At 69.9% G+C, this 115343-nt stretch carries 93 protein-coding genes and 2 pseudogenes (2 of these 95 only partly in view); 56 read left to right on the plus strand and 39 right to left on the minus strand.

Features of this window, described 5'->3' with window-relative positions:
* Positions 1-952 carry the 3' portion of a hypothetical protein gene (locus HS104_35475; protein MBE7485256.1) on the plus strand. It extends 875 nt beyond the left edge of the window, so only the last 952 of its 1827 coding nucleotides appear in the window; its start codon lies off the left edge, out of view; the stop codon is at positions 950-952.
* Between the two features lie 151 nt (positions 953-1103).
* Positions 1104-2132 carry a hypothetical protein gene (locus HS104_35480; GenBank protein MBE7485257.1) on the plus strand — a complete coding sequence of 343 codons (1029 nt, stop codon included), beginning with the start codon at positions 1104-1106 and terminating at the stop codon, positions 2130-2132.
* A gap of 1206 nt (positions 2133-3338) precedes the next feature.
* Here HS104_35480 and HS104_35485 read toward each other — a convergent pair.
* The 3 genes from HS104_35485 to HS104_35495 form a co-directional block, all read right to left on the minus strand.
* Positions 3339-3530, minus strand: coding sequence for a L,D-transpeptidase (locus tag HS104_35485; GenBank protein ID MBE7485258.1), 192 nt, complete (start codon positions 3528-3530; stop codon positions 3339-3341).
* 195 nt (positions 3531-3725) lie between these two features.
* Complete coding sequence (locus HS104_35490; GenBank protein ID MBE7485259.1) at positions 3726-4925, minus strand: hypothetical protein; 1200 nt, start codon at positions 4923-4925, stop codon at positions 3726-3728.
* 851 nt (positions 4926-5776) lie between these two features.
* Complete coding sequence (locus tag HS104_35495; protein ID MBE7485260.1) at positions 5777-7441, minus strand: L,D-transpeptidase family protein; 1665 nt, start codon at positions 7439-7441, stop codon at positions 5777-5779.
* Positions 7442-7569: 128 nt separating this feature from the next.
* On the opposite strand from HS104_35495, the pseudogene HS104_35500 reads away from it, so the two are divergent.
* The 3 genes and pseudogenes from HS104_35500 (at position 7570) to HS104_35510 (ending at position 12954) form a co-directional block, all read left to right on the plus strand.
* Positions 7570-9853 (plus strand): annotated as a pseudogene (locus HS104_35500) (DUF3160 domain-containing protein).
* A gap of 75 nt (positions 9854-9928) precedes the next feature.
* Complete coding sequence (locus tag HS104_35505; GenBank protein ID MBE7485261.1) at positions 9929-11419, plus strand: hypothetical protein; 1491 nt, start codon at positions 9929-9931, stop codon at positions 11417-11419.
* Positions 11416-12954, plus strand: coding sequence for a hypothetical protein (locus HS104_35510; protein MBE7485262.1), 1539 nt, complete (start codon positions 11416-11418; stop codon positions 12952-12954). Before HS104_35505 ends, HS104_35510 begins: the two co-directional genes overlap by 4 nt.
* A 16-nt stretch (positions 12955-12970) precedes the next feature.
* Here the strand turns inward: HS104_35510 and HS104_35515 are convergent, their stop codons facing one another.
* Together HS104_35515 and HS104_35520 are read right to left on the minus strand one after the other, a co-directional pair.
* The gene (locus tag HS104_35515) at positions 12971-13576 is read right to left on the minus strand and encodes a hypothetical protein (protein MBE7485263.1); all 606 of its coding nucleotides are present in this window, start codon (positions 13574-13576) and stop codon (positions 12971-12973) included.
* A 288-nt stretch (positions 13577-13864) separates the two neighbouring features.
* A pseudogene (locus HS104_35520) lies at positions 13865-13939 on the minus strand (50S ribosomal protein L19).
* Between the two features lie 383 nt (positions 13940-14322).
* On the opposite strand from HS104_35520, the gene HS104_35525 reads away from it, so the two are divergent.
* The gene (locus tag HS104_35525; protein ID MBE7485264.1) at positions 14323-14700 is read left to right on the plus strand and encodes a hypothetical protein; all 378 of its coding nucleotides are present in this window, start codon (positions 14323-14325) and stop codon (positions 14698-14700) included.
* 126 nt (positions 14701-14826) lie between these two features.
* On the opposite strand, the gene HS104_35530 is transcribed toward HS104_35525, so the two are convergent.
* On the minus strand, positions 14827-16347 hold the full coding sequence (locus tag HS104_35530) for a DUF4114 domain-containing protein (GenBank protein ID MBE7485265.1): 1521 nt from the start codon (positions 16345-16347) through the stop codon (positions 14827-14829).
* Positions 16348-16729: 382 nt separating this feature from the next.
* Between HS104_35530 and HS104_35535 the strand changes: the two genes are divergently transcribed.
* From HS104_35535 to HS104_35545, 3 genes are all read left to right on the plus strand, one after another.
* Positions 16730-18772 carry a serine/threonine protein kinase gene (locus tag HS104_35535; protein ID MBE7485266.1) on the plus strand — a complete coding sequence of 681 codons (2043 nt, stop codon included), beginning with the start codon at positions 16730-16732 and terminating at the stop codon, positions 18770-18772.
* 302 nt (positions 18773-19074) lie between these two features.
* On the plus strand, positions 19075-19551 hold the full coding sequence (locus HS104_35540) for a hypothetical protein (protein MBE7485267.1): 477 nt from the start codon (positions 19075-19077) through the stop codon (positions 19549-19551).
* Between the two features lie 353 nt (positions 19552-19904).
* A complete protein-coding gene (locus HS104_35545; protein ID MBE7485268.1) occupies positions 19905-21167 on the plus strand; it encodes a hypothetical protein in 1263 nt (420 codons plus the stop codon).
* Positions 21168-21243: 76 nt separating this feature from the next.
* On the opposite strand, the gene HS104_35550 is transcribed toward HS104_35545, so the two are convergent.
* The 4 genes from HS104_35550 to HS104_35565 form a co-directional block, all read right to left on the minus strand.
* The gene (locus tag HS104_35550; GenBank protein ID MBE7485269.1) at positions 21244-21564 is read right to left on the minus strand and encodes a helix-turn-helix domain-containing protein; all 321 of its coding nucleotides are present in this window, start codon (positions 21562-21564) and stop codon (positions 21244-21246) included.
* Positions 21565-21731: 167 nt separating this feature from the next.
* Complete coding sequence (locus HS104_35555) at positions 21732-22235, minus strand: hypothetical protein (protein ID MBE7485270.1); 504 nt, start codon at positions 22233-22235, stop codon at positions 21732-21734.
* Positions 22236-22495: 260 nt separating this feature from the next.
* On the minus strand, positions 22496-23092 hold the full coding sequence (locus HS104_35560; GenBank protein ID MBE7485271.1) for a hypothetical protein: 597 nt from the start codon (positions 23090-23092) through the stop codon (positions 22496-22498).
* Positions 23093-23139: 47 nt separating this feature from the next.
* Positions 23140-24441: an adenylate/guanylate cyclase domain-containing protein gene (locus HS104_35565; GenBank protein ID MBE7485272.1), complete on the minus strand. Its 1302-nt coding sequence runs from the start codon at positions 24439-24441 to the stop codon at positions 23140-23142.
* A 93-nt stretch (positions 24442-24534) separates the two neighbouring features.
* Here HS104_35565 and HS104_35570 point away from each other — a divergent pair, with 93 nt between their 5' ends.
* Both HS104_35570 and yjjJ read left to right on the plus strand, forming a co-directional pair.
* Positions 24535-26991, plus strand: a complete 2457-nt coding sequence (locus tag HS104_35570; protein MBE7485273.1) for an ATP-dependent Clp protease ATP-binding subunit — start codon at positions 24535-24537, stop codon at positions 26989-26991.
* A 274-nt stretch (positions 26992-27265) separates the two neighbouring features.
* Positions 27266-28627, plus strand: a complete 1362-nt coding sequence (yjjJ, locus tag HS104_35575) for a type II toxin-antitoxin system HipA family toxin YjjJ (protein MBE7485274.1) — start codon at positions 27266-27268, stop codon at positions 28625-28627.
* 1001 nt (positions 28628-29628) lie between these two features.
* Here yjjJ and HS104_35580 read toward each other — a convergent pair.
* Complete coding sequence (locus tag HS104_35580; protein MBE7485275.1) at positions 29629-30054, minus strand: TPM domain-containing protein; 426 nt, start codon at positions 30052-30054, stop codon at positions 29629-29631.
* Between the two features lie 288 nt (positions 30055-30342).
* On the opposite strand from HS104_35580, the gene HS104_35585 reads away from it, so the two are divergent.
* The 8 genes from HS104_35585 to HS104_35620 all read left to right on the plus strand — a co-directional run bounded on the left by HS104_35585 (position 30343) and on the right by HS104_35620 (position 46545).
* The gene (locus HS104_35585) at positions 30343-30561 is read left to right on the plus strand and encodes a zinc-dependent peptidase (protein ID MBE7485276.1); all 219 of its coding nucleotides are present in this window, start codon (positions 30343-30345) and stop codon (positions 30559-30561) included.
* Between the two features lie 93 nt (positions 30562-30654).
* A complete protein-coding gene (locus HS104_35590) occupies positions 30655-33108 on the plus strand; it encodes a VWA domain-containing protein (protein ID MBE7485277.1) in 2454 nt (817 codons plus the stop codon).
* Positions 33109-33179: 71 nt separating this feature from the next.
* Complete coding sequence (locus HS104_35595) at positions 33180-36476, plus strand: hypothetical protein (protein ID MBE7485278.1); 3297 nt, start codon at positions 33180-33182, stop codon at positions 36474-36476.
* An 8-nt stretch (positions 36477-36484) separates the two neighbouring features.
* Positions 36485-38812, plus strand: a complete 2328-nt coding sequence (locus tag HS104_35600; GenBank protein MBE7485279.1) for a hypothetical protein — start codon at positions 36485-36487, stop codon at positions 38810-38812.
* On the plus strand, positions 38809-41964 hold the full coding sequence (locus HS104_35605) for a DUF1998 domain-containing protein (GenBank protein MBE7485280.1): 3156 nt from the start codon (positions 38809-38811) through the stop codon (positions 41962-41964). Before HS104_35600 ends, HS104_35605 begins: the two co-directional genes overlap by 4 nt.
* Before the next feature lie 524 nt (positions 41965-42488).
* Entirely contained in the window at positions 42489-45605 is a 3117-nt protein-coding gene (locus HS104_35610; GenBank protein ID MBE7485281.1) for a PQQ-binding-like beta-propeller repeat protein, read from the plus strand.
* Positions 45602-46141: a hypothetical protein gene (locus HS104_35615; GenBank protein ID MBE7485282.1), complete on the plus strand. Its 540-nt coding sequence runs from the start codon at positions 45602-45604 to the stop codon at positions 46139-46141. Before HS104_35610 ends, HS104_35615 begins: the two co-directional genes overlap by 4 nt.
* Positions 46138-46545 carry a hypothetical protein gene (locus HS104_35620; protein ID MBE7485283.1) on the plus strand — a complete coding sequence of 136 codons (408 nt, stop codon included), beginning with the start codon at positions 46138-46140 and terminating at the stop codon, positions 46543-46545. The genes HS104_35615 and HS104_35620 overlap by 4 nt, the downstream gene beginning before the upstream one ends.
* 76 nt (positions 46546-46621) lie before the next feature.
* Here the strand turns inward: HS104_35620 and panB are convergent, their stop codons facing one another.
* Together panB and HS104_35630 are read right to left on the minus strand one after the other, a co-directional pair.
* A complete protein-coding gene (gene panB, locus HS104_35625; GenBank protein MBE7485284.1) occupies positions 46622-47521 on the minus strand; it encodes a 3-methyl-2-oxobutanoate hydroxymethyltransferase in 900 nt (299 codons plus the stop codon).
* Between the two features lie 167 nt (positions 47522-47688).
* On the minus strand, positions 47689-48990 hold the full coding sequence (locus HS104_35630) for a cellulase family glycosylhydrolase (protein MBE7485285.1): 1302 nt from the start codon (positions 48988-48990) through the stop codon (positions 47689-47691).
* Positions 48991-49130: 140 nt separating this feature from the next.
* Between HS104_35630 and HS104_35635 the strand changes: the two genes are divergently transcribed.
* The gene (locus HS104_35635) at positions 49131-50309 is read left to right on the plus strand and encodes a metallophosphoesterase (protein ID MBE7485286.1); all 1179 of its coding nucleotides are present in this window, start codon (positions 49131-49133) and stop codon (positions 50307-50309) included.
* 81 nt (positions 50310-50390) lie between these two features.
* The gene (locus HS104_35640) at positions 50391-51872 is read left to right on the plus strand and encodes a tetratricopeptide repeat protein (GenBank protein MBE7485287.1); all 1482 of its coding nucleotides are present in this window, start codon (positions 50391-50393) and stop codon (positions 51870-51872) included.
* Here the strand turns inward: HS104_35640 and HS104_35645 are convergent.
* Positions 51857-52561: a metallophosphoesterase family protein gene (locus HS104_35645; GenBank protein ID MBE7485288.1), complete on the minus strand. Its 705-nt coding sequence runs from the start codon at positions 52559-52561 to the stop codon at positions 51857-51859. The two genes, HS104_35640 and HS104_35645, sit on opposite strands and share 16 nt — an antisense overlap.
* 260 nt (positions 52562-52821) lie before the next feature.
* On the opposite strand from HS104_35645, the gene HS104_35650 reads away from it, so the two are divergent.
* The 5 genes from HS104_35650 (at position 52822) to HS104_35670 (ending at position 56931) form a co-directional block, all read left to right on the plus strand.
* Entirely contained in the window at positions 52822-53097 is a 276-nt protein-coding gene (locus HS104_35650) for a hypothetical protein (GenBank protein MBE7485289.1), read from the plus strand.
* A 151-nt stretch (positions 53098-53248) separates the two neighbouring features.
* A complete protein-coding gene (locus HS104_35655) occupies positions 53249-54373 on the plus strand; it encodes an ABC transporter permease (protein ID MBE7485290.1) in 1125 nt (374 codons plus the stop codon).
* An 83-nt stretch (positions 54374-54456) separates the two neighbouring features.
* Positions 54457-55080, plus strand: a complete 624-nt coding sequence (locus HS104_35660; GenBank protein MBE7485291.1) for an ABC transporter ATP-binding protein — start codon at positions 54457-54459, stop codon at positions 55078-55080.
* Positions 55077-56294, plus strand: a complete 1218-nt coding sequence (locus tag HS104_35665) for an efflux RND transporter periplasmic adaptor subunit (GenBank protein MBE7485292.1) — start codon at positions 55077-55079, stop codon at positions 56292-56294. Before HS104_35660 ends, HS104_35665 begins: the two co-directional genes overlap by 4 nt.
* A 22-nt stretch (positions 56295-56316) precedes the next feature.
* Positions 56317-56931 (plus strand): glutathione S-transferase family protein, encoded by a 615-nt coding sequence (locus HS104_35670; GenBank protein MBE7485293.1) that lies wholly within the window; start codon positions 56317-56319, stop codon positions 56929-56931.
* Positions 56932-56934: 3 nt separating this feature from the next.
* On the opposite strand, the gene HS104_35675 is transcribed toward HS104_35670, so the two are convergent.
* Positions 56935-57903, minus strand: coding sequence for a hypothetical protein (locus tag HS104_35675; protein MBE7485294.1), 969 nt, complete (start codon positions 57901-57903; stop codon positions 56935-56937).
* 120 nt (positions 57904-58023) lie between these two features.
* On the opposite strand from HS104_35675, the gene HS104_35680 reads away from it, so the two are divergent.
* The 3 genes from HS104_35680 (at position 58024) to HS104_35690 (ending at position 59446) form a co-directional block, all read left to right on the plus strand.
* Positions 58024-58521: a hypothetical protein gene (locus tag HS104_35680; GenBank protein MBE7485295.1), complete on the plus strand. Its 498-nt coding sequence runs from the start codon at positions 58024-58026 to the stop codon at positions 58519-58521.
* Positions 58518-58709: a hypothetical protein gene (locus tag HS104_35685; GenBank protein ID MBE7485296.1), complete on the plus strand. Its 192-nt coding sequence runs from the start codon at positions 58518-58520 to the stop codon at positions 58707-58709. Before HS104_35680 ends, HS104_35685 begins: the two co-directional genes overlap by 4 nt.
* Before the next feature lie 341 nt (positions 58710-59050).
* A complete protein-coding gene (locus HS104_35690) occupies positions 59051-59446 on the plus strand; it encodes a hypothetical protein (GenBank protein ID MBE7485297.1) in 396 nt (131 codons plus the stop codon).
* 13 nt (positions 59447-59459) lie between these two features.
* On the opposite strand, the gene HS104_35695 is transcribed toward HS104_35690, so the two are convergent.
* Complete coding sequence (locus HS104_35695) at positions 59460-60866, minus strand: hypothetical protein (GenBank protein MBE7485298.1); 1407 nt, start codon at positions 60864-60866, stop codon at positions 59460-59462.
* Between the two features lie 55 nt (positions 60867-60921).
* Between HS104_35695 and HS104_35700 the strand changes: the two genes are divergently transcribed.
* Positions 60922-61935, plus strand: a complete 1014-nt coding sequence (locus tag HS104_35700) for a hypothetical protein (protein ID MBE7485299.1) — start codon at positions 60922-60924, stop codon at positions 61933-61935.
* A gap of 54 nt (positions 61936-61989) precedes the next feature.
* Positions 61990-62400, plus strand: coding sequence for a MerC domain-containing protein (locus HS104_35705; protein MBE7485300.1), 411 nt, complete (start codon positions 61990-61992; stop codon positions 62398-62400).
* Between the two features lie 15 nt (positions 62401-62415).
* On the opposite strand, the gene HS104_35710 is transcribed toward HS104_35705, so the two are convergent.
* Together HS104_35710 and HS104_35715 are read right to left on the minus strand one after the other, a co-directional pair.
* Entirely contained in the window at positions 62416-64887 is a 2472-nt protein-coding gene (locus tag HS104_35710; protein MBE7485301.1) for a hypothetical protein, read from the minus strand.
* A gap of 114 nt (positions 64888-65001) precedes the next feature.
* Positions 65002-65160, minus strand: coding sequence for a hypothetical protein (locus tag HS104_35715; GenBank protein ID MBE7485302.1), 159 nt, complete (start codon positions 65158-65160; stop codon positions 65002-65004).
* Between the two features lie 35 nt (positions 65161-65195).
* On the opposite strand from HS104_35715, the gene folK reads away from it, so the two are divergent.
* The 8 genes from folK (at position 65196) to HS104_35755 (ending at position 72445) form a co-directional block, all read left to right on the plus strand.
* Entirely contained in the window at positions 65196-65744 is a 549-nt protein-coding gene (folK, locus tag HS104_35720) for a 2-amino-4-hydroxy-6-hydroxymethyldihydropteridine diphosphokinase (GenBank protein ID MBE7485303.1), read from the plus strand.
* A 108-nt stretch (positions 65745-65852) separates the two neighbouring features.
* A complete protein-coding gene (locus tag HS104_35725) occupies positions 65853-66326 on the plus strand; it encodes an ATP synthase F0 subunit B (GenBank protein ID MBE7485304.1) in 474 nt (157 codons plus the stop codon).
* Entirely contained in the window at positions 66326-67057 is a 732-nt protein-coding gene (locus HS104_35730) for an ATP synthase F0 subunit B (protein MBE7485305.1), read from the plus strand. The genes HS104_35725 and HS104_35730 overlap by 1 nt, the downstream gene beginning before the upstream one ends.
* The gene (atpH, locus tag HS104_35735) at positions 67054-67596 is read left to right on the plus strand and encodes an ATP synthase F1 subunit delta (protein MBE7485306.1); all 543 of its coding nucleotides are present in this window, start codon (positions 67054-67056) and stop codon (positions 67594-67596) included. The genes HS104_35730 and atpH overlap by 4 nt, the downstream gene beginning before the upstream one ends.
* Before the next feature lie 18 nt (positions 67597-67614).
* A complete protein-coding gene (locus HS104_35740; GenBank protein MBE7485307.1) occupies positions 67615-69297 on the plus strand; it encodes a F0F1 ATP synthase subunit alpha in 1683 nt (560 codons plus the stop codon).
* Positions 69298-69312: 15 nt separating this feature from the next.
* Positions 69313-70221 carry an ATP synthase F1 subunit gamma gene (gene atpG / locus HS104_35745; GenBank protein MBE7485308.1) on the plus strand — a complete coding sequence of 303 codons (909 nt, stop codon included), beginning with the start codon at positions 69313-69315 and terminating at the stop codon, positions 70219-70221.
* 111 nt (positions 70222-70332) lie between these two features.
* Entirely contained in the window at positions 70333-72165 is a 1833-nt protein-coding gene (glmS, locus tag HS104_35750) for a glutamine--fructose-6-phosphate transaminase (isomerizing) (GenBank protein ID MBE7485309.1), read from the plus strand.
* Positions 72166-72259: 94 nt separating this feature from the next.
* On the plus strand, positions 72260-72445 hold the full coding sequence (locus tag HS104_35755; GenBank protein MBE7485310.1) for a hypothetical protein: 186 nt from the start codon (positions 72260-72262) through the stop codon (positions 72443-72445).
* A gap of 58 nt (positions 72446-72503) precedes the next feature.
* Here HS104_35755 and HS104_35760 read toward each other — a convergent pair whose 3' ends face one another.
* Both HS104_35760 and HS104_35765 read right to left on the minus strand, forming a co-directional pair.
* A complete protein-coding gene (locus HS104_35760; protein MBE7485311.1) occupies positions 72504-73742 on the minus strand; it encodes an aldo/keto reductase in 1239 nt (412 codons plus the stop codon).
* Complete coding sequence (locus HS104_35765; protein MBE7485312.1) at positions 73739-75355, minus strand: hypothetical protein; 1617 nt, start codon at positions 75353-75355, stop codon at positions 73739-73741. Before HS104_35765 ends, HS104_35760 begins: the two co-directional genes overlap by 4 nt.
* Before the next feature lie 20 nt (positions 75356-75375).
* Between HS104_35765 and HS104_35770 the strand changes: the two genes are divergently transcribed.
* Positions 75376-76125, plus strand: coding sequence for a hypothetical protein (locus HS104_35770; protein MBE7485313.1), 750 nt, complete (start codon positions 75376-75378; stop codon positions 76123-76125).
* 45 nt (positions 76126-76170) lie between these two features.
* Positions 76171-76944: a hypothetical protein gene (locus HS104_35775; GenBank protein MBE7485314.1), complete on the plus strand. Its 774-nt coding sequence runs from the start codon at positions 76171-76173 to the stop codon at positions 76942-76944.
* Between the two features lie 7 nt (positions 76945-76951).
* Here the strand turns inward: HS104_35775 and HS104_35780 are convergent, their stop codons facing one another.
* Entirely contained in the window at positions 76952-77515 is a 564-nt protein-coding gene (locus HS104_35780; protein ID MBE7485315.1) for a hypothetical protein, read from the minus strand.
* 121 nt (positions 77516-77636) lie between these two features.
* On the opposite strand from HS104_35780, the gene HS104_35785 reads away from it, so the two are divergent.
* The 3 genes from HS104_35785 (at position 77637) to HS104_35795 (ending at position 80630) form a co-directional block, all read left to right on the plus strand.
* Complete coding sequence (locus tag HS104_35785) at positions 77637-78194, plus strand: hypothetical protein (protein MBE7485316.1); 558 nt, start codon at positions 77637-77639, stop codon at positions 78192-78194.
* Positions 78172-78597, plus strand: coding sequence for a hypothetical protein (locus tag HS104_35790; protein MBE7485317.1), 426 nt, complete (start codon positions 78172-78174; stop codon positions 78595-78597). The genes HS104_35785 and HS104_35790 overlap by 23 nt, the downstream gene beginning before the upstream one ends.
* 179 nt (positions 78598-78776) lie before the next feature.
* A complete protein-coding gene (locus HS104_35795; GenBank protein ID MBE7485318.1) occupies positions 78777-80630 on the plus strand; it encodes an IgGFc-binding protein in 1854 nt (617 codons plus the stop codon).
* 25 nt (positions 80631-80655) lie between these two features.
* On the opposite strand, the gene HS104_35800 is transcribed toward HS104_35795, so the two are convergent.
* On the minus strand, positions 80656-81117 hold the full coding sequence (locus HS104_35800; protein MBE7485319.1) for a CBS domain-containing protein: 462 nt from the start codon (positions 81115-81117) through the stop codon (positions 80656-80658).
* Between the two features lie 76 nt (positions 81118-81193).
* Here HS104_35800 and HS104_35805 point away from each other — a divergent pair, with 76 nt between their 5' ends.
* On the plus strand, positions 81194-81466 hold the full coding sequence (locus HS104_35805; GenBank protein MBE7485320.1) for a YtxH domain-containing protein: 273 nt from the start codon (positions 81194-81196) through the stop codon (positions 81464-81466).
* Position 81467: 1 nt separating this feature from the next.
* Here the strand turns inward: HS104_35805 and HS104_35810 are convergent, their stop codons facing one another.
* Genes HS104_35810 through HS104_35825 form a run of 4 tightly spaced genes read right to left on the minus strand, consistent with a single transcriptional unit; the run spans position 81468 to position 85422 of the window.
* Complete coding sequence (locus tag HS104_35810) at positions 81468-81926, minus strand: hypothetical protein (GenBank protein MBE7485321.1); 459 nt, start codon at positions 81924-81926, stop codon at positions 81468-81470.
* Positions 81927-81946: 20 nt separating this feature from the next.
* The gene (locus HS104_35815) at positions 81947-82714 is read right to left on the minus strand and encodes a 3-hydroxyacyl-CoA dehydrogenase (GenBank protein MBE7485322.1); all 768 of its coding nucleotides are present in this window, start codon (positions 82712-82714) and stop codon (positions 81947-81949) included.
* 36 nt (positions 82715-82750) lie between these two features.
* Positions 82751-84052, minus strand: coding sequence for a hypothetical protein (locus tag HS104_35820; GenBank protein MBE7485323.1), 1302 nt, complete (start codon positions 84050-84052; stop codon positions 82751-82753).
* The gene (locus HS104_35825; GenBank protein MBE7485324.1) at positions 84049-85422 is read right to left on the minus strand and encodes a VCBS repeat-containing protein; all 1374 of its coding nucleotides are present in this window, start codon (positions 85420-85422) and stop codon (positions 84049-84051) included. The genes HS104_35820 and HS104_35825 overlap by 4 nt, the downstream gene beginning before the upstream one ends.
* Before the next feature lie 104 nt (positions 85423-85526).
* Between HS104_35825 and HS104_35830 the strand changes: the two genes are divergently transcribed.
* From HS104_35830 to HS104_35845, 4 genes are read left to right on the plus strand one after another with little or no spacing between them, the layout of a single operon-like run.
* Entirely contained in the window at positions 85527-86216 is a 690-nt protein-coding gene (locus HS104_35830; protein ID MBE7485325.1) for an outer membrane beta-barrel domain-containing protein, read from the plus strand.
* Positions 86217-86252: 36 nt separating this feature from the next.
* Positions 86253-86996: a 2,3-diphosphoglycerate-dependent phosphoglycerate mutase gene (gpmA, locus tag HS104_35835; GenBank protein ID MBE7485326.1), complete on the plus strand. Its 744-nt coding sequence runs from the start codon at positions 86253-86255 to the stop codon at positions 86994-86996.
* Entirely contained in the window at positions 86993-87514 is a 522-nt protein-coding gene (locus tag HS104_35840; protein ID MBE7485327.1) for a GAF domain-containing protein, read from the plus strand. The genes gpmA and HS104_35840 overlap by 4 nt, the downstream gene beginning before the upstream one ends.
* 50 nt (positions 87515-87564) lie before the next feature.
* A complete protein-coding gene (locus tag HS104_35845) occupies positions 87565-88119 on the plus strand; it encodes a hypothetical protein (GenBank protein ID MBE7485328.1) in 555 nt (184 codons plus the stop codon).
* Positions 88120-88122: 3 nt separating this feature from the next.
* Here the strand turns inward: HS104_35845 and HS104_35850 are convergent, their stop codons facing one another.
* From HS104_35850 to HS104_35865, 4 genes are all read right to left on the minus strand, one after another.
* Entirely contained in the window at positions 88123-89871 is a 1749-nt protein-coding gene (locus HS104_35850) for a DUF2330 domain-containing protein (protein MBE7485329.1), read from the minus strand.
* A 20-nt stretch (positions 89872-89891) separates the two neighbouring features.
* Complete coding sequence (locus HS104_35855; protein ID MBE7485330.1) at positions 89892-91643, minus strand: DUF2330 domain-containing protein; 1752 nt, start codon at positions 91641-91643, stop codon at positions 89892-89894.
* 93 nt (positions 91644-91736) lie between these two features.
* A complete protein-coding gene (locus HS104_35860; protein MBE7485331.1) occupies positions 91737-92354 on the minus strand; it encodes a hypothetical protein in 618 nt (205 codons plus the stop codon).
* Entirely contained in the window at positions 92354-93244 is an 891-nt protein-coding gene (locus HS104_35865; protein ID MBE7485332.1) for a hypothetical protein, read from the minus strand. The genes HS104_35860 and HS104_35865 overlap by 1 nt, the downstream gene beginning before the upstream one ends.
* Positions 93245-93584: 340 nt before the next feature.
* On the opposite strand from HS104_35865, the gene HS104_35870 reads away from it, so the two are divergent.
* Both HS104_35870 and HS104_35875 read left to right on the plus strand, forming a co-directional pair.
* Complete coding sequence (locus HS104_35870; GenBank protein ID MBE7485333.1) at positions 93585-94340, plus strand: hypothetical protein; 756 nt, start codon at positions 93585-93587, stop codon at positions 94338-94340.
* On the plus strand, positions 94340-96487 hold the full coding sequence (locus HS104_35875) for a hypothetical protein (protein ID MBE7485334.1): 2148 nt from the start codon (positions 94340-94342) through the stop codon (positions 96485-96487). The genes HS104_35870 and HS104_35875 overlap by 1 nt, the downstream gene beginning before the upstream one ends.
* 422 nt (positions 96488-96909) lie before the next feature.
* On the opposite strand, the gene HS104_35880 is transcribed toward HS104_35875, so the two are convergent.
* From HS104_35880 to HS104_35895, 4 genes are read right to left on the minus strand one after another with little or no spacing between them, the layout of a single operon-like run.
* Positions 96910-97260, minus strand: a complete 351-nt coding sequence (locus tag HS104_35880) for a hypothetical protein (protein ID MBE7485335.1) — start codon at positions 97258-97260, stop codon at positions 96910-96912.
* Positions 97261-97267: 7 nt separating this feature from the next.
* Complete coding sequence (locus HS104_35885; protein ID MBE7485336.1) at positions 97268-98620, minus strand: hypothetical protein; 1353 nt, start codon at positions 98618-98620, stop codon at positions 97268-97270.
* A 54-nt stretch (positions 98621-98674) separates the two neighbouring features.
* Entirely contained in the window at positions 98675-100285 is a 1611-nt protein-coding gene (locus tag HS104_35890) for a hypothetical protein (GenBank protein ID MBE7485337.1), read from the minus strand.
* On the minus strand, positions 100286-101230 hold the full coding sequence (locus tag HS104_35895; GenBank protein MBE7485338.1) for a hypothetical protein: 945 nt from the start codon (positions 101228-101230) through the stop codon (positions 100286-100288).
* Between the two features lie 149 nt (positions 101231-101379).
* Between HS104_35895 and HS104_35900 the strand changes: the two genes are divergently transcribed.
* The 3 genes from HS104_35900 to HS104_35910 all read left to right on the plus strand — a co-directional run bounded on the left by HS104_35900 (position 101380) and on the right by HS104_35910 (position 105953).
* Positions 101380-103011 carry a transporter gene (locus HS104_35900; protein MBE7485339.1) on the plus strand — a complete coding sequence of 544 codons (1632 nt, stop codon included), beginning with the start codon at positions 101380-101382 and terminating at the stop codon, positions 103009-103011.
* 124 nt (positions 103012-103135) lie between these two features.
* Complete coding sequence (locus tag HS104_35905) at positions 103136-103441, plus strand: hypothetical protein (protein ID MBE7485340.1); 306 nt, start codon at positions 103136-103138, stop codon at positions 103439-103441.
* Between the two features lie 112 nt (positions 103442-103553).
* Positions 103554-105953 (plus strand): hypothetical protein, encoded by a 2400-nt coding sequence (locus tag HS104_35910; GenBank protein MBE7485341.1) that lies wholly within the window; start codon positions 103554-103556, stop codon positions 105951-105953.
* A 5-nt stretch (positions 105954-105958) separates the two neighbouring features.
* Here HS104_35910 and HS104_35915 read toward each other — a convergent pair whose 3' ends face one another.
* From HS104_35915 to HS104_35935, 5 genes are all read right to left on the minus strand, one after another.
* Positions 105959-106966 carry a radical SAM protein gene (locus tag HS104_35915; protein MBE7485342.1) on the minus strand — a complete coding sequence of 336 codons (1008 nt, stop codon included), beginning with the start codon at positions 106964-106966 and terminating at the stop codon, positions 105959-105961.
* Positions 106967-107018: 52 nt separating this feature from the next.
* Positions 107019-107369 carry a hypothetical protein gene (locus HS104_35920; GenBank protein ID MBE7485343.1) on the minus strand — a complete coding sequence of 117 codons (351 nt, stop codon included), beginning with the start codon at positions 107367-107369 and terminating at the stop codon, positions 107019-107021.
* Positions 107370-107405: 36 nt separating this feature from the next.
* Positions 107406-109190 carry a hypothetical protein gene (locus HS104_35925; GenBank protein ID MBE7485344.1) on the minus strand — a complete coding sequence of 595 codons (1785 nt, stop codon included), beginning with the start codon at positions 109188-109190 and terminating at the stop codon, positions 107406-107408.
* Between the two features lie 80 nt (positions 109191-109270).
* On the minus strand, positions 109271-109954 hold the full coding sequence (locus HS104_35930; protein MBE7485345.1) for a hypothetical protein: 684 nt from the start codon (positions 109952-109954) through the stop codon (positions 109271-109273).
* Between the two features lie 164 nt (positions 109955-110118).
* Positions 110119-112113, minus strand: a complete 1995-nt coding sequence (locus HS104_35935) for a VWA domain-containing protein (protein MBE7485346.1) — start codon at positions 112111-112113, stop codon at positions 110119-110121.
* Positions 112114-112119: 6 nt separating this feature from the next.
* Between HS104_35935 and HS104_35940 the strand changes: the two genes are divergently transcribed.
* The gene (locus tag HS104_35940; GenBank protein MBE7485347.1) at positions 112120-113076 is read left to right on the plus strand and encodes a hypothetical protein; all 957 of its coding nucleotides are present in this window, start codon (positions 112120-112122) and stop codon (positions 113074-113076) included.
* 37 nt (positions 113077-113113) lie between these two features.
* Positions 113114-115343, plus strand: partial view of a tetratricopeptide repeat protein gene (locus HS104_35945; GenBank protein MBE7485348.1) — the 5' portion only. 1208 nt of this gene lie beyond the right edge of the window; only the first 2230 of its 3438 coding nucleotides appear in the window; it begins with the start codon at positions 113114-113116; the stop codon falls past the right edge of the window.

The raw sequence follows: 115343 nt of genomic DNA on the forward strand, positions 1-115343 counted from the left end.
CCCCGGCAACACGGTGGACGACGACTGCGATCCGGGCACGCCCGACACGCAGCCGAGCGCGTGCAGCACGGCCGCCCTCTTCAGCGGGGTCAAGCCGGAGGACGTCGCCAAGGCGATCGATCTCTGTCAGTTCACCACGGAGAACCCGCCTCCCGCCCAGAAGAAGTGGGGCGTGATCAGCGCCGAGTTCCTGCTCGCGAACGGCGCTACGCCGAGCGCGGCCCAGCTCGCGAACTTCCAGAGCTGGCAGGCCGCGGTGCTCCAGAACTACGGCACGGGCGGCATCGTGCCGAAGAACGGTCCGACCTTCGCCGGCATCTCCTCGGGCAGGATGCGGGACGAGAACGATCCGGGCTACGCCGGGGTGAGCTCGGCGATGGGCGTCGGGAGCCAGCCCCCGGCCGCGTACCTGGCGGCCCACGCGGGCGCGCTGCCGGCCTCGCAAGGCTGCTCGGGCAATTGTCCGCCGGGCAGCGGCGCCAACGATCCGATCAACGTGCGCCTCAAGATCCGCGTGCCGACCAACGCCAAGTCGTTCTCGTACCAGTTCCGGTTCTTCTCCTACGAATACTGGTCCTGGCAGTGCACGAGCTTCAACGACTTCTACCTCGCGCTCTTGCAGACGGGCGCGGCCGGCATCCCCGCCGACAAGAACATCTCCTTCGACTCGCTCAAGAACCCCGTCAGCGTCAACAACGGCTTCTTCGACGTGTGCCAGGTGAAGGGCTGCAACACCTGCCCGGGCGGCACCGGCGAGCTCGCCGGCACGGGGATGGGCACCACGGGCGGCGGCACCGTCTGGCTGACCACCACGGCGCCCGTCGTGCCGGGCGAGGTCATGCAGATCGAGTTCATGGTCTTCGACGTCTCCGATCAGATCCTCGACTCGCTCACCATCCTCGACAACTTCCAGTGGAGCATCGACCCGTCGAGCGTCGGGACGCACTCCTGATTGGCCCGAGCCAGGACGAGCCGAGCTCGCGCCGAGCAGAGGTTCGGTTGCGACCCGGTCCTGCCCCTCCGTGTTGCTACCGAAGCAGCGGCGTTTCGTGAGGCGCGGTGCCTGCCGGGCCGAGAGTGCGGGTACTCGTACTCCAGCGCTCATGCACCGCGTCGTCTCGTTCGCTGGGCTGGCCCTGCTCCTGGCGGCCTGTAGTGGCTCGTCGTTCTCCTCGTCCGGCGCAGGTGGCGCCGCGGGCGCAGGCGGTGGCGGCGGGACTCCGGCAGGTGGCGCCAGCGGCGCCGGGAGTGGTGGAGCGCCCACCAGCTGCGTCGACGACGGAAGCTGCGCTCCTCCCAACCCCTATTGTGACAAGTCCGCTCAGACCTGCGTGAAGTGCCTGGGCCACGGCAACTGCTCCGATCCCGGCGCGCCCTTCTGCGATCCGGCGACGCACAGCTGCGTGGGTTGCGTCGAGCCCGGCGACTGCCCGAGCGGCAACTGCAACCAGACGACGAAGACCTGCGTCGTGGGCTGCGAAAACGCCTCGCAGTGCTCGAAACCGAAGGCGTTCTGCGACCCGAGCAGCAAGACCTGTGTCGCCTGCCTCGTGGCTGGCGATTGTGGCGCCGCCTTCTCCACTTGCACGAGCGGCAAATGCGGCTGCCTCGGCGAAATGGCGCGCTGCGGCTCGGAGTGCATCGACACCGCCCTCGACCCTTCGAACTGCGGCGCGTGTGGGGTGAAGTGCGGCTCCGCTCAGACCTGTACGGGGGGCAAGTGCGTGTGCCGCCCCGGGCTCAGCCTGTGCGCCGGCGCTTGCGTGGACACGAGCTCCGACCCGAGCGCCTGTGGAGGCTGCGGAAAGCCCTGCGCCTCGGGCGAGAGTTGCGACAACGGGAGCTGCAGCGGAGGGAGCAGCTGCGACGGCGGCAAGCAGAGCTGCAGCAAAGGGTCGGGCATCGCTTGTGTCGATACGGGCAAGAGCCCGCTCGACTGCGGCAACTGCGGGACGGCTTGCCTCGCGGACCAGATCTGCGTCGATGGCAAGTGCACCCACTACGAGCCTGCGACGCCGTGCAACAGCTGTCCCTGCGCGTCGTGTCCGACCTCGACCGGCAGCGCGAGCACCTGCTGCATGGTCGGAGGCGCTCCGTCGTGCGTGGTCGGCTCGAGTTGCCCAGGGAACTGAAGCAGCGCTCAAGTGGGCTCGACTCGCCCATTCGCCTGCCACTCCACTAGCGCGTCCCGACTCAGCGCAGGGCGTGGTCGCGCGCTCGAGGGCTCAGAAGCTCCAGGTCGCCGTGCCGCGCGCACCGCTCGGCCCGGTCGCGGCTCTGATCGGCGACACCAAGAGCAAGATGCCACCGCCGACGGCCAGGCCACCCCCGACGGCCATCAGGAGGACGCCTCCAGCCATGCTGTCGCCCGCCGAGCTCTCCTGGCGACGTGCTCGTCTGCACCATCCTCAGCTGTGGCAAAGACAAGGACTGCGGTGACGGTTGCGGCCCATGCCTCATCGTGGGCGGCATCGGCGTCTGCACGGGCTACAACACCGACACGTAGACGCTCGTGCGGATGCCAAGCGACGTTGACGTGCGTCAATGAGTGTCGCGCAGCTCCGTGTGTAGGTCCCCGTCTGCCTGCTCGCATGTCAGCACGGACTACCGGCTCGCGCGCCGCGCGGCCTGGGCCCGGGCCGATGCTCGCGCGCACGGGCGGAGGGGACGCGTCGTTTCGAGCCTGGCACGCGAGGGCGACCCCGAAGGTCAGCCGTCTCGATGTCAGCCGCCCTGTCTGCGCCCCTCGAAGTGACAGAGGAAGTCTGCGAGTACGAATCCCGACGAGGCGGACGATGCCAGCGTGAGGCCGTTGCAGAGCGACCGCGAGCTCCCCGAAGTCTTTGTCCAACGTACGACGGGGAATCACGGCCTGCGTCCAGGGCGAGTGCGAGGTCGGGCAATGGCAGTACTGCGACAATCCACAACACTTGTGAGTCGCCGGACAGTCGGCTGGCTCGTCACATTCGAGGCGATGAGACCTGCGCGGGCACGCCTGCTCCCGTGGCACACAATCGATCGTGCCTGGCTCCTCCGCACCCGGACTCATTCTTCCCGGGGTGTCGCAACACACTTCGGATTGCAGAACACAGGTCCTGTCTCCGCAGTACACGCGGTACCTGCCACTGGGGAGGCCACGCCTTGCGAGCTGAATCGACTGAGCGCTCAGGAGAGCCACGCGACCCCGACCCCCGGAGTCAGCGTGCTGGCGGTAGAGAAGGACCAGGCCAATCACGATGCAGGCGGCCGTCGCGCCGATGACGACAAACGCGCGCCTGCCCATCCGCCGAGTATGCCAAAGGGCAGTCGCCACTGCCCGCGGGCCTCTGCCGCGCGACTCAGCGCACCCTGACCCACGTCCCCGCGCCGCGCGCATCCCCCGAGCGCACGCCGTGCCAGGTCTCCGGCACCACCGGGTCGGTCCACTCGAAGAGCCAGCGGGCGTCGCGCGGGGAGAGGTTCACGCAGCCGCCGCTCTTCGGCTCGCCGAAGCGATCGTGCCAGTAGGCCGCGTGCAAGGCGAAGGGCATGTGTTGTCCTGCCTCCCCTCGCGTCGCTTCGCTCCGCGGTCCCCTCCAAGCCCGGTGCGCGCGAGCGGTGGCGGAGTGCCAAGACCACCCACGTCTTGCCGATGCTCGCGCGCACGCGGGCGGAGGGGACGCGTCGCCGCGAGTCTGGCGCGTCTTTTTTGCTGCCCGCGGCGCGTCCTTCACGGACACCTGGCACTAGGGCGACTGGGTCGGGTGATAGTCGAACCGCGCCAGCGCGATTCCTGGGTTCGGCCCATCCTCTGCCCACGCCACGAGCAGACCAGTTCCCGACGGCGATGAGACGACGCTCGGCTTGCCCGTTACCGGGCGCTCGAGGCTCTTCGATCCGAGTGGGATGCACCATTCATCCGTCAAGTCGATGTTCACGCGGGGCAGCTTCGCACCGAGATCGGTCCAAACTACGGCGACTGCCCGTCCTCCCACGGCGTCCGCGTCGAGCTCCCCCTGCCAGGAACCGGGCTGCACCAGGGACTGGCAGTCCAGCCCCGAACTTGGGGGAATCCTCCTATGAATCCTGGGATAGCCGCCGCCGCTGAACACAACCCATTGGCCCTCGGGGTGTGGAGCCATCTCGAAATGTGGGGGCGCACTGAGCAGGATGCTCAGGTACTTCGGGACTTCCGCGAGGAGCATCGGTGCCGCGGAGACCCGAAAGAACCCGACGTGCGGGGTGGCTTCAGTCGTGCACCCTCCTGGAACGGCAACGTGGTAGCCCGGCGTTGCGACCAACCACTCGGTGCCTGCGGCGACGGCTCGCGTGGACGTGCCGCCCGGACCACACCCGATCTCGACAGCCTGCGAAGGGCCCGTTGTGGGGAACAAGGTCAAGCGCGCGCTCGCGCTACTGGACCCTTGCGTCCCAACGAGCTGAGCTGACGGTCCGAGCGAAACAAAACGCGCTTCGCCGGCAATCTCCGAGAGCGTCCCGACGTAATCTGCATCCGGCGAGACGCTGCGCGCGAGCCACGAGCTGCCACTTTTCGAAGCAAGCACGCTGAAGTGGTCGCCGGGTGCCGGTCCGACGGCGTGGTGGCCAGACAGAGCCGCATCCGTGAGGGTGAGGTGCGACTGCAGCGCGGCGCCACTCGGCGGCCAGTTGCTCCACGGTTCGAGACCCATGTGCCTGATTTGATGCGGTGCGGAGTTTCCGGCCGCGGCCTGCCGCCTCAGCACCAGAGCGATGCGATGGCCGTCGACGGAGGCGAGCACCAGCTCTGGCATCGAGTCGACGAATCCAAGCGGTGTCTGAAGCAGAACAACCGGCTCCACCAGCATCAGCGCCGGCGCAGGCGCGCCGTCGGAGGCGTCGGTTCCAATACTTCCTGCTGCGCCATCCAGCGTGGTGTCGGCGCCGGCATCTGGTACCGGAAGCACCGAGCCACTTCCCCCACTGCCTGCGACCGAGGCGTCATCCGCGCAGCACGCGGCCCCTCCTGCGCCGCTCGTCGCTGGTCGCGGACCGACGTCGCTCATTTCGCTTCGCGCGCCGCACGAGACGATGAGCACCGCCGTCAGTGCGAGGTTCGGTCCGGTGCGAGGCACATACGGCAGAGTACACCGGTCGCGTGGAGATCAGGGACGCCGTCGCGCGCGGGAGTCGTCCCCCCTCCGCTCGCGTCGCTCGGCCCTCCAATCCTCGGTGATGGCTCTATTCGGTCGACGGCAAGGGCGCTCTCGGGATCTTGAGCCGACCTCGAGCTCGGCACATTCCGCTCCTGCAAACCTTGGACGGGCACTCCGAATCGTCGTCGCAGAACTGCCGTTGCCCGACCTCGCACTCGCCAAGCATGCAGGCCGTGACTCCCCGCCCGCTACAACACTTGTGAGAAGCTGGACAGTCGGCTGGCTCGTCACATTCGATGCGATGAGATCCACGCCGGCACGCTCGATCCCGTGGCACACAATCGACCGTGCCTGGCTCCGCGCTGAAACTCATTCCTCCTGGGGTGTCGCAACACACGTGGGACTGCAGAACACAGGTCATGTCTCCGCAGTACACGCGGTACCTGCCACTGGGGAGGCCACGCCTTGCGAGCTGAATCGACTGAGCGCTCAGGAGAGCCACGCGACTCCGGCCCCGAGAGCCGGCGTGCTGGCGGTAGAGAAGGACCAGGCCAATCACGATGCAGGCGGCCGTCGCGCCGATGACGACAAACGCGCGCCTCCCCATCCGCCGAGTATGCCAAAGGGCAGTCGCCACTGCCCGCGGGCCTCTGCCGCGCGACTCAGCGCACCCTGACCCACGTCCCCGCGCCGCGCGCATCCCCCGAGCGCACGCCGTGCCAGGTCTCCGGCACCACCGGGTCGGTCCACTCGAAGAGCCAGCGGGCGTCGCGCGGGGAGAGGTTCACGCAGCCGCCGCTCTTCGGCTCGCCGAAGCGATCGTGCCAGTAGGCCGCGTGCAAGGCGAAGGGCATGTGGAAGAACTGCGTGAAGGGGACCTCGGAGAGGTAGTAGCTCTTGCGCTCGGGGTCCGGCGTCATGGTCGTGGAGCGGTGCTTCCACTCGATGCGGAAGGTGCCGGTGGGCGTGGTGAACTTCGCGCGGGCGCCTTCTTCGCGCTTGTAGCCGTTGGCGCCGGGGGAGATCAGCGTGGCGAAGATGGCGCGCTCGCCTTCGTAGGCCACCAGCGTGCCCTTGAAGATGCTGATGTCGATCCACTTCTCGCCGTTCGCGAGGGCGAAGCCGCGGGGTGGGCGCTCCTCGACCAGGGTGGCGTCTTTCTCACGCATCCAGTAGCCGTCGCTGGTCTCGAGGTAGCGCGTGCGGCGCTCCTTCCGGTAGCGGCCGGTCAGGCCCACCGCGGCCAGGCGTGGCCAGGCGTCCTTGGTCTCGAGCACCGCGCCGGGCGAGGTGTCCTCGCGGAAGCCCGCGAGCGGATCGGGGTCGTCCGGGTTGGGCTCCTCGACGCTGAGCTCGTCCTCGAAGCTCACGGGCGTCAGATCCGAGGCGGTGGCGGCCACGCGGTACTTCGGCTTCGCGTCGTGGCGCACGAAGGCCAGGGGCAGACGCACGCGCTCGCCGTCGACGAGCACGCCGGCGTAGCTCGAGGGCTCGAGCGGGACCAGCTTGTCCTTCGGCGCGACCAAGAGGTCGTCGGTCAAGACCCAGCTCCGGCCGTCGGCCACGAACTCGTCGGTCCAGGCGATGGCGGAGCGGGCTGGGATCCACTTGGCGAAGGGGCGAGTCTCCTGGGGCGCGCTCGCCAGGGACCAGGGCGAGAGCGCTCCCGAAGCGAGGATGGGCGGCGGCTCGCCCTTGGCTGCCGCGAGCTCGACGTCGCGCAGCGCGGCGGGGACGCGACCCGGATCACGGCCTTCGGCCTTGGCGCTGCGCAGCTTCTCCAAGCGCGCGAGGTGCGCGTCGAGCTCGAACTCGGTCTGGCGCTGCTCGGCGGCCGTCGGCAGCTTGCGGTAGAGCAAGCCCTCGCGGGAGGTGCTCCAGCGGAAGGGCGTGGCGCTGTCGAACTTGCCGTGGTGAGCGCGCTTGGCGGCGAGCAGCGGGTGCGACTCCACGTCGAGGGTCGTGCTCGGATCGAGACAGACGTAGCCCTCCGGCTCGACGCCGTACCAACCCCGGACGCAACCTTCGGTGCCCGCGGGTTTGGCGTCGCGAAGCGGCACGACCGCGCCGACGTGGAGCACGCCGATCTCCGGGCTCGTCGGGCGCGGGCTCTGGCGCACGAACACCCGCGACGACAGCGCGCCGATGCGCGGCGGCGGCTCGCTCACCGAAGCGCTGGCGGGGGCGGCCTCGTCGCTGGGAGCGGCCTCGCTAGCCGGCGCCTCGGGAGGGGCGGGCTGGGTCGCCGGGATCGGCGGCGACGGCGCACGCCGGCACGCGACGAGCGCGAGCGTCGAGACGAAGGCGAGCCGAGCGCCGGGAGACACGGCGCGAATATCGGGGAGAAGCCGGGAAGAGGCCCAGAAAGCCGCGGGCTGCTGGCACGCCCGATGCACAGCTCGACTGTGCCAAATCGCTCCCAGGCAGTGATCCGCCCGTCGAACGGAGATCCCCCATGAAAACCCTGGCCCACGCAGGCTCGCTCATCACGGTAGTGGCGCTGGTGCTCGCCGGTTGCGGTGGCACACCCGAGGAGTCGGGCGGTTCGATCACGCCCCACGCCCCGGGCGGGCCCAAGCCCAGCCAGCCCCTCACGCCGGGCAAGCCCGTGACCACCCAGCTCTCGCCCGGGGACGCCGCCGAGCTCGAGAAGCTCCAGCAGGAGCTGGCCGCGGTCGCGAACCTCGACGCCCAGGGCTTCGCGGCGAAGTACGCCGTGCCCTTCAGCGCGTCCCTCGACTACTCGCCGCTCTCGGCCGCCGGCCTGGACTTGATCCAGAAGTCGGCGCTCGCCCTGCCCAGCGCGGAACAGAGCGCGCTCGGCAAGCACGGCTTCGTGATCAGCGAGAACCGGCGCTTCCCCAGCTTCGTCTACGGCTACCAGACCATCTACCTGGAAGATCTGCCGGTGTACGTGTCGGCGGACTCCATCCTGTACGCGGTTCACCAGTCCTACGACGCGCTCCTGATGCAGGTGGAGCTGTACTCGCTGGTCCCGACGCTGACGCGCTTGCTCGGGAACATGCGCGCCGAGCTCGGGCAAGGCGCGGGCAGCGCCCTCGGTGCGGAGGCGCGCGCGGACGCCGACCTCTACCTCGCCGTGGCGCTGAGCCTGCTCGGCGGCAAGCTCGTCGATCCGGTGGCTGGCGCCGCGAAGGCAGAGGTCAAGACGCTCTACGACAAGGCGGTCGCCGCGCAGGGTGAGGAACAGGTCGTGCTGTTCGACGCCCAGCGGCACCTGGACTTCTCGCAGTTCGAGCCGCGCGGGCACTACACCGATCTCCCGGAGCTCGAGCAGTACTTCCGCGCCATGATGTGGCTCGGGCGCATCGACTTCCGCATCCTGGAGACGCAGGAGGACGGCAGCCAGGTCTTCCACCGCCGGCAGCTCGAGGGTGCGTACGCGCTCCGGGCCCTGATGCCCGAGCAGTCGCTCGCGGACTGGAAGCGGGTCGACGACACCATCGGCGCCTTCGTCGGTGAGCACGACAGCATGGTGGTGCCGGAGCTCGACGCGCTGCTCGCGGATCTCGGCCTGGGCAGCTCCAAGGACCTCGCGCAGGCGACGGACGCGGCCATCGCCCAGGCGGTCGTCAAGGGAGGTTACGGAACTCAGCGCATCTCCAGCCACATCATGATCAACGGCCTGGGCAGCGGCACGCTGCCGCTGAGCAGCTCGTTCCTGCTGTTCGGCCAGCGCTACGTGCTCGACAGCCACGTGTTCAGCAACGTGGTCTACGACCGGGTGCAGAAGGGCACGCAGTTCCGCATGCTGCCGGATCCGCTCGACGCGGCCTTCGCGGCCTTCGGCAACGATCAGGCCGGCTTGCTCCTCGCCCCCGAGCTCGAGCAGTGGAAGTACGCCCCGGATCTGGCCTCGATGCGCGTGCTCGCCGACGCCCACCCCGCCGAGTATTGGGAGGGCAACCTGTACAACCTGTGGCTGGGCATGCTGCGCACGCTCCGGCCGAGCGCCGATGTGAAGAGCCCGAAGACCGTGGGCCTGCCAGCGGTGACCGGCACGGAGGCCTGGGGACGTCGCCTGCTCAACACGGAGCTGGCGTCGTGGGCCGAGCTCCGGCACGACACCATTCCTCTACGCCAAGCAGTCGTACACCGGCGGCGCTTCCTGCGAGTTCCCCGACGCCTACGTCGAGCCCTACCCGGAGTTCTTCGCCAAGCTCGGCGCCTTCGCCACCAAGGGCGCGACCCTGATCGGCGGGCTCGACTTCGGGCAGTACTCCTCGCTCGGGACGCACGTCCAGGCCTACTTCGAGAACCTGTCCTTCGTGGCGGCGACCCTGGGCAAGATGGCCGAGAACCAGCGGAGCGGCGCGCCGCACTCCGCGGAGCAGATGGCGTTCATCAACGACGCGGTAGTGGTCAACGAAGGCTGCGGCGATCCGTTCTTCGAGTCCGGCTGGTACAAGAAGCTGTTCTACGACGCGAGCCGAGGGCTGAAGCTCGATCCGATCGTGGCGGACGTTCACACCCAGCCCACCGACCCCGGCGGGGCGATGGTCGGCAACGTGCTCCACGTCGGCACGGGAATGCCCCGACTGATGGTCGTGACGGTGGACACCTGCACCGGGCCCCGCGCCTACGCCGGCCTGGTCTCCAGCTACTTCCAGCACCTGACGTCGAACTTCGAGCGCCTCACCGACGAGGAGTGGTCTGCGAAGATCCAGGCTCAGACTCCGCCCGAGGTGCCCTGGATGAAGGACATCGTCGTGCGCTGACCCGAGTGCTCAGCGACGACTTTCATTTTCTTTCAGGGTCGCTCGCAGGCGGTCGGCTCGGTATCTTGAGGAATCATGCGACGATTCGCCTGCCTCACGTCCGCAACGCTGCTCCTGTCCGCCACCGCCAGCGCGGGGACGTGGAGCATCCAGTCTCAGCCGCTCGCCACCACCCTCGCGAACGTGCAGCCCGACGTGGCCATCGATGGGGACGTCGCGCTCTGGCTCTGGAGCTCGCTACACCGGAGCGGAGCGACCTGGACGCTGAAGAGCCTCGGGGCTCCGTCGCTCAAAGGCATCGGCGAAGCGCTGGCGATTGACGGCACGCGCGCGGCGCTCGGCGCGCCGGAGGAGGCATCGCTGGCCGGCGCCGTCGCAACGCTGACCTGGAACGGAACGAGCTGGCAAGCGGAGAGCACGTTGACGCTGACGCCGGCCGTTGCCGGCGCTCGCTTCGGCAAGAGCGTGGGTCTCTCCGGCGACACGCTGGTGGTGGCTGCGCCGGAGGTCAAGGTCGGCAACTTCGCGCAGGCTGGCTCGGTCTACGTCTACGTCCGCAGCGGGGGCAGCTGGGTGCAGCAAGGCGTGCTCACCAGTCCGACGCCGAGCACGTCTCAGCGTTGGGGCACGTACATCGACATCGACGGCGACCGCATCGTCGTGGGTGCCGCGCCCGGTGCGGCGCACGTCTTCTCCCGAACCGGCACCAGCTGGGCGCTCGAAGCGACGCTGACGCCACCGAGCAGCAAGAGCAGCGCCGGCTTCGGCATTCCGGTCGAGCTCGACGCCGGTCGCATCGCGGTCGGCACGGGCGGTGACACCTGGGTGGTGACCTTCGCGCTGAGCGGCTCGACCTGGAGCCCGGAGGCGGAGATCGACGCGCCTGGCGTCTCGGGCCTGCTCTCCCTCGCGCTGAGCGGCGACTCGATCGCCGTCGGCCGGGCCTACACCGGTGGCGTCGAGACCTACGCACGCAAGGCGGGCGCGTGGGTCCACGAACAAGCGCTGTCCGTCCCGGTCCAGGGTCAGCTCGGCACGCGGCTCGACATGGATGGGAACACGCTGATCGCGCAGCACCTCCAGAACTCGGGCGGCTCGAACACGGCGTGGATCTTCGTGCGCTCGGCGTGCGGCGCCGGGTGCAGCTGCACCGGGTCCGGCCAGTGTGACACGGGCGATTGCGTGAGCGGCGTGTGCTGCGTCGGCTGCGGCCCCGCGGACGCAGGCAGCGACGGGTCAGCGGGGAGCGGCGGCGCGGCGGGAAGCTCGGGCACCGGTGGCGGGTCGGGAAGCGGCGGAGCGGGTGGCAGCGCCGGCGGCGCCAGCGGCTCGCCCGGCGGCGGCAGCGGCGGCGCGACCGGCACCGGCGCGTCGAGCGGCGCCGACGCCTCGGCCGAAGCGGGGCTCGGAACGTCGTCGAGCTCGAGCTCCGGCTGCGGTTGTCGCGTGGACAAGCGCGGGACGGAGCGCGCGTGGTGGGCGCATGTCGCGGTCGCTCTGCTCCTGGCGCTGCGCAGGACGAGCCCGTCGCAACGGCGCCGCGTCTCTGGCATCATGAGGCGATGAAGCGGGCTGTCGCGCTGGGTGCTGCGCTCTCCTTGCTCGGTCTCGCGTCCGGGGCTCGCGCCGAGCCGGTGACGTCGATCTCGCAGTACGGCGTCACCTGGACGTTCGACAAGGCCTACGAGTCGGGCAAGTTCGCCAGCGGCGATCACTGGGTAGTGGGTCCGGTCACCGTGGTCTCCGTCTCGCCGGCGCCCACGGGGACGCGCCACGGCTCGGCGCTGAATCCCATGGGCGGCCGACAGGGCTACGACTCCCGCGGCGGTGCCTACGACACCACGGACGCGGTGTCGTTTCCCAAGACGCTCGCCGCCGACTCGTCGCTGGTGTCCAGCGTGAGCAAGCCCGAGGGCATCGACCCCAAGAACGTCGGGCCGTTGCAGTCCCAGGCCGTCCTCACCGTGGTGGGGGCGGCGCTGCCGGCGACGGCGCTCCGACCCGCCTACGCGGGCACGTTCAAGCAGCACCTCGACACCCAGCAGATCGACTGGTCGCTTCTGCCCAAGCTGCCCGCGCCGAGCTCGAAGCCGAACGGCGCCGAGCTCCTGAAGATGGCGGACCGCCCGCGCATGGACCACCTGAGCTCCTGGGAGATCCAGCACAGCTGCGCGGAGGACAACTGGTTCAACGGCGCCGGTGCCCACGCCTGCTACGGCCGAGAGGTCTCGACCTACGTCAGCGACGCCGCGCTCTACGTCCTGCTCGACACTCCCGAGCGCGACGAGCTCGTCGTCTCGATGATCCAGCACGGCATCGACAACTACGGCGTGCTGAAGTCCGGCGGCAACTGGGCGGCGAACGGCGGGCACCACAGCGGCCGCAAGTGGCCCATCGTGTTCGCCGCGCGCTTGCTCGGGGACTGCGATCTGCTGAAGGTCGGCCTGGACTACGACGACAGCCACTTCGGCGAGGACGGCCAGACCTACGCGGGGGCGAACGGAAAGGCCTTGTTCGGCTGGGACTGCGGGCCCAACCAGACTTACTTCCAGAACGGCTGCTCCGGTTCGGGCGCGAAGGACTGCCGCGACCCGGCGAAGCTCTCGGACGGCTGCGAGGACTACCGCAACTGCTGCACCAGCGGCTACTGGGTGGGGCAGATGCTCTCGACCTTGATGCTGCACTCGAAGAAGCTCTGGGCCCACGATCCGTACTTCGACTACGTCGATCGCTGGATGAGCGGCGACGTCCAGGGCGGCGGCTCCGCGTCGAGCGCGTTCGTCGGCGACATGTGGAAGACGTACCGCAACAACCTGCCGACCGGCTCCGACGCCGAGCCGACCTGCACGCCCGGCACGGGCGGTTCGGGCGGGAGCGGCACCGGCGCGGCCGGCGGGGCCGCGGGCAACTCGACCGGCGGAGGCGGGGTCCCCGGCAGCGGCGGGAGCTCGACCGGGGGAGGGGCGGGCAAAGCTCCGGCGAGGGACGACGACGGCGGCTGCGGCTGCCGCACCTCGCCTGCGCGGGGCGCGCTCGGAGCAGTGCTCGGGCTCGCGCTGCTCGGGCTCTGGTCGGCACGCAGGCGGAAGACCGCGGCGTAGCGTCGCCTCCGCCGGCTCAGTTCGGGCAGAGCTCGCTCGGTACCTCGCAGTTGGCGATCACGCAGGGGGTGAGGCTGCCGCAGCTCGGGTTCTGGAAGCAGGCGATGCAGGCGGAGCTCGTGCTCGGCGTGCTGTTGCAGCCCTCCAGGCAGTCGCTCATCGACATGCCCGTGCAGCAGTTGGTGAGGGTCTGGCAGCTGGCGTTGCAGTCGATGCCCGAGCCGCCCCCGCTGCCCCCGCCGCCACCACCACCACCGCTGGCCACCGTTCCGCAGGCGCCGCTCTGACACGCCGCGTTCCACTGGCACGAGCCCAGGCTCGTGTTGCACGAGCCGCTCGCCGTCTTGGTGCCCAAGCTACCGCTGCACGAGTCCGATCCGTCACCGAACGTGATGGAGCTGCCGCTGATGGACCCCTGGTACGCCGCGCCGCTGGGCGTGCAGGACATCGAGAAGCTGCACCCGCTCTGCGAGATGGTGCAGGCGGTGTCCGGGCAGGTCCCGCTCAGCGTCCAGCTGCCGGAGTAGTCGGGGCAGTTGCCCCCGCCGCCGCCCGTGGAGCTGCCGGAGCTGCACCCCAAGAGCCCAACCACGACCAAGACGACCCAGCGCGTCGCGTTCATGTCCGACCGCCTACCACCGCAGGCGAAGCTCGCCAATTCAGGGCGGCGGAGGCCGTGCGCAGAGTCTGCGCACGAGGCACCTCACGCTCGGCGGAACTTGCAGCGCGGGCAGCGCGAGCCGGTCGCTTCGACCAAGAGCGACATGCCGGTGCAAGTCGGACACTTCTCGATGTCCTTGAAGGTCGCGGCGAGCCCGCACTTGCCGCACTCACCCCGGTGCAAACCCGCGCCCGCGCCGTCGTGGACGAAGCGCCACTCCGCGCCGCACTTGGGACAGGCGCGCAGGCGCGCGGCCGCTGCTGAAGCTGCCGCCTCCGCTGCCGCGGCAGCCGCGGCGGCGTCGCGCGCCGCCTTCTCGGCCTCGACGATGCGGTCCTGCGAACGGCGCTCGTTCTCGGCGATGGCCTTGCGGCTCTGGTCGCGGCACTCGTACGAGCAGTACACGCCCTCGATGGCGCTCGAGAACATGCCGATCTTCTTGTCGCACTGCACGCAGACCTTGGCCATCGATGCGCTCCCGGCTCGGGACGCGGAGCCGCGCCCCGAGAGCACGATACGCCCTCACGCGGGGATGGCCCAATCTCCGAGGGCGGTCCGCACTCCAGACTGGCCAGGGGGCGGGCGGGGAGGACTCGCAGTCGGGAATTCCCGATGTCCGCGACGCGCTCGCGACACGGCGGCACTCCGACGTCCCTGTCGGAACTCGACGCTCCCGTCGGCGCGCGGAGGGCCGTACGCTGAGGACCATGAAGCGGTCGAAGACCCAGCGCATGGCGATGGTTCTCGCGGCGTTCGCCGGGGTGCCGGTGGTGTCGACCTCCTCGTGTGCTTCGGCCGACGAATCGGACGGCGTCTTCAGCACGCCGAGTGACGCCGGCAAGGATGTGAAGGTCGACGCCGCGAGCAGCGGAGGGGAGACCGGCTCGGGCGGGGGCAGCGGCGGAACCGGTACGAGCGGCGGCGCCGGCGGGAGCGGAGGGACCAGCGCGGGCACCTGCAATCCCCAGACTTGCCCGACACCAGCGTCGCCCGCGGTCAAGTGCTGCGTGACACAGAACGGTCCGTGCGGGGTCGACTACCAGCAAGGCGCGGGTTGTCAGGTGCCGAGCAGCGGCGACATCTGAGCAAGCTCGGTCGTGCGTTTGCGACGAGCAGGACGCGGACTGGTGCGCTGAATCGCGCCGCGGAGGCGCCCCTGTCCGTCAAGACCTCGGCCTCGCTGACGATTCCCGTCGTTCTGCGCGCCGCCGTCAGCGCTTGCGCTCGCTGGCTCTCCGCCGGCGCATGAGCAGCAGCAGCGCGAACGACCCGAGCAGCGCGTGCCAGGGGCGAGGCCCGCCCGCGCCGGCGCGACAGCCGCAGCCGCCCTCGTCGCCGGACTCGGTGACTCCACCCTTGTTGGCGCCAACGCCGCCGCCTGCGCCAGTGCTCGCGGAGCTGCCTCCGCTGCCGATCACCAGCCCGCCGCTTCCGGCGCCGCCGTCGCTCGCGCCGCCGCTGCCGCCGGTGCCGCTGCTCGGCGCGCACTGCCCCAGGCTGCAGCTCTGGCCCGCCGGGCACACCACGCCGCCGCAGGCGTCGGCGCAAGTCCCGTCGCTCTGGCAGTACTGGCCCGCTGGGCAGGTCTTGCCTGCACAGGCGGCGGGCGTGCAGAGCCCGCTCGCCTCGCACTGCTCGCCGGTGGCGCAGCCCGCGCACTGGCACTGATCGATGCAAGCTCCGGCGGTGCAGACCTGGCTCGAGTCGCAGGTGATGGCGAGGCAAGGATCGACGCAGTTGCCCGCGATACAGGCCTGGCCCTTCGGGCAGCTCGCGCCCGAGCACGGATCCAGGCAGGTCCCGCCGACGCACTTCGAGCCTTCGGGGCACGTCACCGTGAGGCACGCGGGATCGACGCACACACCCTTGTCGGGCTTGCAGGCCTTGTTGACGGGGCAGTTGAACTCGCCGCCGCCGCACTTGGGCACGCACACTCCGTTGTCGCAGACCTGCCCGGTGGGGCAGATGTCTCCGTCGTCCACCGAGCCGTTGCAGTCGTTGTCGAAGCCGTCGCACTTCTCGGCGGAGGGCTCGACGAGCGGCACGCAGGTGAGCGTCCCGCTCTGGCACTGGTTGGTGCCGTCCGCGCAGACGCCGGGTTTGCCGGTCTGGCACTTCCCTCCGCCGCCCGAGCACGAGATGCCGGTCACGAACGTGGTCAGATCGTCGAAGTCGTTGTCGCCGCCGCTGAGCAGGTCCTCCCACCCGAAGTAGAAGGCCTTGGGGGTCACCGTGCTGTTGTAGATCAGCAGGTGAATGAACGGGTTCGCCTGGCTGCCGTCCGGGTTGTACTTCTTCTCGCTGTAGAAGATGGCGGCGTTGTTGGTGACGGTCGCGCAGCTGCCGGTGGCTTGATAGAAGCCGATGGTCCCGCCCAGGTAGGCCGGGTCCTTCTTGATGTCGAGCGTCTTGACGGTACCGACACCGTCGTTGCAGCTCAGGAACTCGTGGTGGTCGCTGAGCGGCGGCTTCTGCCCGGTCACGTTGTACCAACCGAAGGAGTTCTTGTAGCCCGCGTTGCGCTGGAGCACCTCGAAGGTCAGCCCGCAGCTCGGCGTGAAGGTCTCGGGGGTCGTCGCGGCGTCGTTCAGCGCGTTGATGGCCTCCCCGCGGCCCGTGAACAGGCCTTGCAGGCTGCCCCCGACCGGGATGGGCGTGCCGTCCGGTTGCGACAGCGCGGCGGCGGCGTGGGTCCAGAGCAAGACGGGCAGGGCCCAGGCGGCGCGCTTCATGCCCCGATGCTACCCGGTCTCGGTGGGGCCCGCGAGCCGCCCTCTACGTCGGGCGCGTGTGACCACCGAAGGCCGCGCGCATCGCCTCGGCAAGATGGCACGAAGGTAGTCCCAGGTGCTCGTCTCTGCGGCTCCTGCCGCGACGAAGGGCGCTTCGTCCGCGAGCAGGCGGGCGAGCTCGTCGGTCGCCGTCGGCGGTGCATCGCGCTCCAGAGCGAGGAGTCGAGCGAGCTCCCGCTCCAGTGCGTCGTCGCGCTTGTCCGACGGAGCGAGTGTCGCATGCCGGCGCTCCCCGGTGCGCGCTGGAACTTGCCCGGCGGAAGCTGCGCGGTCGCGATCGATGGAGATCCGTCCGAGTGCGCAGCATACTCGGGCACGTCGGATGAGCGCCCCCCCCGAAACCAGTCCGGCGGACTCGATCGTCGGCAGCGTGCTGGCCGAGCGCTACCGCCTGGACGAGCTGCTCGGCGAGGGTGCCATGGGCAGGGTGTACGCCGCCGAGCACGTGCTGATGAGGAAGCGCGTGGCGGTCAAGGTGCTGCGCCCAGAGCTGTGCGACACGAAGGACGTCGTCGCGCGCTTCGAGCGGGAGGCGATGGCCACCGCGAACATCGAGCACCCGAACATCGCCGCTGCCACCGACTGCGGCAAGCTCCCCGACGGCTCGCTGTTTCTGGTTCTCGAGCTCGTGCAGGGCAGGTCGTTGCGCGACGAGATCGCGGCCGGAGCCATGCCTGTGCCGCGAGCGCTGCACATCGCTCGGCAGACTGCCAGCGCGCTCGCGGCTGCACACGCGCTCGGCATCGTGCACCGCGACCTCAAGCCCGAGAACGTGATGCTCGTCACGCAGGGCGAGGATTCGGACTTCGTCAAGATGCTCGACTTCGGCCTCGCCAAGCTCACCGACGGCGCGGCGGGAGGGGCCGCGCCCGGAGCACGCGCCCCCGCTCCACTCACCAGAGTCGGCGTCGTGCACGGAACTCCCGAGTACATGCCGCCGGAGCAGGCCCTCGGCCTCAGCGTGGACCATCGTGCCGATCTGTACGCGCTCGGCGTGATCACGTACGAGCTCTTGAGCGGCGTGCGCCCGTTCAGCGCCGAGAGTGACGCTGGCCTCCTCGGCCAGCAGCTCTCCAAGGTCGCGCCACCCTTCTCGGAACGCGTGCCCGGACTGGAGATCCCGGAGCGAGTCGAGCAGGTGGTGCGTCGACTGCTCGCCAAGGAAGTCAGCGCCCGCTTTCAGACGGCCCAGGAGGTCGAGCAGGCCTTCGACGAGCTGCTGCGACCGGCAGCCGTTGCCGAGCCCGACGGCGCTCCCACGGCGATCCTCGGCACTGCGGCCGAGCTCTACGGCTCGGTCGCGGCGCCGGCGGCTCCGCTGCCGGAGCCCGCGCCACCAGCGCAGGGGCCGGGCGGCACGCTGCTCCTGGACGAGGGCCGCACCCGGGAGGTCGCCGAGCGCGTGGCGGAGGTGCGCGCCAGAGAGGCCGCTCGGAGCGCGCCGTCCGCGCCCGCAAGAGCCTCGGCTTGGAAGCGCGCGGCGACCACCGCGTCCGATGAGGTTGCCGGGGTTTGCGACATCATCGACGAGAGACGGGCGCGGCTCCCCGAAGCCATCCGTGAGCCGTTGCGCAACGTGCCGGCGCGTGCCCTCCTGGCCGTCGCGGCGCTGCTGGTCGCGATCCCAATCGGGCTCGCATGGCTCGTCGCGGCGTGGTCGGGTTGGCCCTCCGCTCGGCCGGTGGCGCAGAGTGCGGCGCTCCCCGCCGATCCCGCGCCGGGGCCCGATCCCGTGCTCGCGGAGCTCGCAGCGGCCAAGCAAGAGGGGCACTCGGCGCTCGAAAAGCTCGCCGAGCGTCACCCGGAGCACGCGCGCGTCGCTTTCGAGCTCGCGCAGAGTCACGCGGCCCGCAACGAGCACTCCTCCGCCGTCGCCAGCTTGGGACGAGCGCTCTCTGCCGACGCCAAGCTGAGCGCGGAGCCCGTCTCCAGCGTCCTGCTCGGCGCCGCCGCGCGCCAGCGCGACAGCGCGAGCGCGGCGCTCGCGCTCCTCGAAGGCCCGATGGGAGCAGCGGGAGCCGCCATCATCTACGACCTGTCCGTCGACCAGAAGGTGCAGGCTTCCACGCGGACGCGCGCGCAGAAGTGGGTCGTGCAGTCGCCGGCTTTCCTGAAGGTCGCGCCGCCGAACATCGAGGTCGCCGCCAAGCTGCGCTACGCCAAGTCGTGCGCCGACAGGCACAAGCTCTTGCCCCGAGCGGGCGAGGTGGGTGACCGCCGGGCGCTCGCCTACCTGAAGATCATGAACGCTCGCAGCGGGTGTGGGCGGCGCAGTCGAGACGACTGCTTCCCGTGCCTGCGCAAGGACGCGGCGCTGGAGCAGGCCATCTTGGCCGTCGAGAAGCGCATGGGCGACGGGCCGTGACAGTGCGCCCGCGCGCCAATTTTGGCCCCGAGGGTCCTCGTGGTGGTGGGCACGGTCGTTCCGTGCAGCCGCCGCCTCCCGGGAAGTCTTGCGCGGGGGCCGGCGGTGCGCGTGAGGTCTGCGCAAACGACCGCGAGCGCGGGCGTGGCTCGCGGATTGGGAGCGCACCAGTCGCAGAGATAATCCGCGATATTGCATGCGTGCGCCGGCGATCCGCGGGACGGTCGCGGTGCTCGGGTTCGGAAGGCACGAATCGTGCCCCTCGCGCCCAGTGAACCCTCGACGGAAGTCCGGAGGTCCGCATGAAAGCGCGCTTCGCCCTCACCGGCCTGCTCACGTCACTCGTCAATCTCGCGCTGCACTCGCTCGTCTACTTCCTCCTGCTCAAGCAGTTCTTCGCTGCCCACCCCGCCGGCACGGAGGAGTTCCAGCGCCAGCTGGTCAAGGGCCCGGACCACATGGTGCTGTGGGCGTTGGCGTTGTCGGCGCTGGCGTTTGGTTACTTCATCACGACAGTCGTGCACTGGTCGGGGGCGAAGAACTGGAGCGGAGGACTGAGAGCTGGCGCGATCATGGGGACCCTGTTCTGGGCCGGGGTCAACTTCGGACTGTACGCGTCGTCGAACAACTTCTCGCTCGCAGGAACGCTGGCCGACCTGGCTTGCAGCGCCCTGTGCATGACCCTCTCGGCGGGATTCGCGGCGTGGCTGCTGCACTCGGGGCAGCGCCCGCACGAGGCGACTACACGCCGGGAGCCGGTCATGACGACGCTCACGTGAGCGAATGTCGCATCAGCCTGGACAGGCGTGGCTCGGGACGGGTCGCGCACGGGCAGGCCCTCGAGTCGCTCGGTCTGCACCTCGATGTCGGTACCATGCCTCAGCCCACTCATCTCTCCGGGAGAGAGCCGCTTCCCGCTTGGAGCCCCGGCCATCGCCCGGCCGCCGTGTCAGAATGGCTCGTGGCTGGCTGGTCTCGATTCGCTGCGCTTCTCGCGCTGAGCGGCGCGTGGAACGCCTGCGAGCCGGCGGGGCCCGTGCGCTCCGCGGAAGCGGACGCGAGCGACTCTGGCATGGGCGGAGGGTCAGAGGCTGGCCCCGACGCCGGGCCGGCACCGAGATGGCTCGCCTACGTGACCTCAGGATCGAGCACACCCGAGCTTCGCTTGCTCGACGTCGCCGCGCCCGGCAAGCCGCCGGTCTCGCTCCAGGAGGGCGCCGTCGATCTGCGCTGGACGAAGGACGGCCGCTGGCTGTTGGCGGAGCTCTACGGGAAGCGGAGCGCCTTGATCGACTTCTCGGCCTCGACCCCGGGGCCCGTGCTCCCGCTCGAGCTCGCCGGCGCAGGCGTTCATGGCTGCGTCCCGGCGCAGAGCTCGAAGCGCCTCGCCTGCCTGCTGGACGAGGGGACGGCCCAGGCGCCAGCCCTCGTCGATCTCAGCGGAGCCAAGCCGGTCGTGATCAAGGTCACGGGCCCGACATTCCTCGCGAGCTCGTATCCCTTCACGGGTTGGTCCCCCGACAGCCGCTACGCGCTCTACCTGGCACCCAGCGGCAACGCGTACCAGCTTTTGGTCGCCGACGCCGAAGCGACGGCGCCCAGCGCGACACTCATCAGCTCCTCGGTCGTCGGGCTGAAGGTGTCGCCGGATTCGAAGTTCCTGGCGTACGGCGTGGAGGCGCCCTCCCCGGGTTTCTTTCTCCGCAATCTGGCGTCGGGCAGCTCCAGTCAGATCTCCGGCGATCCGGTGTCTTTCTGGTCCCTCGGGTGGACGACGCAGGGCACCGCCATCGTCTACGGCGGGGCGGCGGGGCTCGTCGCCTACGCTCCCGCCACCGCTCAATCCGTGGTGGTCCACCCGGGATCGGTGGGCACGCTGATGGTGTCCCCCGATGGGACGCGCGCCGCGTTCTTCGCCTACGGCGAGCTCGCACACACGCTGCTCGACACCCAGTTCTTCCCGCCCCAAAAGCTCGGCACGCTCCCAGGAACCCCGTTGTGTTGGTCGCCTCCCTGTCGCTTTCTCGCTGTGCTCGATGCGCCGCTGCTGTCGCTCGTCGATCTCCAGGCGCCGGCGCTGCCACCCAAGGCTTTGTCGTCGGGGAACCTGCCTCCCAGCGACTGCGAGTTTCAGGGCGAGCTCGGCTTGACCTGGTACTCCCACCTCGGCAATCCAGTCCTCGGCGTCGCGACCAGCCCCGCATGGGAAGGCACGGCGCTCGACGCAAAGACGGGCCCCTTCGCGACGGCAACCTTCAGCTGGTCGTCCGATCTCGCGCTCCTCGCCTTCCGCGACGCGGACTCCGGCTGGCTCACGTTGGCCGAGCACTTCCCGAATCCCACCCTCGTGGAGCTGACAGGTGTGTCGGCCAGCGCTTTCGCGTTCCGCCCCTGAGTCGCTCGGCCACCAATCCCGGCGTTGATCACGCCCTCGCTGCGGCAGGGGAAGTCTGCGTCCCGCGTCCCGGGGTTCAGGCCGCACGGCCGCGCAGGTACGCGACGCTGCCAGGCAAGTCGCTGATCAGCCGCAGCAGGATGTCCATCGCCGCCGTCTGAACGTTGCGGCCGGACTCCCAACGGGAAACCGTGTTCGCGCCGAGGCGCAGGAGTCGCGCCAGGTCGCTCTGCTTGAGATCGAACTGCGCACGGATGGCGCGGATCTCGTCGCCTGAGAGCAGACCGTGCTTCTTCCGGTAGATTCCGATCGCGTCCTCGTGGAGCCGCTTGGCCTCCGGAACCCCGGTCGTTGCTCGCCGCGCTTCGCGCGGCTGCGGGCCGCCTGCCCCCTCCAAATCGGTGCTCGCGCCGGCGTTGCGCGAAGGAAGATGTTGCTCGGCTGGATGCGGGACGCTGAAGAGGAAGCTGCCTTGGGCCGGCGCCGCGCGCCGATGGAGGGGGCGCGGCGTTCCGAGCTTGTCGCGTCCAAGACCGTGGCGACGCTGGACGGCGTGCTCTGAGCTCAGAAGGCGACGCTGAGCGCGACTCCGCGCGCGCGCCGGTTCGAGGTCGGAACCGCTGCAGCGTCGGGGGGTGCGAAGCGTGAGCGGGAGCCGAGGTGAGTGATGAGACCGTCGGTGGTCAGAACGAGGCCGGGTACTCCGAACAGCAGCACGGCAGCGCTAAGGTAAGCTGCGCAGCCAGCCGCGGTGGGCCCGCGGCCGCAGCCCTCGGTCAATTGCGGAACTAGAAGGAACGCGCCGAATGCGAGGATGCCCACGCCTACGCCCATCTCGCCGCTCCCGGGATGGCTCACGTCCGAGATGTCGCCCCGATTCAGCGCCAGCGGTGCGAGCCTCAGCGACATCACCGTGTCTCCTTGCACGCACTGGGCTGACCCGCCCGAGGGTTCGACACAGACGCGCTCCCATCCGATCCGTCCGTAAAAGGTCGACGAACCTCCCACTCGGGTATCCGGAGTGAGCTTCCCGGTCAGCTCTTCGCCGCTCTCGAGCTCGACGATCACGTCCCGCCCGATGGGCGCTTCGCTGAAGCCGATGCTCGACTGGTCGACCCGAATCGTCCGAGCATCGCTCTCGAGGATCCTCCCCTCCACACGCCGGCCGTCGCGGAGGGTCACCGTGGCGGAGCTCGAGCAGGCGCAGAGCGCAAGCGCGGCAAGCGTTGCCGCCGGCGTTGTCCGCGTGTGCCCTCGCACGCATCGAGGCTGCCAGTCGTTACGTCTTGGGTCCAGTGTCGTCTCCTGTCCCGTCCCAGCGACCACCATCAAATCTCGGAGTAGGGTCCGGGCACGCAGCGCCCGTACTGGGGAGAGCAGCCCGTGAAGCCGAGCGCCAGGCAGTCGACCTTCTCGATGCGGCCCGCGTTGCACACGACGACGCTGTTGCCGTCGCAGGTCGAGTCGGCCCAGGCCTCGTCGTCCGGGTTGCACTCGGCGGCGATGCCGCAGAAGTGCGCGGTGTCGTAGGCGCCGGGCACCGTTTGGCAGGTGAAGCCGGCTCCGACCTCGCTGCAGGCGATGCTGTGGCTCCGCTCGCCGACGCAAGCCGTCAGCGTGTTCGCCGCGCAGCCGGTGCCGACGAGCATGCCGGGGCCCGCATGGCTGGTCTGGCAGCCCGCGCCCGCGCCGAAGCAGCTCACGTAGTCGCCGTACGCGTCGGGCCCACACTCGAGGCCCACGTCCGCACAGCGAAGGCCGCTGACCACATGGCCGTCCTCGCAGTCCATCGGCCGGCCGCCCTCGCACTGCATGGTGAACGTGCTCGAGTCGCTCCAAGCGCTGTTGCTCTGCTTCGCCGGCGAGCGCGAAGAAGCGCGCACGGAGTAGGTCTGCTGCGTTCCGGTACATGGGAGTCTCGCCACCACGCTCAGACAACTCCGAGCCGGAATCGTTCGCGAGCTGTGCCGGCTCACGCCTTCGCCGGCGGTCGGAGGCTCGCCCGCGGCCCGATCAAGACATAGGTCTTCATCTCGCCCTTGCCCTTCACCTCTATCGTCCCGCGCGGCTCGAAGTGGAACTGCGTGCGCAGGCGCTCGTAGGTGCGCTCCGTCACCTGAATGGTTCCCGGCTCCGCGTGCGCCTCCATTCTCGCGGCGGTGTTCACGGTGTCGCCCCAGAGGTCGTAGGAGAACTTCTTGGTGCCGATGACGCCGGCCACGACGGGGCCGCTGTTGATGCCGATGCGGACGCGGATGGGCTCGCCGGTCGGGGCTTGGAAACCTTGGGCCACGTCGCGGAGCTCCAGGGCCATTTGAGCCACGGCGACGGCGTGATCCTTGCGCGGCGTGGGCACGCCGGCCACGGCCATGTAGGCGTCGCCGATGGTCTTGATCTTCTCCAGGCCGTACTTCTCGGTGAGCGCGTCGAGCTTCGAGAAGATGTCGTTCAGCATCTCGACCAGCTTGGTCGGCGCCATCTTGGCGCTGAGCGGGGTGAAGCCGACCAGATCGACGAACAGCACCGTGGCCTCCAGGAAGCCCTCGGCGATGGCGGACTGCTCGCGCTTGAGCTGCTCGACGATGGACTCGGGAAGAATGTTGAGCAGGAGCTGCTCGGCGGCCTCGCGCTCGCGGCTGAGCTCCCAGCGGGCGCGGTGCTCGCGGCGCCGGAGCTGATCGGCGAGGTGGGTGCCCACGGAGGTGATGACCGCGGCGGTGGTGACCAGGAACAGGCCTTCGACGAGCCAGCCGGCGTCGTCGGGGCGGAAGCGGGCCAGGCCGGCGGCCAGGTACATGGCGAGGACCACGCCGAGCACGCTCAGGATCTGCTTCAGCGTGTAGGGGAAGGCCCAGCCCGTGAACACGACGAACAGGACCAGGGTGCCCACGTCGGCGCCGCCGGCCAGGCCGTAGCGCAGCACGGGTAGCACGGTGTAGGCGGCGTTGCCGATGGTAAGCACCACCGAGAGCGAGAAGGCCCAGCGCTCGAGTTTGTCCACGTAGCTCAGCGCGGCGAAGAGCAGCGCGAAAGACACTGCTACGGCCCGCGCGATCGCAGCCTCCTTGATCGGGCCGACCCCGAAGGCCACCAGGACGGCCAAGGCCAGCCCGTGGACGGCCGCGTAGACCGTGCCGGCGATGCGCAGGCGGCGGAAGATCAGCGCGCGGACGTCGGTCGCGAAGCCCTGGTCCAGCCCGAGCGGGATCCCCGGGCGGACCACCACCGAGCGCACGGAGGCGGGGAACAGCTCGGAGGTGGGAACGGGCGGCACTGGGAAGGGCTCCCCTCGTCGCTTATCACAGGGCCCAAAAGTTGGCCGATTTGGCCGCGAGCTGGGAGTAGTGGAGGGCCCCCGCGTGTCCCCATGAGCCCTCGTATCGAGCCGGAGCTGGTCGCCCTGCGCAAACAGGCGGAGGAGTCGGCGCAGAGCCGCAAGGAACGGGTCACCACCTGCCACCTCCTGGCGGCCATCGCGGCGCGCCCGAGCGTCGCGGCGGATCTCTTGAACGAGCGGCGCCTGAACGACGAGACGCTGCTCAAGGCGGCGCGGGCGGCGACCGACGACCAGAACGACGCGGTCCGGAGCGCCCTCCAGCGAGCTCGGGAGATCGCGGCGCGCATGGGCGGCGTCGAAGCCGGTGGGCTGCACCTCCTGATCGCGCTGGTCAGCGATCGCCATACGGCCGCGCACCGCGCGCTGGATCAGCACGGCGTGGACCTGGGCCGGCTCCGCGCCGCGGCGATGAGCGCGGGCCTCGGGTTCGTGGGGCGACGTCGCACGGCGCCGCGCCGCGAGGTCGTCGAGGAGGAGCCGAAGGCTCGTGCCGCGGCGCGGGTGCCGAGCGGCACCACCATCCCGATGTTTCCGCCAGCTTCCGAGAAGAAGCCGGCGCGGCAGGGCACGGCGACCTTGGTGCGCGATCCACACATGCCGAGCGAGCCGCCGCCGCCCGCGCCGGAGCCGGCGAGCGTCGAGCGCCGGGCGGCGCCGAAGAAGCGCGCGCGCCCCGCCGAAGGCGAGCGCTTCGCGCTGGATCCGCAGAAGTTCCCCACGCTGTGCGGGCTCGGCAGGAACCTGACCCTGGCCGCGGCGCGCCACGAGCTCGATCCGGTGGTCGGCAGGAGCGTCGAGATCGACCAGGCGCTGGACGTCCTGGCCAAGCGCCACGGCAACAACCCCTGCCTGATCGGAGTGGCGGGGGTGGGCAAGACCAGCGTCGCGCGCGGCATCGCCCAGCGCATCGCCGACGCCGACTCGGTGCTGTCCCTCGACGACCGCATCATCGTGGAGATCCCGCTGAGCGAGCTGATCGCCGGCACGGGCGTGCGCGGCGCGCTGGCGTCGCGGCTCGGGTCGCTGCGCAAAGAGGTGGCCGCCAGCGGCAACCGCGTGGTGCTGTTCTTCGACGAGCTCCACCAGCTCTTCGCCGGTGACGCCGCCGAGGAGATCGGCGCCGAGCTCAAGCTGGCCCTCGCCAAGGGGGAGCTGCCCTGCATCGGCGCGACGACGCGGGAGGACTACGCGAAGATCATCGAGCGAGACGCGGCCCTGGCGCGGCGCTTCAGCGTGGTCGAGATCGACGAGCCGAGCCGCGAGGACGCCTACCTGGTGCTGGAGGCGCTCTCCGAGAAGCTCTCGCTCCACCATCACGTGGGCTACGACCCCGCGGCGCTCGCGCTCACCATCGGCTGGAGCGTGCGCTACCTGCCGGGGCGGGCGCTGCCCGACAAGGCGGTGAGCATCGTCGATCTCGCGGGCGCGCGCACGCGACGCCGGGGAGGGGAGCTGGTCACGCCGGAGGCCGTCGCCGAGGTGGTCGCCGAGCTCGCCGACATGCCGGTCGAGCGCCTGCTCGAGACCGACGCCGATCGCTTCCTGCGCCTGGAGGAGATCGTGGCCGAGCGGGTGGTCGGCCACGCCGAGGCCATCCGGCGCATCGCGCGCATCTTGCGGCGGAACGCCGCGGGCCTGGGCTCGAAGCGCCCCATCGGGACGTTCCTCCTGCTCGGACCCACCGGCGTGGGAAAGACCGAGACGGCCAAGGCCGTGGCGGAGGTGCTGTTCCACTCCGAGGGCGCGATGACGCGGCTCGACCTGTCGGAGTTCAGCGAGCCGCACTCGATCGCGCGGCTGATCGGCGCGCCGCCGGGCTACGTGGGGCACGACGCCGGCGGCTATCTGACGGAGGCCGTGCGCCGCCGCCCCTACCAGGTCGTGCTCCTGGACGAGATCGAGAAGGCCCACCCCGAGGTGCTGGTGAGCTTCCTCGCGGTGTTCGACGAGGGCCGGCTGACGGACGGGCGCGGCCGGACGGTGGACTTCACCAACACCGTGATCCTGATGACCTCGAACCTCGGTGCTAACGAGGCGGGGAGCGCGCCCAAGCGCAAGGTCGGCTTCGGCGCCGAGAGCGGGCCGGACACGAACGAGGTCGAGAAGCGGGTGACGGCGGCGGCGCGGGCCGCGCTGGCCCCGGAGCTCTACAACCGCATCGACGAGGTGCTGGTGATGAGCCCCCTCGGCCGGAGCGAGGTGCGCGAGATCGCCCGGCGCCTGCTCGAGGGCGTGAGCCGCACGCTCGAGCGCCAGCGCGGCGTGCGGCTCGAAGTCGAGGACGCGGCCATCGACTTGCTCCTCGACGCCGGCGGGTTCGAGCCGACGCTGGGCGCGCGCCCCATGAAGCGCACCATCGCCCGGCTGGTCGAGGCGCCGCTGGCCGAGCAGATCTTGCAGGGCAAGCTCGGCTCCGGCGACGTCGCGTTCCTGACGGTGGACGGCGGCGAGCTCGGCATCGACGTCTTGTCGAGCGCGGCGGAGTGAGGCGCCGGCGCCTCAGCGCTCGCCTTCGACTGGAAGTGATCTTCGGTTTGCGCCGCGCTTCGATCGTGGTCGCAGAATGAAGAAGTCCATGGAACGAGACACGTTCCGTCGAGTCTCATCGTGATCAGAGCGCCGCGCTTTCGCGTGATCGTCTCCACTGACGGGTGAGGACACATGGCCAGAAACGCTCCACAAATCAATGCAATTCTTGAGCACAGAATGATGTAATACACTGAGATTGCTTGTGTAAATCAATTCTGCTATTCATTCTGTCGTGCCCCGATTGGATGCCGAGGAAAAGCGCCGACAGCTCATCGGGTACCTGATGAGTAGAGGTCCAGCGAGCGCCAGAGAGCTGCTCGCGCATCTGCGCGTGAGCCAACCCGCGGTCTCACGACTGATCGCCTCCGTGAGCGACGAGATCTTGGTCGTCGGAAAGGCGCGAGCGACCCGCTACGCAGCACGTCGCCGCATCCCACGCGTCGGCGATCGCGTGGTCATCTACGAGGTGGACGAACGGGGCGGCTCTCGTGAATGCGCAGTTCTGCACGCGCAGGGCTCGACCGGCTTCTTCGTCGAAGCTCGTGTCACCGAGGTCGAGCAGGCGTTCCACGGCGACCTGCCGTATTTTCTCGACGGCATGCGCCCCGCCGGATTCCTGGGACGCTCCGTGCCCAAGCAGCATCCCGAGCTCGAGCTTCCGGCGGACGTTCGAATGTGGTCTGCCGACCAGTGCCTGAGCTACCTCACACGTTTCGGTTGGAACCTGTCGGGCAGCTTCATCCTCGGTGAAGAGGCGTTTCGACTCTTCCTGCGCAACACCGAGAGCCCTCCGAGCCTCGTGGCACGCTCGGACCGCGCACGAGAGTACCCACGCCTCGCCGAGGCTGCGCTTCAGGGGGGCACGCCGGGCTCGTCAGCGGTCGGCGAACAGCCGAAATTCCTCACGCAGCGCACGCCCGGGCCAGTCGACGTGCTCGTCAAGTTCTCGCCCCGGATCACCGATGCCACGACGCGGCGCAGCGCAGATCTCCTCGTATGCGAGCACATCGCCCACGAAGTGCTCCGCGACCACGGCCAGGGCGCAGCGAGCTCCGAGCTCGTCGTTGCCGACGGCCGCATGTTTCTGGAGGTCGAACGCTTCGACAGGCTGCCAGGCGGCGGACGGCGCGGCCTGATCTCGTTTCTGGCGCTCGACGCCCAGCTCCTGGGGCGCTTGCAGAGCTGGAGCGACAGCGCGCACGCCCTCCACGCGCGGGGGCTCATCGACGCGAGCATTCGCGATTCCATCCGTTGGCTCGAGCTCTTCGGCGGCCTCATCGCCAACACCGACATGCACCTCGGCAACCTGAGCCTCTTCATGCGGGGCACACGCGTCACCGCACTCGCTCCAGCCTACGACATGCTCCCCATGCGCTACGCGCCGCGCGACGGCCACGGAACGGACATGGCCTTCGAGCCACCGCTGCCGAGCCCGGCTGACGCTCCACTCTTCCCCGGGGCGCGGCGCGCCGCATTCGACCTGTGGCAACGCATCGCAAGCCACGAGTCCATCTCGCCCGAGCTCCAGGGCGTTGGCCGGGCCAATGCGGAGAAGCTTGATAAGATGGAGGGCATCGAGCGCCGGCTGCCCTAGCTCCTTCGTCTCTCGACTCCGGTCCAGCGCGGCAGGCCCCGACGACCTCACTTCGGTGCGGGACGCGCGTGCGTCTCCGCCGGAATCGTGAAGTGAAAGGTGCTCCCTTCGCCCACGGTGTGCCCGCTCCAGACGGACCACGACCTGGCCGCCGTGCGGGCAGAACTCGAGCGCGTTGCTCAGCAGATTGGTGAGAACCTGGGCCAGGGCTTCCCGTTGCTTTGGCTCCAGCTTGGCATGCTCCGCCAGAGTCTGCTTCTGGCGCGGGCCGCCTTCGGCGCCATCACCAGGCAAGCGACGGACACTGTCAGGGACAGAAAGAGGAGCGCCCGTCGCGCCGCAGCCCTTTCGCTCCTCGAGCGGCGCGGCGTCATCGAGCGCGGTCCCGACCCGCGCCTCGCCGACGATGGCTTCGCCGAGCGCGAGCCGGAGCTCGCCGCCCTCGCCACCGCCGCCGTCACCGGCAACCCACCCGCGGGGCCCGAGCACCGCCAGCGTCCCCCCATCGCGTTGCCCGAGCACGGCGAGCGCTCCGTCTCCGGCCTCTCCGCCCGCGAGGACGGCTTCTCCGTGCACGCCGCCACCACCGCTCCCGCCGGCGACGCCCGCGCTCGCGAGACGCTCCGCGCCCCTTCGGGCATCGTGAAGCGCGTCAAGTACGTCCTGTGCCCGCCGCTCGCCCAGGACCGTGTGCGCCGGCTCGGCAGCGGGCTCGTCCGCATCCTGCTGAAACGTGCGTTCTCCGACGGCACCACGGCCATCGACCTCGACCCGCTCTCCCTGCTCTGTCGGCTCGCAGCCTCGGTCCCACGAGTTGCGCATGATGGATCGCACGCTATCGCGACGGAGCTCGCTGCCTGCTCCGCGCGGGAACAAATCAACTTCCTCGAACGAGAATTTCGGGCGGAGTTCAGGCGCACCTGCGCGGCCGGGTGCGCGAGCGGGTACGGTGTCGACGTCGTGTGCTGCCAAGGGAAGTGCGACGCGTCGCGCGTCCTACCTCACGAGCTCGTCACGAGATCGGGCAACTCGTTGCCCGCGATGTCCTCGCCCGCTGCATGCTTCCGGAGCACATCCCCGATCTGCTCCAGCGCGGCGCAGAGCCCGGCAAGCGGCTCCCCGATCGAGAAGCCACGGTCAATCTCGGCGGTCACGCTCTTCCAGAACTCTGGCGTGGTCGCGCCTCCAATCCCCGAGCCCGCGTGCACGGCGGAACGACCTTCGTCGAACGAAACGTAGAGCAGCACGGCGGTGTCTTCTCGTGTGCGGTGCATGCCGAACGACTCGAACAATTGGTCTGCGCGGTCACTCGCTGTCGTGCCCTGCGGGGAGGTGCGTTCGACGTGCACGCGCACCTCCCCGCGATGTCCCTTCTCTGCCGCTGCGATTGCGTCGTTGAGCTCCTGTCGAGCGACCTGATCGAACATGCTTCTGCCTCGCGAACGCTGGTTGCCCCGGGACAGAGTAGTCGAGATGGGCCCGCGGCGCAGCGATTGGACGCCGTGGGACGTCAGCGTATGATGACGTTCGGCTCGCCTGGAAGGGGCGACTCTGTGCGAGCGATCGCTGGACAGAGACGGTCGGCTGACTCCAACGTCACAGGGGGGCTTGCACATGGACCTCCGTTCTCGCGTGATCTCGTCGGCTGCTGGTTCTTCGGCCGCTGCGAGACCATGCGGCTGGTGGAGCAGGCACGTCGCGCGCCTCGTTTCGGCATGAGGGCCTGGCCACGGCGAGCGATCCTCGTTCACCGCAGGCTCGCCGCGGTGCGGCGGGAGCGCGAGGTGCTCCGGGAATACGCGGGCGAAGACGAAGCCGAGCTCTTCGCGGTGGCGGTGGAGACCTTCTTTGGCTCGGCTGCGCGCGAGCCTTGCCGTTCAGGTGTTTCACCGCGGCCGAGCTGCGCTCCCAACACCGTGATCCTGATGACCTAGAACCTCGGTGCGGGCGAGGCGGGGAGCGCGCCCAAGCGCAAGGTCGGCTTCGGCGCCGAGAGCGCGCCGGACACGAACGAGGGCGAGAAGCGGGTGACGGCGGCGGCGCGGGCCACGTTGGCGCCGGAGTTCTACAACCGCATCGACGAGGTGCTGGTGATGAGCCCCCCAAGGCGTCGTCGACGAACATGGGCGGATCCGCGGCCGGCAGGGGACGAAGGCGGCGACCTCCTCGCCACCCACGGTGGTTCGCCCGTAGCGTCCGGCACGCCGCTGGCCGAGCAGATCTTGCAGGGCAAGCTGGGATCCGGCGACGTCGCGTTTCTGACTGTGGACGGCGGCGAGCTCGGCATCGACGTCTTGTCGAGTGCGGTGGAGTGCCTCCGGCCGGGAAGCTCTCGACAGCGCGCGAGTCGTGTCTGCTATCCTCGGCGACCGAGGTCGATGGCTGCGCTCCGCATCTTGCTCTCGGCAGCCTTCCTGGTCGCGCTGGGCGCAGCGCCGGCGCGGGCGGCACCGCCGACACGGCTGAACGTAGTCGTGGTGCTCGACGTGTCGCTCAGCATGCGCGACAACGACCCCGACTACCTGGCCCGGCTCGCCGCCCGCTTGCTCTCGGATCTGACCGACGCGCGCGACAAGGTGACGCTGGTCAGCTTCGGCAGTGGAGCCAAGAAGATCCTGAGCGCCGGCGGCGACGCGCACGACGCGCTCCAGAAGGCCCTCGACGGCGTGGTGCCCGCGGACAAGTGTACCGACTACGCCAGCGGCCTGGGCGCTGCGGCGGCGGAGCTGTCGGGTCCGCAGCCGGCGGGCGAGCGGCGCCTGGTCGTGTTCCTCACCGACGGTGAGTACCACCCCGCGAAGGATCCCGCCGAAGGCTGCACCCCGGCCACGCGCTTCGAGAACCCGAAGCTCGCCGACGAGGACCGAGCTCGCTTCGAGAAGGGCGTCCTCGACGCGGCATCGCGGCTCTCGGCGGCGCACGCCAAGGTCTTCGTGGTCGGGCTCGGCGGCGCCTTCGACAAGGCGAAGCGCTCGCGCGCGCTGCTCGACGAGGTGGCCAAGCGCACCGGCGGGCGCTTCCTCGCCGCCACCAGCGCCGATCGCGTGCCCGAGCTCTTCACCGACGTGTTCGCGACGCTGGTCGGCGCCCCGGTGTTCAAGCCGGCGCCGGCCGGCGTCGTCAGCATCGACGTCCCGCCCGACGCCGAGCAGCTCCACCTGGTGGCGCGCGTGGACGATCCGAGCGGCGGCGTCGAGGTCACTCGGGGCGGCACGAAGCTGCCGTTCGGCAAGCCGGCGAATCAGGTCTCGGGCCCGACGCTGCGCCTCGAGCGCGGCAAGCGACCGCGCGGCTACGCCGTGGTCTGGCTCGGCAAGCCCGATCCGGGGGTGATCGAGCTGCGGCCGACGTCGAGCAAGGGCCCGCTCGCCGTCTGGGCCATCGCCGACGTGGGCACCTCGCTCCGCATCGAGAAGCTCCCCGCCGTCGTGCCGGAGACGGCGTCGCTCTCGGGGCTGGTCGCGCTGCGCAGCGGGCAAGGCAAGCCGGTGGCGCGCGATCCGAGCTACCTCGGCAAGGTGACGTTCCACGTCGAGCTCGCCGGCTCGCCGCCCCGCGCGCTGCCTGCCGCTGGTCGCGAAACGGCCGCCTTCGACTTCGGCAAGCTGGCGCCGCGCGCCGCGCCCTACGTGCTCTCGGCGCGCGCCGAGCACGAAGAGGGCTTCTTGCAGGTCGAGCCGGTGAAGCTCGAGGTGCGCGTCATCCACCAGATCCCGCTCGCCGTGGAGCTGACGCCGCTCGCCTTCGACACCATGGCCGAGCCCGGCGTGGTCGCGCGCGTCACGGCGCGGGTCGTCGCTCCCGCCAAGCTGCCCGCGGACGTCCGGCTCGACCTGGTGCTGCCGGAGGACGCCCGCAAGGATCTTCGGGTCGAGCCGCCGACGCTCGCCTTCGGGCCCGAGCGGCGCGAGCAGGTGCTGAGCTTCAGCTTCGCGGAGCCCGAGAGCTTGCGCGGCACCGATCGCCGCTATCGCGGCGAGCTCGCCGCCGTCGTCTCCGCCGAGCAGCAAGGGCTGGTCAGCGCCGGCGTGCGCTGGACCGCACCCGTGGACGGCACGCTGCGCGCGTGGACGCTCGGGCGCTGGCTTCGCGAGTACCGCTGGCAGCTCGGGCTCGGCCTCGGCGTGCTGTGGCTCTTGCTCTGGCTCTTGGGCCGCGCGCTCGCCGCGAAGTTCCCGCCCAAGGCGCGCATCCACCACATGGAGGTGGGCGAGCCGTTCGAGAGCGACTCGCTGATCAAGCGCCACGCCCGGCGGGGCGCCTACCGCAGCGCGCGCTTCCGCTTCCCGCTCGGCAAGAAGGCCAAGCCCCTGGTGTCCTTCGTGGCCACCGGCTCGGGCTTCGAGGTGCGCCCCGAGGGCGCAGCCGTCACCGAGCTGGGCATCGAGCCCGCGACCGAGAAGCGGCAGCCCTTCCGCGGCAGCTGGGAGCAGCGCTATCGACTCGGAGATCGCTACGAGGTCTGGCTGACCCGTTCTTGAGGTGTTTTCTGGCATCGAGCCGCGGAAGGTCGCGGTAAGCTGCCCGCTCTCACCTTCGAGCGGGGAGTCGAATGATCCAGAAGATGAAGATCCCGCCGCACCTGTTCATCGGGCTCGGCGGCTGTGGCAGCAAGATCGTCAACGAGATCGCGCGCAAGCTCAAGCGACGCAAGGAAGAGTACGCGCGCTACGCGGACCTCGTTCACTTCTTCGCCTTCGACACCGATCAGCACGAGCTGAAGCAGGCCGAGAGCGTGGACGTTCGCGTGCCGATCTCGAACTTCGACAAACGCGCGTTCGTGGCCCACGCCTTCGGCGAGCGCGGCGCCCCGGAGGATCCGTTGTTCACCTCCTGGTGGCCGGAGTATTACCTGCCGCGGGACGTGGCCGGGGCCGGCGCGGGTCAGATCCGCATCGAGTCGCGGCTCTCGACCTACTTCACCCTGAAGTTCAAGCCCGAGGTCTTCGCCGCGCTCGAGCAGGCGGTGGGCCGCTCCTACGGCATCGACTCGCGCTTCCGCGATCAGGACAAGGCGCCGATGGTGCACATCTACGCGAGCCTCGCCGGGGGCACCGGCAGCGGCGCGTTCCTGCCCATCGCGCACGTGCTGTTCGACCTGTTCCGCGAGCACGCCCGCCCGATCATGGTGAGCACGCTGGTCTTGCCCGCCGTGTTCCGCCGCGCCGGCCTGCCGGCGCAGCAGCTCGACAAGATCATGGCCAACGGCTACGCGGCGCTGATGGAGCTCGAGCACATGCAGGCCGCGAGCGACGACGAGCCCGTCGAGTTCCAGTACGACCCCCGGGCCAAGGAGCGTCAGGTCGTGCGGCGCCGCGCCTTCGACCAGATCTACCTGGTGGACGACATCGGCGCGGGGCGCGAGGTGATCACCGACACGCGGCAGGTGTTTCAGGCCATCGCCGACAGCGCCTACTCCCAGATCTTCAGCGACATCCTGGGGCGGCAGTCGTCCACCGCGGACAACGACGAGCGGGAGATGGGGGTCACCGACCACCAGAAGTACACCAAGCGCTACGGCAGCTTCGGCCTCAGCGTGCTGGCCGTCCCGGACGACGACATCCTCTCCTACTGCGCGCACCGCTTCGCCGTCGAGGCGCTGAACAACACCTTCGCGCTGCCGGCGGAGGCCGAGCCGGAGGCCACGTCCCACAGCGATCGCGAGCGGCGCGATCAGGAGTTCGTGCGCTCGCTGCTCGCCAGGGCGAACCTGCCCGGGGAGACCGGCGGGTTCTACCGCCGCATCGTGGACGGCTGCGACGGCAACCCCGAGCTGCAAGGCGCGGTGGACCGCTTCCTGCGCAGCCTGGACACGGAGCTCGTGAAGCGCCTGGAGCGGCACATCGTGCTGCCGCGCTGGAACGAGGAGAAGCTGCTCGAGTACGACGAGGATCCCGAGAGCGTGCGCATCGAGATGCCCAAGCGCCTGGAGGCCTGGAAGAAGGCGGCGGCCGACGCGCGCGTGAAGATCGATCAGGAGGCCGGCTTCATCGCCAAAGAGGTGGAGGGCGATCAGCACGAGCACAGCTTCGGCCAGCTACTCGGCGACAAGGGGCCGATCTTCGAGCGCCTGTTCCTGATCCGCGTCGCCGCCGCGCTCCGCGAGCGGCAGGCGCGCGCTCGGGCCGCGGAGACCGCGGCGGAGCAGGTGCTGCGCGGGCTCGACGCGGGGTACATGCAGTGGGTGCAGCGCCTGACCGACGCGGCGCCGAAGACCGTGATCGAATACGTGCGCGGCAACGACTACGGGCGCGAGGTCGTGCCCGAGTTCATGGCCTGGTACCGGAACTCCATGGAAGGACCCGACGCCACGCGCCTCGGGGCGTCCGGCGTCGTGGATTTGTGCGAGGACCTCTTGCGCGCCCTCGAGACGCGCAAGGACCGGCTGGGCACGCTGTTCGCCGAGCTCACCAACATCCGCGCCAAGCTCGAGGCGGCGGCGGACGAGCTGCGCCGCTACGGCGTGCGCCGCGACGAGGGCGGGCTCTCCAACGACCACGTGCTCGACGTCGAGCTCTACCAGAACTTCGAGGACCCGAGCGCATTCCGCATGTGGCACTGGGTGTTCGAGCGCCGGGAGAACCCGGCCGCGGACTACGATCCGAGCAAGATCTTCCCTGCCGTGCAGAAGGCGTATTCGACGGTGCAGCACGCTCGCCACATGAGCGCCGCCGTGAGCGAGGCGCTGGTCGAGATCGGCAGCCAGACCTGGCGCGAGCGCATCCTCGGCAAGGACGAGCCGCGCGGTCTGGACGAGATGGGCCTCGAGCTCTCGTCCGCATTGCAGGAGGAGGCGCGCCTGTCCCTGGCCTGGGCCAAGCTGCGCAAGCACCACGGGGACGCCGCGAGCCACAGCTTCCGCGCCCACCGGCAAGACTGGGAGATCGCGATGGAGTCGGTCACGACCGCCCAGATCGACGACTACATCCGGCACAAGGTGCACTTCGCGGCCAAGAAGTGCGCGCCCTTCCTACGTCTCCGTCGCGAGGAGCGCGCGACGGGCATCGAGCCCAAGCGCTACGTTTCGTCCCACCCGACCTACCTGGACGACGCGCGCCTGGCGGCGGCGCTGCTCGAGAACGAGCGCTTCCCCATCAAGGGCGGAGACGTGCTGCGCACCGACGACCCCAAGCGGGTCACGTTCTACTGGAGCGAGCTCGGCATGCCGCTCTACCGGCTCGAGAGCATGGACGACCACTACGACCGCTACCACGACGTGAAGCGGGACGAGCTGTCGCGCGGCAAGGTCTACCGCTGGCGGGATCTGCCCTTCCAGCCGAAGCACGCCGCCTCCCACGCCGAGCACTGCGAGGGGCGGAAGGTCCCCGACATCCCGCTCCACATCGACAAACGCTGGGAGGGCGCGCCGGACGAGTTCGCGTGCCTGGCGGACGTCGCGCCGAAGGCCGTGGTCGCCAATCACGGCCGCAAGGCCTGGCTCGAGCAGCGCGATCAGGTGCGGACCACGCGGGCTGCGGAGGAGCTCGTGTCGTTCGTGTGGGCGCAGTGCTTCGCGCTCGTGACCCGGACTCCGGAGGGCGAGCTCCGCTTCGCCAACGACGACATCCCGGATCGGGACCGCACGCTGGGCAAGTTCCGCGACGCGGCCTTCGCGCGCTTCAGCGACGCCAAGCTCGCCATCCGCGAGTGGTTGGTGCAGGTCATCGACGAGCGGCAGAAGAAGTTCGTGGACGACCGCGACCGCGACGGCGCCAAGAGCCTGGTGGGCGCTCACGTTGAGGAGCTCAAGCGCCTGAGGCTACAGCTCGAGGGCAAAGAGCAGGCGTTCGTCGAGCAAGAGCTCGCCGCCGCCGAGCAGGCGCTCGACGCGCTGCTCTCGAAGATGTAAGTGGCGTCTTGAGCCGGGTTGCGAGCCCCACCATCGTCCTCGGTCTCGGGACGTTCGGCTGCGAAGTCGTGGAGCGCCTGCGCCCGCTGTCGGACGCACGCACGATCCTGCTCGAAGCCGACGCTGCGAAGCCCGCGGGGGAGCACGTTGCGCGCGCGGTCGAGAGCGCGGAGAGCTTGCTCGGGCTGTCCGGGCTGATCGAGAGCCGGGAGCCCGGCGACGACCGGCGTCCGGCGCTCGATTTGTTCGTGGTCGCCGACCTCGGCGAGCCGGAGGTGGCCGAGGGGGTCCCCGATCTGGTGCGCGAGCTGGGGCAGCGGCTCGAGAAGCGCTTCAGCCACATCTTCGGCGGCCACGATCAACCGAACCTCACGCTGTCACCGGTGCTGGCGCTCACTGGCTCGCGCTCGGGGCAGAGCCCCACCGGCGCCGCGCGAGCGCTCGGACGCATCGAGGCCGAGGCGTTCGCGGGCGGGCCGGCCGGGGGTCAGGTCCCGCCGCCCGTGCCGCGGGTGTTCGTGGTGGAGCAGCAGACGAGCCGCTACGAGCTCTCGCAGGCGGAGCTGACCAGCACGGTGGTGAGCTTCCTCTCGCTCCTCTTGCGCTCCTCGCTCCGGCAAGAGGAGCCCATCCGCGGGTTCTTGCGCGGGCCTCCGGAGCAGCTGCGGGATCGGCGCGTGTTCGCCTCGTTCGGCTGCGCCACGCTGGAGCTGTGCCTGGAGCGCTACTGCGTCGCCCAAGGCGCCGCCGATCTCGTGGAGAGCATGCGGGAGGTCCCGAGCACGGGGGCGGCCGCCGGTGCCGCGCGCGCGCACCGGCTCGTGCCCGCGGCGGCGGATCTCGAGAGCTCCATCCAGAAGCACGACTCCGGCGGCGATCTGATCGAGCTCCTGCGCGCGCAGGCGCCCCACATCGACTACCCCGGCATCGATTGGCACCACACGCCGGAGCAGATCCGCGATTTGAGCTACGGCTGGGGTTGGTACGAGGCGCTGGAGAGCAACGTAGACTCGCTGGTGCGCCGGCTCGACGACTCGGAGATGGACGAGCTCAGCCGGGTCGCGGACGAGCGCGGGCAAGCGCTCTCGCGGCGCCTGCTCGACGACGCACGGAGCGCCATTCGGGAGCTGGAGCGCTCCGGTCCCCACGGCTGGGCGGCGGCGCTCCGGCTGGCGGAGCAGCTCCACGCCCGCGCCGAGCGCGAGACGCGCAGCCTCGAGAAGCAGCTGCGGGGCGAGCGGCTGCCGCCGTTTCCGAAACCCGACGCGGTGGAGGCAGCCTTCCGCGCGCTGCGCGAGGAGAGCACGCTCCGGCCGCGCCCCGTGCGCCTGTGGGTCTTCGGCGCGCTCGGGGCGCTGGTCGCCGCTGCGCTGCTCTCGTTCTTGCCGAAGTGGGTGCTGGTCGCGCTCCTCTGGCGCCGCGTGCCGCTCACGACCCTCGAGCCTTCGGCGAGCAGCATCGCGGTGACCGGGCCGGCCGCGTACCTGGTCGAGCTGCCCTGGGTGTTTGCCTGGCTCCTCATCGCCATCGGTGCGGGCCTCGGGTTCTGGCTCAGCCGCTACCGGAAGAAGCGCCACGAGGCGCTGCTCGCCGCGCGGGACTCGCTCGAGGCCGCGGTCACCCGCTTCCTGACCGACGCCGTCGCGCCGTCCATCTTGGGGTACTACGAAGCCCGGCTGCGCTTCGTGATGCGAGCCTGGGCGCTGCGCGGCCTGTCGCGGCTGAAGGACGCCGCTTCGCGCGAGATCGATCGCCTCACCGGCATCAGCGCCGCGCTCGCGCGCCTGAGCCGGGAGCTCGGCGCCGAGGCGCGCCGCGTGGAGGCGGAGCGCTCCGGCGGCGAGGGCGGTGATCTCCTGTATCGCACCCGCGTCTCGCCGGAGCTCCTGACCTCGACCTATCGAGCCGTGCGCCCCGCCGCCGATCTCGCCGAGAGGCTCTTCGAGCAGTCGCTCGCCGACACCGGCGCCGGCGAAGGCGAGGTGCCGGCCTACCTCCTGCCGGAGAACCTGGTGGCGGTGGTGGAGCCCCACGTCCAGCCGTCGGGGAGCGTGCTCGAAGAGCACGCCGGTCCTTCGGTGGTCGAGTTCGTGCGCGAGCTATCCGGCAAGCTCGGGGTGCCGCTCGAGATCCGCGGCTTCGACGAGAGCAGCGCGGAGCGGAGCTACCTGTTCGCGCCCGAGTGGGCCATGGGGCCGCTGGCCGCTGCGCGCGACGCCCTGCGCTCCCTGCCCGAGCCCCTCCCGCACGCCGACGCCGATCGCGTGCACCTGGTGACCGTGCGCACCGCCCTGACCCGTTCGAGCATCGTCGTGCTCGCGGAGGCGGCGCCATGAGCAAGCTCTTCGACCTCTTGGTCAGGCTCTACACGTTCTCGCCGCTGCTCGGCACGGTGCTCCAGACCGCGCTGACGCTCGCCATCGCCACCTTCGTGGGCCGGCGCGTGCTCGCAGCGCTCCGGGAGCGATCGAAGCGCCTGTCGCCCGGTCCGGTCCTCTTGTTCGCGGCGCTCCTCACTGCGCTCGGGTTCTGCGCGCTGCTCGCCTACCTCGCGGCGACGGGCCGCTCGTTCGAGCAGGCGCTCGTCGAGTGGCTGACGGGCGCGGAGGGCGTTCCCATCGAGAAGCTCGGCGCGCACCGGCATCCGGTGGTGCTGGGCATCGCGTACATGCTGCTCTACTCCGTGTTCGTGCTGGTGGCGCTGGTCACCGCGTGGCTCCTGGGCCTCACGCGCGGGGACGGCGGCGTCGCGCGTGAGGTCGAGGCTGAGCTCGGCACGTCCTACGCGGAGCGCTTCTACAGGCTCGCCGGGCACATCGAGGCCGGCGCCGCCGAGGCGCGCTTCTACGCCTGGAACAAGCCGCTCCTCAGGTTCCTGCGCTGGGTACAGTACCTGAGCTTGCCGGCGGCGGTGACCGGCGCCATCGCGCCGCCCGTCTGGGCGGTCCTCGCCATCGTGATCGAAGGCGTGGCCTTGAACCTGGTCCTGCCTCCGAAGCCGCCGGAGGAGAAGGCGAGGAAGAAGGCCGCAGTGCCCGCGCTCGAGGCCGGCGTCCGCGACTCCGAGCAGCTGGTGAGGGCGCTCTCCGCCGATCCGCGCGGGCCTCGCCTGGAGGTGCGGGACGGGGGATTTCTGCCGGGCAACGGCGAGCACCGCGCCGCACGCACTCGCGTCGCGGAGGAGAGCGCAATGCTCGGCGACGTGATCGAAGAGCTCGGCATCGAGGGCTTCTACGTTCACCAGGAGGCGGCGGTCGAGGCCATCCTGGGCGGCAAGAACGTGCTGATGGAGACGGCGCCGGCGAGCGGGCGCCGTACGCTCTGCGATCTGCTCGCGATGCGCGCGGTGCTGCTCGAGGGCGGCAGCGTGCTGTACCTGTCGCCGGACGCCGCCGAGAGCGCGCGGCGCGCCAGCGCCTTCCGCGAGATCGCCCGGCGCTCGGGCTGGCGCTGGGCCATTCACCTCCACGATCTGGCCAGCTCGGGGCGCCGCGGCCTCGACCTCCGGGCGCGCCAGCCGCAGATCGTGTTCGCGACGCCGGAGGAGCTGCACCAAGATCTCTGCGCCAAGCGCCAGGAGTGGGACGCATTCCTCTGGGGGCTCTCTCTGGTCGTGGCCATCGACCTCGATCGCTACGCGGGCGCGACCGGCGCGAACCTCATGTATGTGATGCGGCGTCTGCACCGCGCCGCAGCGCTCGAGGGTGGCAAGCCGAGGGTGCTGTGCACGGTGGCGCCCTACGGTCCGGACGTGCTCGGCTTCTGCGAGCGCCTGATGGGCGCGTCGCTCTCGGTGGTGGGGCCCGAATCCGACAGCCGCGGCGCGCCGCCGCAGCAGGTGCTGGTGGCGCGGCCCCAGGCCGCGGCGGAGCTCCACCCCGCGGTCGCCGCGCGGGGCGTCGCCATCGCCTGCGGCTACGCCGCCGAGAGCTGGGGCTTCGGCTCGGTGCTCTCGAGCTTCGAGCAGGAGCAGCAGGTGAACCGCGTCCTTCTCACCTGGGGCAAGGCGGTGATCAACCCCGGCGACGACTCCCAGCTGCGCCTGGACTCGGCCGAGGCCCTCGTCACTCGGCTCTCGGCCGGGAAGGCGGCGATGCTCGGTTTCTTCACCCGTCACGCGGGCCGGAGCGCCATCGGCGTGTTCAGCGCGGCCGCCGAGGAGGTCGGAGCGCGCCGCGCCGGACCCACCGAGGTCGAGCTGCCGTTCGGCGGCTTCGAGAAGCCCAAGGCCGAGGCGAAGCCCGAACCGGAGGCGAGCAAGAAGGACGAAGAGGACGAGGCCGAGGAGACCGACGAGGCGAGCGAGGCGCCGGCGCTGGTGGTGCGCGCCGATCGCATGGTGGACATCTGGATCCCGGATCCGGATCCGATGAGCCAACTCCTCGGGCGGCACCCCGTGTGGCTGCACCCGCAGTCGCTGCACCCGATGCTCGGTCTCGGCTCGAGCCTGGTGGCGACGCCGGACAACCTCGAGCTCGCCGAACGACACCTGCGCTGCGCCGTGGCGGAGGCCCCGCTCCTCGCCAGCGAGGCCCTGCGGGACTTCCCGGCCCAAGCGGTGGCGCGTCTGGTCGAGGCCGGAGGAGCGGCGGGGGTGACGAACCGCCGGCGTCGCCTCCTCTGCACCGACGGCACGGTTCGGGAGGACCAGGAGCTGGCGCTCAGGTCCGAGCTCGCGTCGCGTGGCAGCACGCTCGCGGCGAGCACGGACACTGGGACCCTGGTCGATCGCGCCGACGGTGAGGTCGTCCTCTGCACGGACCGCGCGCGCATCGCCGCCGTGGCCTATCCCGGAAGGGTGTCGATCGTCGGCGGGCGGCGCTACCGGGTGCTCCTGCCCGACGAGCAACCCGAGCTCGAGCGCGGCCTGCTCTACGCGGAGCCCGAGCGCCGGCGTCTGGTCACCTCCCGGGTGCGCCGGCTCGCCTTCGAGCTGTCCGGGCAGGGCAACGAGCTTCACCTGGGCGGGGGCTCGAGTGTGCGCTTCCACCAGCCGCGCGTCGACCTCGTGGAGACCGTCCTCGGTGTCCGCATCGCCCACGAAGCGCGCGCGAGCGCCGACGAGCTGTCCTATCCGAAGCCCATCGAGGTGCGCTTTCCCACCAGGGTCGCGGCGCTCCACCTGCCGGGTGCGCGCCCCGAGGCGTTGCACGCCCTCGAGCACCTGGTGCGCGCCACGCTGCCGGCCTTCGTGCGTCACGCCGAGGACGACCTCGACGTGACCTGGCGCGGAGGGGACGATCCCGCGCTGGTGTTGGTCGATCGCCATCCGGGAGAGGTCGGCTTCGCTCGCGTAGTGACCAGCGAGGTGCTGCGCCACGTGCTGTTCTGGAGCCGAGAGATCGCGCGGGAGTGCGGCGGAGGCGCAGCGTGCGAGCGAGACGACGGCTGTCGTCTGTGCGTGGCCGACGTCTGCCTCTCACCGCGGGACGAAGCGCGCCCCTCGAAGCGCGCCGTGCTCGCGCTGCTCGGCGAAGTGTTGGGGTAGGCGCGAGTGCCGCAGTGACGAGAGCCGGATGCTCGGTCACGACGCTGGCGAGCGTCGCCGTCGCCCGGCCCGCGCTCCCGGGTGGGCAGGTCGATGGCTTCAGTGATGCGGCTCTGGAAATGTGCGCACACGTGGGTGGAGCGCGCAGCGATCTTCCCAGTGCCTCTGATTGGGTGTGGATCCAGCGTCCGGCCTCGGGATACTTTGAAACGGGAGGCATCGGTGGAGCACTGGCACGCGGCTAGCACGCACGCACGCACGCACGCACTACGTGGCTCATCATCGCAGCCCTGCTGACAGCGGTGTTCGTGGGTTGCGGGAACGACCCAGCGCCGGGCGAGGCCGGTGCTGCGAAGCAGGCCATCCAGGCCAGCGAGCTTCCTGTCACCCTGCAGGTGCCCGTGGAATGCGGAACGGGTCAGCTGACCTCGGTTCCCTTCAATCACGATGCTCCCAACGGCGCCTTCACGATGCACTATCAGTCCGCAAGGGGGATCACGGTCCTGCCGGGCACGCTCATCGGAATGCCTGACCTTTCGACGGTCCTGGCCATCGATTGCCCTGGCGTTGCCCAGACGAACCAGCTGAAGTTCATCAACCCGAAGTCCGGCGCGGTGGTCAAGACGCTGTCTCTCGGCTTGCCGGGGAAGATTTGGCAGGGGTTTGCGGTCCGAGGGGACCGCGGAGACGTGCTAGGGCTGGAGGCGAGCGCAAGCCTCACGGGGACCTATCGAGTTCACAGCATTCACGTCGATGGCGCCGGACAGAACCCCGTCACTGAGCTCTTCTCCGTGGCAGCTGCCGGTGATCAGCGAGTTGCCGTGGGCATTGGATGGAACGCCGACGACGACCTCGTGAGCATCTTGGTCAACGCCAACCCCGACCGTATCGAGCGACGGACCGAGAGCGGGGGGCTTCCCGGTGCAGGCACACTCCCTGCCGTGACCCCCATCAGCCTGTTGGCGTGCCCGTTGTTCCTCGGAACCGAGCAGACCTCCGTACCGGCCGGTCTCGCTGTAAGCGGACGGAGTGAGATCTTCGCCTGCAACGAGAGCTTCGCGCCTTCCCCCAGCGACGATGACGTCGCCCTACTGCAGTTGTTTCCCGACCAGTCGGGCGACACGGACGTCTCCTCCGAGCTCACGGGGCTGCTCTACGACCTGGAATGCGACTCGATCACGTTCGCCGATCAGAGCCGGACGGTCATCTGGGCGCTGACGCGTGACGGCAGGCACATACGTGCATTTGAGGTGTCCGCCGCTACCTGTGCCAACGCCGGCGCGCCTGCCGGGCAGAAGCAGGATCTCTTTTCGCCCGGCGGGGCTCCGAACCCGAAGTTCAGCGCGATCTGCTCCACGCTCCTGACCGACGTGGACGCAGACGGCATCCTCGACTGCTGGGAGTTGCTCGGCGGCATCGACTGGGACCTCGACGGAACCCTGGGCTACGTCTTCCCGACCGGGATGAAGCCCACCGTGACGACCCAGGACATCTATGTTGAAATCGACTACATGGCCGGTCACAATCCGACCGGTGGTTCGTTCAACGACGCTGCTGGCGTCGATCCGATCACGAAGGTCAAGCAGGCCTTTGCGAATGCGCCGCCATTCTACGCCGCCACCGACATCCTCAAGCTCCTCCCGATAAGTCGCGTCTTGCATGTCGTGGTGGATGAGGAGCTCGCGCACGGGATTTCCATGACCTTCGCCGGCGAGTGCACCGGTCCGCCCGCATTTGGCTCCTCTGACTTCGATCTGATCAAGAAGGCCCACTTCGGAACGGTCGCGGAGCGCGCGACCCCGGACTTCGCGACCAAGCTGAGGCCCGCCAAGGCCGCAGTCTTCCGCTACAACCTCTGGGTTCACGGTCTCTACGGGAAGGGGAGCCAGAGCGGCTGTGGGGAGCTCGGTGGGAACGACTTCGTCGTTTCGATGCCGGGTGAGGGCGTCACCGACAAGGGCACCAAATGGTACTACGACGAGCCGGCGGGGGCGTTCATGCACGAGCTGGGGCACACGCTGCTCCTGCAGCACGGCGGAGGCGACCCCATCAACTTCAAGCCGAACTACCCGAGCGTGATGAACTACAGCTTCTCGGACGACAACCTCACCAAGCGACGTCTGGACTATTCGCGCACGGCATTGATGGACTTGGACGAAGTGAAGCTGGACGAGAGCAAAGGCCTTCCCGGGTTTCCTTCAGACTCGACAGGCGCGGTCGGGAAAACCATGGTCATCGACTGCACAGGTCTGCCGAAGCCGTGCAACTCGAGCGCCAAGTTTACCTTCCCAAGTACCGATTGGAATCAGAACGGCACAAGTGATGGCCTCATTTCGCCTGCGGACGTCAATGGCGACGCGAGCCTTTCCAGCAAGCTCAAGGGCTACGACGACTGGTCGAACATCCGCATCAACTTCCACGACACGTTCGAGGTCCTGGACGGAATCAGGTTGAACGTGCCCGCGGAGACGCCTCGCCCGGCGTTCTTCGACGACGCGGACATGGACGGCATTGGTCTCGGGCAGGACAACTGCTCGCCGCTGTACAATCCCGACCAGACCGACAGCGATGGCGATGGGATCGGTGATGCCTGCGACACCGCGGAGCCGATTGCATGGCCGATGTTCCACCGCGGCGCCGAGCACGCGGGGCGCGTGGGCGTTGCCGGGCCTGGGAGCCCGAAGGTTGCCTGGAGCTACGAAGCGAAGAAGGCCATCGAGAGCTCCGCCGCCATCGCGAACGACGGCTCCGTCTTTGTGGGGTCTCGCGACCGGCGGCTCTACGCGCTCTCGAGGACCGGGCAGCTCCTCTGGTCATTCCAGACCGGTGGCGCCGTCGAATCGACCCCCGCCTTGCGCTACCTGACCGCGATCTACGTGACCTCACGGGACGGCAAGCTCTACCAACTCAGCTGGGGTGGGACCCCTGCGTGGACCTTCGACACCGGCGCGCCAATCTCCTCTTCGCCGACTTTGGGCACCGACGAGACTGCCTACTTTGGAGCGGACAATGGCGTCGTGTACGCCGTCAGCTCTTCAGGTAGCCTGAAGTGGAGCGTGGCCACCGGCGCCAAGGTGCAGTCCTCGCCTGCGGTCGCCACGAACGGTACCGTCTACGTCGGCTCGCACGATCAGCATCTGTACGCGATCAGCCCGACCGGAGCTGTCCTCTGGAAGCGAGCTTTGGGCGGGCACCTGCGTTCGTCTCCCGCCCTGGGGGCAGATGGATTGATCGTCATCGGCACCAGCAAGGGCGAGCTCCACGCGGTCAGTCCAAGAGGCGCGATCCTGTGGACGTACGACGCCAAGTCTCGCATCGACTCCTCTCCGGCGATTGGCGCCGGCGGAACAATCTACTTCGGCACGCACGGCGGCCGGCTCGTGGCGCTGAGCTCCAGCGGTTCACTCGAGTGGAGCTTCCAGTGCCCCGCGCAGATCGACTCCTCCCCGGCGGTGGACCGAACGGGCCACGTGTTCTTCGGCTCCGACGACGGGCTCTTGCGCGCCCTAACGCCTGGTGGAACGCTGCTCTGGAGTCTGGACACACAAGGCGACGTGAATTCGTCGCCCGCCATCGACAGCACGGGGCGAGTGTGTGTGGGCTCGAGGTCCGGGCGCTTGCTCGTGGTGGGCTCGCCATGATCCCGGCTTGGTCGTGCGCGCTGCTGATCGCGTCATGCAACACGGCGCAGCCCGTCATGCCAGAGCCCGAGCCGGCGGACCTGGACGATAGTCGCTTCCCGCCGGACCCGGATAGTCCAGTCATGGCGCCGGAGCTGAAGCGGGAGGCAGAGTACTGTGTCGGGTTCCGCGGACCGGCGGACTGCCCGCGAGATCGGTGTTGGTGGAAACCCAACCTGGGCGGGTGCCAGATGGCGCCGTGCCCGGCGCTCTCGGTCGAGCGCTGCAGCCGGGTGGATTGCGAAGTGATGACCGGCTGCAATGGCGAAGACCAGTGCATTCAACGGGCCGATCCACATCCCGAGTGCGGAGCCGAGGGGTACTACGCGGGCGGCCCGTGCTGCCCGGGTTTGGTCCGGCGCTGCGGGTTCGCGGTGGACGGCGGTGTCTGTGATGGATACTCCGAGTTCCACATGCCGTGGTGTCTACCCTGTGGCGACGGGAAGTGCAGCGGCCCGCTCGAGAACAAGTGTAGTTGTCCGGAGGACTGCAAATGAAGAAACACTGCCTCAGTTTCCGGCACGTGCTTGCCGTCGCGATCACGGTCGCAGGCGTCGCCGGTTGCGACCGCGAAGCGCCGGATGAGCAGGCGACAGGCAGCAAGACGCAAACGCTGACCACTTGCGCGACCAAGCCGAACGAAGGCGCCTGCGGTGCCTGCATCGCGGCGCAGTGCTGCTCCGAGTGGACCTCGTGCCAGAGCGCGGAGTGCGCCAAGGGCGGACCCGCGGGCAGCGGCGAGCTCTTCTGCCATCGCAGCTGCTTGGCCGAGCCTGGCGCCACGGAAGCGGGGTGTGACGCCAAGTGCCTGAGCCCGGGGAAGGCGTCGCTCGCGCCTTCCACGGTTGCGATCGTGGAATGCATCGCGTCGAAGTGCTCGGGCGCGTGCCCGAACAGCTGAGCTGAATCTCGAGAAGGGGCGATCACCGGGACGGCGGGCGTCACGGTCGCTCGGCCGCCGCGGCGCGAACTCCGCTTCAGCGGCATGCGCCGCCGTAGCGAACCTCCGGCGCCGGCGGCTCCTCACCGACGACGCGCAGCTCGGCCGCGCTCCGAGCCGGGCCCCGCGCAGCGCCGAAGCTGTGCTCACCGGCGGGGAAGCTGCCGGCTCGCACCTCGTCCACGTAGGCCGCCGTGGCCGACACCACGGCCTCGCCCAGCTCGGCGAAGCGCTTGACGAACTTGGGCGCGAGATCGCGATACATCCCCAGGAAGTCGTAGCAAACCAGCACCTGGCCGTCGCAGTGGGGGCCGGCGCCGATGCCGATGGTGGGCACGTCCACGGCCTCCGTGATGCGCCGTGCGAGCTCGCTGGGGATCCCCTCGAGCACGATGGCGTAGGCCCCGGCCTGCTCCAGGGCCCGGGCGTCGGCGATCACTCGCAGCGCGTCGTCCTCCGCTTTGCCCTGCACGCGGAACCCGCCCATGGCGTGCACGCTCTGGGGCATGAGCCCCACGTGGCCCATGACGGGGATGCCGACGCTGGTGATGCGGTGCACGTGCTCCGCGACGATCTCTCCGCCCTCGAGCTTCACGGCCTCGACGCTGCCCTCCTTCATCAGCTTGCCGGCGGCCTCGAGCGCCTTCTCCGGCGAGACCTGGAAGCTCATGAAGGGCATGTCGCCGACGACCTGCGCTCGGCGCGTGCCGCGAGCGACGGCACGTCCGTGGTAGCAGATCTCGTCCAGCGTGACCGGCAGCGTGTTGGGCAAGCCCTGCACCACCATGCCCAACGAGTCACCCACGAGCAGGATGTCGGCGCCGCCTTCGTCGAGCAGTCGCGCCATCGTCGCGTCGTACGCCGTCAGCATCGCGATCTTCGGACCGCTCCGCTTGCGTGCACGAACCCCGGGGACCGTTACCTTTTCGTTCTTCATGACCACCTCCGTCGCCGCCCGTTCGGGTCGGCGCAGTCGGCCGCGTTGTCGTCTCGATGTGTCGAAGCTCGCTTTCGATGGTGCCGCCCCGCCGGAACGGGTGCAGCCCTCGGGCGGGCTTCGATGCCCGAAGCATAGCGCAGAGTTGGGTCCTGCCAAAGCCGCGCTCAACGGAGCAGGCCGCGCCGCCGTCGCAGGCGTAGGCCCAGCGCGGCGAGGATCCCGAGCCACGCGCCCGCGACCCGGGCCCGCGGCACGCCGCAACCGCAGCCACCCTCATCCTCGGCGGGCGTCGTGCCGCCGCTCGTGCCGCCGGAGCTCGCGCCGGCATCGCCAGCGGTGCCGCCGCTGCTCGTGCCGCCGGTGCCCGCGCTCCCGCTCGTGCCTGCGCTTCCGCCTCCGCCGCTCGGCGCGCCGCCGCCCCCGCCGCTGCCGCCCGTCGGGCCCGTGGCGATGCACGCCTTGAGCTCGTCGAAGGCGGGCTTGCGCTGCCAGTTGTCGGCGTAGCTGCCGTCGGGATCGTGGGTGCGCAGCGCGAGCCCCCAGTGGATGTCGGGCCAGAGCCCGTTCGGGTGCTCCTCGCTGAGCTCGTAGATGAAGGTCCGCTGCCACCAGCTGCGCTGGTTCTGCGCCTGTATCACCCGCTCGGTGTACTTGCGCTGCGCCTCGAGCTCGGTCGCGTTGCCCACCGTCGCCTCGCGCCCGGTCTCGGTGATCCAGACCGGGAGGCCGGCGAAGCCCTTTGCGTTCTGGACCTCGCGCACACTGAGCGGGCCTTCCCAGACCACCGTATTGCCGACCTTCAGCACGCGGTGCGACTCGAGCTTGTTGTAGAAGCTGTCCTTGCCGACGCCGGCGTTCGCGTCGTCCTCGGGGAACGAGGCGTAGATGTGCCAGCTGATGGCGTCGAGATCCGAGCCGCGGGCTGCGAGGGCCGCCTCCAGGTACACGTCGTATTTGTCGCCGATGGTCGCGAGCTCCGGGCCCACGATCAGGCAGCTCGGGCAGCCCTGCTTGATGGCGTCCACCGCCGGGATGAACGCGCTGTCGATCCACTGCTGCATCGTGCCTTCGAAGAAGTCGCCGAGGTTCGGCTCGTTCCAGGTTCCCCAGGCCGCGACCCGCCCGTCCGCGTAGCGCTGCGTGGCCGCCAGCACGAAGGCCTTGTAAGCGGCGGCGTCCGGCACGTCGTTGTTGAAGCCGTCGCCCTTGGTGTTGCCCTGGCTCGCCCACTGGGGGGTGTAGCCGATGGTGGCGAACACCTTCAAGTTCCGCGCCTTGGCCGCGTCGATCACCGCGTCGAACGCGCTCCAGTCGTAGTTGCCCTTCTGCGGCTCGCCGATGTCCCAGTTGAAGTCGATGCGGATCCACTCACCGCCGAGCTCGTTCGCCAGGTCGAGCGTGTCGCTCGGCGGTAGGTGGACGTTCATGCCGATGGCGGCAGCCATACACACGGCGGAGAAGGCCATGCCCGAGTCTCGCATCGTTCGGCCCGCAGAGCGACGGGGGTCGGTCGCGGTGCGCTGAGCCTGCAAGACTTCACTGCCATTTCTTCGAGGGTGCTCGTGCGCCTTTGCGTGAACCCGAAAATGAGGCGACACTCCCGGTCATGCAGAGGCGCATCGACTACCTCGTCCCGGCGGTGGTGCTCGCGATCGGTCTGGGCGGCGCGGCCGTTTCCTGCGGCTCCGACGACGACGGCGGCGGCAGCGGAGGCCAGAGCAGCGGCGGCGCGGCGAGCGGCGGCGCGGCGGGTGGGGGCAGCGGCGGCACCAGCGCGGGCGGCTCGAGCGGCGCGGGCGGCGCGGCGAGCGGCGGCGCGAGCGGTGCCGGCGGCGCGAGCGGCGGCGGGGGCACTGGCGTGGGCGGCGCGGGCACCGGTGGCGGCGGCGCCGGCATCCCTCCGGACAAGCAGAACCTCAGGGTCGCCTTCTTCGGCGACACCAGCAGCGGCACCAACTTCAAGAACGTGCTCGGTGTGGCCATGGCCGACAAGGCCGACTTCATCCTCGGCGGCGGCGACTACGACTACAGCTACAACCCGAGCGCCTGGCTCACGGCGATGAACAGCGTGGTGGGGGCCGACTACCCGATCTTCGGCGCGGTGGGCAACCACGACCACACCACCTGGGAGCCCTACGCGACCGAGTACAAGAGCCGCATGCAGAAGGCGGGCATCGCGCCCGACGACCCGGACTTCACCGACGAGAAGTTCTCGATCGTCTACCGCGGCATCAAGATCGTGTTCGTCGGCCAGAACGGCAAGAACACGGAGTTCGCCGACTACATCAAGGCGCAGTTCGCAACCGACGACCACATCTGGCGCCTGTGCGTCTGGCACAAGAACCAGCAGGCGATGCAGGTCGGCGGCAAGGGCAACGAGATGGGCTGGGGCGTGTACGAGAACTGCCGCGACGCCGGCGCCATCATCCTGACCGCCCACGAGCACTCGTACCACCGCACCCGGACCCTCACGGACATGACCAACCAGGTCGTGGACTCGACCTGCTCGGATCCCAAGAAGGTCTGCGTCGGCCCCGGCCGCACCTTCGCCGTGGTGTCCGGCCTGGGCGGGAACAGCGTGCGCGATCAGGAGCGCTGCCTGCCCTCCACCTTCCCCTACGGCTGCAAGCAGGAGTGGGGCTTCATCTACACCAGCAACCAGAACGCCACCTACGGCACGGTGTTCATCGATTTCTACGTGAACGGCGATCCCAAGCAGGCCAAGGCGTACTTCAAGAACGTCCAGAATCAGATCGTCGACGAGTTCGACATCACCAAGGACTGAGCGTCGCCGGCGCTGCACCGCTTCGCCGCGCTCGTCTGGGAGCGGTTCGAAAGCGCGTCGCCGTTCGCCCGCCTGCTCTGGGTGGTCGCGGCAGCCGTCGCGGCGCACGCCACCGTGCTCGGCGGCGGGCTGATCTGGCTCGACCACGCGCACCTGGGCGCGAGGCTCGCGCTCCGCCCGCCTGCGGAGTGGGCTGAGCTCTTTCGGCAGCCCTTCGCCGGCACCGGCTACTACCGTCCGCTGACAGCGCTCTCGCTCTCGCTCGACGCGCTCGCCGGGAGCACGGCGCTCTATCACACCGTCAACCTGGCGCTGCACGCCGCTGCCGCGGCGCTCTTGCTCTTCGCCGCCTCGGCGCTCGGGGCGAGCCGCCGGGCCGCCACGCTGGGCGCGCTGCTGTTCGCGGTCCACCCCATCGGCTCGCTGGTCGCCGGCGCCATCGCCTTCCGCTCCGAGGCGCTGGTCGCCTGCGGCCTGTTCGGTCTGATCGTCGCGCACCGCCGGGAGCGCCCGGTGTGGGCGGTGCTCTGCCTGCTCGTCGCCGGCCTCTCGAAGGAGACGGGCCTCGCGCTCGCGCCGCTCTTCCTCGTGGCCCTCGCGCTCGGGCCCGGACGCCGCTCGGGCCTCTGGCTGCTCGGCGCCGAAGCGCTCGCCCTCGCGCTCGCGCTGGGCCTGCGCCTCGGCTTCGCCCCGGCCTGGAGCGCGCGCTTCCCCGAGCTCGTCGCCGGGCAAGCCGTGGGCACGCGCCTCGGCGCGTTCGCCAAGAGCGCCGGAGCAGTGCTCCTCCCCGTCGATCGCAGCATCTGTGACGCCTTTCCGATCACGGAGCTCGCCGCGCCGCTCGCGCTCGCCGGCGGCCTGCTCGCGCTCGGGCTGTGTCTGCTCGGCTGGCGCGGGCGGACGCTGGGCCTCTTGTGCGTGCTCTCGACGCTGCCTTCGCTCCAGCTCGTGCCGACGCTGCGCTGGTGGTCGCCGCACTACCTGTACCTGCCCGCGGGCCTCTTCCTGGTGCTCGTGGCCGAGCGCCTGGAGCAGCGCGGCGCGCGGGCGTACGCGGTCGCGGTCTGTCTGGTGCCGCTGCTCGGCGCCCTCTCCTGGAAGGACGGCCGTCGCTACCGCAGCGACGAGACGCTCTGGCGCCCCGAGGTCACCCGCGAGCCGGCTTGCCGTGAGGGACACTTCTACCTGGCCGAAGCCGCGCGCGCTCGACGCGACTCGGTCGCCGCGCTGCTCCACTACGAAGCGGCGCTCCGCTCGCGACCGGGAGTGCTCGCCTTCGTCGATCTGGACGCGACGCTCACCAACCAGGGGCTCGTACTCTTCGCTCAGGGCCGCTGGGCGGAGGCCCGCGAGGCGTTCGAGGCCGCGCTCGAGCGGACCCCCGACGAGCTCGGCCGGCGCAAGCTCCGCCACGATCTCGCGGCGGTTTCCCTCGCCAGCGGGGACGCGCCCCGCGCGCTCCGGGAGCTCGAGGAGGAGATCCGCCGCCCCGACGCGCTCCGAGAGTCGCTGCTCCTGCACCAGAAGGCGCGCCAGGCCCTCGAGGCTCACCAGCTCCGGTGAACCGAGAAGCTCTTCTGGCGGGTGTCGATGCTGAGGAACGAGATCTCGCCCTGGGAGCACGAGCCGCTGTTCAGGAACAGGCGGTCACCGTGCTCCGCGCGGGTCGCCAGGTGGGTGTGACCGGTGACGACCACGTCCGCGCTGCGCAGGCGCGCGACCTCCACCGCCCAGCGCTGGAAGGTGCAGCTCCCCGCGTCCATGCTGGCGCCGCCGCGCGCGCCGTCGAGTCTTTGCAGCTGCCGGTACACCGCGCCGAAGCCGAAGCGGCGGACCCAGGCGCCGACCCAGACCCCCAGCTCGCTCAGCCAGCGCGCGTGCTTCACCACCAGATCGTTCTGGTGGCCGTGGGTGAACAGCAGGCGCACGCCGTCGGCGTGGAAACTGAGCTCTTCGGGGACACCTCGCGCCATCGCCACGATGTCGTGGTTGCCGTGCACGTAGGCGTACGCGGGCCGCTCGAAGCGCCGCGCGATCTCCGCATGCGCCTCGCGCGCCGCACCCAGCTCGACGAGCGGGCTGCCCGGCAGCGCGCCGGTGAGGGTCTCCCAGACGTCGCCGAGCAACACCACACGCTCGAAGTTCCGCTCGAGAAAGCGGAGAAAACGCAGGAATTCGCCGTCGTCGTGGCCAAACGAATCCGTCGGGCCACCGGCGCCCAAGTGCAGATCCGAGATGACCGCGATCTTCATGCCCAACACTTCCATAGCTCGAACGAGCGTTCCGGCAAGCGGCTTCGCGCCGCTCTGACAGCGATGTCAGGGGACGCCTGACTATGACATCCGAGTCATGCGTCGATCGCCCTCGACTCGCGGGCCAGAAAGCGGCGCACGCTTCTTGCCACTGCTATGCTTCGCAGCGCTCGCCGGATCTTTCTCAGTGCTCGAATAGTCGGACACGGGTTGGCTCGGGCGGGCGTTTCGGAGGTCAGTTAGATATGCGTTTCAGGAACATGGCTTTTGGCTTGGCATGTCTCACCGCCTTGTCCGCCGTCGTGGTGGGCTGCGGTGACGACGACGACGACAAGAAGGGCACCGGTGGAACTTCCTCCGGTGGTACCGGCGGTGGCAGCGGTGGCAGCGCCGGCTCGTCCGGTGGCAGCGCCGGCTCGTCCGGTGGCAGCGCCGGCTCGTCCGGTGGCAGCGCCGGCTCGTCCGGTGGCAGCGCCGGCTCCGATGGTGGTGGCGCCGCGGGGACGGACGGCGGTAGCGACGCAGCGACGGACTGAGTCGAGCCTCTGCGTCCCTTCGCTGCGAGCCGGTCTCGCGGTGACGAGTCCACTCTGCGGCGTCCTTCGGGGCGCCGCAGCTTTTTTTGCGGCCGATTGACGCGCGTCACCTCGCTCCGGTGGCGCCCGGGGCTAAGATTCGCCTCGCGGCATGCTGCGCATCGCCCTGCTCTCCTTGGCCCACGATCGCGGCAAGCTCGTCGCGTCGCTCTGCGGCGTCGCCTTCGCGGCCACCTTGGTGTTCGCCCAGGTGGGTCTGTACGCCGGCTTCCTCCAGAGCTCGAGCGCGGTCATCCGCCACGTCGGTGGCGACGTGTGGGTGATGGCCAAGGGCACCGCGGTGGTGGACAACGGCGAGCGGCTATCGGCCGGCAGCCGCGAGATCGCCTCCGCGCACCCTTGCGTCGAACGCGTGCGCGGGGTGGTGCTCTCGTTCCAGGCGTTGCGCAAGCCCAACGGCTCGCTCGAGGCGGTGCAGATCGTCGGCTTCGAGCCGAGCCCGAAGTACGTCCTGCCGTGGGCGATGGCGCGCGGGTTGCCCCAGGACCTGCACGCGCCGATGCGAGTGGCGGTGGATCGCCTGGACGTGGACAAGCTCGCCATCGACGGCGATCCGATCGGCGCCGAGCTCGGCATCGGTCGCGAGTCGGTGCGGGTGGCAGCTGTCACCGACGGCATTCGCGCCTTCACCCTGGCGCCCTACGTGTTCGCGGAGCTGGACACCGCGCGGCGCTTGACCCTGCTCGGCGCCGATCAGGTCTTCTATTGGGTGCTCGACCTGGCGCGACCCGAGTGCGCCTCGGACGTGGTCGCGAGCGTCGGCCGGCACCCGGATCTGGTCGCGCGCAGCACCGACGAGTTCCGGGAAATGACCGAGGAATACTGGGTGGCCGGCTCCGGCGCGGGCACCGCCCTCGGGTTCAGCGCGCTGCTCGGTCTGGTGGTGGGGGTGGTCATCGTGGGGCAGACGCTGTACGCGGTGACCAAGGAGCACTTGAAGGAGCTCGCCACGCTGAAGGCCATCGGCGCCTCGCCGGCGGAGATCGTCAGCTTCGTGGGCTGGCAGGCCGCGTTCCTGGCGGTCGTCGGCGGTGGGCTGGGCCTGCTCATGGCGTTCGGCGTGCGAGACTGGGCGGTGGACTACGGGCTCTCGATCGTGCTCTCGGGTCCCGTGCTCGGCCTGGGTTGCACCGCCGTCTTGGCGATGTGCGCGGTCGCGAGCCTGTGGAGCGTGCGTGCCGTGCTGGCGCTCGAAGCCGCGGAGGTGTTCCGGTGAGCCGCGTGCTGGTGCGCTGCGAAGCGCTCGCGAAGACCTTCGGTGAAGGCGAGCTCGCGACGCCCGTGCTGAAGGGCATCGCCATGGAGGTCTTCGCGGGCGAGCTGGTGCTCTTGATGGGCCCGTCCGGCTCCGGCAAGACGACGCTGATCTCGATCCTGGCCGGCCTCTTGCGGCCGACGGGCGGGCAGGTCGAGCTCTGCGGGGCGCGCATCTCGGAGCAGCACGAAGCGGAGGTGACCCGCGTCAGGAGACGCCACCTGGGCTTCGTCTTCCAGAGCTACAACCTGTTCCCCGCGCTCAGCGCGCTGGACAACATCGCGGAGGTGCTGAAGCTCAAGGGCCTGCCGGCGCGGGAGGCGAAGGAGCGCGCGAGCCGAGCGCTGACCGACGTCGGCCTGGGCGAGCGGCTGCACCACCGGCCAGGGGAGCTCTCCGGCGGCCAGAAGCAGCGCGTCGCAATCGCGCGGGCGCTGGCGGGCGATCCGGCGCTGGTGATGGGGGACGAGGTCACCGCGGCCCTGGACACGCACACCGCGCTCCACGTGCTCGAGATCCTGCGCCGGCAGGTCAGCTCGGAGCGCGGCATCCTGCTCGTGACCCACGACCGCCGGCTCGAGCAGTTCGCGGATCGCGTGATCGAGATCGAGGACGGCCGGATTTCCCGCATCGTCCCCGGCGGTGCCCGCGCGGGGGAGGCGGCATGAAGCGTCGCACCGTGATCGTCGCCGGGATCCTGGTGGTGACGGCGGCGCTGGGCCTCTGGCTGCACGGCCGCGCGACGGCCGAGACGGCCCCGGTCGAGGCCGGTGAGGTCGGCGAGCGCATCGTCGCGCGCGCGGTGGTCGTGCCCGTGGACGGTATCGCCCAGATCCGTCCGCGCACCGACGGTCGCGTGGTCAAGGTGTTCGTCCGCGAGGGGCAGAGCGTGAAGGCCGGCGATCTTCTGGCCGAGATCGAGCCCGAGATCGTCGAGAGCGAGGTGGCGCGCCGCGAAGCGGAGCTCGACAGCTTGCGGGGCAGCGCGGCCAGCGTGGCTCAAGGCGCGCGTCCGGAGGAGCTCTCCGCGGCCGAGGCCGAGCTGCGCGCCACCAAGGAAGAGCTCGCGCTGGCGGAGACGCGCGCGGTCCGGGAGCAGAAGCTCGCCGACCGCGGGGTGAGCCCGGCGGCGGCAGCCGACGAGGCGAAGCGTGCGCTCGGCGTCGCGCGAGCGCGGGTCGAGGCGGCGGAGGCTCGCGTGCGCTTGGCCAAGGCCGGCGGCCGGCGGAGCGAGGTGAGCTCGGCGAACGCCCGCGTGCGCGCGGCGAAGGCGGCCGTCTCCCAGGCCAAACAGGAGCTCGACAAGACGCGGGTCACCGCGCCCATCGACGGCGTCGTGCTGGCGCGCCGGGTGGATCCGGGGGACGTGATCGCCGGTTCCGGCGCGGGCGTCGGGGCGCCGTCCTTCGAGATCGCGGACGCCTCGCGCATCGAGCTCCAGATGGAGGTCGAGGAGGTGGACTCGTCGCGCCTGGTGCCGGGCCTCGCGGTGAAGGTCTCGCCGCCGGGCAAGCCGGAGCAACTCGGCACCGGCACCGTGACGCGGGTCGGCGCGCAGCTCGAGCGGCGCAGCATCGGCGCGTTCGACGCGCGCGAGCGCGGCGAGGGCTGGGTGCGGGTCGCCTGGGTGGACGTGCGCTGGGAGGCGGGCCGGCTGATGCCCCTCGGGCAGCGAGTGGAGGTCGTCGCCGATCTGCCGCCGCGCCAGGTCAGCGCGCGCGTGCCGCGGGGCGCGGTCCGGATCCGAGAGGGTCGCGCGACCGTCGAGGTGGTGACGGCGCTGGGCTTCCGCGAGACCGCCGTCGAGCTCGGCGCCGCCGACGACAGCCACGTCGAGGTGCGCGGACTGCCGGCCGGCGCGCGGGTTCGCACGCGGCGCTGAGACGCGTTAGCCTGGCGAGCCCATGCCCGAGTCCATCACGCTCTACGGTTTCGGAGACGACGATCGCAGCGGCAAGGTGCGCTGGACGGCGCGGGAGCTGGGCCTCGAGATCGAGGAGGTCGGCGTGCGGCCCGGAGACAACCGGAAGCCACCCTACACGGAGCTGAACCCCTTCGCGCACATCCCCACGGTGAAGTTCCGCGGTGAGATCCTCACCGAGAGCACGGCGATCTGCCACACGCTGGCGGAGGCCTTCGACGAGCCGAAGCTCTGGGTGGCGCGCGGCGAGCCGGAGCGGCGCGGCTACCTGTTCTGGCTGGCGGCGTTCGGCGAGACGCTGGAGGCGCGGCTGGTGGAGTGCGCGGTGAGCCGCGCGGGGATCCTGGGGCCGGAGTACTTCGCGCTCCACGAGAAGGGCCTGCGCTTCAAGCTCGGCGTGGTCGCCGAGCGGCTGCCGCGCGAGGGGTACCTGTGCGGCGAGCGCTTCAGCGTCGCCGACGTGCTGGGCGGCTACAGCCTCAGGCTCGCGGTCCAGTGCGGGCTGATCGAGCGCGCGAAGGTCGAGCCGTACCTCGGGCGCCTGGTCGCGCGCCCGGCGGCGGTCCAGAGTCGCGTCTTCGCGAGCCTCGCCGCCTGAGCCTCACTTGCCGTTCTTGGTCGCGAGCTGCACCAGCGTCGTGTTGTACGGGTCGTAGCCCGAGCTCTTGTCGACGACCTTCATCGTCCGCGGATCGACGATGATGCCCAAGGGCAAGCCGTTCGACCCGGGCCCCTGGAAGCTGAAGGCGGGATCCGCCGCGACGCTCCAGCCCTGGGCCTTGAAGGTGTTCTTCCAGCTCTCCGCGTGCTTGAGCTGAGCCGGGTTCCCCAGCTTGTCCTCGATGACCAAGACCAGGACCTCGATGCCCTTCTGCGTCCAGCCGCCGGACATGTGCCCGTTCAGCGCCGAGGCCTCGGTCTGGCAGGCCCCGCACCAGAGCGCGGCCTGGGACAGGAACAAGGCGTTCACTCCCCGGGTGCCGTCGCAGTCGAAGTAGTCGCTGATCGAGATCGTGGTCGGCGTCGCCGAGCCCTTCACGTAGCCCTGCCAGGAGAGCTTTGGATCGACGACCTTGCCCACGGAGACGCCGTAAGGACCGCTCGGATAGACGCAGTTGGTGCCGCCTGTCGGCCCGCCTCCAGCGCCGCCGCTCGCGGTCGCGCCGCCGCTACCCGTGCTCGGGGCGCCGCCGCTGGAGCTGCTGCCGCCGCCGCTCGGGGCGCCGCCGTTCGAGCTGCCGCCGCCGTTCGGGCTACCGCCGCCGCCGGGGTTCGGCTCGCCCCCGCCGCCGGCTGTCGGCGGGGGGTTGGGAGGCGGCGGTGGGTCACCCGGAGGGCCGCAAGACTCCACGCAGCCGACCTTGTCGCCGGTCGAGCAGACGCAAGCGGCAATGCACCCCGTGCACGCCGAGCACCCGCTCTCGGGCTGGCAGCCCGGCGTGCCCACCCCGCCACCCGCTCCTATGGCGCTCTGCTCCTCCTCTCCGACGCCCGTCGCTTGTGCGCAGGCCGCGAGCACGAGGCCCGCCACGATGGCGATCGCCGGCGTCCGCTTGCTGATCGCCGCCATCGCCCCATTGACCCGGCTCGCGGGCGGGCTTGCAGATTTTTCTAGCGACGCTGCCTGCGCCCGACCCGGCGGACGGCGACCGGGCCGAGGAAGCCCGGGGCCAGGTGGTATGCTGGCCGTGTGCCCGAGCTCTTCTACCACGACGCCTTGCGGGCGCTGTCCCAGGCCGGCGCGCGTTTCGTAGTGGTGGGGGGCGTCGCCGTGAACCTGCAAGGCGTGCCACGCCCGACGGCAGATCTCGACATCGCCATCGAGCTCAGCGCTGAAAACGTTCGCGCCGTCGCCGACGCCTTCATGGGCATCGGCCTCAGGCCAAGGCTTCCGGAGCCGCCGGAGCGCCTCGCGGAGCCGGACACGCTGAGGGACTGGGTCGAGAACCGAAACCTGAAGGCGTACACCTTCCAAGACCCGAACAACCCCTTGCGGAACGCCGACATCCTGGTGAGCTCCCCGGTGCCGTATGAGGAGCTCGAGCGTACCGCGGACGTCATCGAAGCCCTCGGCCTCCGCGTCCGCATCGCGTCCATCAGCGCCCTCTTGCGGATGAAGGCGGTGGCCGGCCGTGAGCAGGACCTGGCGGACATCGACGCGCTCGAGAGGATCTTGAAGGACGAATGACCGACTCGGGCGACCCGCGCCGAAGAGGCTACCGGCATGTCCACACCCTGGAGGAGCTGCGCGCCTACAGGGCGCTCCCGGCGGAGCAGAAGCTCGAGTGGCTGCACGCCATCTGGAGACTGAACGTCGATTTCCTCCCCGAGCGCGCGCGGAAGCTCCACGAGCGCTTCAGGAAGGGCGACATCTGACTCGACCTTCAGTGCGCCAAGCCACCGTTCCGGCAACGACGTCTGCGAAGGCGGGTGGGCAAGAACCCCGGACGCGACCCCGGCGTGCTTGGAAGCGTATTCCGAGTGGAACGCTTGCCTGTGTGCTCCTCCACTGGGTCAGTGCCCGTAGCGCCGTGGCTGGCCCGCCCGACGAGCCGACCCCTCGTCCGAGGGCGGTGCTTGCCGGCGGAGGTCCAATCTTCGGTGCGTTCGTCATCAACGGCTTCCCCTCGGGCGACGGGTACTACGAGGAAGCGAGCGCACCCCGATCCGTTGGTGCTTTCGCGCGTGCCCGCTTCTTGGCCACGGAAGGAGTCGGCGTGGGAGTCGCCCCCTCCTACGAGTGGGTCTTCGATACCGAGGTCGGCGAGGTTCGAGTCCGCAGCTTGGCAGTCCCGATCGAGGTGACCGGACGCGTCGTTCGGCTCGGGAGCGGCGGGCTGTGGCTCCTCGGCGGGTTCGGCTACTCCCGCTCGTGGCACGAAGATCAGCGAGCGGCCAGGGGCGCGACGGTCGTCGCGAGCGGGTGGACCCTGCAATTGGGCCCCGAGCTCTGGTTTCCCGTGTCGGCGCGCGTCGGCGCGTTCTTCAACGTCATCGCGCGCTTCGACAACGCGTACTTTCAGAACGGCTGGGAGCAGATCGACGGAGCGAACGTCTACGGCGGCGGGCTGCTCGTGCGAGCGGGCGTGGAGGCGGAGCTGCTGAAGCTCTGACCTGGGAGTCGCTTCAGCGCCGAGGCCTGCGCCCGACCCGGCGGACGGCGATCAGGCCGAGGAGCACCAGGACCCCGTAAGAGGGCGTGCCCGAGCCTCCGCCGACCCGGCAGCCGCAGCCGCCTTCGTCGCCCGCCTCGTCCGAGGCGGAGGGCCCGGCGTCTGCGGCGCCGGTGCCGAGGCCGGTGCCGGAGAGGGCTACCTTCAAGAAGCGCTCGTCCGGATCGTTGGTCACCAGGGTGAGCACGCTCGAGAGCTTGCCCGACTTGTCCGGCGAAAACTTCACGCTGTAGGTCGCCGATTTCTGCGACTCGATCAGGACCTCGGTGGTCGGGGTCGAGAAGGCCTTGGGCGCCGTGGAGTCGAAGAAGCCGGTGGCCCGGGCCTTGGCCTCCCCCACGTTCGCCAGGGTGAAGGTCAGCGTCTTGTCCTCGCCGACCTTCACGCTGCCGAAGTCGAGCGACTCCACGACGTCTTCGAGATCCGGCAAGGGCACGTGCACGCGCACGGCGTCGAACACGTAGTCCTGCTTGCCGATGTCGAACGACACCGGGATGTCCACGACCGGGATGTTGAAGTCCTTGCCCAGCACCTCGATGAAGAAGGTGGGGATCAGGTGCAGCGTGCCCGAGTAGTCCACGCGGCCTTCGGGGAACACGTCGTACTCGACGAAGGCGCCGCCGGGGAACGCGCGCTGGGTCGTGCCGTCCTGCTTGGTGATCGGCGGCTCGGTGACCTTGGCCGGCTCGATGCGGATGCGTTCGGTCTGGTACTTCGCGGTGAGATCGCCCGAGATGTCCAGGGCCACGCCGCCTTTGCTGATCTGGCTCGGGATCCCCAGCATGTCGAGCAGGTTGACCTCGAACATGCGGAGCTTCGGGCTCGACCCGGTGGCCGTGGCCACGTCCGGCGCGAACGCCCAGGGCGCGAAATTCGTCTCCGCCTTCAGGTGAAAGTCGATCTGCGGCACGTAGGGGATGTCGCCCTCCCACTTCACCGGCACGCCGATCACCGAGACGTCCAGCTTGGCCTTGGCGCCGAGCTCCAGGCCGTAGTCGAACTTCAGGAGGCCGTGCGTGCCGCCCGGCGTGGCCAGCGTCATCGCCTCCGGCCAGGTCGTCTGGAGCGCACCGTCCATCTCGACCGTTGTGCTGGCGGGGATCTTCAGGAAGAAGCGCACCTGAAGATCGCTGCCCTGCGGCACCCAGCCGGTGTCGAAGTCGAAAGCGATCGGCAGCTTGACGGTCTTGGCGTAGGAGAGCTTCGCGCTCGTACACTCCAGGTCGGTGGCGCTGCAGTACTCGGCCAGCACGTCCCAAGGGCCCGCGCCGGCGTCGGCGCCGGCGTCGGCGAGCGCCGACCCAGTCCAGGTCAGAGCGGCGAGCGTGGTCCCAGTCAGCGTCCGTCGAAGCCCGAGCACGGCGCTCAGGCTACCACGATTTCTCCGCCGGGACCCCGCGCGCTATTCTTGCCGAATGGATTTGGCAAGGGCGATCTCGGCCGCGGCGCTCGGCGCTTGCCTGGTGGGGTGCGGAGGGGACGACGACGCTGGCAGCGAGAGCCAGAAGTTCGAGTACCCGAAGGACGGCGAGCTGCGCTTGAACCAGCTGCAAGCCAAGGGCTCGCACAACAGCTACCACGTCGAGGCCGAGGGCATGACCGTGGCCGCGCTGAAGTACACTCACCTGCCGCTCGGGCAGCAGCTGGCCGAGCAGGGCGTGCGCCAGTTCGAGCTCGACACGCGCTGGGACGAAGAGAGCGGTGAGCACTACGTGATCCACATTCCCGTCATCGACGAGCAGTCGAACTGCCGGCGCTTCGTCGACTGTCTCGCGGCGCTCGCCAGCTGGTCGAAGAAGAACCCGGCCCACCACCCGATCTTCGTGCAGGTCGAGCCCAAGGACGGCCTGCCGGCGGATCCCGAGGAGCGCTTCAGCGCCCTCGAGGCGGAGATCCTGTCGAAGTGGTCGAAGGACCGCATCATCAAGCCCGACGACGTGCGCGGCGGCGCGGCCACGCTGCGCGAAGCCATCGTCACGAGCGGCTGGCCCACGCTGGGCGAGGTGCGCGGCAAGATCCTGTTCTTCGTGGACGAGAGCGGTCCCTGGCGCGCGGCCTACACCCGCGGTGAGAAGAACCTGGACGGTCGGCTGATGTTCGTCGACTCGGAGCCGGGCGCCGACTTCGAGGCGACCTACGTGCTGAACGATCCGACCTCGGCCGCGATTGGCGAGGCGGTGAAGCAGGGCTTCATCGTGCGCACGCGCGCCGATTCCGACAACGTCGAGCCCTTCGCCGGGGACACCAGCAAGCGCGACGCGGCGCTCGCCAGCGGCGCGCAGCTGGTCAGCACGGACTACCCCGCGCCCGTTCAGGGCGTGGACTACGTGGTGGAGATCCCCGGCGGCACCCCGTCGCGCTGCAACCCGATGGTGGGCCCGGCGGGCTGCACGTCGGAGGACGTCGAGAACCCGAAATTCATCCACTAGCTCCCGGTCCGGTTTGAACGAAGCCGAGGCGTGGGCTAAAGGTTCCCCTCTTCCGTGAGCGCATCCGAGGCCGAAATCGAAGTGCGAGTCCGCCGCTGGGACACGCTGGGCATGATCGTCAGCATCGCCTGCGTGGCGCACTGCATCGCGGTCCCCCTCGTGCTCGGCCTGCTCCCGGCGTTCGGGCTCTCGTTCCTGGCGAAGGACGGCCTGCACGAGGTGCTGGCGGTGGTCGTGCTCTTGGTGGCCATCCTGGCGTTCGCTCCGGGCTACCGGGTGCACCGGCTGCGGCACGTGCCAGCGCTCGGTGCCGCGGGCGTGACGCTGCTCTCGGGGGCGGCGTTCGCCCCGGGGCTCTCGCTCGTGGTCGAGTCCGCGATGACGGCCCTCGGCGGGACGGTGCTGGTAGCCGCCCACGTCCTGAACCGGCGCGCGCTCACGCGCACGCACGTGCACTCGCACTAGCCTCTACTCGGGAGCTCAGCTCGGAGTTGCTTCCAGCGCGCGGCGGTACCGCTCGCGCCTGAGCTGGTCCGAGAGGATCTCGTAGGCCTCGTCGAGGACCTCGAGGATGAGGTCGACCTCGTCGCGTAGGTTCGCGGTGCTGGCGGTCAGGATGCGGCTCGGCTCGAACTCGCGCCGGAGCTCGGTGTAGGCGCGCTGCACGTCGTAGCTGGTCGCGCTCTTGCCGACGCCGAGCAGCGCGAAGTAGTCGCCCTCCTCCACCAGCGCCTTGCGCGCCAGGATGCGCGAGCGGAGGGCCTGCTCGTCCAGCGCGTCGTAGGCGCGCGGCCCCTCGGCCTTTCGCGGGCCCGGGCTCGCTGCCGGCGCGAGCGCCTCGAGCACGCCGAGCTGGACCAAGGCGTAGAGCACGGCGGGCAGGTCGGGCTTGGAGCCGGCGCCCAGCACCTCGCCGAGCGTGGCGGCCTTGGCTCGGGTGACCAGCGTGCCCTCCTCCGGCGCGAGCGCGCACTCGCCGAGCAGCGCAGGGTTGGGCCCGTCCACCAGCCGCGCCCGCGCGCCGCCGAGCCGGGCCAAGGCCTCGTCCGGGGAGACGATGCGCCGCACGATCTCGACGTACACCTCGGCTCCAGTGGCGCCGCCGAACACCGCAGGCTCCGCCTGGAGGCGCGCGGGCACGTCCACCTCGAGTCCCGCGGCCCCAGCCGTCATCTCGAGCACGCGACCAACCAGCCACTCGGCGTGCGCGCGGAGCACCGGCCAGAGCTCGTCCTGACGCAGGTGTCCGTGTGCGATGAGCGCGGCGCCGGCGTGGCGCCCGAACGGCGGCAGCTTGTGCCCCAGCGACTTCTGCACGTCCGGAGCGAGCGTCCCCCGCTCGGTGAGGAAGGCAACCAGCGATTCGTTGGCGATGCCCGACGCGGCGGTCACGAAGTCTCCGTCGCGCAGCACCACGCGGCGGATGCCGGCGTCGCTCTCGAACGCCACGGCCCCGGAGAAGCGCGAGCGAATGGCGCGCGCCAGGCCGAGCGCGCTGTCGCCGCGCCCGAGGGCCTGCGGGATCTCGAGCGGGACCGACTTCGGCGGCTCCGGGATCGAGGTGGGCGGCGCGCCCGCTTGCGTGACGCGACCGAGGCGGAGACCTTCCGGAGTCGGCGCGGGCGGGAGCGGTGTCGGCCGGAGCACCGCCGTGTGAACTTCGTGCTCGCGGCCGCTGGTGGGCTTCGCCTCCACACTGGTCATGGCGCTGAGCGCGCTCATGGGCGGCGGCCAACTCGGGGGCTCCGGCGGGCGGGTGGGGACCGCGGGTGGCGTCTTCGGCGGCTCTTCCGCCTCGGGCGGTGGGCGCAGATCGAGCGGTGGCATCTCCACCGAGTCCCGGCGCGGAGGCGCCGCCGTGGGGCCCGCAGCCCCGCGCAGGTCGGGCCCCGGCGCGGTCACCCCGAGCAGCGCTCCGACACCGGTGCCGGCGCCGGTTCGCGCACCCGCACCGGTGCCGACCCCGGTGTGCAGACCAGTACGGCCGCCGCCGCCCGAGGCCGAGCCGCCGCCGGTGCCGGTGCCGCCGCCCTCGTCGCCATCGTCTTCGTCGACATCGAGGGGCTCGTCGAGCGCCGACAGCACGTCCGCTGGCAGCACGGCGTCCACCTCGGCTTCGGGAGTCAGCCGGATCGACGCCGGCACGCGCACCGAGCCCTCGGGGCCCCCCACGCGCTGCTCGGCGCGGGCCAGGATCCCCTCGAGCTCCGCGCTGATCTCGGACTGCGGGATCTGGCGCCCGAGCGCTGCGCGGGTCACCTCCGGCTCGACGCCGAAGCCCAGCGGGATGGGCTGCGGCAGGCTCGGCGCTGGTGACGGCATCGAGCTCGAGCGCATCGGTGGGCCCGATGAGTGGGCCGGCGGCAGCGAGCTCGGGCCCGAGCTCGGGATGGGGGAGGGCTTGGCGGGCGCACGCGGCGGGGTCGTCGACGCGACCTGCGGGCTCGGCACGCTGGGCGGGTGCTGGGCGCTCGGCGGCGTCGGCGGGCTCGGCGTGATCGCCACGTTCGGCGCGCTGGGCGCGGGTGGTCGCGCGGAGTCGGCGCGGGGCAGCGACGCGGGCGGACGGCTCGACGGTCCGCTCATCGCGCGCGCGGGCTCGGGGTTCGAGGGCGGACCGATCAGGGCCTCGACCTTGCGGAGCAGGCCGAACGTGTCGACCGGGCGCACGAAGAACCCGCTCGACTCGTGGAAGACTTCGTCGCGCAGCTCGTCGAGCGTGCGGCTAGGTTGACCGAAGAACACGATGTCGACCTGGTTGCCGCCGGGCACCTCGCGCAGTCGGCGGACCTGCTCGAGCGCCGGTGCGGCGTCCACGTCGCACAAGATCAGCGCGGGCTTCTGCACCGAGACCCGCCCGACCAGTAGTGCCAGCGGCACCTCGACCACCGAGTAGCCGCGGTTTCTGAGGGCGCTCATCAGCCGCTCGGCTTCCGCCGAGGCGTCACTCATGAAGATGAGCTGCTCTTCGCGCGACGAGCTGGGTTCGCCGCCCGAGAATTCTGATCCCACGGTGGCTCGCAGTCTACGTTAGACCCGGGCCCCTCCGCGACCTCTTGGCCGGAATCAGGCCGGCGGGTCGTCCTCGGCCGCGGGGGTACCCCCGCGTTTACCCGCGAGCGCTGCGCCGATGGCGGCGCCGGCGCGAGGCCACCAGCCCGCAGAAATCACGGCCACGACGACGAAGCCGACCACGAACGCCTCACCGGGCGTCAGCCCGAGCATGCCCCTTCGATAACGCGCTACCCTGGCCCTCCGCAATGCCCACGCACCGGCGCTACGTGATTGGCCTGGGCTCGAACATGGGGGACCGCCTGACTCAGCTCGAGCGCGGGCTTCGCCGTCTCGCGGAGCTGGGCCGGCTCGGCGCCCGATCGGCGGTGTACGAATCCGACGCCTGGGGCGGGCCGGAGCAGGGTCCCTTTCTGAACGCCGCGGTCGCCCTGGACGCTGACCCAGACCCTCGGCAACTGCTCGGCGGCCTGCTCGAAATCGAGCGAAAGCTCGGTCGGGAGCGCCGCGAACGCTGGGGCCCCCGGACGCTGGACCTCGACATCCTCTGGGGACAGGGACTCTGGCTGGTGGAGCCCGGTCTCTCGGTCCCCCACGAGCGGCTCGCCGAGCGGACTTTCGCCCTGCGGCCCCTGCTCGACGTCGAGCCCGGCGCGGACGCGCCGCCTGGGCAGGAGGCGTATGCCGTCGCACTGGGGCGCCTGACGAGCCCCGCGCTGCGCCGGCTGCGCGAACCCCCGGATTGGGCGAAAGACGTAGAAATTCCAGAGCCTCCGCCTCATCACGCACTGCGCTAGACACGCCGGACGCGAGGTGGTACTTCGCGCGCGCCGTCGGCCAGGGCCCGAGTGCGTGGCAGTAGCTCCCTCGGTCTCCAACCCGATTCGGCGGATTCGGACAAACCGATGATCGGAAATCCCATGCTCGGCGCCGCGATGAGCGGGGGGATCAGCATCGACTTCGACAAGACCTTCGTCTTGCAGATGTGCATCTTCGTGGTGCTCATCCTGGTTCTCAAGCCGCTGCTGTTCGACCCCGTACTGAAGGTCTTCGAAGAGCGCGAGAAGCGCACCGACGGCGCGCGTGCCGAGGCCCGGACGATGCAGGAGGAGGCCGGCCAGCTCTTGCGGCGCTACGAGGCCGAGCTCGAGAAGATCCACCGCGTCGCCGCCGAGGAACGCGATCACCTGCGCGCCGAGACCACGAAGCTCGAGGCGGAGATCCTGCGCGAGGCCCGCGCCGTCTCGACGCGGGTGGTGGAGGATGGGCGCAAGAAGATCGAGGCGGAAATCGGCGCGATTCGCGTCGATCTCGGCCGGCAGACGGAGCAGATCGCGGGCGCGGTCGCGACGCGCGTGCTCGGCCGGGAGGTGAGCTGATGAAGCGCGTCCAGCTGCTCGTACCCGCGCTCCTGGCGGCGCTCGCGCTGCTCTTCACCAGCGCGGCCTGGGCCGAGAAGTCCGCGCCGGCCGCTGCCACCGCAGCTCACGGTTCGCCGGACGCGGAGGGGGCACACGGCGAGGACCACGGTCCGGGGCCCATCAACTGGTTCTACGGCATGCTCGCGGAGACCGACACCCAGGAGCCGAACCTGCTGTTCCGCCCCAAGGGGATGCAGCCGCCGCTCGGCGCGATGCTGCTCAACACGGCCATCCTCTTCTACGTGATCTTCCGGGTGGGCCGCCGCCCGCTGACCGACGCGCTCAAGAAGCGCAAGGCCGCGATCATGCAAGGCATGGACGACGCCGCGCGCATGAAGGAAGAAGCAGCGGACCGCCTCGCCGACTACGAGGAGAAGCTCGCTCACATCGACGAGGAGGTCGAGCGCCTCAAGCGCGAGATGCGCGAAGCCGGCCAGGCGGAGCGCGCTCGGATCCTGGCGGAGGCCAAGGAGCGCAGCCTGCGCATGGAGCGCGACGCACGCATCCTGATCGAGCAGGAGCTCAAGGCAGCTCGCCAGGACCTGATACGCGAGGCCGTCGAAGGCGCGGTGAAGACCGCGGGGGAGCGGCTGACCAAGGAGATCGGCGCTGCGGACCACGCGCGTCTGGCAGACGAGTACCTGGCCGCGCTCGACAAGGCCGTCGTCACCAAGGGAGGTCAGGCGTGATCAGCTCCGCCGTCATCGAACGCTACGCCCGCGCCATCTTCGAGCTCGGGGTCGAGACCGGCCAGCTCACCCAGCTGACCGACCAGGTTCGCCAGTTCGCCGCGGTCTACGCCTCGAGCCGCGAGCTGCGCATGGTGGGCGAGAACCCGCTCATCCCCGAAGAGCAGCGCGATGCCGTGATCAAGGAGGTGGGCACGCGCCTCGGCCTGACGGAGCTCGGGCTGAACGCCGTTCGCCTGCTGGCGCAGCGGCGCCGGCTCTCCGCCTTGCAGGACGTCGCCAAGCGGCTCGGCGGCCTGGCCGACGAGAAGGCCGGGATCGTCCGTGCCAAGGTCGTCACCGCGGCGCCGATGACGGAGGACTTCTACTCCAAGCTCGCGCAGAAGCTCGAGGCCAAGACCCGCATGAAGGTGGTCATCGAGCGCGCGCAAGACCCGAGCTTGATCGCCGGCGTGGTGACCAAGATCGGGGACAACACCATCGACGGGAGCTTGAAGGGGCGGTTGCAGGCTTTGGAGAGGTCTTTGCTCCAGGCTTGAAGATTTAGGAAAAATACCATGCAGCTCAGCGCCGACGAAATCAGCCAAATCATCAAGAAGCAGATCCAGAACTTCGATCGCGCCGCCGTGGTCACCGAGACGGGGACGGTGCTCACCAGCGGTGACGGCATCGCGCGCGTCCATGGCCTGGAAGGCGCCATGTCCGGCGAGCTGGTCGAGTTCCCGGGCGGCATCTTCGGCCTGGTGCTCAACCTGGAGCAGGACAACGTCGGCATCGCGGTGCTCGGCGACGCGACCGCGGTGAAGGAAGGTGACACCGTCAAGCGCACCGGCCGCATCGCCGAGGTCCCCGTCGGCGAGGCCGTGATGGGCCGCGTGGTGAACGCGCTCGGTCAGCCCATCGACGGCAAGGGCCCCATCGAGAGCAATCAGCGCCGCCGCATCGAGATCAAGGCGCCGGGCATCATCGGTCGCCAGCCGGTGAAGGAGCCGCTCCAGACCGGGCTCAAGGCCATCGACGCCATGATCCCCATCGGCCGCGGCCAGCGCGAGCTCATCATCGGCGACCGCCAGACCGGCAAGACGGCCATCGCCATCGACACCATCATCAACCAGAAGGGCAAGGACGTCTTCTGCGTCTACGTCGCCATCGGGCAGAAGGCCTCGACCGTGGCGCAGGTGGTCGAGAAGCTGAAGGCCCACGGCGCCATGGACTACACCACGGTGGTCATGGCCACGGCGACCGAGACGGCGCCGCTCCAGTTCCTGGCGCCGTACACCGGCGTGACCATCGGCGAGTACTTCCGCGACAGCGGCCGCCACGCCCTCTGCATCTACGACGACCTCTCGAAGCAAGCCGTCGCCTACCGCCAGATGTCCCTGCTCTTGCGCCGCCCACCGGGCCGCGAGGCGTATCCGGGCGACGTGTTCTACATCCACTCGCGCCTGCTCGAGCGCGCCGCCAAGCTGGCTCACCGCTGGTTCGTGGTGAAGAAGGGTCAGACGGTTCCCCCGGGCGACTGGAGCTTCAAGGGCGTGGACGGCAAGACGCACCTCGGCGAGGAGGGCAAGCACGAAGCCGAGAAGTCGCTCGGGGAGCAGAGCAACAAGGACGAGCTCGAGGTCGCCCGCGATCCGTACTCCGGTGGCTCCTTGACCGCGCTGCCCATCATCGAGACCCAGGCGGGCGACGTCTCGGCGTACATCCCCACCAACGTGATCTCCATCACGGACGGTCAGATCTTCCTGGAAGGCGACCTGTTCTACTCGGGCGTGCGCCCGGCCATCAACGTCGGCATCAGCGTCAGCCGCGTGGGCGGCAACGCCCAGATCAAGGCGATGAAGAAGTACGCCGGCACGCTGCGCCTGGATCTGGCGCAGTTCCGCGAGATGGCGGCCTTCGCGCAGTTCGCCAGCGATCTGGACGCCTCGACCCGGGCGCAGCTCGAGCGCGGGCAGCGCCTCACCGAGCTGCTCAAGCAGGGCCAATACGTGCCGCTGCCGGTCGAGAAGCAGGTGGTCATCGTCTACGCGGGCACCGGCGGCTTCGTGGACAAGCTGCCCGTCGAGTCGCTCAAGGAGTTCGAGCAGGAGCTGTACCGTCACATCGACGAGAAGCACCCCGACCTGTGGAGCGACATCCGTGACAAGCGCGAGATCACCGACGAGATCAAGAAGAAGCTCGACAAGGTGCTGAAGAAATTCGTGAAGAATTTCGTCGCCAGCGCCGAAGAGGAATGAGCCGGGAGCGCAGGCGTGGCCAACCTCAAAGCGATTCGTAAGCGCATCAGCTCCGTCAAGAGCACGCAGAAGATCACGCGCGCCATGAAGATGGTGGCCGGCGCGCGGCTGAATCGCGCTCAGCAGCGGATCCTGGCGCTCCGTCCGTACGCCGTGAAGACCGGCCACGTTCTCGCGGAGGTCACGGCAGCGGCGAACCGGCGCCTGGAAGAAGGCGGCGGCAGCGGCGTGGACGCGGACCATCCGCTCCTGGCTCGCCGGGCCGAGAACAACGTTCTCATCCTGGTGATCACCAGCGATCGCGGTCTGTGCGGCGCGTTCAACACCAACATCCTCAGGCTCGCAGAGCGCCAGTGGCGCGAGCGCGAAGCGCAGGGGCAAAAGGTGCAGATCGCCGTCATCGGGCGCAAAGGGCGCGACTACTTCAAGCGCCGCAACGCGCCGGTGATGCACGTCTTCTCCGGCATCTGGGACCGGCTCGACCTCGAGCAAGCGCGCACCGTGGCGCGGGTGGTGCTGAAGCCGTTCCTGTCGGGCGAAGTGGACGCGATTCTGCTGGTGTACAACGAGTTCAAGAGCGCGATGACCCAGCGTGTGGTCTGCGAACCGCTCTTCCCCTTGCCCATCACGGAGGTCGAGGAGGCGGCGGAGCCGGCGCTCGAGCGCGAGTTCATCTTCGAGCCGAACAAGGAAGCGTTGCTCGAGCGCTTGGTTCCCATGTACGTCGAGATCAGCGTGCTTCGCTCGCTGCTCGAGAGCATGGCCAGCGAGCTCGGCGCCCGTATGACCGCGATGGACTCGGCGACCAAGAACGCCGCCGAGATGATCGACCGGTTGACGCTCAGCTACAACCGCGCCCGCCAGGCCGCGATCACCACCGAGCTCATGGAGATCATCGGTGGCGCCGAGGCCCTGAAGGGCTGATTCCCGGTCCTCCCGGCGGAAAACTGGCCCTCTCGGCGCGCCGGTGGGAAATACCGGAGGCCTTGCCTCGGCTGAATGGCCTGGGCCCGGCGCGAACCTAGGAAAACCAGCATGTGCGGCATCGTCGGCTACGTCGGACCCAAGAAGGCTGCTCCCATCCTGCTCGACGGGCTCAGGCGGCTCGAGTACCGCGGCTACGACTCGGCAGGCCTAGCCGTGCACGACGGCTCCCAGATCGAGATCGTGCGCGCGGCGGGCAAGCTCGAGAACCTGGCGAACGCGCTGGAGCACCACGCCGTAGGCGGCAGCACGGGCCTCGGGCACACGCGCTGGGCGACGCACGGGCGGCCCAGCGAGCAGAACGCCCACCCGCACGCCGCCGGTGACGTCGCGGTCGTGCACAACGGCATCATCGAGAACTACCTGGAGCTGAAGCACGAGCTCGAGGCGAGCGGCGTGCGCTTCACCAGTGACACGGACACCGAGATCGTGGCGCACCTGATCAACGGCGCGCTCACGGCCGGAGCGCCTGGCCTGTTCGCGGCGATGCGGCAGGCGCTCGGCCAGGTTCGGGGCGCCTACGCGCTAGCGGCCATCTCCCGCCGCGAGCCGGACCGCATCGTGATCGCCAAGAGCGCGTCGCCGCTGGTGGTGGGTATCGGCGACGGCGAGACCCTGTGCGGCAGCGACATCCCGGCGCTGCTCGGCAGCACGCGCAAGATGCTGTTCCTGGAGGACGGCGAGATGGCGGAGCTCACCTCCGGCGGCGTGCGCATCGAGACCTTGGCTGGCGCCCGGGTGGAGCGCGCGCCGAAACACATCGACTGGAGCGCGGTGCAGGCCGAGAAGGGCGGCTTCAAGCACTTCATGCTCAAGGAGATCTTCGAGCAGCCGCGCGCGGTGGAGGACACGCTGCGCGGGCGCATCAGCCTGGCGGACGGCGACGTCGTCGAAGGCGAGCTGGGGCTGGCCGCCGAGGCCGCGCGGAACATCGAACGTGTCGTGCTGGTGGCCTGTGGCACCAGCCACCACGCCGCGCTCGTTGGCCACTACTGGCTCGAGCAGCTCGCCCGGGTCCCCGCTCACACCGAGCTGGCCAGCGAGGTGCGCTACCGCGAGCCGGTGTTCGGACCCAAGGATCTGGTGATCGCCGTCAGCCAATCCGGCGAGACCGCCGACACGCTGGCCGCGGTGAAGTCCGCTCGTGAAGGCGGCGCCCGCGTGCTCGCCATCGCCAACGTGCTCGACAGCGCCATCCCTCGCGTGAGCCACGGCTCGCTCTACACCCACGCGGGCCCCGAGATCGGCGTGGCCTCGACCAAGTGCTTCACCACGCAGCTGGTCGCGCTGCTCCTGCTCTCGGTCTACCTGGGCCGGCGTCGGGGCACGCTGGACGCCGAGCGCGGTCGCGCGGTGCTCCAGGCGCTGCTCGAGCTGCCGAACGACATGCGCTGGGCGCTGGCGCGCAAGAGCGAAATCCACAAGGTCGCGCGCCACTGGTACAACGCCGACCACATGCTGTTCCTGGGCCGCGGGCTCGGCTACCCCATCGCGCTCGAGGGCGCGCTGAAGCTCAAGGAGATCAGCTACGCCCACGCCGAAGGCTACGCCGCCGGCGAGATGAAGCACGGGCCGATCGCGCTCATCGACGAGCACATGCCCGTGGTGGTGGTGATGCCCGAGGACCGGCAGTACGAGAAGACGCTGTCGAACGTGCAGGAGGTCCGCGCCCGCGACGGCCAGGTCATCGCCATCGCCACCGAGGGCGACCAGGAGGCCAAGCGCATGGCGCAGTTCGTGCTCGAGCTGCCCAAGATGCCGGAGGTCACGCAGCCCATCGCCGCCGTGGTGCCGCTGCAGTTGCTCGCGTATTACATCGCGGATCTGAAGGGCACGGACGTCGATCAGCCGCGCAACTTGGCGAAGACGGTCACGGTGGAGTGACGGAGCGCCCAGCATGGCCGTGTGTGCAGCCTGCGACCAGCGCACTTCCTATCCACGATTCTGGCGCTCGACGTTCGGCAATTTCCGTCGAAACATGACCGAGCGGCCCAAGATCTCGCCGCTGGTCACCTGCCCGCACTGCGGCGCCGACAACGCGCAGCGCATGAGCTACGCCTTGGCTCAGGTCGTCGGCATCGCCGCGGTCGTGGTGCTGTCCTTCGTGGCGGTCGCACCGGTCTTCGGGACGAACCCCATGCTGCTCGTGGGGCTCGCGCTCTAGTTGGTCTTCGACTACGTATGGTGGACGCGGGTGACACGCCTGGAGCGGATCTGAAGCGTCATCCCAGGCGCCGCTTGGCTTCCCGCACGCCCGCCGCCGCGTCCACGCCGTGCGGGCAGGCGCTGCTGCAGGCACTGCAGCTCAAGCAAGCGTCGGACCAGCGCTCGTCCGGGGGAAGCTCCGCGTAGTGCGTGCGCGCCCGGTCGTGCCAGCCGTACTCGCGGTCGTACATCGAGAACTGGAGCACGTGTGGGATGGCGACGCCGGTCGGGCACGCCGCCGTACAAGCGTCGCCGCAGCCACGGCAGTACTCGGGGCTGAGCGCCACGGCGTACTCTTCGAGCAGCGCGCGGTCTTCGGCGCCGAGCTTCTCCTTCACCGCGCCGGCGGCCAGATCCTGCGCGCTCTCGTCGGTGCCGATCTTCGAGTGCACCACCGAGGTCACCGCCTCCTGCTCCAGCACCCAGCGCAGGTTGGCCTGGAAGATCGAGTAGCGGCTCTTGGCGTAGCCCTCCGGGATGCGGTCCCCGCCGGGCTGCGACTTCATCACCACCACGCCGATGTCCTTCTGCTTGGCCTTGGCCAGGAGCGCAGGCAGCCCCGCGTCGGCGAAGTCGAGCACGTTCATCTTCACGAGCAGCATGTCGAACGCGCCTTTGTCGATGGCGTGGGCGAGGATCTTGGCGCGGTCGGCGTGGTGCGACGTGGCGCCGAAGAAGCGCACCTTGCCGGCCTTCTTCGCCTCCTCCATCGCCAGGTAGAGCTCCGGGTTGTCCAGGCGGTTCAGGCCGTTGTCGGGGATCTTGTGCCCGCCGCCCAGCCAGTGGAGCTGCATGATGTCCACGTGATCGACGCCCAGCCGGCCCAGGCTCTTGTCCAGTGAAGCCAAGATCTCGGCCTTGCTGTCGCCCGCGCCGGCGTCCCACTTCGTGCCGATGATCAGCTTCTCGCGCAGTCCCGGGCTCGACTTGAGCGCGCGCCGGATCACCTTCTCGCTGTCGCCGTAACAGATGGAGGTGTCGATGTAGTTCATCCCCTTGTCCACCGCGCGCACGATGGGCTCCGGACCCTTGAGCCCGCCGGCACCGATGCCGACCACCGAGATCTCGAGGCCAGTGCGCCCGAGGCGCCGGCGCGCGCTGACGGTCGCGGTCGCGTCGGCCATGCCTGGCCGGTCCTCGACGATGGGCGCGCCGGGGATGGGGCGCCGCCGGTACAGGTAGAGGCCTCCCGCGGCTCCGGCGCCGAGCACGCCCGCGCCGGCCAGGACCCGCAGGAAGCGACGGCGATCGATCACTGGAACTCCTGCTCGCTGACCAGCAGGCCCAACGCTCCGGCGCCCGCGCCCGAGGTCTGCCCCGCGCCGTCCGCGCCGCCCGTGGCGGCGATGGTGGCGACCTTGATGTTCCCACCGGTGCGCGCGGGCTTCGTGCCTTTCCACGCGATGCCGATGCTGGGCCCACCGGCGCCGCCGCCGCCGTGCCCGCCGTTGCCGCCCTTGGCGCCGCCGGCGCCGGCGCACGCTCCGGCTCCACCGGGCGCGCCGCTCGAGCCGCTGCCGCCGAGCTGTCCGACGCCGCCCGCGCCGCCCTTGCCGCCGTTCACGGAGACGAAGTCGGAGTCGGTGATGGTCACACCGGACTCGAACACGACCAACGCGATGCTGGCGCCGCCCCCTTTGCCGCCCTCGCCGCCGATGCCGCCGCAGCCGCCGCTGCCACCGCCGCCACCCGACGCGCCGGTGGGAGGATTGGGTCCGGTGGTTCCGCAGGAAGACGGCGCTTTGGCTGCGCCGCCGCCGCCGCCGCCCTGTCCGTTGCCTCCGTTGGTGCCGAACCCGCCGGCGCTCGAGATCCATCCGCTCGCCGTGACCTTGCCCGGGCTCTTGCTGCCCTCGCCGTTCGGGCCGTCCGCCCCGGCCTTGCCGGGCTTGCCGGCGCCCACAGTGCCGCAGCTCCAGCCGCCCGGCAGGGTCGGATCCTCGCCGACGCCGCCCAGCCCGCCGCCCAGGTTGGGCTCACCGTCGGTGCCGGAGCCGGCTGTGCCGGTGCCCACGCCCGCGACGCCGCCCCAGCCGCCCGTGCTCTCCGGGAAGCCGCAGCCGCTCACCGTCTGGGCGCCGCCCTTCGGATCGGCGTTGCACTGGTTCTTGCCGGGGTTGCCGTTCTTGCCGGAGTCCGCGACGCCCGGCGTGGTGTAGCCGGCGACGCCGGTCGCGCCGGTCCCCGCCGTCACCTTCAAGCGCCTGAGCTTCACGTTCTTGGAGCTGCCCACCACGATGCCCATGCTCCCGGCCCCCGGCGAGGTGGCGTTCGCCGCGGTGACGTCGAAGTCTTCGATGCTGGTGCCGATGACGAGATCCTGGATCTCGATCACGCCGTTGCTGGGGCCCAAGAGCTGTGTCTTCGTGCCGCTCTGGTAGTCCCAGGTATCGCAGTCGAAGCCGCCGTACAGCGACACGCCGTCCGTGAACGAGTCGAGGGTGAGCTGCCCGTCGAAGGAGCCGGAGGTGGCGCAGGCGTAGACGCGCTTCTTCTCGTTCGCGGCGACGCCGATGGCCTGGTCGATGCTCTTGTAGGGCTTGGCTCGCGTGCCGTTGCCGTCGATGTCGTCGCCCTTCGGTGAGACGAACACGGCGAAGCTCTCGTGGATGACGCAGGCGTCTTCCGACGGCGCCTTGGTGGCGTCGCAGCCCGGACCGCCGCCGCCGAAGTTGCTGAGGCCGCCGCTGCCGGAGGCGTTGCCGCTGCCGCCGTTGCCGGAGGCGTTGCCGCTGCCGCCGTTGCCGCTGCCGCCGCCGAAGTTGGGGTTGTTCGGCGAGTAGCCGCCGCCGCGCTTCGAGCCGCAGGCGAGCGTGGCGACGCCGGCCGTGATCAGGATGGAGAGCGCGAAGCGGGCTCCGAGGCGCATGCGGCCAGTATACTGGCGCCGTGCAGCTCTCGCTCGTCGTCCTGCTCGCGGTCCTGGCGCTCGGGCTTTTTGCCGGCGTGCTCTTGGTGAGCCAGGTGGCGGGTACCGCGCTCCGGCAGGCGCTGTCGATGGCTCGCCTCGCCGCGCGACCGGAGCGACCCATCGGGGAGCTGACCTCCGGCCCGCGCCGCGTGCAGGGCTTCGCCGGCCTTGCGACCAGCCAGAGCGACCGCGAGGTCCTGCTCACCAGCCCCATCAGCGGGCGGCCCTGCCTGGCCTACGAGCTCGAGCTCAGCGTGGACGGGAAGCGTTGTTACAGCGAGAGGCAAGCGCTCCCCTGCGTGCTGCGCGACGGCTCCGGCGAGCTCGAGCTGCCGCTGCCGAGCGCGGAGCTCGTGCTCGAGCGGGGCGAGACCTGGCGCGGCGTGCTGGAGTCCGCGCCGCCGCCCGGCCTCTCGCCCGCCCTGCTCCAGAAGCTGATCTCCGCCAAGAACGCCTTCGTGCAGCGCGAGCGGCTCGCCCCGGACGCCGCCGCCGATCTGAGCGTGCGCAGCGTCGGCAGCGGCGACGTGCTCCACGTGACGGGCGAGGTGATCCAAGGTGGTCAGAGCGTCTCCTTGATGGCGGGGCGGCAGGTGTGCGTGTCGGACCGACCTTTCGCGGAAGTAGCGAAGAGAGAAGGTTTGTTCGCCGTCGGCGGCGTGGCGCTGGCGCTCTTCGTCGTCAGCGTGGTGGTGGCGGTGGCGACGGCCATCCTCGGCAAGAGCTGACTCGCCTTGACGAAGGGCCGCTCGTTCGGAATCCTCGTGGGTCTCATGGCGTCCCGATCCACCGCGCTCCCGCTCTTCCTCGTCGTGCTCGCCGCTTGCGGCGGTCAGAAGGCCCAAGGCTCCGAGGCGAGCACTCCGGGCATGAAGGAGAAGTCCTCCGAGCCCGCCACGGCGGAGGCCAAGCCCGACGCCAGCTCGAAGGAGCAAGCGGAAGACGAGAAGGCATCGAGCGAGCTGCCCAAGGAGTGCGCGAAGAAGGACGACAAGCTGTGCGTGCCGCCGGTCGCCTTCGTGAACCGCCTCTGCCAGGGCAACTTCCCCAGCGTGGCCCTCGCCTTGTTCAAGAAGGAGACGCCCTGGACCCGCGGCTACCTGACGCGCAAGACCAAGGCCTGGAACGCCTCCGGCGGCGCCGCCTCCAGCGACGAGCTCGAGTTCGACGAGGAGGTGCTGGTGCTCCGGCATCGGGCCGCGGATCTCGGCGGCATGCAAGTCAGCGGAGCGGGCGGCGGGTTCGACGCCCTGCGCTGGAACGGCTCCTGCGTCACCCTCGCCAAGGAAGAGCTCACCCTCAGCACGCCGCCCAAGGCCAAGAACTCCCGCGTCGAGTGGCGCTTGATCGACGACAAGATGCGCGAGGCGATGCGCAACGATCCGAAGCTCGACAAGGCCTACAAGGACCGGCAGAAGGAGTGCAAAGGCGCCACCATGGGCACGGTGAGCGACAAGTGCGTCAAGTTCGACAACGCGCTCTCCGACGCCATCGTGAGCTACGTGCGTGGCGGCGGCGACGTGGGGAAGCCGGAGCGGTTGCCGTAGTTTCCCGTCAGGGGCGGAAGTACTTCAGCCTGACCTTGCTGACGCGCGTGCGCGCGAGCGCACCCACCTCGTCGAACAGGCGCGTCAGCGCTGCCGGCTGCTCTTTCGGGTTGGTCCAGTGCAAGCTGTGGACGCGCGCGCGCCCTGACTGCGGATCCGGCCACTCGAGCAGCAGCAGGTAGGACTTGGCGTCGCGGACCTGGACGTCGGTCTCGGGGGCTGAGGCTGTCTGCAAGCTGCCTGCGCGGACGGTCGCCCAAAGCGCGGCGAGGTCTTGCGCGTCCAGCGCGGCCGTGCCCGACTCCACGCGCTCTTCGGATTGGATGCGCCGCACGCGGAGCTCGGCTCCGCCCGAGCGCTCCTCGACCTCGACCACCTCCGAGAGGCCATCGGGATCGAGCGAGGCCTTCACCGCCACGATGCGACGACCGGCGTTCGGAGCGGCATCGGCTCTCGGGGGCGAGCTCGCAGCCGCCGCTGTCGGAGCGGATGCGCTGGGCACCACCTCGACGGCGGGACGGCTGCAACCACAAGCCAGCGCCAAGCACCAGCAAGCGCGTCGGCAGGCCACGCTGGAGAAGCTAGCATGTCGCCCGGTGCGACGAGCCGCGAGGCGGCCGTGCGCGTGCGTGTGCTACCGTGGTGGCGAAGGAGCAGACGTGGGTAACCACCGGCGCAACGGCCGATCAGCGATGGCCGTCATCGCGGCATCGGGTGCCGCCATGCTCGCCGCCTGCTCTGCCGACGAAGAGGTCGCGGAAGTCGGTTGTGCGGTCGAGTTGGATCCGCAGTCGTCCGAGCCGACGGCTACTCCGAGCCCGGGCAACCCCTCGGGCTGTCCGCCGCAGCCGACCGAGGCCTGCCCGGGGAGCGCTGCCGAGTGCGCCTATGCGCTGTCGTGTCAGTCTCAACCGGTCACCGTCAGCTACGGGTGCGACGTCGGCCCTCAGCTCTTGGAGCAGCCGTGCAGCATGCCCTTCGACTACTGCCCGGCGGCCAAGCTCCTCTGCGATCCGATCGGGGCCGATGGAACCTCCCTCTGGCGTCGCATCGGGGGGACCGACGAGCCCCCGGGCTGCCCCTGGGAGCGTCCGGCCGCCGGCTCCGAGTGCTTCACGGGGCACTATGGTCAACAGCGCTGTGGCTACTGGTGCGATCGACAGACCAAGGCGACCTGGACGGTGGCGACGTGCGCAGCCGAGGCTTCGACGCAGGGCAAGTGGCGCTATGACGACGCCTGCTGTGGGTGACCCAGCGCTCTCGACTCTCGACTCGCACGTCGAGCGGCTGCTCGCGTTCTGCGTGCGTGTGGGAGCTCCGCCGCCGCCGTGGAGAGCGTGTCTGGTGCTCGAGACCCGAGATCCGCGCGTGAAGTACCAGAGCGGGCCCGTCCACGGGTGGGCGCTGCCCGCCGAGGCGCTGTGCCCCGTTTCGCGCTTCGAGGAGCGCTTTCGAAGTCTGCTCACCGCCGGGTACTCCTGGATCAACCTGTCGGCGTATGGCCTGTTTCGCGGGGACTTGATCATCGGCGTCGAGCTGCCGAACGAGCCGGGCGGCGTGCCGCCAGGCCGGACCTCCGTCAACTACTCGGGCCCCGCGCTCGATCCCACAGGCAAGCCGAGCTGGGCGCTGCACCTCTGGCTCACCGCGTGAGACGCAGGATCGACGGTCAGCGACTCTGTTACGCTCCACCGCGATGATCTCCGCCGGTGAGCTCTCGCTCGTTCCCGACATCACGGGGCTCCGCCGTCTGACTCGCGCGCTGGCGATGCTCGAGGCGATCCTGTCGCCCGACTGGGAGTTTCGCTCCTGAATTTGGTTTATCATGCGCCATGGTCAGCGCGCGGCTCGGCAAGCTCTTCATCGCGGCGTCGTGCTTGGGTCTCGGCCTCGGCACGCTCTTCGTTCCGAGTTGCTCGGCGGGCGGGGGCGGCGGGGGCCCGGCCGGTGGCGGGGCGGGCGCGTTCGGCGGAGCAGCGGGTGACGCCAGCGTCGACCAGGCCCAGAGCGGCGGCAGCGGCGGCAGCGGCGGCAGCTCCGGCGACGGCGGCATCAACCTGGACGCCATTTCGAGCGACGGTTGCGCCGCCAAGTGCTCGAGCGACTTCCACAAGGTGCTGAGCTGCAACGGCGTCGAGCTCCAGAAGTGCAGCGGGGACCAGGGCTGCGATCCGACCAGCGGCAAGTGCGAGAACGCCTGCAGCGTCGCGGAGAAGACCAAGCAGAGCGTCGGCTGCGAGTACTTCCCCACCTTCATGGAGATGAACGACTCGAGCTTCTGGCAGGGCAACCAGATCTGCTTCGCGGTGATCGTCGCCAACACCTGGGACACGCCCGCCAAGGTCAGCGTGGCGCTGAACGGCGCCGCTCTCGACATCGACAAATACGCCTACGTACCCCAGGGCTCGGGTCCCTCGCTCACGCTCTCGCCGACCAGCGTCACCAGCGGCATCGCTCCCGGCGGCGTGGCCATCCTGTTCCTGGCCGGCGCCCAGGGCACGGAGAAGGCGCACTGCCCGGTGCCCTCGGCCATGACGGTCGGTCCCATGGTCCAAGGTACGGGCAAGGGGCACTCCTTCCACCTGAAGACGGACGTGCCGGTGGTCGCCTACCAGATCGCGCCCTACGGCGGCGGCAACGCCGCGGTCACGGGAGCCTCGTTGCTGATCCCCACCAGCGCCTGGGACGTGAACTACATCGGCGTGAACGCCTACAAGTACGGCATCGCGCCGCCCAGCATGAACATCATCGCGCGCGAGAACGCGACGCAGGTGACCCTGGTTCCGGTCGCGGCGGTCAGCGGCGGCGGAGGCTTGCCCAGCGGCCCCGTCAACACGCCGCTCAGCTTCACGCTGAACGCCGGTGAGATGGCGCAGTTCTCGCAGAACGCCGAGCTCACCGGCAGCGTGATCTCGTCCGACAAGCCCATCGGCCTGATGGGCGGGCAGAAGTCGCTCAACGTACCGGTCGGGGTGTCCTACGCCGACCACGCCGAGCAGATGATCCCCCCGGTGCGCGCCATGGGCAGCGAATACGTCGGCGTGATGCACCGCCAGCGCAAGACGGAGCCCGCGGTCTGGCGGCTGGTGGGAGCCGTGGACGGCACCACGCTGAGTTGGACCGGCGCCGTCACCGGTCCGGCCACGCTGAACCGCGGCGAGGTCGCCGAGCTCCAGACCTCGACACCCTTCGTGGTGAAGAGCCAGGACGACCTGCACCCGTTCATGCTCTTCCAGCTCATGACCGGCTCGACCTTCCTCGCCGAGATGAGCGGCTACGGCGACGCGGACTTCGTGCTGATGGTCCCGCCGCAGCAGTACATGCCGCGCTACGTGTTCTTCGCCGATCCGACCTACCCGGAGACGAACCTGGTGCTGGTGCGCGCCAAAGTGGACGGGAAGTTCGCGGACGTGTTCCTGGACTGCTCCGGCGTGGTCTCCGGCTGGCAGCCCCTGGGCGACTACGAGTGGACGCGCGTCGATCTGATGACCGGCAACTTCCAGCCCGTGGGCAACTGCTCGACGGGCCGCCACGAGATGTGGTCCGACGGCCCCTTCGGCGTCACCGTCTGGGGCTGGGGCACGCCGCTGACCACCAGCTTCACCAGCAACGTCTCCTACGGCTACCCGGCCGGCATGAACATCGTGCCGATCAACAAGGTCGTGGTACCGCCGATCCCGAAGTAGGCGCCCCAGGCGCGCACCCCTCCGGCTACTCGTTCTTCCCCACCCAGGCCAGGTTGACGTACTCCATCGACTCGACGTGGCTCGGGTCACCGATGGGCAGGCCCTTGGCCAGCGCGCGCAGCACGTCCATCGGGGCCACGACGCCGGCCAAGGTGCCGTCCTCGTTCATGACCAGCGCGCGGTGAACGTCTTCGTTGACCATCAAGCGCACCGCCAGCATCAACGGATCCGTGGTGCGAACCGCGAGCACGATGTGGGTCATCAGGTCGCCGACCACTGCCTCGCGGTCCTTGGGGTAGTTGCGCGCGTCGAGCAGATCGGTCTTCGAGACCACGCCGACCACGCTCTTGTCCTCGCCGAGCACCGGCGCGCCGTGAACGCGGTGTCGGGTCAGCGTCTCCGCTGCCTCCCGCGCGCTCGTGTCCGCGTGCAGGTAGACCAGGTGCGACGTCATGACCTCGGACACCCGCACGATCTCGGTGGTCATGCTCTGGATCTTGCGGCCAGGGGGTCGGGCAGACAAGGCACCTCGACGCCGCAGGTGGGCGAGGTAACATGCGGCGATGGTCACCGAAGTCGCTGCGGAGCTGGGCAAGATCGCGGTTTCCAAGCTCGCGGAGGTGAAGCCGGAGGACGCTGCGAAAGCTTTGCGCACGCTGCGCGGCGGCGCCGTCCTCCTGGTGCCGGGTGCCGGAGCGTTCGCGCTCGGCATCGCCGTCGGCGCGGGCCTCGGGGTGCTCTTCGCGCCGCGTTCGGGACGCGAGACGCGCGGCGCCATCCGCGACGCCGTGCGCGGCAAGCTCCGCGCGCTGCGCGAGCGGCGGCTCTCGCGCTAGCTCAGCGCGGCGTGACGACCACGATGGCGCCGCGGCGCTCGACCCGGGCGCCGTGGGCTTCGGCCAGCGAGACCAGCGCTTCGTAGGGGCGTACCTGGCGTAGGTCGGCGTTCACGCGACCAGCGAGGTCGCCGTCGGCGATCATCGCGAAGCCGCCGGCGTCGGCGAGCAGGCGCAGCGCTTCCTCGAGCTCCGCGTTCGCGAAGCGAACCGTGACGCGCTCGCGCCGGCCGAGCGGGCGCTCGACGGGCGGCGGCTCGCCGATGGTCTTCGGCTGCCAGCGCGCGCCGAGCTCGGTGAGCCGGCGGGACTCCGCCTCCCCGGCGCGGTCCCGCGAGACGACCTCGGCGATGGCGGAATCCAGCGATCGATCGGCTGGGCCGAGCTCGGGCTCGGGTCGCTCCCCGCGCTCGGCAGCGCAGCCGGCGAGCGCGAGCAGGAGCCAGAGCGAGCGCGCCACGCCAGCAGTCTAGCCGTGGATCACTTCGGCGCCATGCGCAGCGCGCCGTCGAGCCGGATGGTCTCGCCGTTCAGCATCGGGTTGTCCACGATGGACAAGACCAGTCGCGCGTACTCCGCGGGGCGGCCGAGGCGCGGGGGGAAAGGCACAGTGGCCTCCAGGCTCTTCCGCGCTTCCTCCGGCAGGCCGGCCATCATCGGCGTGTCGAACAAGCCGGGGGCGATGCACACGACGCGGATGCCGGTGCGAGACAGCTCGCGCGCCACCGGTAGCGTCATGCCGGAGACGCCGGCCTTGGACGCGCTGTAGGCGACCTGCCCGATCTGCCCGTCGAAGGCCGCGATGCTCGCGGTGGTCACGATCACGCCGCGCTCGCCCTCGTCGCTCGGCGCGTTGTCCTGCATCGCGTGGGCGGTCAGGCGCATCATGTTGAACATGCCGACCAGGTTGACGTTCACCGTGAGCGCGAACAGATCGAACGGGAACGGACCGCCCTTGCTGACCAGACGCCCGGCGGTGCCGATGCCGGCGCAGCCGACCGCGACGTGCAGGCCGCCGAGGTCGTTCTTGGCAGTGGCGATCGCCGCCAGCATCTGCGGCTCGCTGGTCACGTCGGTCTCCGCGAAGCGGGCCGCCGCGCCGAGCTCCTTGGCCAGCGCCTCGCCCATCTCGGCGTTCTTGTCGGCGATCACCACCTTGGCGCCGGCGCCGACCAGCGCGCGCACCGTCGCGGCTCCCAGCCCCGATGCTCCCCCAGTGACGAGTGCAACCTTGCCTTTAGCTTCCACGTGAGCCTCCTGCCCGGGCTTTGCGGGCGGCCGAGTCTAGGTCTTCCGCCAGACAGCGCCCAGGTCGAAAGCTGCGAGCTCGCGCAGCGCGCCGACGTGCGCGCCGGAGATCCGGAGCTGCCCCACGACCCCGAGGGACAAGGTGGTGGTCACGTCGCGCGGGTTGCCGGAGCTGGTCAGCGCCGGCTTCCGAGCGAGCCCCGGGCTCGCGGCCGTCAGCATGCCGAGCTGCGCCGCGCTCGGGCCCGCCCCGACGGCGCGGGCGAAGTCCAGCATCAAGGCGAAGCGCCCGCGTTCGCGGCGGTACTCGACCTCGGCGCGCGGGCGCGTGGCGACGCGCAGCTCGTGACCCGGGCGCGAGAAGATGGCCGCGAGCTCCTTGGCGATCTGCTCGAGGTGCACGGCGCCTTCCACCACCACGAGCTCCGCGGCCTCGCCGCCCCAGGCCGGGTCGCCGCCGCCCCCGCCGCTCGCGTTCGACAGGCCCAGGTGAGACAGGCGCCCGCTCGGCAGCGAGTCGAGGAGCTTCTGCGCGACGCCGGGCGCGCCCCAAGCGCCCGCGTCCTTGCCCGTGCGCAGCACGACCCAACCCATGCTGCCGGCGTCGAACTTCAGCGCGCCGGGCCGCGGCTTGTGCAGGAACTCGCCGAGCCAGCTCACGTCGGTCTCGCCGGCCTCGAAGGCGCGCAGCGCGTCCTTCAAGTCCGACGCCGCGCGCACCTCGACGCGATCGAGCAAGGCGGCGCCGCGGGCGGCGTTCGGGTTGCGCTTCAGCACCAGCTGATCTCTGGCGAGCTCGGCGACGAAGGCACCGGTGCCGTCGGGGCGAGTGCGGGAGAAGGCTCGCGGCACGATCGCGCTGAGGGGGCTCGCGAGCCCGGTCGCCACCACCACCGGGTCGGCGTGTGTGAAGGTGAATGCGAGCGCGTCCTTGGGATCCGGCGCGGGCTTGCCGAGCGGCGCGAGCAGGCCCGCCGCGCCCGCGCGCTCCGCGCGGGCCAGGGAGAAGAGCACGTCCCGTCCGTCCATCGCCACGCCGCGCGCGGAGACCAGGTTCGGGCGCAAAGCGACGCGCGTCCCGCCCTTCACCGGTTCGGGAAGCCCGGCCGCCAGCGCGGGGTAGGGGCGCCCGGCAGGATCGAGCGCATACAGCGGATCGGCTACGGCCGCGCCAAACAGCGCGGCGACGGCGTCGTCCACTGCATGGGGGTCGAGGCCGTCGAGGGGCCACGGCAGCTTGAGCTTGAGCGTGCCGCCGTAGGGCTTGCGTCCGAGCGCGAAGGCCGAGCTCGCAACGGTGAGCGCGGCGACGAAGGCGCGGCGCCCGAGCACCGTCATCGGAGCACCCAGAGCTCGCCTGGTGTCGCCACCAACACGGCTGCGAGCCCCGAGCCGTCGGCGGGACAGGCGGCAAGCGCCCGCACGCCGGTCGGCACCGCGACGCGCAGTCGCTCGACCAACTTGCCGTCGTCTTGCCAAGTGTGGACGACCAACGCGTCACCAGACTCGTCCAGCGTGTCGCTGCTGCTCAAGATCTCGGGTTGCCCGTCACCATCCAGGTCGCCGACCGCGAGCTGCGCGCCGGCAGCCTCGAGTCGCGCGCTGCGGCCCGCGTCGTCGCGCAACAGAACACTGCTCTCGTTGAAGACCCGGAGCGCCCGCACCTGCCGCGGTTTGCCGTCGCGTCCGAGCACCGTCGCGCCCGCCATGGCGTCTCCAGGCTTCTCCATCCGTGCGACCTTCGGCGCTTCGTCGCCCTTGCTGCAGGCCTCGATTTCCGGCCGAATGCTCGTGCCGAGGACCTTGGAGCAGCCCCCGGCGGGCCAAGGCAGGCGTCGACCGAGCTTCTCCTTCAGCGCGAAGCTCGCGTCCAGGCGGACCGCGTCCAGCCGGTCCGTCAGCCCGATGTCCACCCAGCGGCCCGGCTCGATGGCAGCGCTTCCGATCGGCTCGCGGAGCGGCGCCCGCGAGAGGGGCGAAAGCTGCGTCCAGGCCACGGTCGCGGAGGCGACGAAGCGGCCCGCGCGCACGCGGCCCAGCTGCGCGCGAGAGCGCCCCACCAGCACCGCCTCCAGCGAGCCGTCGCCGTTCAGATCGCCGCAGGCGACGGCCACCGGGCTCTGCTCGCCGGTTCCGGCCTTGTCGGTACGCTTGGCGACCAGCGGGACGGGGGGGAAGAACGTGCGCAGCTCGGCGTCGAGGCGGCGGCTGGCGAAGGCGTGGGCGCGCGGGTTCGGCTCCGGATCGCGCACGCGGTCCCAGAAGCTCTTGGGCACCGGGTAGACGTCGGCCGTGAGCCTGACCTCGCCGCGCTGGATCTCGGGGACGAGGTGGACCAGCGTTCCCGATCGAGCCGCCAGCGTGCGCGCGCGCGCGAGGGTGGCGGCCTCGCTGGAGCTCTTCAGTCCCAGCGCGCCGGCCGTGACGCTGAGCAAGCGGGCGGCGAGCTGCGCAGCGTCGGCCAGCTTGGCATCGGCGGCGAGCGGCGCTGCTACCACCAGGGCGTCGGCGGGCAGCTTGCCCAACGCCTCCTTGAGCTCGCAGCCGAGCTCGGAGAGGGCGCTCGCCCGACCGGTCGTGCAGGCCCGCGGGGCCTCCGCAGGGGTGGGCGCCGGGGCCGCGCCCTTGTCGGGCTGGGCGCGGCTCGGCGGCGCCAATGAGGCGCACAGGGCGACAGCCGCCAGTTGGAGCCGGGTCTTTCGCCGCATCTCGTGTCCTCGGCCCCGGGGCGGGGCCGCCACCCCCGAAAACGGGGCGCCCCTGAGCATAAACGAGCCTCCCCGGAGCCATCCTATGATATCGATGTCTCGGCTTGGCCCCCCGACTTCTGCTCGTCATTGCTTCGCTGGCCTGGCTAGTCGCGTTCTTGTCCCCGGCGCGGGCCGAGGCGCAGTGCGTCGACGAGGCGCTGAAGGAGCAGCTCATCGGAAAGCGGGCCTACCGCGGGGTCGTCCCGCGCCTGTTCAAGAAGGCGCTCCGGCACGAGCTGTCCCCGATGGGTGGTTGGTATGCGGCGGACCTCGCCGACGGCGCGCCGGTCTACGGCGGCGCCTACACCTTCCACTTCACCGAGGACCTGGGCCTCGAAGCCTCGTACTTTCGCACCCGTCAGAAGTACGGCCTCCTGCAGGCCATCATCGATCGGCAGCAGGGCCTGGTGCAGTTCCAGGAGTCGCCGGAGGAGGACGTCCAGCTGTTCCTGGGCCACCTGATCTGGTCGATGGCCTACGGCAAGGTGCGCTGGTTTGGCGGAGCCATCCACCGCTTCGACTTCTACCTGTCGCTCGGCGGCGGCGCGACGGACACCAGCGAGTCCGGCGGCCTCGGCCTCACCGGCTCGGGCGGCTTCGGCCTCAAGTTCTACTTGGCCCAGTGGCTGGCCTTCCGCCTCGACGCCCGCGATCACGTGCGAAATCATCGCGCTCCCTTCGCCGTCGAGAAGATCGTAAACGACGTGTCGCTCATGGGCGGGCTGAGCGTGTTCTTCCCGTTCTCGAGCTGACGCTGGCTCGCCTCCGGCGGGCCCAACGGTGACCTCATGAGAACCCTCGTCTTGTTGCGGCACGGTCAGAGCCAGTGGAACAAGGAAAACCGCTTCACCGGCTGGGTGGACGTTCCCCTCAGCGTGGAAGGGGTGGCCGAGGCCGAGAACGCCGGGAAGCTGCTCAGAGCGGAGGGCTTCAGCTTCGACCGCGCCTACACCTCGTACCTGAAGCGGGCCATCAAGACGCTGTGGATCGCCCTCGAAGAGCTGGACCAGATGTGGATCCCCGTCCAGAACAGCTGGCGGCTCAACGAGCGCATGTACGGCGCGCTGCAAGGGCTGAACAAGGTCGAGACCGTGCAGAAGCACGGCGAGCAGCAGGTCAAGATCTGGCGGCGCAGCTACGACATCCCTCCACCCGCGATGGATGAGAGCGACGTCGGCTGGCCGGGGAACGATCCGCGCTACCGGTCGCTCGCTCCGAGCGAGCTCCCGAAGACGGAGTGCTTGAAGGACACGGTCGAGCGCTTCCTGCCGTATTGGGAGTCGGACATCGCGCCGGCGCTCCGCTGCGGCGAGCGGGTGATCATCGTGGCTCACGGCAACAGTCTGCGTGCGCTGGTCAAGCACCTGGACGCGGTGAGCGAGGCGGACATCGTCGAGCTGAACATCCCGACCGGCATCCCGCTCGTCTACGAGCTCGACGAGGATCTGAGACCGATCAAGAGCCGCTACCTCGGTGACCCGGAGGCAGCTGCTCGTGCCGCGGCGGCGGTCGCCGCTCAGCTCAAGGGATGAACGACGGGCCGCCGCCCCTCGCGCTCGGCGCGTCGCCCGCGGAGCGTGCCGCTCGCTACCGCGACGTGCTCACGACCATCCGCTCGCTGCTCGAGGGCGAGGACGACTGGATCGCCGGCCTCGCGACCGTGGTCGCCGAGCTCCACGCCGGCTTCGAGTACTTCGACTGGACCGGCGTCTACCGGCTGGTCCGGCCCGATCTGCTGGTGATCGGCCCCTACCAGGGCGGCCACGGCTGCCTGCGCATCGCCATCGAGCGGGGCGTGTGCGGCGCGGCGGCGCGCACCCGGGCCACTCAGCTCGTGCCGGACGTCGGCCAGTTCCCCGACCACATCGCGTGCTCCGCGCTCACGCGCTCCGAGATCGTCGTGCCCATCGTGGCGCCGAACGGGCGTCTGCTCGGCGTGCTCGACGTGGACTCGAACCGCCTCGCGGCGTTCGGCGAAGTGGACCGCGAGCACCTGGAAGAGCTCTGCCTGCTGCTCGGTCGCCAGTTCGAAGCCGCGCCGAATCTTTGAGCTTTCGCCGAGCTGTCGCCGCGCACGGCGGTGAGACTAGACTCGCCCTGGTGTCGGACACCCCTCCCAGCATCTCCGGCCCGCTCGCCTGCGGGCTCCGGGACGTGGCGGCCGAGCTGGTCGGTGCGGAGGTCGTCGAGCGCGCGCTCGACCGCCTCTCGGGAGAGCTCCGCACGCGCTACCAGACGGCCACGGCGGTGGAGTGGATGCCCATCGACGTGATGGAAGAGGCGTTCTCGGCTATCGCCGCGGAGCTCGGGACCGACGTCGCTTCGCTGCACGAGCGGGTAGCGACGGTAAGCATCGAGCGGACCTTTCGCACGGTCTGGCGCATGCTGCTGCGTCTGACCACGGACAAGGCACTGGTGAGTCGCACACCGAGCGTGTTCGCCCGCTCCTACAACCGCGGCAGGCTGGTCGCAGAGATCCCGAGGCCCGGCCGTGGGGAGATCACCCTGCTCGACTGGCCCAACGTGCCCGCCTGGCCGCAGCGCGCCACCAGGATCGGCATCGCCACCGTTCTCCGGCTCGCCGGCAGGAATGACGTGCGGGTGGACTTCGCGCCGACCGCGACGGGCGCGCGCTACGTGGCCACCTGGCGCTGAGCGTCAGCCGAGCCGGCGGCGTCGCCCCAGCGCCAAGAGGCCCAAGCCCAGGAGCGACAGGCCCGCGAGCGGAGACCCTGTCGCGACGCCGCAGCCGCCGCCGCCGCCGGGCTGGAGCCCGCTCGCGCTCGCGCCGCCTGCGCCGCCTGCGCCTGCCCCAGTGCCACCCGTGCCGTTGCCGCCGAAATCCGAGCCTCCGCTCCCGCCAGGTGGAGGCCAGCCGTGCTTCTGGTTCCAGTCCGCGAGAAGCGCGTCGATCTTCGCCGTGTTGTCGACCAGCGTGAGCTTCCCGCCGCTCGGCGGGTACTCCTCGATGTCCTCGGCCCAGGGCATGGTGCTGTCCCAAACCGGCCAAGCTGTGCCGTCGAGCGCGACCTGGCGGTCGTCGGGGAGGATCATGCCGCGCTTTCCTCCGCAGGTGACGCGCTGAACCGCCAGCGCGTAGGCCGGCACCGCCGGCTCGCCCGGCGCCGCGCGGAAGATCGGGTCCTCCGTCATCTCCGCCGGCGAAATGGTGGTGTAGAGCCGGGTCAGGTAGGGCCACTTGTCGAGCAAGCTCTTGGCGTGCACCGCCGGATCGATGATCCGCGTCTGAAGCGCAGCGGCGAACTCGGCGGCGTTCCACTTGGCCTGGTCGATGGCCGCAGCGTTGCAGCTCAGGCACCCGTAGAAGTCGTAGTCCTGCATGCCCGGAGGCACCGGCAGGTAGTCGGCCAGAATGCCGGCGATCAGCGGGTGGCCGTAGCTGCACTGGAAGCCGACCGTGCAGGTCAGCAAGCCCTGTTTCGAGAGCTCGTCCGCGACCTTCTCCGGCGTGATGCCCTGGAAGGGCGCGGCGTTCCAGGCGGAGCTCCACACTCCCGCGGAGCTCACGACGCTGCTCGAGCCAGCGTATTCGGTGACGAAGGCCTTGCCGTTGGCGACGGCGCTGTCGGCAGCGCGGCTGACCAACTCCTTGTAGTTCTGGCCCAGCGAGAGCCAATTGAGCCGCACCGGGTTGAGCTTCAGGTGCTTGTAGTTCTCGGGAACGACGCGGTCGTCACCCAGGAAGAACGCGCGCACGGCCATGTCCTCCGTCGCAGCGACGCGGGTCAGCTTGAGCGGCACGCAGGGCTCGTTGCCCGTGTACTTGAAGACCAGCGGGTGGATCTCGTCGAGCCCCGCTCCAGCAGTCAGCTTGATGGCGACGAACACGTAGTTCTTGACCACGTAGTCACCGAGGATCTGCGGCGCGCTGGGGATGTTCTGGTAGTTGTTGTTTTGCAGCCAGTCCACCACCTCGGTGGCGGTCCCGCCCTTCAGCACCACCACCTCGAAGGCGCCGACGGTCTTCTCGAACACGACCTGTGGACCGCCGCCGCCGCCCGCCGCCCCCCCGGAGCCGGACACTCCGCCGTCGAAGCTCAACGCGCCCCCACTGCCGCCGCCGCAGGAGTCGTTCTGCGTCTGCATGGCGTAGGTGGGCACCGTGGCCCCGAGCATCTGCGTGAACAGGGGCTGCGAGCCGACGGTCACATCGGGCACGTCCGGCATCGGCACCACCCAGGCGAAGCGCTCGGCGGAGCCCTGGTACTGGATCTGCACGTGGGCTTCGACCGTCTGCCCGTCGAGGACGAACAGGATGTTCTCCCCCGACTGGTCCACCGGCATCGCCTGCGGCCCGGTGTCGCAAAAGGTCCCGCCGCAGGCGTCCGCGGCGCGAGGCCCCAGCGCCGCAGCAGCGGCCAAACACACGACCAGATGACGTTTCATGCTCTCTTCCCCCGCGTTGCTCAGCGCTGCCGCCGCCGGCGAATCAATCCCAGACCCGCCGCCGCCAGGAAGGCCGCCGCGGCGGAGAACGGGTGCTTACCCGCGACGCCGCAGCCGGGCGTCCCAGCCGACTCGAACACGTCGCCGGTGCGGCTCGCCGCGCCCTGGGTCGCGGGGGTCTCGCAGGTGACCTTGTTCTTGGCGTTCCAGGCGCCGAGCCGCTCGGCGATCACCGGGCCGTTGTCCACCAGCGTGATCTTGTCGCCGCCGAGCGGGAACTCCTCGATCTGATCTGCCCAAGGCATCGTGCTGTCCCAGACGGGCCAGGTCTGCGTGGACTTGTCGAAGGCGATGTTGCGGCCGTCGGTGAGCTCCATGGTCGTGGCGCCGCAGCAGTTGGTGTGCCGCACGGCGATGGCGCCAGGCTGCACCGGTTCGAGTCCCGGCTGCGGGTGGAACATCGGATCCTCGGTCATCTCGGAGGGCGAGATGGTGGTGAACATGCGGGTCAGGTACGGCCACTTCGTGACGATGTCGCGCGCGTGCTCCGCCGGGGCCTGGATGCGCAGCTGGAAGTCGGCGGCGAACTCGTTCGCGTTCCACTTCGTCTGGTCGATCTGGTCCTGGTAGGTCGTGAGCGAGCCGTAGAACTCCACCGGCGTGAGGCCGGGCGGGACGGGTAGGTACTCGCTGAGCAGTGGCTTCAGCAGCGGGTGCGAGTACTGGCAGTCTTCCTGGGGGTCGTAGCGGTAGCTGTAGCAGCTGATGAGCCCCATCTGCTCCAGCTTGGCAACCACCAGGGTGGGGTCGATACCGGCGAAGACCTGGGAATTCCACGCCGAATTGTAGAACGAGAAGCTGCTCACGACGCTGCTCGGGCCGGCGTATTCGGTGACGAACGCCCTGCCGTTGGCCACCGGGCTGTCCACCGCGCGCGACACGGCCTGAGTGTAGTTCTGCCCCATGCTGGACCAGTCGATGCGGGCGGGGTTGAGCGTGACGTGTTTGTAGTTCGTGGGCACGACCCGGTCGTCGCCCAGGAAGAACGTGCGCACGCCCATGTCCTCGGTGGCCGCGACGGCCGTGAGCTTCAGCGGCACACAAGGTTCGTTGCCTTCGTAGCGGAACACCAGCGGGTGGATCTCGTTGCTGTTGGCGCCAGCGGTGAGCTTGATGGCGACGAACACGTACGCTTGATTGACGTAGCTCTTCAGGAGCTCCGGCGCGGTCGGGATGTTCTGGTAGGCGTTGTCGGCGAGCCACTTGCTCACCTCTTCCGCGGTGCCGCCCTGGAGCACCACGACCTCGAAGGCGCCCACCGTCTTCTCGTACACGACCTGCGGACCGCCCGCGTCCTTCGCGCCGCCGGAGCCGCCCATGCCCATGGCGCCGCCGGCTCCTGCCGACGTTCCGAAGTCGTTCGCGCTCGGGTCCTCGCAGACGTCGGTCTGCTGCGTGAAGCCGTAGGTCGGCACCGTGCCTTGCAGGAGCGCGTCGAACAGCAGCGCCGAGCCGACCTGCACGTCGGGCACCTTCGGCATCGGGACGATCCAGGCGAAGCGCTCGGCCGCGCCTTGGTATTGGATCTGCACGTGAGCCTCGACGTATTTGCCGTCCATCACGAACAGCACGTTCTCGCCCGACTGATCGACGGGCATGGCCTGGGGACCGGAGTCGCAGAAGGTGCCGCCGCAGGCCTGCGCCTGCTGGGCCTCGGCGGCGATCATCAGAGCGAGGGCGGAGGCGGCGATGAAGAGCTGACGCGGACGCATGGGGATGCCAACGATGCAACAGGAGTGCCACAGCGCTGCCTAGTGATTTCAGTCAGTTGAGCCGATTTGAGCCGGCGCAAGATGGCACATGGCTCAGCCGTTGGTGGGGCCCCCGCACTTTCCCGGCAGGTAGTCCGAGCCGCATTCGCAGGCGCAGTAGTCCTGTGCGGGCCCCGCCGGCTGCTGGCAGCTCGGCACCACCGGCAGCGACACGCTGCCCGTCGAGAAATTCCCGTAGAGCTCGGTCACCTGGACCTCCAGGCGGTAGCTCTCGCCGTCCAGCCCGCGCCCGCCTTCCCCGGGGCACAGCGGCAGGTGGACCACATTGTACATGTCGAGCGGGTCGGGCTGCTTCAGGCTCGGGTCGTCCTTCGTCGTGACCATCGGCGCGGTGCGGTCGGCCTCCACGATCAGAGCGTCTGTCGTCGGATCGAACAGCCGGCCGACGAGCTCGGCGGTGTCCGTCCCGAGCCCGCCGACGCGCGCTCCGATGCGGGCCCAGTGCCCACCTTGGGGCGCCGCCCAGAGCTCGAGCTCGGCGCCCGGCTCGAGCAGCGTGTAGCCGGCGCCTTCGGCCGTGTAGAGGTAGGCCTGCACGCTCAGCGTCCCGGCCTCGCCACCGCCACTGCCGCCCGTCCCACCGGGGCGGTCCGAGGAATCGCAGCCCGTGCTGCCCGCGAGGACCAACGCGAGCGCGAACAGGCGCGGCATCAGAAGCAGTTCTTGTCGCTCGCGCCTTTGGGCCAGTAGTACACGAACGCGTTGCAGTGCTCCTGGTACTCGACGAAGCCGCCGAAGGTGAAGCAACAGTCGTCGTTCGGATCGCCGCATTCGTTGGCCAGCGCCGAGAAGTCGCACGACCATGTGATGCCACCGTTTTGCACGATGGGCACGTTCAGGTCCTTGGCGAAGGGTGGCTCGTCCCAGACCAGGCTCTCGTAGAACTGAGCGCCCGTGCCGTTCGTCGGCTCCCAGGCGCTCATGGTGAACTTGTCGCCGCGGCTGTGGAAGTGGCCGTTGGCGGCGGCGACCGTGACCGGCCCGTCCTGTCCGATCTTGCAGGTCGCCTCGAAGGTCTTGCCCTTGTCGCCGGGGCAGACGCGGATGTTCTGGTTGGTCGCGAAGAGAGTGCCCATCTCGTGCTCCACGGACGACTGCTCTTGCCCGTAGAAGTTGACGACGACCTTGCCGTGAGTCGGGGTCTTCTGCGTGCTCCCGTTCACGTAGTGGGTCTGGAGCATGAGCTTTTCGCCGGGCTCGAAGCGCAAGGCCACTCCGTCCGGCAGGTTCCAGTCTTCCACGGCGCCGCCGGACTGGCTGTTCGTGACCAGCGGCCAGTCCGACCAGTTGACGCTCTTCCAGCACTCACCGCCCTTGACGACGTCGCCGTCCTTGCCGTCGAGCCCCTTGATGGTCTTCACGCGGAAGACGTTCATGTGGTGGGTGCCGTCGTTCTGCGCGAGCGTGATGCGGTTCACGTAGACGGGCTCGTCCCCTGGGACCTCGAAGAAGTAGCAGTCCTGGATCTCCTCCCCCTGAGCCACGTCGAAGGTCCCGGTCGTCCACTGCCAGCCGTTGGGCCCGGGGTCGGGGAGGGTCACGTCCGCCGGCGGCTTCTCCCCCGGATCGTCGTTGCCGCAGCCTGAGAGCGCGAGGGCGCCGAGGAGCGTGATGCACTGAATACGCACAGCCCAAACCTCCATCATCGCTCCCGAGCGAAGAGCAATCAGCATACCAGAGGGGAAACCTCGAACAACGTGCGGGACCTCGCCGCCGCGCTGTCACGAGCTGGCACAACCGTCGGGCATTCCGATCCGGATCCCTGCTCGGCTCGGCGGACCACGGCGCCCGGCCCGCCCCGACCCCAGAAACCAGGGACTATTTGGGGAATTTCCCGCCACCCGCGCGCCCCGGGCCGCGTGGTACCCTCGGTCCCCAGCCATGCGCCGGAAAGCCCTGCTCGCTTCGGTCGTCTTGCTCACCGTGCTCTTTGCCCTGGTCGCCTTCGCGCAGCCCAAGAAGGGTGCCGCGCCGAAGGAGGCCGACAAGAAGGCCGCCGAGAAGGACGACAAGTCCAAAGACAAAGAGGAGGCCGACGCCGCGCCGGCCACGCCGCCCGGGGCAGCAGCGAGCGATCTCGGGGACCCGCCGCCGAAACAGCCCGACCGACCCGACGAGAAGAGCAAGCCGTCGCCGCTCAACCCCCGGGCCAACGAGTTCCCGGACGGCGGCGCCGCTCCGGCACCTGCGGAGTACGACCGCCTGCTCGGAGACATCGCGGCCTTGCGCAGCCGGGTCGCGGCGCTCACCACCACGCTGTTCAAGAGCAAGCTCAAGGTGCTGGTGCAGACCGAGGGCGACAACGCCCGCATCAGCAAGTTCGTCATCACGCTCGACGACGGCGTGGTCTTCGTCGCCGGAGATCGCTTCAGCGCGGACGACGAGAAGGCCGTGTACGAGCACGCCGTGGCTCCAGGGCACCACATCCTGGGCGTCGAGATCGAGCGCGTGGACGCGCGCGGACGCGAGTACAAGACCTGGCAGAACACGAAGATGAGCATCGTCGTGCCGGAGAGCAAAACCGTCGAGGCGCTGGTCGAGCTCGAGGACGATTCGGACATGGCCGTGGACTTCCCGGACGACCAGGACGGCGAATACGAGCTCAACGTGACGCTCCGGGCCCGGGTGGTGGACTGATGCGGCGACCGCTGGTCATCGCCGCTCTCTTTGCTGCTTCGACTGGGCTCGCCGCGGGCGCGTGGGCGCAGCCAAAGGGCAAGCCAGGCAAGCCGGCTGGGGCCGACCCGTACGGTGACGACTCGGCCAAGCTCGAAGAGAAGAAGCCCGCCGACGCCAAGAAGGACGAGCCGAAGAAGGACGAGAAGGCTGCCGAGACCGCGGGGGAGAAGAAGTCGGAAGGCGAGGGTTCGACGGAGACGCCGGCAGAGGCGCCGGCGGAGGCTCAGCCCAGCGCCGGAAAGCCCGACACGCGCTCGGAGGGGATGAAAGCCTACCAGAAGGCCCTCGAGAAGCGGAAGCTCAGCGCCACCGCGCCGCTCAGCGCTCAGCGCTTGCGCGACGAGCTCGGCCCCATCGAGGAGAAGATCGCGAACGGTCGTCGCGACGAGGCCATCGGCGATCTCGTGTACTTCGTCGAGCAGCCTCGCTTCGAGCCGTTCGCGAGCGGTCCCGAGGGGCGCGCCATGCTCTTCCTGCTCGGCGACGCGCTCGGTCGGGCAGGGGCCTACGAACCGGCCCGTGGCTACCTGACGCGGCTGCTCGGCGGCGACCCGAAGGACACCAACTACCGCCGCGCGGCGCGCACGCTGGTCGAGCTCGGTCTGGTGAGCGATCAGCTCGACGTTTTCTTGAAGGATCTGGAGAAGGTCCCGGCGAACGCGCCCGAGGAGCTGCGCGGGGACATCGCCTACCTGAAAGGGCGGGCGCTCGAGCGCAAGAAGGACCGCACGGGCGCCCTGGCCGCGTACGCCGCGGTGTCGCCGAAGTCGCGCTTCTGGGCGCAGGCGACCTACCTCTCGGGTTTGATCGAGGTCGAGCGCGGGCAGCTCAAGAAGGGCGAGAACCTGTTTTGCAAGGTCGCGGACCCGAAGCGCACGCCCAAGAAAGCGCCGCTCTTCGGCGGCAGCGACTTCTTCCGCGTGCGCGATCTTGCGCGGCTGGGCCTGGGACGGGTGGCTCACGAGCAGTACCGCTTCGACGACGCCCGCTACTACTACTACCTGGTGCCGAAGGACTCGGACCGCCTGCCGGAGGCGCTCTACGAGGCCTCGACCACACGCTACGAGGCCAAGGACTACGAGGGTGCGCGGGAGCTGATGAACGAGCTCCGCGTGATGAAGATCAACCACCCCTACGAGGACGAGGCCTGGCTGCTCGACGCCTACATCGATCTGGCCACCTGCAAGTTCTTCCGCGCCGACGCCAAGCTGCGCGAGTTCCTGAAGCGCTACGATCCGGTGCGCGACGCCGCGCGCCGCATCTCGAAGGACGACACGGCGGTCAAGCGTTTGGTCGAGACCGTGCGCGAGGGCTCGGATCCTGCCGCTGCGAACCTCGGCATCGACGCCGGCGTGGCGCGGACGCTGGGCGCGCTGATGCGCATCGACAGCGGCTACGGTACGGCCTCCCGCCGCCTGGGACAGCTGGACGTGCAGCTGTCCGGGCTGCGTGGCGCGATGGGCGACCTGGACGAGGCGGCGCGCAAGCTGGCCACGCCGAAGGCCATCCGCCCGCAAGCCGCCGGCCCCATCGGCGACACCATCCCCGACAAGATCGAGCGCATCGAGGCGCAGATCGCCGAGGTCCGCCGCCTGATGCGCGAGGCCGAGCGCTCGAGCGGCGCGAACAAGTCGCAGCTCGAGGATCTGAAGAAGCAGCTCGAGGCGCTGGAGATCCGCGCGCGCGCGGGCCGCACGGCCATCACGCCGGCGACCGCTGCGGCCATGAAGGCCACCACCGACGTGGATCTCATGGGCGTCATCCAGAAGGACCGCGAGCGGGCCGCCGCGCTCCACCAGGAGGCGTCGAAGACGCGTGAGAAGGTGGAAGCTCAGCAAATCACGCTGGCCAAGGACGCGCTCGTGCGCCTCGACCGGCGCCTGTCGCGCCTGCTCCGCCGGGCGCGCCTCGGCCGCATCGAGACGGTGCTCGGCGAGAAGCGCTCGCTGGAAGTGGAGATCGAGGCCCTCTCCCAAGGGCTCTTGCCCCAGACCGTGGTGGACTCGCTCAGGGCCGAGCGCTGGCTCGGAAACGACGAGGAGTACTGGCCCTTCGACGGCGAGGACTGGGAAGACGAATACGTGGGCGGTGAGGGGCTGCGCTAGGAGCCTGTCGGGCAATTCGGCAGTCCCTGAAACAGGAGCCAGGGGACAGGCAACAGGCAACCGGGAATGGGGCTCGCGGTGCCAGGCTACGGGCGACTGCGTGGCTCGAGACGCCCGCTCGACGGCGGAGCGTGGCTCGCCTGATCGAGCGGTGCGGCTGGCCAGCACCTGAGGCGTTGCTCGGCGAAGCCAACGAGCTGGCGGCCCTCTTGGGCGCTTCGGCACGCACTGCGTGTGCCCGTGGCGCCAAGGCCATCGCGCCGTGCAAACCCGCGTGAGCCGCGGGATGAGATGCGCCGCTGTGCGGGCGTTCCACGCGTCCGGACCGTCGCCTGTTGCCAGTTGCCTGTCCCCTGGCCCCTGTTGAGCGGCGGCCCGCGCCGCCGTTTGCGAACGATGGCCTTCTTCTGCCCGACAGGCTCCTAGTCCGACTCGCTCGCGTCCACCGCCGCGTCCGGCTCTGGCTGCCCGCCGTAGCCGCCGGCCGGCGCGCTGAGGCAGGGCTCCGCGCCGGAGTAGCCCGCGGAGCCGCCGGCGGGCATGCCGAGGCAAGGTTCCGGACCGCCGCCCGTGCCACCCAGCGGCGGCTCCAGGCACGGCTGCGGCGTGCCGCCCGTGCCGCCGCTGCCGCCCGCGGCGGCGTCGCCCTTGTCCTTGTCGGTCTCGCCGCCGCAGTTGGCGCTGGAGACGACCAGGCCCGCGCTCGCGAGCGCAGCCGCCACGAAGCGCGCGCGTCGCGAGAGAATCAGCCGTTTCGCGTCGTCGTCGCTCATCCGAGCCTCACTTCACGAGCTGGGTGCAGCCCGAGAAGATCTCGACCTTGGCGTCCTTGGCCTTGGAGAGATCCTCGCAGGCTTTGCCGATCAGCTCGACCTGAGTCTCGCCCTTGAAGTCCCAGCACGGCGAGGTGGCGCAGGTGTCGTTCGGATCCGAGCGCTTGGGGATGGTCTCGGTCTTGCCGTCGAGGGTCAGGTTCACGTTGGTCTTGTTCTTGTCCACCACCTCGCCGGGCGGCGGGGTCGGGATGTCGAACAGGCAGCCCAGGGCCTTGCCGCGGATCTGCTCGATGGAGGTAGCGAGCACGTCGGCGTTGAAGGTGCCCTTCGAGAGATCGATGTGGCACGGCTTGGCCGGAGCCGCGCCGGTCTGGCTGAACGTCAGCGTCTTGTCGCAGTCCGTGGGCACCGTCTCCGGCGAGCCGCTCACCGCGTAGGTGCTGAGCGCGAGCAGCATGTTGTACGGTGCGGTCGCGTAGGCGCCCTGCTTCGCGCCCGTGCTGTCCGAGCCTGGGACGCCGATGATGAAGGTGTTGACCGGTTTCGCGGGGTCGTCGTGGTGCTTCTTGATCAGCGCATTGACGGTGTCCGGGTACTCCCAGTCGTTGCAGGCGCCGTCGGAGTAGCCCGGGCGCGGCGGGTTCGACACCGACGTGCACGAGAAGCCGCCGTCCGTCAGCAGGATGAGCACGCGACGGTCGATGGTCTGCGCGCCGAGCGCGGCGTAACCCGCGACCAGCGCGTCGTAGATGGGCGAGGAGTCCGAGGGGTCGTTGCTCAGCGGCCCGTTGGCCACCAGGTAGTCGTAGATGCTCTTGCGCACCCCGCCTTGGTTGCTCTTCTGCGTGCCCGAGTCGCTGATCTGCACCTGCGGCAGGAACGAGACGCCGCAGGCGACGCCGTTGGGGAGCACGATGGAGCAGAAGTCCTGGCACAGGCAGTAGGGCGCCGTGCTGAAGCTGCCCGGGAAGCGCACCAGTCCGAGGGAGGTGTTGTCGAAGGCGTCCTTGTCGATGGCGGTGACGGTCGCGAGCTGCGCGGTGCCCCACTTCTGGCTCTGGGACATGCTGGCGCTGCCGTCGACCACGAACAGGAGCGCAGCGGAGGCCTGCTTCGCCTCCTGGCTGTATTTGGCGCAGGCCGCGTCGGGGTCGAGCCCGCCGGAGCCGCCGCCGCCGCCGGTGACCAGCCCGCCGCTGCCGCTGGAGCCGTCCGGCGCGCCACCGGAGCCGCCGAGCGAGATCCCTCCGCTGCCGCCGCCGCCGGAGCCGCCGCCGCTGTCCGACGCGGCGCACGCGCTCGCGACGAAGCCCCCGAGCGCCAAAGACAGACCAAGCGTGAGCAGCAGCGATCGCATTCCCGAGCCTCCGAAGGAGCAAGCCTATCACGTTGGCGTGACGCCGCGAGCCCGCTACTTCTTCGCGAGCCACGCCTCGGCGATGGCGCGAAGCTCCGGCACCGAGCCGCGGCCGAGCTCCGACACGCGCTCCCGCGTCGGCTTGCCCAGCTTCTGTCGCGCGCGACCGACGGCCTCACGGTGCGGCCATTCGTCCGGGACGCGCCCGAGATCCCCGAGCAGGACCAGGACGAGCTCCCAGTCGCTCGGGAAGAAGTCGTCGAGCTCGACCAGCGCGATGGTCTGCGCCCGCCGATCCGGGTCCGATAGCGCCCGCGCCCAGGTCGAGCGCATCGCGTCGTCGAGCGGACGACGCTTTTCCACAACCAAGCGCCAGAGCGCGTTCAACGCCAAGCGGCGCACGTTCGGGTCGGAGTCTCCGGCGGCGGCGAGCACGGCGAGCTCCACCGCGTCGCTGAAGGTGAGCGCGGAGCCCGGACGCGTGAGCGAGAGCCACGCGAGCGAGTCGAGGGCCTCGGCGCGCACCTTCGCCTCGGCGTCGCCGGCGAGCCGGGCCAGGAGCTCCGACGCGCTCGATGCGGGGCCGAAGCGCAGCGCGCGCGCCGCGCCCAGCCGGTACTCCGCGCGGCACTCGCGGCTGAGCTCGGCGATCTTCTTCTCCGCCTCGTCTGCCCCGAGCAGCGTCACGAGCTGGGCCCTGGCGTCGCCGGCGAGCTTCTGGTCGGCGAGGTTCGCCAGCAAGTCGGGCACGATGCTCGTGTCCTTCTGGCGCGCGAGGGTGCTTCCCGCGACCAGCTCGAGCTCGGGTGGACCGTCTCGGAGCGCCTTCTTCAAGAGGTAACGAGCGAGGGGGTCGTCGCTCCTGAGCGTGGCGAGCACGTCGCGCCCGTGCTCGTCGCTCGCGTCCGGCAGCCTGCCGTCGAGCCATGAGAGCGCGGCGCAGCTGCCGCGCTCCGGGTCGAGCTCGACGAGGAGCGCGAACGCGACCGGGAAGCGCGGTGCCAGATCGGCCAGGCGCCCGAAGGCCTCGGGGCCGCGGGCGACGATCCCGAAGAGTGGGGACTGCGCGAGCGACACCAGGGTGGCGTGCGGCGGAGCCTGGTCCTGATCGTCGCGGGCCCGAGCCAGCGCCTCGTAGGCCAGCTCCGGGTAAGGCGCGTAGGCCGCTTCGAGAGACTTCCTGACCGCGGGGAATGGATTGCGAAGCATCAGCGCTTGCTTCGGCGGCGCCCAGCCGTCCAGCTGCTTTGCGTCGCCTGGCTTCTCCAAGCGTGTCATCAGGGCCGCGGACAGCCCGCGTTCGCGCGCGGTCGGTGCCTCGACCGCCAGCTCGCGCAGCCGTTTCAGGGCGCCTGCTCCGCGAGCGAGGAGCTTCGCCCGTCGGGCGGCGAACGCGTCTGCGGGCGCTGCCGCGAGCTCCGCGAGCTCTCGGCCGATGGCGTCCTTCGGTGGGACCGCCGGAGCCGGGCTCGGGGTCGCGCAGCGGCTGGCGGGGGGCGTCTCGGGCAGGGCCGCCAGGACCACGAGCGTGGAGCAGGTCGCCTGCACGGGGGCCCGGCCCGGAGGTCCAGCGTCGCGCTCCGGGGCTCGCGCAGGCTTGGGCGCGGGTGTCTCGCCGCCGCAGGCTACGACGAGCGCGAGCAGGACGAACGCCAGTCCCTTCATTCAGCGCTCGACGACGTGTTTGTCGCTCAGGTGCCAGTCGTCGAAGCGCTTCTCGAACTCGACGTGTCCGACCACGCCCTCGACCGGGAAGCGGAACTCGATGCGTGCCTTGGTGGCGCTCGCGGCGAGCTTCGTGATCTCGAAGTAGGGCAGCTTCTTCTTCTCGGCCTCTTCTTTGGGGACGTAGACCACCTTCGAGCCGAAGATGCTGAGCTCCGGCTTGTCGCTCACCACGTCGTTGTCGATCAACTTCAGCGGGTCACGTCCGGGCTGCTCGCGGTGCCAGAACGGAGCGAGCAGGTCGAGGTCCAGGACCTTCTGGAGCATCTTGGACTTCGCCGCCGCACCGACCGCCACGGGTTTGCCGTCGTCCAGCAACATCTCGCAGGTGTCGTCCAGCCGCGTGCCCTTCTTGGCGACCCGCACCTGAATGAAGTCACCCATGCCCCAGCCGATGCGCACGCCGCTCTGTTCGCACTCCTTGAACGAGCCGCCGGTGCGCGGAGGCGCGTCCTTGCAGTCGGCAAACAAGGCGATGAACGCCTCGCGCGCTACGTCGCGCTCGATCTTCTTGCCAGCGAGCGTGACGCAGTCCGGCGCATTGCGCAGGTCGTCGAGCCAGACGTCCACGACCTTGCCGCCGCAGAGCTCGACGTGGAACGGCCCGACCTCGACGAACTCCGTCGTGTCGTGCTTCGACGTGGACTTCACCGGCAGCCCGTGCTGCTCGAGCTCGGCGCGGCTCTCACCGATGCGGATCGGCCCGAGGGCGACGCCGGGCTGGATCGCGATGGGGCACTCTCCGGTCCGCGGAGCCGCGATGCTGGTGAGGGTCGCCGGGGACGGCGCGGCGGAGGGCCCGCTCGGGCCGGCCTCCGAAGGGGCAGGCTTGGAGCAAGCGCCGAGACACAGGGCGATGCAGCAGCTGAGAACGAGGCGCGACATTGGCTCTTCTCGAGTATCCACTTCAGGCGCGAAATCTGCGCGGGTTCGTCAGTTGGACGTGTGAGCCCTCGGAAAGTTGCCGGTGACTCTCCTGGGCACTCGCCACTCCTGCCTGCCAAGACAGCCCACGTCGAGACTAGCATCCCCGCGTGGTCGCTCTGCTCGGCTCCAGCCCGTTCCTCTTGCTGATGGTGGTGGCGGGCCTCGGCTACCTGCTCGGCAAGGTGCAGGTCGGTGGTTTCGGTCTCGGTGTCGCCGCGGTGCTGTTCGTGGGTCTCGGCGTCGGCGCGCTCGACGAGACGCTCAAGCTTCCGGAGCTCGTGTTTCAGCTCGGCCTGATCCTGTTCGTCTACACCGTGGGGCTGTCGAGCGGACCAGGCTTCTTCGCCGCGCTGCGCGCGCGTGGTCTGCGTGACAACCTGCTGGTCGTCGGATGCGTGGCGCTTGCTGGCGTGGCCATGGTGCTGGCCGCGCGCCTGCTGGGCATCAAGGGCACCTACGCCGCGGGGCTCTTCGCCGGTGGCCTGACCAACACGCCCGCGCTGGCGGCGGTGCTCGACTATTCGCGCGACCACGCGCGGGGTGAGGCCGCGCTCATCGAGCCGGTCATCGCTTACTCCGTGGCCTACCCCATGGGGGTGCTCGGGGTGTTGATCGTCATCTACGCGCTGCAGCGTGCGTTCCGCACGGACTACGCCGCCGAAGCCCGGGCTGCCCAGGGCACCGGGCTGGTCCCCGAGGAGATCGTGGACGTCACTCTGCGTGTCACCCAGACGGACTTCGTCGGGCGCACGCTGGGCGATCTTCAGGCGGAGTTCGGCTGGCCGGTGGTGTTCAGCCGGCACCGGCACGGCGACGACGTGCTCCTGGCCAAGCGCACCACGCGCCTGTCGGAGGGTGATCTGCTCAGCGTGATCGGCAGCAAGAAGAGCACGCGGGAGGTCACCGAGATCCTGGGGGAGCCGAGCGCCGAGCCTCTGCTCAGGGATCGCAGCGTGATCGACTTTCGCCGCGTGTTCGTCTCCAGTCACGAGGCCGTGGGCAAGAAGATCCGGGAGCTGTCGCTGCCCCAACGCTTCGGCGCGGTCTTGACCCGCGTGCGCCGCGGGGACGTGGACTTCCTCGCACGGGCCGACATGGAGCTCGAACCCGGCGATCGCGTACGCGTGGTGGCCCCCGCCGAGCGCATCAAGGACGTGAGCGCGTTCTTCGGCGACTCGATGAAGGCGCTGTCCGAGATCGACGTCGGCGTGTTCGGGCTGGGCGTGGCGCTCGGGCTCCTGCTCGGGATGGTCCCCCTGCCGCTGCCGGGTGGGCTCAGCTTCAAGCTCGGGTTGGCAGGAGGTCCGCTGATCGCGGGGCTGGTGCTCGGCGCGCTCGGGCGCAGCGGTCCCGTGGTCTGGCACATGCCCTACAACGCGAACCTCACGCTCCGTCAGTTCGGTCTGATCCTGTTCTTGGCCGGCGTGGGCACTCGCTCCGGCGGAGCGTTCGTGCACACGCTCTCGAGCGGCAGCGGGCTCGTGCTATTCGCGGTCGGCGTGGCGCTGACCGTGCTGGTTGCCGGCTCGGCGCTCCTCGTCGGGCACAAGCTCTTGAAGGTCCCGATGGGCCTCATGATCGGCATCGTCTCCGGACTGCACACGCAGCCGGCGGTGCTCGCGTTCTCGTCCGAGCAGGCGAAGAACGAGCTGCCCAACGTCGGCTACGCCACCGTCTACCCGATGGCGACGGTCGCGAAGATCGTGGCGGCGCAGCTGATCGTGGCATTCCTGCCCTGACCGGACGCCAGCGCAATTCACGCGCCGCGCGGGCACGCTCACGCAGAACTCTCCCTCTGCCCTCCAGTGCCTCGCTGACTTGGGTGGTGCGCGTTGCGGCACGTCGCTTGCTTGATGGGTCGGCATGAGGAAGCATCGAATTCGATGCCTCTTCACCCTGGGACCATCGATCTTCGTCCTGGCGATGGTTCACGCGTGCGGAGGCGGCGACTCCGGGAATGACCCAGCCGGGGTGGGCGGCAGCGCCGGTCAGGCCGCCCAGCCCGACGCCGCACCCGTGGGAGGCGCGAGCGGCTTGCCGCCGAAGGGGTCGGTGGACACCAGCACTTGCACCCCCGAGTACTGCTTCGAGACCGACGGGAAGCTCAACTGCATCCCGATGTACTGCCTAGTCGTCGGTCCGACGATGCCGTCACCTGTAGGGAAGTAGCGTCTGACGCAGTGCGCGTGGCCAATGTGCGTCGCGCGCGCACACATGGAACACAGGGGACGAACACCGACGTTCTGGTAACCTGCCTCCTTGGGGTAACCGGAGGTCGGCGATGAAGCGGCTCGCAACGTGGCTCAGTTTGCTCGGCACTGTGCTGTTGGGTTCGGCAGCGATGAACGCCTGCGGCGGCGATGACGACGGCGGCGCAACAGGCAGCGGCGGGAAGCAGGACGCCGGTGGCGACGCGGGCTCCGGTGGGGCCAGCGGCGGCAGCGGTGGCGCCGGCGGCAGCGGCGGCACGAGCGCGACCGGCGGCAGCGGGGCCACCGATGGAGGCGGCTGCAACACCGGCGAGCTCGAGTGCGACGGCGCCTGCATCGACCCCCAGACCAACAACACCAACTGCGGCAGCTGTGGCAACGCCTGCTCCGGCGGCAGCGCCTGCCAGGCAGGCCAGTGTGTCTGTCCCACGGGGCAGGAGCTCTGCAACGGGCAGTGCGTGGACACCCAGTCGAGCCCCGCCAACTGCGGCTCGTGCGGCAACGCCTGCACCTCGGCGCAGGTTTGCTCGGCCGGTCAGTGCGCGGACAACTGCGCGACCGGCCAGACGGCCTGCAGCGGGGCCTGCGTGAACACGCAGACGGACAACGCGAACTGCGGCAGCTGCGGCACGGCCTGCGCCGGCGGCAGCACCTGCAACGCCGGGCAGTGCACCTGCGCGAGCGGGCAGACGCTCTGCAACAACGCTTGCGTGAACACGCAGACGGACAACGCGAACTGCGGGACCTGTGGCACGGCGTGCACCGGCGGCAAGGCCTGCGCCGCCGGCGCCTGCAACTGCCCCTCGGGACAGACCACCTGCAACAACCAGTGCACCAACACCCAGACCGACGCCGCGAACTGCGGCACCTGTGGCACCGCCTGCGCCACCGGTCAGGTCTGCTCCGCCGGTCAGTGCACCGCCAATTGCACGGGAGGCACGACGAAGTGCGGCAACTCCTGCGTGAACCTCCAAACCGACACGGCCAACTGCGGCACCTGCGGCACCGCCTGTGCCGCAGGCCAGACCTGCACGACTGGCAGCTGCACTTGCCCGAGCGGAGGCACGTTGTGCAGCGGGACCTGCGTCAACACGCAGACCAGCAACACCCACTGCGGGGCCTGCGGCAACGCCTGCACCGGCGGCAAGACTTGCAGCGCCGGCGCCTGCAACTGCCCGTCGGGTCAGACCAGCTGCAGCAACACCTGCGTGAACACGCAGACCAGCAACTCGAACTGCGGCACCTGCGGCACCGTCTGTCCTTCGGGTTCGACGTGTACCAGTGGCGCCTGCGTGTGCGGCGGCGGGCAGACGCTGTGCAGCGGGGCCTGCGTGAACACGCAGACCAGCAACACTCACTGCGGCACATGCGGCACCGCCTGCACCGGCGGTGCCACCTGCACGGCCGGTGTCTGCGTGAAGGCGGCGGTGTGCGGCGACGGCACCATCGACACCGGCGAGCACTGCGACGACGGTAACAAGTCGAACCTCGATGGCTGCGACTCGAACTGCAAGTACGAGATGTTCACCCGCTTGTACGACGCGGACATCGTGCGCGGGACGGTGCCGGCCTTCTGTCACTACCAGGCGAATCGCCTGGGGCAGGCCCTCACCAGCACGGCCGCCAGCCAGATCAACACGTCGCTCCAGGAGGGGATCGACGATGGCACGACGAACGTGCTGGTCCAGGCGTTGGGGCTGGACGACCTCAAAGGGGACAACGACCCGGCGCTGGAGCTCGGCATCGTGACGGGCTTCCTCGATCCGGCGAAGGGCGCCTGGCCCGGCAACGGTGCGGCTTCGCTCGATTGGTGGTTCAAGCTCGACGCGAACCAGGTGGACGCGAACAACCTGCCCACCGGCAAGCTGACCAACGGCGCGCTGGCCGCCACCGTGCTCACCGCCGGACCGAGCCAGGTGAACCTGACCTTGTTGCTCTCCGGCAGCCCAGCGGTGCTTCAGATGCGCGACGCCAAGATCCGGGCAGCCACCGCCGGCACGGACAACGTGCCGGCGCCGCCCCCCTCGACTCTAGCGTCCGGCCTGGTCGTGTTCCCCGAGGTCAACGCCAACGGCACCAACCAGGGGCTGTGCGGCGCGATCACCGTGGACTCGCTGTCCAAGATCCCGATCCCGGAGGCGCTCACGACCGGCGCGGGCGCGTGCCAGAGCTGCACCGGTTCCAAGGTGTACACCTATTGTGGCGCCAATCAGCCGGTCGGCGCCAACTGCAACTCTCTGCTCGACGCGCTCGTGGGGGGCTGCAAGGTCAACTTCATCGTGAACTGCGCCGTTACCGTCATCAACCCCACCCAACCCGACGTGCCGAAGGCCGGCGGCTCGCTGACCGCGCTCTCGAACCAGGGTGCGGTGAACAAAGTGCCGAGCGCGCAGAGCTCCGGAAACATGGATGCGTACTCGTCGTTCCTGACCTTCCGGGCGCGCCGCGCGCACGCCACCGGAAAGCAGTAGGTCCATCACTCGGCGGTCTGGTCGCGACCCCGCCCGAGCTGCACCAGCCCGTGGCGGGTCACCGCCCCGGGCCGAGGGGCCGCGCGGCCGGCCATGCGGTGCCGCGCCACGTAGGCGCAGTACTCGATGCCCGTTCGGGCGGCCTCCAGCGGCGAGAGACCGTGGAAGCTCGGCCAGAAGTAGTTGCAGCTGCCGCAGGGGTCGAGGTCTCGCCGCTTCCCCGCCCGGTGGTGCGCCCGGTACTTCCTGGCTTCCGGGTGGTTGTAGGCCTCGAGCACGCTGGTCTGGTTCAGATCGGCCCAGCCGTATTGCCCGTCCTGGTCCATGCAGCACAGCGTGACTCGCCCGCTGGCGAGGACGTCCAGGCGGGTGACGTGCTCGCAGCCGTAGCTCGGCACCGGCAGGCCGCTCGGGATGTCCCCCTTGTAGTTGAACAGCCCGACGATGAAGGCCTGCACGCCCCGCTCCCGGCAGTAGCGCGCGAACTCGTCCTGTTCGCTCAGCGTGGTGTCGCCGAGACGCGTCATGCGAAAGGTGAGCTTCCGAGCGACGCGGTTTCTGCGCGTGGGTTCGGTCAGGTAGGCCAGGTTCTGAAGCGTGCGCTCGAGGGGGATGCCCATCAGCTGCCGGTACCGGCCGGGGTCGAGCGTGTTCACGCTCACGTACAGGTGATCGATGCCGAGACCCAGCAGGGCATCGATCTTGTGCGGCGTCATGCCGTGGCCGTTGGTGTAGAGGCGCAGCTTGGTGTCGGGCAGGCGGCGGCGGATCAGCTCGAGCCGCTCCAGGATGCGCGGATCGGCGAAAGGGTCGCCCTGGAGGAAGGGCTCGATGGCGGGCAACGGGAACTCGCGGCAGTCCTCGACGATCTTCTCGAACAACCCCTGGTCCATCGGCCCTTTGTCGCGGGCGAGGGCGTTGTTCGGACAGAACAGGCACTTCGCGTTGCAGTGGTTGGTGGTCTCGACGGACACCAATCGCGGGTGCTCGAGCGCGGTTTGCTTGCCGAGCATGGCGCGCCCGGACCGTGACACGACGTCACCCCGGCGAGCAAGCCGGCGCCCGTCACTCGCAGAAGACGTGGGTGGGAGCGCCTTCCGGATCGGGGAAGTCGCTGACGCACCAGCTGTCGTGTTCCGCGGGGCAGACGCAGGCGCAGGCCTGATCTTTCTTCTCGTAGCAGAGCCCGTTGCCGAGCCAGGGGCAGGGGAGCGTCGGGTTCTGGGCGTGCGAAAAGCCCGGCTCGCACTCGCCCAGCGGGCTCTTCGGAAAGCCCGGCTTCGACCCGGCGCCCCCGGCCGCGCTCGGGCTGCCTCCCGAGGCGTAGCCGCTGCCAGTCTCGCGCTCGACCTGCCCACCGCAGGCCGAGGAGAACGCCAAGAGACACGCCACCGACCCGAGCGCGTACCACCACATGAGCGATGAGTCGTCCGGGGGCGCCCGCCGGATCGGTCACCAGGCGAGCGCGGCGGCCCCGCCCTTCTCCAGCTTGAGCCACAGCGCGCGGGCGGCGCCGTCGTAGAACCAGCCGCTCGGTCGGGCCTCGAGATCGGCGCGGCTGGACGCTTGCTCCAGCGCTGCGCCGTCGAGGGACACGCCGCTCGGGGGGACCCCGACCCGGACGCGCGCCCAGACCGGCAGCGCGCGGCGCGAGAGCGTCAGCGTGCCGGTGCTGGTGCCGAGCGTCGTGGTCTGCTCGTCGGCGTCGTGGAGCTCGAAGCTGGAGGCGTTCGGGCCGGGGAACACCAGGAGCGTCAGGTGGCCGGCGTGCGCCGGCGTGCCGATGCCGGTCACGTCGCTCCGGGTGTCGAGCGGGATGATGGCGCCTTCCCGCACGTAGAGCGGGAGCCTGGCGCGGTCCGGCTGGGAGACCGCGCCCAGCGTCTGCCCGCCGTCGAGCCAGTCGCTCTCGAGCTTCCACCAGTCGAGCCAGCGCGCCCCGCTCGGCAGCGGGACGTCCCGCGTCCCGGTCGCATCCAGGATGGGCGCCACCAGGAACGCCTCCCCGAGCTGATAGCGGTAGTCGGCGGGCCAGCTGGCTTCGTCGCCGATGGGCCGCATCGGGGTCGGGGCGCCGCCCAGCGCCTGCTCCGACAGCGAGAAGAAGAACGGCACGAGCTCGTGGTGCAGCGTGGCCCAGTAGCGGTAGAGGGCGACGGTCTCGTCGGCGTGATCGGGCACCGTCCACGGTGTGATGTTCGCGCGGCCGTGGAGCTGCATGAACGGCATCATCGCGCCCGCCGCCGTCCAGCGCGCGAACACCAGCGTGTCGAACGGGATGTCGGGACCGAGCAGCCCTTCGTCGTCGCGGTCCAGGTAGCCGCCGATGTCGGAGCCGATGGTCGAGTAGCCCGCCTTGGCGGAGCGGAACAGGTGATCGAGCGCGTCGGCGAGCCCGACGAAGTCGCGCCGGTTGTCGCCCACCCAGCCCACCGGCGCGTGCTCCGGCCGGGCGAAGAAGCGGCCGGGGAAGCCGTAGGAGCGATCGTAGGGCCGCACCATTGTGACGAACTCGTCACCGCGCCTCTGGCGCCCGTAGGCGAAGAAGTCGCGGTAGTACTCCTCCGAGTACTCCTGCTTCGTCTTCTCTCCGGCGGCCGTGACGATGGGCGTGGTGGAGACGTATTCGTCGCCGAAGTCGAGCTTCCAGCCGTCGAGGCCCTGGGCGTAGAGCGGGTCCTGCTGCTCGTGCCACCACGCGACGGCCTTCGGGTTGAAGAAGTCGAGGGCGGCGCCGCTGCCCTTCCACCACTGGTAGCGTTCGGCTTCGTTGACGAAGAAGCCGCAGCGTTCGCCCTCCTCGAGGTTGGGGCTCGGACCCACGTAGCTGTCGCCCCCCGGCTCGAAGTCGTAGCCGGTCACGTTGACCATCTGCGTGATCCAGAGCACGACGCGGATGTCGTCGGCGTGGAGCTCCTCGACCAAGCCGGAGAAGGCCGGGTAGCGCTCCGGGTGCGGGACGAAGGTGTTGTAGTGGGTCTCCCAGGGGCTATCGAGCACCACGGCGCCGACCGGGATGTCGCGGTCCCGGAAGCCCTTGACGAACGCGCGGGTGTCCTCCGCGCTCGAGATGTCCTTGCTGATCCAGGGCTCGAACGCCCAGCGCGGCGTCGAGAGCGCCGGGGTGGGGACGGACTTCTCGGGGAGGTTGCACGGGTCGCGCTCTGTGGGCGCGGAGTCTTCGCCGCCGCAGGCCGTGAGCATCGAGAGAGGGAGCAGTGCGCCGGCGAGCCTCATCCGGAGAAGGTTAGCGCACAAAACACACGCGGCGCCCGTCCTACGAGCGCCGCGTGCCGCGTCCGAACGCGGGGGAAGGCTCACTTCGCCGGGCAGATCGTGAAGTGGTTCGTCTTCGGCGCGACCGCGCCCTTGCCGATGCTCACCTTCTTCGCCGTCGCGCCCGAGTCGAGCTGCAGGTCGAAGCGGATGCAGGTGTCCTTCGGCGCGCGGAAGTCGAAGCCGTCGATGTGACCCATGGTGTGGAAGCGGAAGATCACCTCACCACCGGTGCCGCGCTTGATGCGATCACCGAACTCGGTGCGCGAGGGGTGCACCTTGCCGATCGGCTTCTGCACGCCCTTCACGCGCCCGCGGAACTCGTGGAGCTTCTTCGCGGTGGTGGTGCGGACCTTCCAGATGCCGGCGGCGTTGCGCCAGATCCAGAAGCCGGCGGGGGCGCCCGGCTCGAGCCCGCTCGGGCGGCCTTCCCCAACGCCGGCGCCCGTCTCTTCCGGCATGCCCGGGGTGGCTGGCGGGTCCTCGACCGGCAGCTGCTTCGGCAGTGGGGTCGCGACCGCGGCTGGATCCTCCGAATCGGCCGGGATGTCCGCATTCGGATCGTCGACGGCCGGCGCGGGGGTCGGCGCAGCGGTGCCGGTCGCGGCGGGCGTCGCGGCGGGCGTCGCGGCCGGGGCCGCCGCGGGGGTCGCCGCTGGGGCCGGCTGAGCCGGAGCCGGGTTGTTGTGGACCACGCAGCCGACGCCAACGGTCGACGCGATCATGAAGAAACCAAGCAGAGCACTACGCAAATGCATCACATTCCTCCCAAACTGAGCCCGAGGCGCGGGAATCATGCCTCGGGCGTTTGACGGAGGGGAAGCGCGGAATGTGCAATCGCCGAACTAGCCCGGCAAGCGCGGCATGGCCCCGGTATCTCTGGGCATTTTCACAGGGACACGGCCCAGGTCGTCCACTCCTCGTCGAACTGCACCGGCAAGACGAGGTCCCAGGCGGCTTCCGTCACGCAGCGCTCGAGCAGCGGATCCTTGAGCCCGCCGAGCTCGACCCGGGTCACATCCACGACCTCGGCGAACGTCGTCTCCAGCGAGATGCTCGCCGTCCCCGGCTTTCCGCCGCAGGCGACGAAGCTCTTTCCGAGCTCGTCTCGCAGCCACTTGTCGCGGTCGAGCGGTCGAGCGCGCCCGCTCGTGCTCGTCGCGCCCATGCGCACGCTGGCAAGTCCGCTGCCGAAGCCTTGGCCGCTGCCGCCCGACCAGTCGAGACCCTCGGTGGACGGGCGTACGCCGGGCTCGATGGCCAGGTAGCTGGTGACCGGGCTCACCGCGCCGCCGTGCATCGCGAGCTTCATCATCTCCGGCTCGCTCAGCTCGTCGAGCAACTGACTGCCGAACACCAGCGACGCCCAGCGCTTACCCGCGGCGACGTCCGCGTGGATCACGCGTCGCACGGGCTTCGACCAGAGCTCGCCCTCGACCCGCAGCCAGCTCACGTCCTTGTCGGTGAACAGCAGCCGCTCGAAGCCTTGCCCCTCGTCGAGCAGCTCGGGCCGCTCGGTGATGGTCCCCACCTCCAGATCGGGTGAGTAGAGCTTCAGGTGATCGACGCGCAGCGGACGCGCCCACTCCTCGTAGACCTCACGCATCTGCTTCTTGTCGTCGGCGTCGTCGCTGGCGCCCGCTCGCCAGACCAGACCTCCAGTCGAGCGGATCGCCGGTGCCCAGGCGTGCTCGTCGTCGCGCGACAGCGACACCGCGTAGTCGCGCAAGACCCCCAGGTGCACCACCGCGCCGCTCGCGCCGACGGCGGCCCGGATCCGCTCGGGCTTGAGCGCCGAGCGCACCAGCGCGTCGCTGGTGAGCACGAGCCGGCGGGGCTTGCCCAGAGCAGTGCCGGCGAGGATCTTCTCTGCTTCGGCCAATGCCTGGTCTACCGCGCTGCCGTTCTTCTGCTCGATGGGCAGCGCCGTCAGATCGCGCCGCGCGCGCTCCGCCGACACCAGCTTGCCGTAGCGGCGGTGCACCACGCGATCGAAGGTGAGCACCTCCACCTCGGCGTCGCGGAAGTGGCTCAGGTAGGCGGCCGCGGCGGCTTTTTGTGCGTCGAGCAGGGCGTCGGGAACGGAGCGCGAGGCGTCGAGCACCACCACGATCTGCGCGCCCTTCGGTACGCTGGCGACGCGTGGAGCGGCCTCGACCGAGAAGTGGGTGACGAAGCGCTTGCCCGTGGCTGCCACGCCGAGCTCGCCCCCGAGGGGCTCGCTGGTCTTGGGGACCAGCCCGAGCTCGGTGCTCGCGTCGAGCGCCGGGGTGAGCCTCGCTCCTGGCCCAGCCGCCTTGCCGTCGAGCAGCAGCTTGTCACCGCGGCTCGGCGCGGCGAGCTCGAGCTCCGCCCGCAGCGCGGGCGTGCCGAGCCCATCCAGGACGTAACGGTGTGCGCCGTCCTTGTACTCGGTGGGTGCGAGCAACGTGTACTCGATGGTCTTGGAGTCCTTGGGTGCGACCGGGAAGACCTGAAGCAGGAGCTGGCCCTGCGAGCGCCATGACAACAGGGCGGGATCCTTTGGGTAGTAGCCGCCGATCCCGGTGAGCTCCTTGTACCTGGCTGCGGCCGCTTCGGCCTCCATCAGCTCTCCGGCGAACCACTTAGGACGCCCTCCGAGCGAGCCCAGAGTCTTGAGGCCGGTGGCGGCAGCGCCAGCCGGGGTCGAGATCCAGAACATTGCCTGATCGTGGCGAGCACCTTGGTTTTCCACGCGGCGACGCACGCGAAGCTCGACGTACCCTCGGTGCAGGCTGGCGCGCACCTCGTGGCTCCGCTCGTAGACCTTTTCGCTGCGGGTCCCTTGGACCTCGTCGTGGGCGCCCGCGGGGGTCGCGAGGAGACAAACTGCCAGCGAAACCGAGCCAGAGCGCAAGTTCACGCCGGCATGGACAGCCGGGCCTGCGGCGAGTTCCCGCCGCTGATACACTGCTGGAAGGTGGCCTCGGTTCGCATCCTCCTCTGGTCGGTCGGCGCGCTCGTCGTGGCGTGTGGCCTCCAGCAGGGTGGGGACGCGAACCCGGACCCGGATGGCGGCGCGGGCACCGGGGGCAGCGTGTCGTCCACCGGCGGCGCCTGGAGCAGCGGCGGGGCGGCGGGCGCCGACGCATCTCTGGGCGGCGCGGCCGGCTCCTCACCCGACGCAGCAGCGGGCAGCGCGGGGGCTGCCGGCGCCGCCGGCGCGGGCGGCACCACCGCCTCTGGCGGTGCGGCGGGCGCCGGCGGGCTCGGTACCGGTGGCGGTGGCGCCGCGTGCTCGGCGACGGGCACGAGCTGTTCCGGCGACCTGGCGTGCTGTAGTGGCCTGTGCGGTCCCAGCGTCGCGTCCGACGTGAACGACTGCATCACTCCGGGCAAGTGCGCGGAGTGCGACGACGACTTGGCGTGCGCGAGCGGCCGTTGCGACGCCTGCAAATGCGAGCCCCAGCAGATCCCGGGGACCAACTGCAACGAGAAGAGCGACTGCGTGAGCGACCTGTGCGGTCCTCGCCCCATCGCCGACGTGAACGACTGCAACACGTACGGCAAGTGTGCCGAGTGCGACGACGACGGAGCCTGCATGAGCGGTCGCTGCGACGCCTGCAAGTGCGAGCCGAAGCAGGCCTTCGGAGCCGCCTGCAACGAGGAGAGCGACTGCACGAGCGACCTGTGCGGCCCGAAGGGAGCCCCGGACGCCAGCGACTGCAACGTGTACGGCAAGTGCGCCGAGTGCGACGACGACGTGGCGTGCGCGAGCGGCCGTTGCGACGCCTGCAAGTGCGAGCCCAAGCTCGCGAATGGCGCGGGTTGCAACGAGGACAGCGACTGCACGAACGGCTGGTGCAGCGCCGGGAAATGCAAGTGACCCGCCGACCGGCGCCGTGGTACGCTCGCGCTCCGTCGTGAGCCGATTTCGCCGCTGGGTCGCCGCCCCCCTGTTCTTGATCGCCCTGAGCCCCGGGGTCGTCTCGGCGCAGGACTCCCCCTCCACCCCGGCCGCCGCCAGCGACAAGGGTCGCATCAAGCCCAAGGGCGAGCGGCAGATCGGCGCGCGCGAGCGGCCCACGGTCAAGAAGAAGAAGGAGAAGAAGCAATCCGAGAAGCGCGAGGTACGCCTCTCTCTTCAGATCCCCGAGCGGCTGCGTGCCGCGCTGATGAAGAAGATCGACCAGCGCATCGCCAAGAACCAGGCCAAGACCAAGAAGCTCCGCCTGGACGCGATGAAGCTGCTCGACAAGTTCATCAACGAGTCTCCGGACGACGAGCCCGAGATGGCCGAGGCGCTGATGCGCATGGGCGAGCTCGAGTGGGAGGACTCCCGCGAGCAGTTCCTGGTCAAGTTCACCGAGTGGGAGAAGAAGCCGACGGACCAGCGTGGCGATCCTCCGAACCCAGACTTCTCGCGGCCGCGCTCGCGCTTCTTGCGCGTGCTCAAGAACTACAAGACCTTCGATCAGTACGATCTGGCGCTCTACGTCGACGGCTTCATGGCCAACGAGGAGGCCAAGTTCGAGGAGGCGCTCGGCCGCTTCAACAAGATCATCGAGTGGTTCCCCCGGAGTCGCTTCATCCCGGACGCCCACATGGTGCGGGCCGAGTTCGAGTTCACCAAGGAGTTTCCCAACTTCGAGACCGCGTACAAGGAGTACGAGGAGGTCCTCAAGTACAAGGACAACGAGCTCTACGACCTGGCGCTGTTCAAGAGCGCCTGGTGCCTGTGGCGCATGGACCGCCCGGACGAGGCGGCCAAGCGCTTCCTCGCGGTGTTCAAGGCCACGGCGGAGGGTGGCGCGCGCCGCGACGGCAAGAAGCAGTCGGAGATCGACGAGCTGCAGGCCGAGGCGCTCAAGAACCTGGTCGCGGTCTTCGTCGAGGACGAGAAGAACCGCGCCGAGGACATGCACAAGTTCCTGGTCAAGGCGGGCGGAGACAAGTTCGCCGGACGCATCGTGCGTGCCTTGGCGGAGGCGCTCTACGACCAGTCGCACTACGAGCGTGGCATCGAGGCCTACCGCCTATTGCTCAAGCTCGAGCCGATGGCCCCCGACGCCTACAAGTACGGCCTCGCCGTCGCCCAGGGTCACTCCACCATGGAGAACTGGGGCAAGCTCCAGGAGGACTACCGGTGGTTGCTCAAGGAGTACGTGCCGCCGGATCCGAAGAGCAAGCAGAAGCCAGGCGCTTGGGTGAAAGCCCACAATGCCGCCACCGTCGCCGCCGCCTCGGCGGCCATCGAGAAGCAGCTGCGTGACGACGCCGTGGGGCTCCACGCCAAGGCACAGGCGGACAAGACCAGCAAGGGCGAGTACAAGGGCGCGGTCGGTCTGTACGAGGTCTATCTGACGCGCTTCGCTCGCGGCAAGGAGGCCTACGAGGTCCACTACAACCTCGCCGAGATCTCCTTCTACCACCTGGAGGACGCCAACAAGGCCGCCGACAACTACATGGCGGCCGTGCGGCTCGACCCGAAGGGCCCGCGCTCGCGCGACGCGCTCTACAACGCCCTCGCCGCCCTCGAGTACGCTCGCTACAAGGAGCTCGACGCCAACAAGGCCGCCGGCAAGAAGCAGCAAGAGACCGCCACCGACAAGAAGCTCACGGAGGCGATGGAGCTCTACATCAAGACCTACCCGAACGACCCGGACATCCCGGAGCTGTTGTTCCGGCAGGGCAAGCTCTACTACGACTACGAGATCTACGATCCTGCGGTGCGGCAGTTCGGCCTGTTGGTGGAGAAGTATCCGCGCGGAAAGTACGCCGAAGGTGCCGGCGAGCTCATCCTCGACAGCTTCAACAAGAGCCGTGACTACCAGAACATCGAGACCTGGGCGCGCCGCCTGAAGACGGCACCCGCGTTCATGGCGCCGGACAAGCAGAAGCGCCTGAACGGCCTGATCGTCGTCGCGGTGTTCAAGCAGGGCGAGCAGCTGGCGGAGGCCGGCAAGCACGACCAGGCGGCGTCGGCGTACCTGCGAGCTGCCAAGGAGTTCCCCACGGAGCCCCGCGCCGCGCAGGCTGCCGTGAACGCCGAGGTCGAAGCCAAGAAGGGCGGCGATCTCGAGACGATGAAGGCTGCCGTGGCCATCCTGATCTCCGACCACCGCCAGCGCGAGGAAGCGGCGCAGGGCGCCT

The organism is Polyangiaceae bacterium, assembly GCA_015075635.1.
Lineage (GTDB): Bacteria > Myxococcota_A > Polyangia > Polyangiales > Polyangiaceae > JADJKB01.

Bases quoted from the DNA above. Each gene is read 5' to 3' on its own strand.
- HS104_35670 (MBE7485293.1), top strand. From the start codon at position 56,317: ATGCCCGAGTCCATCACGCTCTACGGTTTCGGAGACGACGATCGCAGC.
- HS104_35730 (MBE7485305.1), top strand. From the start codon at position 66,326: ATGAAGCGCGTCCAGCTGCTCGTACCCGCGCTCCTGGCGGCGCTCGCG.
- HS104_35785 (MBE7485316.1), top strand. From the start codon at position 77,637: ATGGCCGTCATCGCGGCATCGGGTGCCGCCATGCTCGCCGCCTGCTCT.
- HS104_35485 (MBE7485258.1), bottom strand. From the start codon at position 3,530: ATGCCCTTCGCCTTGCACGCGGCCTACTGGCACGATCGCTTCGGCGAG.
- HS104_35655 (MBE7485290.1), top strand. From the start codon at position 53,249: ATGCTGCGCATCGCCCTGCTCTCCTTGGCCCACGATCGCGGCAAGCTC.
- glmS (MBE7485309.1), top strand. From the start codon at position 70,333: ATGTGCGGCATCGTCGGCTACGTCGGACCCAAGAAGGCTGCTCCCATC.
- HS104_35630 (MBE7485285.1), bottom strand. From the start codon at position 48,990: ATGGCCTTCTCCGCCGTGTGTATGGCTGCCGCCATCGGCATGAACGTC.
- HS104_35675 (MBE7485294.1), bottom strand. From the start codon at position 57,903: ATGGCGGCGATCAGCAAGCGGACGCCGGCGATCGCCATCGTGGCGGGC.
- HS104_35850 (MBE7485329.1), bottom strand. From the start codon at position 89,871: ATGAAACGTCATCTGGTCGTGTGTTTGGCCGCTGCTGCGGCGCTGGGG.
- HS104_35585 (MBE7485276.1), top strand. From the start codon at position 30,343: ATGAGGGCCTGGCCACGGCGAGCGATCCTCGTTCACCGCAGGCTCGCC.
- HS104_35930 (MBE7485345.1), bottom strand. From the start codon at position 109,954: ATGATCGCGTCGACCGTTGGCGTCGGCTGCGTGGTCCACAACAACCCG.
- HS104_35535 (MBE7485266.1), top strand. From the start codon at position 16,730: ATGAGCGCCCCCCCCGAAACCAGTCCGGCGGACTCGATCGTCGGCAGC.
- HS104_35605 (MBE7485280.1), top strand. From the start codon at position 38,809: ATGAGCAAGCTCTTCGACCTCTTGGTCAGGCTCTACACGTTCTCGCCG.
- HS104_35910 (MBE7485341.1), top strand. From the start codon at position 103,554: ATGAAGCGGCTCGCAACGTGGCTCAGTTTGCTCGGCACTGTGCTGTTG.
- HS104_35825 (MBE7485324.1), bottom strand. From the start codon at position 85,422: ATGCGGCGAAAGACCCGGCTCCAACTGGCGGCTGTCGCCCTGTGCGCC.
- HS104_35860 (MBE7485331.1), bottom strand. From the start codon at position 92,354: ATGCCGCGCCTGTTCGCGCTCGCGTTGGTCCTCGCGGGCAGCACGGGC.
- HS104_35610 (MBE7485281.1), top strand. From the start codon at position 42,489: ATGCCTGACCTTTCGACGGTCCTGGCCATCGATTGCCCTGGCGTTGCC.
- HS104_35540 (MBE7485267.1), top strand. From the start codon at position 19,075: ATGAAAGCGCGCTTCGCCCTCACCGGCCTGCTCACGTCACTCGTCAAT.
- gpmA (MBE7485326.1), top strand. From the start codon at position 86,253: ATGAGAACCCTCGTCTTGTTGCGGCACGGTCAGAGCCAGTGGAACAAG.
- HS104_35570 (MBE7485273.1), top strand. From the start codon at position 24,535: ATGAGCCCTCGTATCGAGCCGGAGCTGGTCGCCCTGCGCAAACAGGCG.
- HS104_35700 (MBE7485299.1), top strand. From the start codon at position 60,922: ATGGATTTGGCAAGGGCGATCTCGGCCGCGGCGCTCGGCGCTTGCCTG.
- HS104_35755 (MBE7485310.1), top strand. From the start codon at position 72,260: ATGACCGAGCGGCCCAAGATCTCGCCGCTGGTCACCTGCCCGCACTGC.
- HS104_35645 (MBE7485288.1), bottom strand. From the start codon at position 52,561: ATGAAGATCGCGGTCATCTCGGATCTGCACTTGGGCGCCGGTGGCCCG.
- HS104_35580 (MBE7485275.1), bottom strand. From the start codon at position 30,054: ATGTTCGATCAGGTCGCTCGACAGGAGCTCAACGACGCAATCGCAGCG.
- HS104_35790 (MBE7485317.1), top strand. From the start codon at position 78,172: ATGACGACGCCTGCTGTGGGTGACCCAGCGCTCTCGACTCTCGACTCG.
- HS104_35650 (MBE7485289.1), top strand. From the start codon at position 52,822: ATGGCTTTTGGCTTGGCATGTCTCACCGCCTTGTCCGCCGTCGTGGTG.
- HS104_35840 (MBE7485327.1), top strand. From the start codon at position 86,993: ATGAACGACGGGCCGCCGCCCCTCGCGCTCGGCGCGTCGCCCGCGGAG.
- HS104_35895 (MBE7485338.1), bottom strand. From the start codon at position 101,230: ATGTCGCGCCTCGTTCTCAGCTGCTGCATCGCCCTGTGTCTCGGCGCT.
- HS104_35775 (MBE7485314.1), top strand. From the start codon at position 76,171: ATGGCGTCCCGATCCACCGCGCTCCCGCTCTTCCTCGTCGTGCTCGCC.
- HS104_35740 (MBE7485307.1), top strand. From the start codon at position 67,615: ATGCAGCTCAGCGCCGACGAAATCAGCCAAATCATCAAGAAGCAGATC.
- HS104_35915 (MBE7485342.1), bottom strand. From the start codon at position 106,966: ATGCTCGGCAAGCAAACCGCGCTCGAGCACCCGCGATTGGTGTCCGTC.
- HS104_35870 (MBE7485333.1), top strand. From the start codon at position 93,585: ATGCGCCGGAAAGCCCTGCTCGCTTCGGTCGTCTTGCTCACCGTGCTC.
- HS104_35595 (MBE7485278.1), top strand. From the start codon at position 33,180: ATGATCCAGAAGATGAAGATCCCGCCGCACCTGTTCATCGGGCTCGGC.
- HS104_35660 (MBE7485291.1), top strand. From the start codon at position 54,457: ATGGAGGTCTTCGCGGGCGAGCTGGTGCTCTTGATGGGCCCGTCCGGC.
- HS104_35880 (MBE7485335.1), bottom strand. From the start codon at position 97,260: ATGAGCGACGACGACGCGAAACGGCTGATTCTCTCGCGACGCGCGCGC.
- HS104_35725 (MBE7485304.1), top strand. From the start codon at position 65,853: ATGATCGGAAATCCCATGCTCGGCGCCGCGATGAGCGGGGGGATCAGC.
- HS104_35855 (MBE7485330.1), bottom strand. From the start codon at position 91,643: ATGCGTCCGCGTCAGCTCTTCATCGCCGCCTCCGCCCTCGCTCTGATG.
- HS104_35530 (MBE7485265.1), bottom strand. From the start codon at position 16,347: ATGAAGCGCGCCGCCTGGGCCCTGCCCGTCTTGCTCTGGACCCACGCC.
- HS104_35635 (MBE7485286.1), top strand. From the start codon at position 49,131: ATGCAGAGGCGCATCGACTACCTCGTCCCGGCGGTGGTGCTCGCGATC.
- HS104_35920 (MBE7485343.1), bottom strand. From the start codon at position 107,369: ATGTGGTGGTACGCGCTCGGGTCGGTGGCGTGTCTCTTGGCGTTCTCC.
- HS104_35505 (MBE7485261.1), top strand. From the start codon at position 9,929: ATGCGACGATTCGCCTGCCTCACGTCCGCAACGCTGCTCCTGTCCGCC.
- HS104_35795 (MBE7485318.1), top strand. From the start codon at position 78,777: ATGGTCAGCGCGCGGCTCGGCAAGCTCTTCATCGCGGCGTCGTGCTTG.
- HS104_35525 (MBE7485264.1), top strand. From the start codon at position 14,323: ATGAAGCGGTCGAAGACCCAGCGCATGGCGATGGTTCTCGCGGCGTTC.
- HS104_35710 (MBE7485301.1), bottom strand. From the start codon at position 64,887: ATGAGTGACGCCTCGGCGGAAGCCGAGCGGCTGATGAGCGCCCTCAGA.
- HS104_35685 (MBE7485296.1), top strand. From the start codon at position 58,518: ATGACCGACTCGGGCGACCCGCGCCGAAGAGGCTACCGGCATGTCCAC.
- panB (MBE7485284.1), bottom strand. From the start codon at position 47,521: ATGAAGAACGAAAAGGTAACGGTCCCCGGGGTTCGTGCACGCAAGCGG.
- HS104_35510 (MBE7485262.1), top strand. From the start codon at position 11,416: ATGAAGCGGGCTGTCGCGCTGGGTGCTGCGCTCTCCTTGCTCGGTCTC.
- HS104_35665 (MBE7485292.1), top strand. From the start codon at position 55,077: ATGAAGCGTCGCACCGTGATCGTCGCCGGGATCCTGGTGGTGACGGCG.
- folK (MBE7485303.1), top strand. From the start codon at position 65,196: ATGCCCACGCACCGGCGCTACGTGATTGGCCTGGGCTCGAACATGGGG.
- HS104_35925 (MBE7485344.1), bottom strand. From the start codon at position 109,190: ATGAGGCTCGCCGGCGCACTGCTCCCTCTCTCGATGCTCACGGCCTGC.
- HS104_35875 (MBE7485334.1), top strand. From the start codon at position 94,340: ATGCGGCGACCGCTGGTCATCGCCGCTCTCTTTGCTGCTTCGACTGGG.
- HS104_35805 (MBE7485320.1), top strand. From the start codon at position 81,194: ATGGTCACCGAAGTCGCTGCGGAGCTGGGCAAGATCGCGGTTTCCAAG.
- HS104_35885 (MBE7485336.1), bottom strand. From the start codon at position 98,620: ATGCGATCGCTGCTGCTCACGCTTGGTCTGTCTTTGGCGCTCGGGGGC.
- HS104_35615 (MBE7485282.1), top strand. From the start codon at position 45,602: ATGATCCCGGCTTGGTCGTGCGCGCTGCTGATCGCGTCATGCAACACG.
- HS104_35890 (MBE7485337.1), bottom strand. From the start codon at position 100,285: ATGAAGGGACTGGCGTTCGTCCTGCTCGCGCTCGTCGTAGCCTGCGGC.
- HS104_35800 (MBE7485319.1), bottom strand. From the start codon at position 81,117: ATGACCACCGAGATCGTGCGGGTGTCCGAGGTCATGACGTCGCACCTG.
- HS104_35620 (MBE7485283.1), top strand. From the start codon at position 46,138: ATGAAGAAACACTGCCTCAGTTTCCGGCACGTGCTTGCCGTCGCGATC.
- HS104_35715 (MBE7485302.1), bottom strand. From the start codon at position 65,160: ATGCTCGGGCTGACGCCCGGTGAGGCGTTCGTGGTCGGCTTCGTCGTC.
- HS104_35480 (MBE7485257.1), top strand. From the start codon at position 1,104: ATGCACCGCGTCGTCTCGTTCGCTGGGCTGGCCCTGCTCCTGGCGGCC.
- HS104_35765 (MBE7485312.1), bottom strand. From the start codon at position 75,355: ATGCGCCTCGGAGCCCGCTTCGCGCTCTCCATCCTGATCACGGCCGGC.
- HS104_35820 (MBE7485323.1), bottom strand. From the start codon at position 84,052: ATGACGGTGCTCGGGCGCCGCGCCTTCGTCGCCGCGCTCACCGTTGCG.
- HS104_35905 (MBE7485340.1), top strand. From the start codon at position 103,136: ATGAGGAAGCATCGAATTCGATGCCTCTTCACCCTGGGACCATCGATC.
- HS104_35940 (MBE7485347.1), top strand. From the start codon at position 112,120: ATGGACAGCCGGGCCTGCGGCGAGTTCCCGCCGCTGATACACTGCTGG.
- HS104_35515 (MBE7485263.1), bottom strand. From the start codon at position 13,576: ATGAACGCGACGCGCTGGGTCGTCTTGGTCGTGGTTGGGCTCTTGGGG.